The organism is Candidatus Nomurabacteria bacterium (genome assembly GCA_023898425.1).
Taxonomy (GTDB): domain Bacteria; phylum Patescibacteriota; class Patescibacteriia; order 2-12-FULL-60-25; family 2-12-FULL-60-25; genus HK-STAS-PATE-2.
This window is the reverse complement of sequence record CP060222.1, coordinates 917,081-1,032,423: the sequence shown is the minus strand read 5'-3', so window position 1 is coordinate 1,032,423 and position 115,343 is coordinate 917,081. Positions and strand designations below refer to the sequence as shown.

Here is a 115,343-nt window from a genome sequence, read left to right as displayed (position 1 = left end):
CGTAGGAAATGCGAATATGTCTATCCCGGTATACGCATCCGTCACAACAAAAAATGCAACAAATGCTCTTATTAGCCAAACGAGCACTATCTACACATACTAAATAGTAAAAAAAAGACACCCTCCGATCTCTCGACGTTGCTCGAGATGACAGGAGGGTGTTTTGTTAGGCAGGAGGAGAAAGTGTTGTGCGTTCATCCTCGTCTTCATATCGACCGTCTTCGTAGCACATAGCGATGGTCTTGATGCGTTTATGAAGGCGGTAACGAATGGCGTTACGTCCATGCGATGCATTGGAGATAAAGAATTTTTCTTTAGGCAAAACCTGAAAGCTTCTACCCCATAGGGCTTGAGCTGCAGCGTAACCCGCTTTGATTCGCAATAATACTTGATCTTCCGTCTTATATTCTTGATCTTCTGGCTTAAGTCCTTGATCTTCAGGCTTTTGCTCCAATTTATCTTCTGGTTTTTGCTTCACTGGGTTTTTCGGCTTAAGTTGAAGCGCTAGAAGCTGACGAAGGCTTTTTGCCGGCGGCGCCGTTACAAGCCATAGCTCATGATAAGAATAGTGAATAATTGTCCTGGGCCAGTGTAGCTCCAAAAAAATGATATCCACCGCTTGTTTACGAACCCAGGTTTTCACAGCTTCTTTTTGCTTGTGGATGAGCAGCGAAAATTCTCACCCGTACTCAGTGCCCGCATAGCTTTTAACTTTAGGCCTTCCAGAATAAACGAGATACGCTCTTTTAACGTAGGATTGAGAATCCCTTCAGGCATATAGTCATCTAGAAAAAGACGTGAAAAACGATCGATATCGAGCCTAGCGGTCTTAAGACCTAAGCGAGCGAATTGTTGTGCCGCGAGGCGAATAGCTGTTGTTTTGCCAACGCCAGGCATGCCTACAACGAGAATGATGACAGGATTGCCCATGACTCACCTCCGTAGATCTAGCACACCACAAAAAGGACTAATTGAAAACCCCTCGATGTTCTCGAGGGGTTTTTGTTATTTAGCACGTTCTACGTATTCTCCCGTTTCTGTATTGACGATAACCGATTCACCTTGCTTGATAAAGAGTGGTACGCGAATCTTGATACCTCCTTCAAGCGTGACTTCTTTTGTGAGATTACCACCAGAAGCCGTATTACCCGCCACAGCGTCCATTGACTCCGTTACTTTAAAGGTCATCTTGCGTGGTACTTCGACAGCAAGCGGACGTCCTTCGAACATAGTGATATTCACCTTAAGTCCTTCACTAAGATATTTTGCATCATCACCCATTTCATCCGCTGGCATAGTGACTTGCTCAAAGGTTTCATTATCCATGAACGTATACCCCGAAGCATCGCTATAGAGAAAGTTCATATCACGACGCTCAACCGCGACCAATTCGATCGTTTCTGATGTTTTATAGGTCGTTTCAAGCATTTTGCCGGATTGAAGGTTTTTGATGCGCGTGCGTACAAAAGCGGCGCCCTTACCTGGGTTGACGTGTTGAAACTCAACAACGAGCCAAATCCCTTGAGGGTCACGGATTACCACGCCTTTTTTGATGTCATTTGGAGATCCCATAGTCTTAATAGATAGTAATGAATGTCGGGAGTATGGCTCAAAGCCCTAAAATGGTCAATGTAAGCGTTTTTTGATGGGTAATGGCATTAGATCACCTATATTGGGTGTTTTAGCCTGTAACATTGCTAATCGGTCTACTCCGAGAGCATTGCCAGCGCACTCCCCAATCTGAGGCAATGCGGCTAATAAACTCTCATCGATAGCCCATGTTTTTTTGCCTAACGTTTTTCGTAAGGCGATCTCTTCTTCAAAACGTGTTCTCTGCTCTATCGGATCGCTAAGCTCCTCAAAACCGTTACAAAGCTCGAGGTCACCGATATAGAGCTCGACTCGCAAAGCATATCGCTCGTCATTTGGATCACGTTTAGCGAGCGCTGCTTGGCTTGCTGGATAACGATAAAGAAATGTCGGCTGATACACGGTCTTGTCTTCGTTCCAACCTAAACGATGCTCGATTAAAGAAAGAAAAATCTTATGAAAAAGATCGTCCCAAGTATCTGTTGTGCCAACCGTTTGTCCAAGCTCTTTTGCTTTTGCCTTCATCGCTTTATCGTCACCAATGAGCTCATTTAACTCGAGCTTTGCATAGAGGCGAAATGCCTCTTCGACCGTCAATCGTCTAAATGGTTTTATTGTAAATTCATCTTGAATAACAAAACGAACAAGCTCCTCAGTTTCATTTATGAGGTCTGATAATGAGGAATGTTTCCGATACCATTCGAGCATGAGAAATTCTATATCATGTGAACCATCCCATGGTTCATGATCACGAAAGCAGGGACCTAGATCATAGATTTTATCAAAACCAGAACCTAGCATTTTTTTCAATGTATATTCAGGTGAAGTAATAAGCGCCATCTCCCCCGTCCAACCATCTGGACGATGCGCTATTGTCCATAACGGATCGAGATATGGTTCTTGACCTGGTAGGCTTAATAGCCGAGGTGTATGCACTTCAAGATATTCACGTTCATCAAAAAACTGGCGAATCTTTTTGACCGTTTGTGAACGTAACGTAATAAGATCTTTCTTCATGTGAGTATCTAACAATAATTAAAACCCCTGCACAAGGCAGGGGTTTTACTATTAGCGAACCAAGTAAGGCAAGAGAGCCATGAAACGAGCGCGCTTAATCGCATTCGTTAACTTACGTTGGTGCCAAGCACAAACGCCGGAGCGCTTACGTGGAACAATTTTGCCAAAGGATGAAAGATAACGACGAAGGTTATTTGTATCTTTGTAGTTAATTTCGTCGATGTTCATTTTGCAGAAGAAACAAGTCTTCTCGTGTGTGGATTTTTTCATGATGTTGGGTGCGCTCTTCTGAACGGTTCAGCGAGATGAGCACGGGGTGAAATGAATAGGTTTAAAAAGGAATATCTTCGAGACGAATCTCTTCTTCGCCGAGCCCAGCATCCATCGTGTCGGATGAGCCAGAAGCTGTAGGCGATGCAGGAGATGGCGAAGAAGTGCGATAACCTGTTGGTGTAGCAGGTCCGCCTTCTCGGCGATCAAGAAGAATAAAGTTATCAGCAACGATTTCTGTACGATTACGTTTAGCACCATCTTGAGCCTCCCATTCGCGCGTTTGCAAACGACCTTCGACATAGACCTTGCGGCCTTTTGAGAGGTACTGGCCAGCAAGCTCAGCGAGCTTACCCCATACCACAATGTTGTGATATTCAGCCTTTGTTTGTTTTTGGCCCGATGAATCGGTCCAGTTTTGATTCGTGGCAACACCGAAGGAGCACACATTTTGGCCAGTTGCCGTTGTGCGGAGCTCAGGGTCTCGGGTTACGTTGCCGATAATCGTAGCGCGGTTCAAGTCCATAGGTTTCTATAATGCGTAATCTGCAGACAAACGTCTAGACTTCTTCTTTATCTGCTTTTTTTGCAGGCTTGTCAGAAGCGTCGTCGTTTTCTTTTTCTGTATCGTCAGAAGAATCGGCTGATTCTTTTGCTTCAGCATCCGCTTTGCGCTTTGCTGCACGCTTTTCTTCTTTGGTTTCTACAATAACTTCTTGGAAAGGCACGAGGTCATACTTCGCGTCGCTACCTGCAGGTGCGCTCACCGTCATATAACGAAGGATTTCGGTTTGGATACGAAGATTTGTATCAATCGTTGCCAAAGAATCACGGTCAGCGGTGAAGTACGTTAATACGTAATAACCATGATGCTGATCCTTGATTGGGTAAGCCATGTGAAGCTTGCCTAAACGTTTTGTGACTTCTACCGTACCGCCGTACTTAGTAATAAGTGCGGACATACGAGTTTCTACAGCACCAGCCTCTTCTTCGGTCATGGTGGTAGGGATGATGTACAACAGCTCGTAGCGTTGTGACATGATTTCTGACATGTATTTGTTGTGACAGACCCCTGTTCGGGGCGCCCTGAGTAAATCCCGAGCAGAGCAAGGGATGAGTCGAAGGGCTTGGCCAATCACGCTAAATGGATAAGTGGCCATAACCTAGCGAAAATACTGGCCATTGTCAATATATTAAGAAATTATAAAGGACTCTTTGCCGGCGTACTGTCGTGAGAGATACTCGATCACGATAGAACGTAGCTATGGGCCCTTAGTCGTTACAATAGAACGATCGGTTTTAGGCGAGCAAGCTCAAGCGTAAAACCAGTACTACCTATCACTATTAGCGAGAGATACTCGATCACTAATAGCTTTGCTGAATAAATAAACGAAGTGTTACAGGTCTTAACCGACCAATGTCTTGCCGCTAATGCGGTAAAAGCCTGCGCCAATACTTGACGCGGGAGTTTGCTCATACGTCGTTTTGGCCGAGAGCAAAAGATGACCAAAACTATTGAAGAATGTCGTACAGAGCTTTTTCAGCTCATCCGACGTAGCAAGACCCGGCGAATTACTCTTTCGGAGTTCTTCGGATAGATTCTCGCTTTTATCGACCAGAGCAAGGAGCATATCGCCCCCTTCGCCCTCGATGTACTTACTCACGTAATCACACACGAAGGTCGCTTCAGCCTGAACCTTAACGAGGTCCGCATGAACATCACGCAGTTCTCGTAGCTCGGTCTGGGTCGAGTCGAGCTCATTGCCAATCACCTGCAAATTCTGCAAGGCGTTAATTGCTGGAGACTGATCGATCGCATTGGCGACGGCCTCAAATAGGTGGTTAATGATGCTTTGAGGATCATCAGCCAATTCGAGACGAATAGCTTTCTCATCGAGCTCATTACCGCCGAGACGGACAATGATATCATTCGCCATTCGTACAAGTGCGCCAATAGCCGCTTCATGCTGAAACCTGAGCTCGCCTTCATGCTGCTCAAGCACCAAATGCCTGTTCTGTAGAGCATGAAGATCGTGCTCAAGTCGTTGAGCTCTTTCTTCGTCTACAGAGTATTCACTCGAAAGTCGAGCGGCTTCGTTAGCAACGATCTGCTCTTGAAGACGTGCTGCTTCGGCTTCGAGCTCAGACAACTTGCTTCGGGCTTGAGTGAGTTCATTTTCAGCGCGCGCGTGTGACTCGCGAGAAGAATCACGATCATGTAGAAGCTTATCTGCTTCGCGAAGCTCTTGCAAAAGAAACTTCACTAACGAATTGAATCGTTCTTGAGCAGGCTTACGGCTGTCGTACAGATCATCCATCAACTCACCGAGAGATTCACGATGCGGCTTGAGCCACTTCGTGAGTAGCGAGGCTTCGTCGTCCTTTGGCTTTGCTTGCAGTTTCTTTACGAGCACGGCAAGCACTTCACGCTTACGATTTGCATCGTGGAGAAGATATCCCAGCAAAATGACGATGAAACAGAGCGCGATTGCCAGCACTAGGTACAGCTTATTGCTGTCCTGATAACTCACGATGACCGTGGGCTCGCTTGCAGCCACAGGAGCAGGCTCCTGTGGATTCTGAGCATCAACAGCCTGACGAGAGTCTGCTTCGGTCGATTGCGTAGCAATCAACGTAGTGAGACCACTCCCTACTGCTGCAATCGCGGCAGAAGTTTCTTCGCGCGTTGGACGCATTCCTGTCGTGTCCATCTCATTGGCATGGATCTGCTCGAGAAAAGCGTTTAGCTCGACCAAAGACAACGAGCCGCCATGAGCTTCTCGTGCCTGGATCTGTGCTTCGATCGCCAGTTGTCGGTCCCCAGGGGTGGGGATGGCGCTACGAGGCACACGATAGATCTTGCCAGCACGCACCCAGCGCATCACCGTTCCGGTAGACGCAGGGCACAACTGATTCGTGTAATCCGATGTTGTCATCGGCGTATCACGAGAAAAGTTTCGTACTTGGTTGATATATCGATTGTGGCTTTCGCGACAAAGCAGCCATCCATTAGCCAAGTTGGCATTATCGTAATGACGATAGCCGATTTGTTCTTGGCCTTCGGGGATACTCTGATTGATACGCTGAATCCATGAGTCAACCTGACCTGTTGCGCCAGCCTCTGCTCTGAAACAGCGATACCTCACACGATCCTCTTGATGCGGACATGGCACTTCTTCTGCCAATGCCGTAATGGGACTATATCCAACTGTGATGATCACCAGGATAAGCCATAGGATTAACTTCCGAATGCACATCGTGCACCTCCTTGGTTTGGGTTAGAAAGTCCAAGCCCGACAATGCCGGGTTACGGCAGTAACTAAACATTATTTTATGATTTTGTAAAGAGAGCAGATTACTGTATGCTCAGCGCATATGCACCGCATTTTTGCCGTTTTAGGCGTTCAACCTAGACTCTCTCTAGCTGAAATATTACAGACTTATGGCTTACCTAAGCCATTTCTCTGTGACCAAGTCGCTTTTTTTGATGCTGATCTTGATTTAGCGGTTGCACAAAACACTCTTGCAGGCATTACAAAATGCGGTGAAGTTATAGCCACCATCCCCTGGAAAGAACTAAATGGCGAGTATATCGCAGAGCTCATGGAACAACGTCCTAGAGCTTCGCGTATTGTGTACGGCTTAACCGTGTTTGGTGGGTCATCGAATCAACAAAAAGCCTTTCGCCATCTTGCGCTGGAGGTAAAAAAGGCCCTTAAAGGCCGTGGTCGATCGTCTCGTTGGATGAGCGGTAAAGGTCATGATGCCATCTCCCCCGCCGCCGTCGAAAAACTCGAACTCACGACCGAGGGTTATGATTTTGTTATCGGTTTTGACGGTGAGCAAGCGATTATTGGACTCACAACACAAGTGCAACACGCCGATAGCTGGGGTGACCGTGATTTTGGCAAACCTTTTCGTGACGCGCTCACCGGTATGTTACCGCCAAAGCTTGCACGCATGATGGTGAATATCGCTCAACCGAAGAATGCTCTTCTTGATCCTTTTTGCGGCTCAGGCACCGTACTAATGGAGGCGATTCTACTTCACCCAACAATAAAAATCACTGGATCAGACATCGACCAAAAACAAGTTGGTGGCGCTTTAATGAATCTCGACTGGCTACGCAAGAGCGGATCCATCACTACCGAAGAACGCGAACACATTTCTGTTATTCATGCGCCGGTACAAGAAATTGGCCATCATATTTCGGGCAGCGTTTTTGATACGATCGTTACAGAAGGGTATCTAGGCAAACCACTCAAAGGTCATGAATCTCCTCAGTTTTTAGAACGAAATCAGGCTGATGTAACAAAGCTCTGGAAAGAAGCCTTGCCTATTTTGTCGTCATTACAACCTATAGGCGGACGTATTGTTTGCACGTGGCCAATCATGATGTCACAAAACAGCCCTTACTACGTTGAATTAACTGACGAAGAGCTTTTAGCAGCCGGCTATAAACGCATCCATCCTCTTAAAGCATGGAGTAATGACGAAAAACCTATTGTCTATCGTCGAGCCGACCAACACGTTCATCGTCAGCTTATCGTCTTAGAAAAAGTCTAGAATGATCTTGACTTTTTCGCTAAAAACTGCTATAAAAACTATATCAGCGTGTCGCTGAAGCGTACCTTAAAGGAGTTACCATGTCGAAAGATCCTGCCAATAAGCCGCCCTTAAGGCTTGTCGGAGATGGTGAAAACGCTTCTGACATGCCCTTTCAGTCGCATCCTACTTACGTAGAAATGCAGCAAAGACTTGATGAAGCTGAACGCCGTGCCAAGTCTTTTGAAGAAGCACATATCGAAACTCTCGCGCTACTTCGCAAAGAAAAGCTTAATAACCTTTTGCTGATCCATGCGAATATCGAGAGAGAAGCTCGGCGCATGCTCATTGAGCAGTCTCTACTGATTGCTCAGCTTGACGAAGAGCTTGAAGCATCAAGAACTGACTATACTTCGCTGGATGTAGAGTATCAAAAACTCCTACAAACTTACGAAGTTGACGTTGATACCGCTCGAAGCATAATCGAGATGCTTAACGAAGAACTCGCCAAGGCTGATAAGGAAGCGATCGATGCTCGTTATGAGCTCATGAACCTACCTAGTGCCATGAGCGTAGCTCAGCTCTTGCATGATGATCTCGCGCAGTTTGAAAGCCGACTCTCCGTCGAGACTTTCATTCACGCTCCAGACGTTTTTATCGTCGAGCTCGGACGCATTTCCGATCTCTTGCTCGAGAATGAGCATGCGGATATCCGTAAGTTCGGATTTCAATTGCAGACTTTTTCTTATGAGTTTGCGAAAAACCTCCCAAACCGAGGCTACTAAAAAGCGCCCGTGATCCAACCTGGATCCGGGCGCTCTTTTGTTTATTAAAATGTTTCCTTAAGGAAATATTTGATTACCCTCTTCATCATAAAGAATAATCGCTTGCACCGGACACGCTTGAGCTGCGAGCATAATTGTTTCATCATCTGCAGCCTTTGGATCTACGACATAAGCAATATTTTCTTCATCAAGTTGAAAAACACCCGGCGCTACTGTGACGCATGGTGCAGCGCCGATACATGCGTCGCGATCAACCACAATTTTACCAATTTTTTTTATTTCCATAGACGAATGGGATATTAACCGAAGTACTTATCTTTGTAAAAGCGAATAAGTTGCTCGACCTCTGGAATACAAGAAGCGTCACCTGTACCTACCTTTGTCTTGGCTTGGACTTGTTCGAGTGTGTGAGCGCCATCAAGAACCGCCTCTTCAATATCATGATCGGTGACCTTTAATACTTTGTCGATAATGCGACCGTGTTCAACAATAATGCGCTCTTGTTGATCAGACTTACGAAAGTAATCATTAATAGCAGAACGCAATGCCTTATCACCTAATACAGAACAATGAACTTTGCGCGCAGGCAAACCACCGAGGCGCTCCATGATATCTTGTGGGCGAAGCTTAAGCGCTTGCTCAACGGTCATACCACCATTTTCTGTGACCATTACTGACATCATCGATGTTGAAGCAATCGCCGAGGCGCAGCCAAACGTCTTCCATTTAAAATCTGTGATGCGTTCGTTTCCTTCATTATCTTTTTGGACACGAATCCACACTTTCATTGCATCACCACATGCAGGTGATCCCACCATACCCATTGCCGCATCCTTGTACTCAACTTCATCCCCTTCTAAAAAGTTCTTTGGACGAAAGAAATGTTCCTTAACGGCATCCGCGTAAAACCAGCCTTTATCCGCTGCTGGTGTTACAACATCGCCTTTGCGCTCTTCATTTGTAGGTTTAATGATTGGATCCATATTAGGTAAAGTGTTTCATGTCTAAATTGGTTGGACTGATCTTACGGAGCATTTCTACAATCTCGGGCATTACGCTGAGTACATACTCAACATCTTCTTTTGTGTTGGATGCACCCAAGGTAAATCGTATAGAACCATGTGCTGCTTCATACGAAAGTCCGGTAGCAAGAATGACATGTGATGGATCAAGCGATGTCGATGCGCAAGCAGAACCTGTTGAAGTCATGATTCCTTTGGCGTCGAGATAAAGAATACAAGCCTCACCTTCAATATCAAGAAAAGAGACATTCACACTATTCGGTAATCGCTCGGTAGGATGACCATTAAGACGCGTTTTTGGAATCTTGAGCAAACCTTCTGCGAGTTGATCACGAAGCACCGTTAAACGCGCAGACTCTGTTTCGCGATGGGCTTGTGCAAGCTCAAGGGCTTTTGCAAAACCGACGATAAGTGGCACAGCTTCTGTACCAGCGCGCATACCGCGCTCTTGTCCTCCGCCAATCGTAAGCGGATCAATACGTGTTCCGCGACGCAAGTACAATGCGCCAATACCTTTTGGTCCATACATCTTTGAACCATTGATCGTGAGAAGATCGGTATGTAATTGCTCTACATTTAACTCAATTGCCCCCGTCGCCTGACACGCGTCTGAGTGAAAAAACGGAAAAATCGTAGACTTCTCTTTGCGCCAAGCAAGAACAACACGACCAATATCCGCAATCGGATTAATGGTACCGATTTCATTGTTCGCCATCATGATACTAATGAGAACCGTTTCGGGCTTAAGCGCTTCTTTAATGTCTTTTGGATCAATTTGACCAAACTCATCCGGCTTAATTTGCGTAAGCGTGATCTCCCCTTTTTTCTCAAGCAAAAGCAATGGCTCAAGAACAGCATGATGCTCAATAGCAGAAGTGATGACATGCGGAATCGCTTCTTCCCCCGATAACTCTTTCAACTTCTTTTTATAAAAACGCGGAATACCAAGTACCGCCATATTATCGGACTCAGTACCACCAGAGGTAAATAAGATTTCATCGGCATGCGCATGTAAAATCTCAGCGATTTTTGTACGTGATGCATCTACCGCTGATTTTGCCTGTAACCCAACGGAGTGAAACGATGATGGATTGCCGTAGATTTCCGTAAAGTATGGTCGCATCACCTCAAGTACCTCCGAGCTCATCGGAGTAGAAGCGGCGTGATCCATGTAAATGATTTTTTGCATATTATTTGATGAGGTCAGCGAGCGTCGTTGATTGAAGCGAAGAAACGATGTTCTTTTGTAAGCCATGCCAGAGCGAACGACTCTTGCAGCCTGCTTCCATTCCGCACAATCCCTTTTGATGAGAAAGACAAGGCACGAGAGAAACTTCGCCTTCGAGCGCTGTCACCATATCGTGCGTTGTGATTTCTGCGGGTATTTTTGCCAACTGATATCCCCCGGTAGGACCAGTTTTTGCTTTTACAAGCTCAGCCTTTTTTAATAGGGCTGCCACTTCTTCGAGATACGACTCAGAAGCCTTCATTTCTTTAGCAGCATCACTAATACGCAAATAGACCCCCTCATCTAAAGACGCGAGTTTTGTAAGAAATAACGCACCGAGGTGCTGTTTTTCACTAATCTGAAAAAGCGATGACATATCTCCTGGTTTAAGACCAGAAAATACCTCATCGCGTAGAGTCTGTCAAAAGAGACTTCTGCTTAGAACGAAGAATGTTCTGAAGCCAAAAATGAACATAAAATATACAAAAGATTCTCTGCTCGCTTTTTCTGAGAACAGACCTTTGTATTTTAGGACGCAGAGGAGAACGAGAGTTAGCACGATGTGAAAATTGGAGTACAACCATTCTCGAAAGAAAGTGTCTGATATGCTAACATCTTCATTCATCACAAAAAAAGGCAGGTGAAGAAGGAACAAAGCAATGAGGCTTAGCCACCCGCTAAGCGCTGAAAGAACAACCTGTTGCCAAAAAAGTGTAGTCCAACATTCAATACCCGTGTCCCATAGTCCCAAAAAGCCATTTTGACCAGGGATTATCCACCAAGCAATTATAGCGACAACACTGAGCGCGCTTAGAGGAAAGAGCAAATCGGATGAAAAAACACTCAGTAAAACCAAGAGCTCAAAAACTGCTATCTCAGTTAAGTAATATCCGATAAACAGCATCCATATGAGATTTTTTTGGTTATGCGATAAATCGATCTCTCGATCTTCATTCTTCGCCTCTGAACATTCAGTGGACACGTCTGCCATTGGACACCTCCAGCGCGTTCATAACACAGACCTCTTCTTTTTTCAATGGTGCGCCTTCGCCACTCGTAAGCTATTTAGCAATACACTAATGCTCGAAAGCGCCATTGCGAGCCCCGCAACAGCCGGATGAACATATCCAAAAGCAGCTAATCCGAGACCGACGACATTATAACCAAAAGCCCAGAAGAGATTTTGTTTAATCGTCTGAAACGTGAAACGCGAAAGAATTATCGCATCCGCTGCCTTTGAAGGTGAACCTCCCATCAATACCATTTGTCCGGCAGCTTTGGCGATATCGGTACCACTCCCCATTGCAATACCGAGATTTGCCGAAGCAAGGGCTGGTGCATCATTCACACCATCCCCTACAAAAGCGACATGATGCCCCTTCTCAATAAGTTTTGTTACCACCTCAGCTTTTTTTGTTGGCAATGTATCTGCTAATACTTGTGTGATACCGACCTGTGCCGCTACCGCTTGAGCAGAAGCCTCATGATCACCCGTCACTAATGCCACATCAATATCCATGGCCCGCAAGCGCTCAACGGCGATCTTTGCATCCTCGCGTATACGGTCTGCGATCGCAATGGCGCCAATAAGCGCACCATCATACGCAACAAAAACAACCGTCTTACCAAGCGCTCTTGCCTGCTCGGTCTTTTTCTGGAAACCAGCATCAATAGCAATAGAAGTATCCGTGATTAACGATTCTTTACCTACAAGCAACGTCTTACCTTCATATTCACCTTTGAGACCACGCCCTGGTATTGCCTCATACTGTTCAATTGATAGAAGGGGCTCATTCATGTTCTTCTGCGATTCAATGATCGCACCACCGAGTGGGTGTTCAGAACGGGACTCTAAACTTGCTGCAAGCAATAATACAAGCTTTTCTGATTGGCCATCTATCACAAAAGTATCTGTCACCGATGGATGACCTTCGGTTAACGTTCCTGTTTTATCAAAAAGAACAAGATCAATATCTTTTGCCGCTTCGAGCGCAGACCCTTCTTTAATAAAGATACCTTTTTTAGCGCCAGCTCCGGTACCAACAAGTACTGCAGCAGGCGTAGCGATACCTAATGCACATGGACAAGCAATAACAAGTACGGCAATGGCATTACGTACTGCCATCGCAGAATCATTAGAAACATACAACCAAAGAATTAACGTCACGGTAGCAAAAACGATGACAATAGGAACGAATACCGCGCTAATACGATCTGCGAGTTTCTCAATTGGGGCTTTGCTCGCCAGTGCCTTTTCTACAATTTGCACCATTTGATCAAAAACACCCATCCCCGCTTCGGCACTCACCTCCATCTCAAATGAACCGGTGCTATTAATAGTCCCTCCGTATACCGTGTCACCTCGTTGTTTTTCTGAAGGTAGTGACTCGCCCGTAAACATTGATTCATCTACCGTCGAATGACCACTTATAACAACACCATCTTGTGGAACCGTCTCACTTGTTTTTACTAAACAAATATCACCAACTCGTAAATTTGCCGCAGCAAGATCATACCAACTACCATCATCTTGCTTACGATGCGCCAAGACGGGATGTTGCGCAAATAAAAGCCCTACAGCTTCTCGAACATTGCTACGCTGACGATCCTCTAAATAGATTCCAAGCAATACAAAGAAGATAATAGCGGCGGCACTCTCAACAAAATGTGGTTGCGGGACAAACAAGGCTGTCGTACTCCAAATCATCGCTGATAACGTTGCCATCGATACCAAAACATCCATGTTTGCCCGTCTATTTTGTATCGCCTGAATAGCGCGCATATGAAATGTCCAGCCGCTTTTTAGGACAACATACCAACCCAAAACAATAACGGACCAAAGTGGTATCGGCAATATCATTGCTGTCATTACATAGACAAATATCAATCCGGATACCCAGAGCTCGTGTTTTGCTACTTTTGCTGTAGAGCGATGGTCATGTTGCGCTGGCATGACATGCTGGTCGTGTTTCATGAGCACACTATAGCAATCAAACAAAAAATCCGCCTAGGCGGATTTTTTCAAACGACGAATGAACCACAGGGCTCGGTGATAACGCTTGATAGCACGATAACGTAAACGTTGAAGTTGCTTTTTTGCTGGTGCTAACCAGGCATCGAGCTTTGCCTTACGTGCAAGTGCCGCGTTATGGGCTTTGCACTTTTTTGAGCAATACGCGTTTTTACGATCGGGCGAACAAGTCTCACAAACGAGAATATGTAAGTGACATTCATCATTCGCACAATTGATATAGCGCTCCGTTTTTTCTTTACAAAGATGACATTCACCAATGATTTCGCGATCTCCTCCAAAGTCCATTACGATACGATCATCAAAGGTATAAAGCGCGCCCATAAAATCTTTGCCCGGATACTTTTCCATATAGGCATGGATACCGTTCTCTAGCTGATATACATCCTTAAAGCCTTTACTTAAAAGATAAGCTGACATTTTTTCGCAACGCACGCCACCCGTACAAACGGTGATGACTTTTTTGTCTTTATATTTTTCGAGCTTTACGACGGCTTCTTTTAAATCACGTGATGCGACCATTCCAGGGTCTACCGTCTTCTTAAATTTACCTGAGGCGATCTCAAAAGAGTTACGCATATCAACCACGATAAAATCTTCGTCGCGTTCATACATCTCGCGTAACTTTTCTGGAGAAAGATGCGGCGCTGTGCGAACACGTGGATCTGCCTCATCATAAGAAAACTGTGTACCAACGATTTCATGACGCACCTTCACCGACCAACGAGGAAATGCCTCCCCATTGCCTTCGCTACGCTTAATGTTCATGTCAGAAAATAACGGGTTCTCAAGAAGTTCTTTCGCAAAGATCTCTGTTTGAGATATCTCACCTTCAAGAATACCGTTTAACCCTTCTTCAGCAACCAAAATTCTACCCTTAAAACCGAGCGTTGTGCCACGTTCACGTATCCACTCAGCAAAAGCCTGCGGATCAGCAATAGTGACGTACTTATAGAAGAGTAGCACCTGGTATTTCATGGCTGATAAATACTCCATTTTAGGTTTTTTGTAAAGAAATAACCCCCACTTACCGTTACGTAAGTAGGGGTATCATCAGGCATTTGCAGCGAAATACTCGATGCTACGTTTGAGGTAGAGTCCAGCCATATCCCAGTCGATAGGCTCAGCAAGCGCGCTACCACTCGGTCGAAGTCGACTTTGTGCGTCGATACTAATATTTGGAAACGCTTTGATGAGCGGGTCCAGGAGATAGAGAGTGCTTGGACCAAGTCCTCCCGCGACACCAAGACCAATCTCAGGAATGGTTTCTACAATAGCACGAGCGTAAGTCGTTAGTAGTCTTGCATCAAGCCCAGCGCCACGGCCCATGCTCTTATCAAGCAGAACCCTCGTGACGATCCCTTGATAACTTTTCAATCGCCTCGCAACCAAATGTGGCTGCTCCTGGCATTGCCCCATGGCAAACTTATTGATTTGCAAGATCACATCAGTGACATTACCTGTGTCTTCGATCGCGCTTCGAATAGCATCTGGATCAGGCCAAATCATATCCAATTGCAACGAATGTAGTTTTGGACCACCGCTAATGATGGCTTTGCCGAGCGTTTGTCGTAGACCTGGATGCCCATCATAGTCAGCATAGTGCAAACAATTATAGACATCGTCTCGTTGAAAAATATCCGCGATTTCCGATGGCTTCGGAAACACGTTTTGCCATTTACTTGGTAATCCGTGCAGCTGTTTATAGCTTGTCATGACACCAACATGAAGCATTCGCTTCGTGTTTGGATAATCCTCAAAGTAACGCATCAACAAATCAACTTGCTCGGATGTAGTAAAATCCGTAATTCCGATATATGGACGCATGATTCCTCCGACAGTTGCGAAAGTCCAAATCAAAATCACCCTAGAATATAGGGTGATTTTTGACAATATCTCCTAAAGCTTTTTATCTTCTTCTTTTAACGTTTGTTGGGCAACGTCTTTTTTTGAATGAATATCCAATAAAAGAAAAAGAACCAAGCTACCAGTAAAAACAGATACCATATTAATGATAAAGAGGACAATAGATCCGCGAAATAATGACCACTGGAGCGTCGCAAGCCCAATACCAGAAACAGCAACCGGAGGGATGATAGAAACAGCAATAGCAACACCAGGCAATGTTTCACTTAACGTAGGTTTGGTGAGTGTAAATGCCGCTGCGAATCCTGCAATAAAAGCCGCCGCTGCATACGCGAGAGAAGGATTAGTACGAGCAAGGATCTCAGACGTATTTGTCACATCCCTCACAAATAAGGTGATCAACGCTGAAATAATGATACCTACAACCGTTGCCTTAATAATCGAGATCGCAGACCTTCTGATGAGTTTTTTATCCGATAAACTAAAGCCCAATGAAAGACTTAAAAAGACATAGAGCATGGGCGAGATTAGCATGCTTCCGATAATAATCGAGGCGCTGTCTAACAATAAACCGATGGTAGCCATCGCGATCGCCAAAATCACCATGACATAAAAATCTGAGCTAGGCGTACTATGCGTAATGAGTTTTTCTACTGCAAGCGATTTATCTTCGCTTGTTGCCGATGGAGAGAAGGTAAATTTCATAGCGTATTAGAACCAATTAAAGAGCTTCACGGTAAAGAGGATATAAAGCATGAGGTATAGACCTCCCTCCCATCGATAAATTTGCTGCGATATACCAGAGATCACAAAGAGAAGTGTTGCCAACATCATCGCCGGCAAACCAATCATATAGGTTTGAGGGTCGACTTCGAGCGTTTTATAGAGAGCCGGTAACCCCACAACAACAAATGAGTTAAAGATATTTGAACCAAAGATATTACCGAGTGCAACTTCAGATTTTTTTTGCATTGCTGCTTTTACCGAAACGAGCAATTCTGGCAAAGAGGTACCAACAGCAACTGCCGTAATCGCAATAACACCAGTTCCAATATTTAGTAATGACGATAGTTGAATAAGCGCGTCTACAAGATATTTAGCACCTAAAGAGAGCGCGGCGACACCAACAATAAGTAAAATAACGTCTTTAAATGAAGCTTTTGGTCGTGCAGCACGGGATAAAGCCTTCTTAACGGCATTCTCTTGATCTGTGTGATTTGTTGTATAGAGAAGATAAATACCATAAGAACATAGCAGAATAATCGCTTCACCAAACGTTACCTGCTTATCCCAAACAACGCCCAATAATAAAACGGCACTCATCGCTAATAGAGGCAGATCTAAATCAATCAGGCTTTTTGTTACAGAAAGTTTTTTACCAATAACAGCCGAGAGCCCAAGAACAAGCAGAATATTCGCAATATTAGAACCAATGGCATTTGCTACAACAACATCTGTCACGCCTCGCATCGTCGCTGCAAAAGACGAGATAAGCTCAGGAAACGACGTCCCCATACCAACGATGGTAACGCCCACGATAAACGGAGAAAGCCCAGCAGCTAAACCGATTTTTTCGGCACTTTCAATAAGCCAATCGGCGCCTTTTACTAAAATAGCCAGCGAGACAAAAAAGACACATGACCAAAGTAAAATCATAGGCTAATACAAGAAATTAAAAATATATTGCTTGTATCATAGCACTTTTGCGCTAATCCATGTGAATCACTCTTTGTGACTGATAGGCAGGGTCTTTTCCGTAAACAGCGATACCGTGCTGCAAAATACGTTTGCGACCCTCTCTGCCGTGCCAACGTTTTACTAACTCGCTCTGCTTGAGATAGACGCGAGCAAAGGCATAAGGATCTTCAAAAAGAATTGTGTCCTCATTGTAGCCAATTGCCGTAACCCAATGACTATCATCAAAACGGTCGGTATAAAGCTGATCTTTTTCATTCCATGCCTGCAAAAGCAAAATAACAGGAATATCCTTATCTATATATTCCTTAATATCTCCGATTGTCATGAGACGAGAATCATACTCTAATGAAAAACGATCAAGAACCTTCAACATTCCTTTTGTAAGAGTTCCGTGTCTCGTGTTCGTACGCGCCCATTTAAAAATTTTTTCTTTTCTTACTTCGGCGCCGTAGTATGTCAGGATTCCCTGCAATACCGTTGGTCCGCAATCATACTCATATGTTTGTGAGGCATGAGGAAAATCCAATATCTTCATAACACCTAAAAATAATACTATAGACTAAAGATCCAAGGATCATAGGCTATTTATACAGAAAAAACAAGCCCAGCAAGAACGTGGCTAAAGCGTGACTTATCGATTTAAATAGGTGATTGTCAACTGCAAAACGGTCGCAAATAATACCCAGAGCAAATAAGGAATATTTACATAAACAACCCAACGAAGCTCAGGTAATACCGTCCATACGGCATAAAAAAGCCCAAACCAATGTAAACAGAACGAGCACAATATCAATCGCCGCTAATAGATTGTTTTTTAAACCAAACTGAAGAGGCGTAAAAAGCCGCGTTAAAAGCGAGATTTAAGGCAAATGGCAAAGCCACCGTCCATGCAATCTTATCAGTGAATACCTTATAAAAAACTGTACCAAAAGAAACACTAATTATCGCATACAGCACCGTCCACACAGGTCCAAACACCCAAGACGGTGGTGCCCAACTGGGTCTTACGAGTTGCGAGTACCAATTATATGTGTTCATCTTTTTTGTTTTTCCTCTATACCTTAGTAAGTATCTTTTTTCATCATACACGAATTCACTATTTATAACTCGTGACTAGTCAAAACCAAAGGTAGGATAAATCAAAAAAACACTCGTTAATCGAGTGTTTTTTGCTGGCGGTGTGTATTGGACGAAGTTCGAATGTATTTCGGACAAAATCCGCAGGATTTTGACGAATGACCTTTTTCGCCTCGGCCGCTCTGACAAGCTTTCGCGCGGCAGGCAAAACCCAAAAATTTCCTATCATTTTTTATTTGCGGCTCCCCACACCCCCGCCGAAAATGGATTGGTAAGAAATTTTTGGTTTTGCTGCCGCCGCTTCACTCTCTCAAAAAGGCTAATAAGTGTATTTTAGCACTTTTGCCGGTTTTACGCCCGCCTTTTCTCCGTCGCTTGCGTCGGCCCGAGGCGCTCTCGTCTCCGCGTTTGGTGGTAGTTCGGTAGTCCTCTCACACTTTGCAGGCACCTCGCATTGGCCGCTCACATTCGTTCGCGATGCCTGCTCGGTGCTTGCTTCGTGTTCGCTCTCTGTGGCTTCGTTTTTATGCACAGAGAAATAAGCAAGAAAATTCAAATTGAGGTAAAATGAAAATGAAGACGAGGCGTTAGCCTCGTCCCCGCTTCCCTTAGCGACCCGTGATAAGATCGTTCAGAGATTCGATGTTATGCTTCTCAAGATAAGTCCCGAGTTGCATATCAGACCTGACACCAAGGTCAATGCCATATTGTTTCTCGATTGTACCAATATGGGTGTCATCACGCTTGTCGCGCAACAATCCATTTTGGTTTCGAGTACGGCAGCCTTTCATGCCAGGCGCATCGTTCTTGCAATTTGAATTTGCCATAGAACATCTCGAATTAAGTTAATAATATCGAGAAAGGTTCGACTACCTCCTTTCTCGCCAGACGCGATATGAAGATAGTCATTTTGGCTTTTGCAAGAACACGGGACGGGCTTAACGCCTCGTTTTCATTGGTATTCTAAATTATTTTATTATTTTTTTCAACCCTGTTTCGCCAATTCCTTACAGATTCATGACTCGAAATTCTTTATCCGAAACAATGATATGATCAACAAGATTAATCCCAAGCAGATCTCCGGCGTCAGCTATTCTTTTTGTGACTGCGATATCCTCATCTGAAGGCTCGAGATTTCCCGAAGGGTGATTATGCGCTAGAATAACCCCTGCCGCTGCTAATTGCAAAGCAGGCTCAAAGACTTCTCGTGGGTGTAAAAGTGAAGCGTCAAGGGTTCCTACTGAGATAACACGCCTTTCGATCAATTTTTGTTGAGTGTCGAGGTAAAACGCCACCATGTGTTCTTTTTCGATGAACGAAAGTCCGCACATAAATTCCATATATCTTTTCCTGATAACAATTCAGCACTACGCTCGCTCCCAAGGCGATCCACAAGGGAAATAACGGAAAGTATTTGAATTGCCTTTGTTTTTCCAAGTCCACGAATTTTTCGTAAATCATCAATCGTGACGTTATTTACCGATTTTAGAGCTATAAGTTTTTCTATTTTTTCGCGCAAGTTCAAGTACATTACATCCTTTGATTCCCGAGCCAAGCACAATCGCTAGCAACTCAAAAGTTTTGAGGCGCTTTGCACCGTACTTCTCCATTTTCTCTCTGGGTAATTCAATTTTCTTAAGCTCGGTAAGTTTCATGATATTGCTTTATTATAGGGCAAGCCTTGCCGTTATTTAAGCGTGTCCACTATTCTTTTTGCACGCAAACAGTTTGATCTTTCTTAAGCTGATGTTCCCAAAAACGCAACACGGTCCAACCTTCAGCATAAAGTTTTCGTGTCACCTTTTGTCTCGTTTTCTGTTACGCTCAATTTTTTCACGCCAGAAATCATTTTTGAGTAAATGCTTCCAACGTGGATATTGCCAGCCATGCCAGAAGTTACTATCGAGAAAAAACGCAAACTTTGTGCTTCTTAAAAGCAATATCGGGCTTACCTAAAACACCCTTGTCATTAGTAGTAAAAAGTTTTGCGAATTTGTTTTTTTGAGAGTGGCAATAAAATCTTGCTCAAATTTTGTTGATCTTGAGCGTATGAGCGACATTCGTCGTGATCTTTCTCGGATAGTTAGTTTGTCTAAATCTCTTTCCTTTGAAAAATCACGGCTTAGTTTATTGCGAGTTCGCTTCTTCATAGCCAGATTGAAAAACTTCTGAGGGAGATTCGGCACCAAGACCACTAGCATGCGTCCCTATCCACAAGTTCTTTCCATTGCTCGATTCTATTTGCCTCAATGGAAGGAACTTGCCAATAGAATTTCAATAAATCTTCGTCTATCTCATTGATTCGGCTAGCTATTCCTGGGGCGTAACTTTCGCGTAGCTGGGAAAGCACTTGCGAAACGTTTCTCCTCCTCACGTGCTATCAAGACTTCCCGTCGTCCTCCCGCGCTAAATTCATCTCTCAGGCTTGCTGACACTGCCCCGAATTCAGTAACAAGATATGTGGCGGCTCGATCGTAGTTTGCCCGATTCTTAAATAATTCTGGAAAGAAAATCATACAATCAACCTTAAACTTTTCTTTGTCAGTGGGATCCAGTGTTCGAAACTGCTTAATCACTGGTGATGGTGCTTCGATTCCTCATCAATCCACCACAGACCTTCGCCTTCTTTTAGTTGGCCTCGATAGTATGATTTTATTTGTTTAATAGTATCTTCACTCGTTCTTAACTCATCATAGGAAACGCCGATCTTATCAAAAATGGATTCACCTTCCGGCAAATTCATGTCTATGCGATAGCGAGGAGAGTGAGTTACGCTAACTTCTGGTAAACATTCCTGATATAGCCGATATTTCACGTCTGGTTCGCCTCCCATTTTCCCAAACATAATGTAAATTCTCTGAACATCTGCTTCATGAGTGATTCTAAAAACACTATTGCCCGTTGAATGCCAGTGGTCCTTTATTGTCATTTTAACTTCCACACCAAAATAGCCGTTTGCCACAATGTCGGGGAATGCCGCGATTCCAGTTTGCCGTATAGTCCCTTCAAACTCGGTGCCTTTTGCCACCTCTATCATTACTTCACAAACCAAAACTTCAAAATCACTTGAATTTGGAAGCGGTTTTTCAGTCCTCAACTTAGAAACAAGTTTATTCTTTGAAACTTCAAGAATTTTCAAAAAATTTCTTCACTCGGATTTTTCTTTTTGGCGTAGATCATACTTGTTTCAAGTTCTTATCGAGAAATGATCGAATTGATTTCGCAATGTGCCACGCCAAAACAGGAGGAACGGCATTGCCAATTTGTTTGTATGCTTGCGATGTAGATGGCAAAATACCATATCATCTGGAAAGATTGGATTCTTGCGGCCTCTCGAGCTGAAAGTCGTCGTTTGCCATTCCAATGGTATTCGATATTGCCATGGTGTTCGGTTCGCATTGTGGGTCCTGGTTTTTAGGGTCAATTACTCCATTTCCTTGTCCTTTGTTTTTCCTTGCTTTTGACCAGTGATGATTCGGAAAATCACCTTCTTTTATATTTTCCAAATCGCCAAATGCTTCTTTGACTGAAACATGCTGCTTGCCCTTATGGGTTGGTTTTGGATAGTCACTATCCTCAAATCTAGGCAGCACATTCTTGCGAGTCCCGATAATAATTACTCGTTCGCGCATTTGAGGGACGCCATAGTCCGCCGCAAGAAGCAATTTATGATTTACGTGATATCCTAGCCCCGCAAAATCATCTTTGATAATGTCGATTGCTGTGCCGTTATCTATCGTAAGAAGACCTTTTACATTTTCAGCCACGAATAATACTGGTTTCGTTCTGCGAATGACCTCGGCCATGCTGCGATACAGAAGTCCTTTTTCACTATTGAAACCTCTTCGTTTTCCCGCATGACTAAACTCTTGGCATGGAAAACCGCCGAGAACAATATCAGCTTTTTTGGGTAGCGGCGCATCAAACATGGAATCATGCTTATTGTTCAAAATATCAACGATGCTTCCGCAAACAATATCGTGTTTGAAATAATTTTTAAAAGTTTTACACGCTGGTTCGTCTATGTCGTTGGCCCAATCAATTACAAATGGATGTTTTGATATTTTTTTCCGTTTGATTCAAAACCTCCAACAAAGCCAAGGTCCAGACCGCCACATCCGGCAAAAAGCGATACGATCATAAATTTGCTTTGAGTATTCTTTGCCATAAAATTATTTTAAAAAAGTTGATCTACGCTCACACCAAGCACTTTGGCGACCTTTTCCATCGTGCTAATTGTTAGATTTTGCTTACCATTCTCAACATTACTAATATACGCCCGATCTAACCCTAACTCACGGCAAATATCGCCTTGCGACATACCTTTCTCGAGCCGTATTTTCTTCATGTTCTCGCCAAATTTTTGTGCTGTGGATTTCGCCATATTGTATGAAAACTTATCAACACGGTTATTATATCATTCTCTTGTGTTTTGACTCAATGTTAAGTTATAATACAAGTGTGCAAAAACAATGATTTTATGAAGCGGCGGCAGCAAAACCAAAAATTTCCTTACCAATCCATTTTCGGCGGGGGTGTGTGGGGGAGCCGCAAATAAAAATGATAGGAAATTTTTGGGTTTTGCCCCGCGCGAGCTTGTCGAGCGCGCCGAGGCGCAAAGGTCATTCGTCAAAATCCTGCGGATTTTGTCCGAAATACATTCGAACTTCGTCCAATACACACCGCCAAAACTTGAAATCGGAATCGGAAGCGCCTCGGCATGGGGTTTTTTCCGCATTTTGAAGGCATTTTTGAAATCCAAAAACAAAGTGCGGTCGGCAATGTGGAAGTTCCTGTGCGACAACAGAGAAAACGAAGTTTTCAGAACTAATTTTTCCACGCTTTCAGCGAAAGGTTGAACGCATTTTTCTTTGATTGCCCAAAAGCTAATTTCAAAACAATATGGACAACATAAATTTAAACCAAAAAGTTTTTCCTATATACAAGAAAATCCACGGACGAACCAGAGCGTCAAATTCCGCAGTATTGAGGCGCAACTTTTGAATTTCGAAATACGCCAGAAAAGAGGGCTTGAATATCGTCCGTGAATTTGTGGAAAGTAAGACCGCCAAAGAGCCGGGCAGAGAGATTTTTAACGAAATGATCTCGCGCATAGAGGAAAATGAAGCCGAGGGAATTTTAGCGTGGCACCCCGACCGCCTTGCTCGCAATTCCATAGACGGCGGACGAATAATTTATCTTGTTGATACTGGTAAAATATCCGCGCTAAAATTCCCGACTTTTGGTTTGATCCGACACCGCAAGGAAAATTTATGTTGTCCATCGCTTTTGGGCAATCAAAATACTATGTGGATAATCTTTCGGAAAACATAAAGAGGGGTATTCGCCAGAAATTGCGAAATGGCATTTGGCCTCGCTTGGGCACCATTGGGCTATATAAACGATAAAAACGCCCGCTGTATTGCGGTTGATAAAGAAAAAGCAAAATATATCAAGCGGGCTTTTGAAATGTATGCCACTGGCGAATACCCGCTCGCTCAAATCCGAAAGATTATCAATTCTCTTAGACTTGAAACAAGAAAGGCAAAATGCTTTCCGTCTCAAATTATCAGTACATGCTCAAAAACCCGATTTATTATGGCGTGATTGAATACAATGGCGAAATGTATGACGGAAAGCACGAACCGATTATCACAAAGAAACTTTTGATTTATGCCAAGAAGTGATGATGAAAAAATCCAAACCGAAAACGCCGAAATTGAAAACCTTTTGTGTATAGAGGATTTTTCCGTTGTGGCGAATGTGGTTGTTTTATCACCACCGAAACGCAAAAAGGTCATAACTATTTGCGTTGCACCAAACGGAAAAATCCTTGTACCAAAAAATATGTTCGTGAAGAAATCATCACTTCTCAAATAAAAGAGGAAATCAAAAAGTTTCTTTGTCTTCCGCTTGGGCTAATGCGTCAATCAATTATTTTGAAAGTGAAAAAATGAAAACTGCCCAAGCGGAAAGCTCTTTCGCCCAAAAATTGCGAGATGAGCTTGTAGAGATTGAGGCAAAACTTGATCGCTTGCTTGATTTACATTTGGAAGGCAGTTTGTCGCAAGCAGAATATGCGACCAAAAGCAAAAAGCTTATTCTCGCCAAAAGGATTTGGAAGAAAAAATCTCGTCTTTTGGGCGGAAGAGCAATAATCGGTTCGAACTTGCCATAAACTTCATAAAAGAAGCCAACCAAGCCGAAAAATGTTAATAACAAGAAAATCCCGAAAGGATTCGGGATTTTTGTTTTTCCTCTATACCTTAGTAAGTATCTTTTTTCATCATACACGAATTCACTATTTATAACTCGTGACTAGTCAAAACCAAAGGTGGCTAAATCAAAAAAACACTCGTTAATCGAGTGTTTTTTTGCTGGCGGAGAAGGAGGGATTCGAACCCTCGGTACGGTTAAAGCCGTACGACGGATTTCAAGTCCGTTGCATTCGACCACTCTGCCACCTCTCCATGGTTTGAGTGTGGCCAGATAGTAGCGATCAAAGACGCTTTGGTCAATGAAAGCCGTAAAAATATTGACCTTATCACCCTATCCATGTTGAACTTCTGTTAGTACTTTTGGAGGTAGAGCCATGCGTAATGATGAAACAAAACCCCTTGTTTATTGTACGGATATGCATGGCGAAAAACATGCCTGTGCACCCGATCAGCTCAAACATCGACCGTCTATCTACGCCATCACATTGCGTGAGAACGACATACTCGTCTTAGATACCACATACGGTCTAACCTTGCCTGGTGGCGCCATTGATCTCGGCGAGAAACATCTTGATGCTCTCAAACGCGAAGTATTCGAAGAAACGAATACGCATGTTTCTCCTGACGTTATTTGTCACTGTGATACGAGTCTCTGGTATTACAAAGATAAATTTCATCACTGCCTTTGTTTGTTTTATCTCTGCCGCTATGAAAGCGGAGAGGTGAGCGATATAAATCTCACGACAGATGAGCGCGAAACCAATTGCAAACCATTTTGGATTCCTATCGAAAAAGCGCTTGATCGTGGCTTTGCCTTAACGGCAGATTGGCGTACCGCCTTAACGAATGCCTTCGCTCTTCGTAAATAGCTCAATAATGCTAAACCCGCACTCTCGTGCGGGTTTTCTCATACGAGCGAAAACTTATTTGATAAATTCAACCACCTCTGAAAACGGTCTACGTACTTTTGCGCGTGTAGCATAACCATCCTCGTTACTTCGATAACCAACTTCAAAAAGCGTGACTGAAGCGAGATTCTTTTCTTTTAAACCAAGAATTTTATCAACCTCTGCAGGATTAAATCCTTCCATAGAAGAAGCATCTACACCAAGTAAAGCTGCCGCTTCTACCATCGCGCCTAAGGCGATATACGTCTGTGATCGTGCCCATGCGAGCAATTGATCATCCGTACGGGATTGGATAGATCCCGAAATCATCTTGTTAAACTCTGCGAGATCTTCAGGCGATTTACCCGTTGCTTTTGCCGTACGCTCAACAAGCTCACGTGCAATGTTCTCTCGAATATCCGTACGTTGCGTAACAACAATAAGATAACTCGCATCTGTGACTTGCGTTTGGCCATAAGCAGCGCCCTTAATCTTTTCACGTAGTTCTGGATTCTCTATCACAAGAAACTTCCAAGCTTCAATCCCAAATGAACTTGGAGCTAAGCGCCCTACTTCTAAAATGGTTTCGAGATCTTCTTTACTTACTTTTTTGTCTTTGTCATACGCTTTAACGGCATATCGCCAATTCATCGCCTTTACAATCTGGTCTTTCATACGGAAATAGGGTAAACTTTTCGGAGTAAAAAGCTATCAACGGTTGATCGCTATAAAATCTATAGTAACTTCTTTTTCTTTATGCGTCAAGCAAACCCTTTTCAACCTCCAAAATGTTTTCAAGAAGGATTCAAGCTCTTAGGAGACGCTTGGACGCTCCTCATTATTCGTAATCTCTCAGATGGTGGCCAACGTTTTTGTGCATTGCAACGCAAATTAAATAATGTAAACCCTGTCACACTTACCTCTCGTTTAAAAAAGATGGAAAAGCTAGATTTGATTGAACGCCAAACAGAAACCATCGATAAGAATTCCGTTTGCTATCAACTTACAGATAAAGGCGAAGAAATTCTTCCTATTTTACTTGCCCTTGAGACGTACGCGAAGAAGCACTTTGCGTAATTGCACAAAGTGCTAGCAAAAGAAAAAAGACAATCGCTAAGTCATTCTTAAAATACGGCACATCTACCAGACCATGAATGAGTAGCGCGACAAGAGGCAATAGCATTGCCTCTTTCTTTTTGAGCCAAGCAAAAACAATCCAGAAAAAAGCCAAGAGCCCAGCGAGACCTGTCTCTACCCAAAAATTTAGGATGATATTGTGTGGATACTGAAAGACTTCAATACCCGTTGTGGTTTGATACGGCTTAAACACCGTAGGATATCCCGCCATACCTGCGCCTTTTATCGGGTGATCCTTGAGCAGAACTGTTGTGTCCTGCCACATTTTTTTACGTACATACCCAGACCAGTTTTCTAAACGTAGTTCTTTTAGAACAGGTTCACGAATCTCTGAGACACCAAAACCAACAGCCAATCCTATAATAGTCACAACAATTACAGGCCAACGAAGGCGCTTGATTGAAACGAGCGCCAACCAAAGCACAGCCGCGAGCGCAATGAATCCCCCATCACTTCGTGCAACAAACGAAGCGATAAGCGCCATCACAAAAGTGATAAACCCTAAACGATCACGTGATGAGATAAAACGTGATAACCCATACGCACCAATTGGTACCACTGCTAAGGCTAAGGCATTTGGATAAGGAAATGGCCCCGTCGCTCGACGACCTTCACTTATCGCTACATTCCAAGGACTTGGGATACCTACCCCAAAAAGATATTCAACAACTCCCCACATCGCAAGGAGCAAAACGCTCACGTATAAAGATCGTTCTATCTCTTCACGGCGTACATCACGACCAATGCTTACAACAAAAACCATTAGCAAGAGCATCGGCTCTAAAACATAAGCCCGCCATAATCCTAACCCCTGCACCAGTACCGGCGACCAAAAAACCGCAGCCAATGAAAAAAACGTAAAAGCTATAAGCGGAAGTCGAAATGTTTTTAGTGCTGTCCACGCATCTTTATATCCTTGGCCTTTGTATGTAACGGTAAACAACCCAATAATCACTAAAACAACAATTTCTAAAACGGTTGTCGGCAAAGGACCGATCTTAAATCGAAGGAGATACGTCGGCAATATAATAGGTAATGCCAATAAGAGATACCGAAGAGCATTCTTCATACCAAAACCCTATCACCAACCAGCCGACTTGCCTATCTTGGTACTTCGCGACTACCCTACCGATATATGATGACCAAAGAACAGCTTAAAGCCATGTGCTTTAAAGAAGACGGCGACGTAAGACCGAAGGCAGAATGCCGCGCTGAAATGATTAATAAGCTCATCATCGACGAAATGATGGACATCGACGAAGCTGAAGATCTTATCGATAATAGCCTTCGAGAATTTAACCTCTGGGGCGAACCAACACTTGAAGAATTACTGAAAGACTGAACTTTAACCTCCCCTGTGTCTTTCCTATCGTCACCTCGACCGACCGAGTCTGACGAGGGAGTGGAGAGGTCGCTCAGGGGCTACGTGACCCCTCGACGCCCTGCGCTAGTGCTCCGGTTGCTCGGGGTGACGGGCGACAAGCTAACAAAAAAGTAAATAAAAAATCTCCGGCAAGCATGGGACCGGAGATTTTTTCGAGGATATTATCCTCTGGCTCTCGCGACAAACCGTTGAGAAGTTTCTCGCGAGAGTCAGATGACAATTCGCGAGAACGGTTAGCTGTATAGAACGGAAGGTACTCGGTTCATGTCTATTTCTTACGGGGATTACGGAAGAACGTCAAACGTGAGCAGTGGATAACTTTTTTTCATTAGTGAACACGATAGACGGCGGCACGATCATCCTCATACAAAAGCTCAAATCGTTGGTCGGCTTTAAGGGCGGATTCAAAAGCGGTACCGCGTGCTCGATCAACAAAGACGGCTTTTGATTGCGTCTCAATAGCGATGACTTCATAAGCAGTGCTCGTCGCACGACCAAGGGTAAGCTCAGTATACCGATCAGAAAGTTCAGGATTTTTTGTAAGTAAAAATGTTGGATCTAAACCCGCGACATAACGAATGTCTTGATTCTCTGCCCACAGTATTGGCATATGTGACCAATCCGAATGAAATAGTCGATCACCCGGTTGTAGCTCGTTTTTAATAACACTCATTGCACCAGCATAATAATGAAAAGACTTGTTTTGCGAGTGAGATGTCCAGAAAAGATCTACGGATTGATACCCGAAAATACTTACGAGCGTGATAGCAAAAGTATAGGCATACCGTGGTCGCATGGTCTTTTGTAGTTCACGCCATGTTTTTTTCACATCGATAAGATGAAAGAGTTGCGCCATCAATAAAACAAGTAAAGGTGCAGAGTATTCTACAAAACGTGCACTCTTTAAATTAAGTGCTAATAGAAATATCGTAGGGACCGCTAGCATAATCACATAGCGCATCGCCTGACGGTTAGCAGCCCTTCTAGCAACAAGAAGACCAAAAGCAAAAACCCGAAACACACTAGTAATACATAATACCAAGCAATAGCCGTAAGCGGAGAAATACCATACCATTCATTACCCATAATCACGCGATCATAAGGCGTCGCGATACCAATCTGAAAAAGCTGCACCTTTAAAAAGACAAAGAGCTCAGCCCGGTACGGATGTAACGCAATACCAACAATCGCCCCTAATAGCGTTGTAAAAAAGAGCGCGACCTCACTAAGCCATTCTTTGTCGCAAAACACTCGCCAAAAAGGCACCGAATCAACAGCACATAAATACAAAGCGTGACCCACAAGAAGTGCGCCTTGCGCCAAGATTAGCAATGGCCAACCCGCATGCGATAAAACAAACAACATCATGCTAAAAAATCCAAGCCATCTCGAACGAGAAATCAATGCCGTAACACCCAAAATAAATAACCCAACAGCAAAAGGTGAGGCCTTACCATATGAGAGACGCGCCGTCATCGCAGGCATGGTCGCCATGACCAAGGTCCAAAAGAGCGGTGCTGGTGATTGTAGTTTTTTTAAGCACCAAGCAAAGACGAGACAAAAAAGTATCGCAAAACAGACGGCTGCAATTTGACCACCTAACAATGCACCAAAAACTGCGACAAAAGGAACCAATGCTATATGAAAGAGAAAGTGCTGATTAAAAAATGGGTGTGCAAAAGAAGTCAGATCCAACCAATAAAAATCTTGAATCAATCCTTGCTTCAACATGATCGCCGCCATGGTTGAATGGTAAAACGCATCGGGATCAGAAAAGCTGCCCCATGGCTGAAAACCAATGAACCAAGCCAAAAGAACCGATAAAAACAAAAGCCAGCGCATCCACGTTTTTTGAAAGAGAGAAAAAATCTTTTGCATACGAATCGTGATCATCATGACCTAAAAACACCAAATGAAAAAGCCCCCGATAGCTATCGGGGGCTCATTTCAGTTATCCCTTAGGGGATGTTAGCGACAGCGACCTTGCGATCGCATACGCTCGAGAAAGAACTGGGAGAACTCATCACAGACGCTGTCGTCAAGACGAGCCATCGTCACACGCGACGAATCACGCGTGGTCTCACGCTCGACGAGAACCGAATCCGAAGACTCGATTCGCGGAGCGCGATGACGTCGAGATGGTGCCGGCTCATAATCACGAGCCGTACCTGTACGGAGTGCTTGATACTTTCTCATGACACGACGAGCGTATCGTTGAGCATGTGGTGAATGCATTCCATTACGTCCGCCATTATAGCGAGCCAAAGCACAACGAACGTCTTGATGGCACGCATCCAGATTATTCCGGAGATAGAGCGTACCACCCATGATGTTTTGTTCAGGATCATGACGATCATGAACACCTAGCCCGCGTGCCGTACCAGGCATAAGCTGCATGAGACCGACTTCTCCACTCCCCCCAACAATGTTGGGATCAAAGCCGGACTCATGCTTTGCTACCGTCCAGATCAAGAGCTTGTCAACGCCATGGCGCTCACTCGCTCTCACGATGATCTCGTTGTACGGTGACGGCGGAAGCCCACCCGAAGCAACATTCGCATCAAGCGACGCGTACATTGGCCCCGAAGGAGTCCGTTGTATTGGAGCGGGTGCTTGCTCAGGTGCGGATGAAGGCGCTGGATGAAATCCCCGCTGTTGACGAGGACTCTCCACCGCTGCTCCAACACAAGAATCTGAGCTCTTAAATGCCCAGCACCACGCTCTTTGAAAGATCGTGCCGCCAGGAACCGGAGCAAACTCGACCGGCAAATCTGCCGCAATCCGACGAGAGGCTTCGTCACCCCCTTGTCGAGCGGGCCCACAGCCTGGACCATGGTCCGTAGAGCTTTCTCCATGATCCTTGATCCCATTGAGACAATGAAGCGCCTCTCCTGGAGGATGTTCATACCTGTCAAAATATGAAGCCACAGGACGGATCTCCATACCGGTCGCGTTAGCGACACCAATGCCAGATACCGCGAACAATAGAACGAGAGCAATGACCCCCGCGATTTGCGGAAGCGTAAGCTCAAGCCCCTTGTGCGCAGCAAAGCCCCAATTCTTGACCTTTATCAGGACAAAAACCGAAGCGGCGCTGATGAGCAATCCGCTTGTCGCGAATTGCAACACGTTCATGAGCGACCCACCAAGGATGCCTACGCTTGGTCGCGTATGCAAACCAAAGACAAAGAGCCCGATGATGTGCAACACATAGAAGAATACCGAGAGGGCGTAGACAAAACGCTCTCCTTCGTTGATGCTCTTCTTTGCTTCTGCAGCAAACGTTCCGCCTTTACGTAGCTTGGTATTTTGGTAGATCCCAAAGATCAACAGGCCAGCAATACACAATCCTGCGACCGGCAGATTCAGAGTTGCTGCCAAGATCATAATGATCGGAGCAGCAAACTGGTCCATGAGTTTCATCCCGTCGTCCAACCTGGTGAAAAGCATTTTGAGCTTATCCACCAAGCTACCCGGCAAGAGATCCCCGACATTGGCTGCCGTGATCCCCGGCAGGACCGGATCAAGAATCGCACGCGCGATTCTACCAGACGCTGTTTCAACCCACTTGCTGGGCGCTACGACAAATACGCCGATAGTGCCAACGGTGAGCCTCAACAACGACACGCCAAAAACGTACGTGATGATGCCGACGGCCATGACCGACCAGATAAATGCCACCGATGTACCGTAAATCGCTCCCGTTAAGAAGGCGATCACGATAAGGAGCAATCCCTGACCGATAAGAGCCAATGGGAAAGTCACCAAATCAACGACAGAAAATCGATCACCATGACCGAAGTTCACAATCATCGCATCCGAATCAAGAAGGGCATTGAGCTCGCTTGAGCTAAAGGCACAACGTTTCGGAGCCGTAGTCTGCGCCACACGAGCCAAATCAGCATCAAGGTGCTGGGCACAATGATCAGCGCTGACATCAACTCGTATGACAAGCACACGAGCGGCAATACACCCACAACCATCAGCAAAAAGCTGTGTGAGGATGATGAAGGTGTACAAGGGTCGCAACATGGCGACACCGTTGTAGTTGAGCAAACGCACAACTGTGCGAACACTCATTCTCCCCGTGGCACTTGCAAGCCCCGTCAGAACCTTGAACTCTGCCATGTAGGCTTTGAGTCCTAAGAAGATCCCGAGAAAGGATAGAGCCGCTAGGCTAATGTCCTCAAAGCGCGCTTTCAGTCTTTCGTTCATGATGTTCTCCAATGTTGAAGTGTGGTTTAGCCGAGTCGCCTAAGGAGACTGGCCGTGAGTTTTTCAGCTTGTCGAATTGGATCCGTAAAATGGTCCCTGTACGACACGAAGTGTTGCACCAACCGCTGGCTGATCACCCTGTTTCAGGTGATTCATGTTACGAACCGTATGCTCTTCAATCTGATACTGACTCGCAATTGAATCGATAGTATCTCCTGGCTGAACGACATAGTCGATAATATCTCGACCATGGTCCAAGCTGAGCTTATCCAGCTCTTCTTCTGCACGAGCCTTTAAGCCGTTCCATACAGTTCGGCTTCTTTGGCTTCTCAGGAGGATTCACCAGAGCCGCATCTTTCAAGACACGGACAAGCTCCTTGTAGGCCATGTCCTGCTTGCCATTCTTCAAATACTGAATGACAAGAAACAGATGCTGCTCTTCGACAACCAACTTTTTGGCGGCGTCGTAGAACTGTTCATACTGAGCTTGTGTGCTCCCCCTTGTTGAAGTGAGATGAGCATACGTACCATGTAAGCGCTATCGCTCGATGGCAAGTTTGCGATCCTCTCAAAGAGGTTCGCTTTGCTGATGATGCTCGTGGGCCGTTTTGCCTCACTAGCAACGATCGCTTCGTTCAAGAAGCGTTGGATGTCCATGCGGCGAGCATCACGATCCGCGTTTGGATTTTGACCATACGCACGCAAGGACTCACCAAAGCTTTTTACAAAGCTTTGTCCCGCCTCTTCGCTCAGCGTACCGCTGAACAAAAACTTGGGGATCATCGAGAAGTAGTAGATCTGCTGCTCAGTGATCTCTCCATCAGGCCCACCGAGGAGCCTAAGGAGCTGATCCTTGAGTGACGCAGGCATCACGGTCAAAAGATTCACGCCAAATTTTCTGGCGAGAAACTCGACCATGAGCTCGAGCGTGTCCTTGCGGAATTCACTCAAGCCACTATTCTTACCCTTGCCTTTAGCCATTGTGCCTCCTTGGCTTGATTGACGTGAAAACTTCACTATTTTTTGTTAAGTTGTGAAGTTACGATGGTATCCCCGGCAGCTTGCCGAGAACACGCAAATATACGATAAAATGACTGTTTTGTCAAGTAAAACGAGACAGAATAAATGTTGCGTTATTCATTGACAAAAGTCACTATTTTTGGTATATTAGAGGGTCAGGAGTGAGAGAGATACGGTATCTTTTCATCACCCTGTCGACACCTTCGACAACAAAAGACAAATTTCGCTAGTTTAAGCAAAAAACCTAGCAAAGGAGAACTCATGGAAAAGCTAACGTTGAACGGTTTCATTAGGTTCTTTGGCTTCGTCGCCTTGGCGGCGCTCTTCATCTTCACGATGCAGGGCTGCTACAACGCCGCTAGCAGCAATGTACGAAGCCCGTACGGACGCAGCAGCACGCGACAGGTCTGTGTGGCTGGGAATTGCCACACGGTCTCTAACCAACGGCAATATGCCACGGTTGAAACCCGAGGCTACAACCAATGCGTTGTCAGCTTCACAGCTGACAATGACGCAGGTCTTGCGATTTGCGAAGCCGGTGTTACCGGTTGCCGCTACTCGCAGGTCCAAATCATGGACGCGTGCACACTCCGCGCCGGTGCGCTGAATGGGTCACAATTCGGCATGATGCCCTTTGGGCAATTCATGCCGTTGTACACCAGCGGATACTTCAATGGCATGACCGCCAACTACAGCATGCAGCGCCAAGCGGTGCTGTACGGACCACAGGTTCCAAACTTGCCTCCGGCTTCGCAAACGCGAGCTGGCATGAGCGAAGAGGAGCTCGAAGCCGAGCTTGTGACTCGTGGCGAACAACGTGCAGCCGCAAGGGCTGCGCAGTGACTCACCCTGACCACGTAACGCAAGCATTGCTTGTTGTTACGTGGTCGTCCCTCTCTAGTTTAGAGAGGGAACTCCAAAAATACAAAAAAAAGTTAAAAAATGTACAAGTTCTTTCTCGTCACCATGACGATGCTCCTTCTCGTTTCCTCCACCGCCTTTGGGCAGGAGGATCCGCTCGTTCGCGCTCGGGAGACGTATACACGTCTTCATCGAGCGGCTCCTCTCCGCCTGTCATGCACCTCAGTGCACGACGGTGAGTGGGCGTACGCGCGTCACTCCTCGAAACCTTGAGCAGTATCAGGAAGCGAACCGCTTCTTGGTCGCGGGCGCTCGCGCCTGCCTCGTGGACTGTACGTGCAACGTGCAGGGCGCCACGACGCCGAGCTACTGCTCCACCGAGCAAGCAGCAGCACCAGCTGCTGCTGCTGCTGCGCCACAGACCACACCGGCGGCACCTGCTCCAGCACCCGCTGCGAGCACACCTCCAGTGGCTGCGACGCCTCCCTTGTTCCCCGTACATGCCCCAAGGCATGTTTCAGGGATGGAGTTATGCTCAGCTTGGGTACTGCCCAAGTACTTTTGAGACAACTCGTCTCGCGAGTACGGTGGGGATTTTTGATGCGACCTGGTATTCGCCAGGCTCACGTCGCACCATCGACCCTAGCTTAGCTTCCGGCGGCACGCTACAGGCGACATCGCCTGTAGCTATTACTGTTGAAGTTAGACCGTCCATGTACTGGATGGTAATAACGGTCAACGGAAGGAGAGGCTCTCCTACTCAGAAATGGGCGTCCCCAGATGGCCGTGCAGCAAATGCAAGGCGGCGGCCATTGTGTCCGCAGCGCGCTTGCCAGCGCACACAGACACCAGCTTCGTAATGGAGCTGGAGGGGAATAGCCCGACGGTCGAAATTGGGGTGTACCTATACCTACCTACGGCCAGCGGGGCTCTTGGAGCTCTGATGCCTGTATCGCGCAGTCGAGTGCGCAGGTATCAGGTAGCTGACTTGATCAATCAGCGAAGTCAGCTCACCATCAGCTCTACTGATGGTGGCATGAATACAGATATTTAACTGTCTGTAACTGACTAAAGTCCGGTGACTCTCTCGAAATCTTTCGAGATTGAGTCCCAGGCTTTTTATCAAAAATCACTCAGTATTGAGTGATTTTTCTTTGAGGTAATTATGTTAACTTTACAAGCTGATCAATAACAAAGGTAGAAATCGCGTATGCTGAAACGATAATAACAAGACCAATAACAGCATTCTTGATACGAGCCTTCGCTGTTTCTACGCCATCTTTTTCACCACCAGCACTCATCCATTCCCAACCTGCAAGGATTATGTAGAAGAGAAGAACGATACCCATGAACCCAAGGACCACATTGATAATAGTACCAATCATTGTTGATAAATCACCGGTACCTAATCCTGATGCTGTTTGCACCTTGCCTAATTCTTGTTGAGCGGAACCACTACTACCAAATGGGTTACCTGCAGCATGGACAACTGTACCAGTGAGCGCTGTACCAACTGAGGTAGTTAGCAGTACTGCTTTTGAATAGAAATATTTCATAAATGTTAAGAGTGAGAGTTAATTATCCACCAAACAGTCTCCAAATGAAGGAATCTGTCCCTTCTTGCTGAGCTGGAGGGTTATCGTTATTTGAAGACGCATCACTGCCCGAGCCTCGTGGTTGCCCACCAGCAGAATCATCTTGAGTAGGAGCTGGCACTTCTTGAGCTGGATTACCGAGAGTTCCTAGTGTCTCTATAACGAAAGCCGCAAATGCATAGGATACCGTGATGACCACTAGGCCAGCAACAGCATTCTTTATCATCGACTTCGCGTTCTTCACGTCGTCTTCTTTATCGGCGGTCATCCACTTGAAGCCAGCGTACATGACGATGAGCAACAGGACGACGCCAAGAAAACCAAGAACGATATTTATGACATTCGCAATAATCGTAACGACACACTCTGTACCTGAACAACCGGTACTGAGGCCGGTTCCGGCTGCTGCTGTTGTTAATCCGGTGTTGGCCGGAGTAAGTTGAGCAAACGTGACCGCCGGCATGGCAAGCATGATTGCCGTCACGAAGGCGAACACTGTTTTGATAGTTCGTTTCATGAAAGGATTGCCGGCGGTACGCCGGATTATATATACAATGGGACTAGATATCCGAAGTTGCGGTAAGTAACTGGCTAATCACAAAACTTGTGATCGCCCATGCTGAAAGGATGATAGCAAGACCGATAATACCAGAAGTGATAAGTTTCTTCGCTTCGTCGGTTTTCGTGTCGTTGCCTCCTGATACCATGTACTTAAAGCCACCAATGAGCACTATAACAACTGAGATAAGACCGAGAAAACTAAGAGCAACGTTAATAATACGTGCAGCCGTTTGACGGACGTCACCTGAGCCAAGTTTGATATCGTTGCTAATAGCTCCGACGCCAAGATCATTAGCGTTTAAAGTACCTTGTGCAAAAGTAGTAGCTGGTAATACTAGAACGGCTGCAAGAGCAGTCGATGCAGCAAAAGCAGCGAGTTTTTTTATACGAGGGGTCATGCGTAATTCACCTCCTTTCTCATGTTAGATAGATCGTCCCACTGAATGTTTGGACGACACAAAAAGTATACCATAGTCACCGAAATATCAGTAGAACATCGTGCAACTCTTTTGTTATACCAAGCTCAATAAGTGCCTTATGGGGTAACCGAGCCCGACGAGCCTGCTGCTGGAGGACTCCTGAGAACGCTATTTCCGACATTAAATACGGTCGTGACGATTGCATAAGAGAGTGCCACAATAGCCATACCAATCACCGCGTTTTTAATAGAGGCTTTTGCTTTAGCGATTTGAGATGTACTAGATCCTGGCTTATCTCCTGAACCTGAAAACTGTGAACCGGCCGTCATCCACAAAATACCGGAGTAGATGAGCATCGCCAAAAAAACAGCGCCAACAATTCCGAGAGCAAACTTAATGATGCGACTTATAAAACTATTTATCGTTGTATCGTTACCAACAGGGCTTTGGTAGCCAAATTCTGTAGGGCTTCTAAAGGTAGGAACATCCCCTCCGCTTGGTGAAGGATCTGGCCCCGGTGAGGGCGCTTCTTCAGTACCGGCACGAGAGTTAGAAAACTCAACTTGAAAGAGGCTGTATTGCCCTTGTGTACAATCTTGATCTGTTGGACAAAGACCAGAGCTTACCAATGCGCCACGTACCGCTTCAAAATCATCAGCACCACAGTCATTGTTTTGGTTATCATCAATATTTGCGCAAGAATCATATCCTTCTCGGCTAAAAAATTCTGTAAATGGATTGTCTGACGCATACACGGCAGTAAAAGAACCAAATCCAATCATGGTAATTGCTACCAACAAGAACGTTTTTATTTTTTGAAAAAATAACATAACAATTTATAGCTTAAGTTAATAGACTAAAGAAGGTTGAGACAATAGCGTAAGAGAAAATCAACAATAGTATTCCTAACGTAGCGTTTAATAAAATGGTCTTTGCCGTACTTAATTTACCCGTATCACCACCCGCCATCATCCAGCTAAAACCGCCGTAGACAAACATCAGTAATGCGCCGCCCCCTACCACGCCTAGCATCATTTTTATCACACGATTAACAATATCAACGATGGTTGTAGCGCCTGAAAGCGGGTTAAACAAACGAACGGTTGGAGCTGGGGTAGTTGTACGTGGGGTTACTGAATCTGAACCATCAGGAACAGAGCCTTCTGCCACAGAACAGTCAGAGGATCCTGAATAATTCCTGTAGGTCATTTGGTACTGTTTTGCAGACCCGCCGGCAATCGAATTACATAATGCACTACATTCATCTCTCTCTGTAAGCGGCACTCTTACTTCTTGAGCGCCAATTCTTTTGGGAGTATCTCGATGCAGTGTACAGCGCGTACCAGTTTCTCCTGCAGCTGCTGGCTGGCTGCACCAGCAATAGTTACCGCACTTATTACTATTTGTTGTGCCTCGATAATCTTTATACTGTGGCTCAAAATGCCGACGGACTGCCACAGCGCCACCCTCAGAACATCTAGAATCACAAGCCGCGCTATCATTGGCAGCAAAAAGCACCTTAGGGACACAGCTCGTTGAGTTTCCTGGAACGGAGCACCAACAAAAATTCGCATTATAAGAAAATCCCCCAGCACGAGCCTCACCTGTTTGAATATCCTTTTCTCGTGCTTCTAAGGTGCTGCCTGTTTTATTGTTTGCAACAATATATTCCATACATGCAGTTAATGCTTGAGTTTTTCCAATGACAGGTACAACTCTATTAAAATCATTAACGATGATAGTATCCCCCGCACAAAGAAAAGGAACATTCTCAGCATGAGCACGTAACGGTATAATAATAAATACGCTTAAAGTTAAAGCGAGCGTAATGAGAGCGTTTTTCATAACGTAAAAATTAGCGTGCAACATAGGTGTCTGGAGTGCCTGCTGGGCAGCAATAATTGGTAGCTCCTGTGCAAAGACTTTGACCTCTTGGCGAAGGTCTACAACCCATACTCTCAAGAGCGGCACTATAAGCAGCATAATCTGTTGTTCTAGGGACATTACTGATTTGCACACAAGTTAATCCCGATGGCTGCCCATCTTCTCTTGTTGCACATGCGCTACTCGTGGTAGGCGCTCCACCTCCGGTTACTTGACCGCTACGTAAACCATTGTAGAGGTAGGTTGTTGCAACACCTGCAAGCGCAATAATCACCATACCCGTTGTTGCTTTAACGAGCATGCTCTTTGCTTCTTTGACCGTGCCAGCGTCCGGCGCGAAGAAGATAAGTCGAAACCCCGCGTACACAAATATCAACAAAAAGATCGCGCCAGATATACCAAAAAGAAAGTTAGAAAAATTTACGGCCATGGTAACCATACCATCTAGTCCACAATTACCATCAGAAACACACGATGGGAGCGCGAGTCTACCTACGCCTCCCGTTTGACCTGTGGTACTAGGACCCGTCGAGCTTGCATCACTCCCCCCGGTAACATTAAGAGAAGCGCCTATAGATGGCTTACAGCACATGACTGTTGCTGCCCCCGGACATAGGCCTGATACACAAGAAGCTTGTCTTTGTGCTTCGGGGATACTTGAAACGTCACGACAAGAAAAAGCGGATGCAGGAACCTCGGGTGTGACGAGATTAGCGATTGTTCTTCGCTCTGCATTATTCATTCTACTATTGGTAGATTCTCCGCAACCATCACCAATACCTGTTGAAGCTGGTGCAGGATCAGCCTGTGCAAGACTTATTTGAGGATTGGTAAATAATCCTAAACCTAATATGGCAAGCGAGAGGGCAAACGTCTTTGAAAGCGCACGTAGCATATGTGCGCCAGTGTATCATGTTATTGAATCGTCTGCGAAATCACATCGGATGCACGACGCACCGCTTGATTGATTGGAGCTCTACCCGCAACAATATCATCAATCATCGACTGCAAGGCATCTTCTGTAGCGGTGATATTTTTACCGCGATACCAATTTGTCGCTGTTAGAACTTGCGAGGCAAATACACCAATACGCTCATCATTTAATTGCTCCGTAAGCAAAGCCTTTCGTGAAGCAGGACGTTTTGCGATAGCGAGCATCGCTTTTTGTTGATCTGCTTTAGACAGATACGTAAGTAATGACCAACTTAGATCCTGCGAAGCGGATTTTTTTGCAACGGCAAAATACCAATAGTTCGCAATATTAACAGGTGGTCTACCGCCTATTTGAGGTAGTTTTGTAATACCGAGATTTAAACGAGGCGCACGTGCACGGATCAAATCACCGTGATACGCATAGCCAAAGAAAAAGGCGGTTTGCCCTTGGATAAAGGCTTCGTACGAATTTGGTTGCTTAGCATCCCAGGTATAGGTGTCTTTATTTGGATTTGCAAAATCTGTATAGAACTCAAGCGCGCGATATGCCGGCGGAAACTCTACCCCAGTCAAGCCTGCAGGAATACGGTCAAAGGTAGGGTAACCGAAATCATCCGCCATCACAGTACCATTTTGCATCATAAGTGCAGCGATAATATCCACACTTCGCTCAACATTAGCGGATGTACCAATACCAGCGGCTGTTCTTGTGAGATTACCGTCAGTATCTATCTGTGTGAGCGCCTTCGTTTGTTCGGTAAATTGTCCCCAATCCTCAGGTGGCGTTGGGATATTAGCCGCATTTAACAAATCCTTATTGTAGTAAAGCGCAAGTGTATCAATACCGACTGGTACACCCATAGCACGTTCTTCGTTTACCGGTTTGTCGGTCGTACCAACGTTGACGGTACGAACAAGATCACGAGCAACCGTATCAGCAAATTGATTTTTGATATCAATAAGTGAAACCGTAGGCTCAGCACGTAACTCCCATGTCAGTTGCGGTCTCACACCACCCGAAGTAACACGATAGGCCGTAGAAACCTGCTTAGGCATTGGGGTAATCTTTGATAAGTACTCCCCTGTCCAAGTATTGTGGATTAAAAAGATGTCTGGTCCACGGTCTTCGGCAAAATTATTGAGGAGCTCATTTTCATACTCTTCTAAACGAAAACGCTTATACTCAATCGTGACGTTTGGATGCAATTTGCGCCATGACTCTATCGCCGGCTGATAGACATTATAGTCATCAACAACTCCCCAGATTCTGAGGGTTACAGGTTTTGATGCATTAACGGTTGCTTGTGGTAAAGCCTTTGTACAACCTTGACCAGTAATCGCAAGAACACCCAAAAGAGCGACCGCTTTCTTTAAAGAAAAAGACATATGACAACAGTATAACAAAAAAAGCGTTTACACGCTTTTTGCTTACTTACCCAATTCTTTTTTGAGCATTTTCTTTACACCTTCTTTTAGATCTGGCCGCTTGAGGGCAAAAGCAATATTCGCTTCAAGCCAACCAAGCTTAGAACCTGTGTCATGATAACGACCGTCTAGCTCTACAGCATACATAGGCCGCTCTTTCATAAGCTCAGTAATAGCATCCACCAAAATATATTCGCCATTCACTTTATTCTTTTTAAGCTTAGCCAGGTGTTTAAAAATATCTGGCGTTAAGATATAGCCACCAACGGTCGCTAACAATGATGGCGCCTTTTCTGGGCCAGGCTTTTCAATCATCCCTTTTACTTCAAAAACACGTTTACCGAGTTTTTTTCCGGGTTCGATGATGCCAAATTTCTTCGTCCCCTCTTTATCCGTCTTTATAGATGCAAGCACAGGACCGCCGTATTGTTCATACACATCTAACATCTGCTTTAAGCGGGGTGTTTTGCAATCAAAGACATCGTCACCAAAAAGCACCGCAAAGGGCTCGTCGCCAATAATATGCTCAACGTTTTTTACCGGTGTCGCATTGCCATAAGGGCCTTTTTGGCGAACATAAATAAAGTTCGCGAGTTGAGAAATCCCTTTTATTTCTTCTAGAAGTGATTTTTTGCCTTGCTTCTCAAGCCATCGTTCGAGCTCTTCATTATCATCAAAATGATCTTCAACGGGGCGTTTCATGTGGCTCGTTACCAAAATGACATCCTCAATACCTGCTGCTACCGCCTCTTCAACAATATATTGAATAACGGGCTTATCGATAATTGGCAACATCTCTTTTGGCGTTGCCTTTGTTGCAGGTAAAAATCGCGTACCAAATCCAGCTACCGGAATAATGACTTTGCGAACTTTTTTTGGTGTCATAGTTTATACAGAATAATTCAGCGTATTCAAACTGTGAAGCGTTCATCAAAAGAGAGAGACGATATATATCAACATGATGTTTTTCATGATAGTATACCCGAGCTTTTTCTTTTTCTTTGAACAAAGCAAAAAGTAAAACCTGTTACGTAGGAGTGAGATGTGAGAGAACGGTCTTTTCAAGCCGGGCATCCTTGGATGCTCACGCCCCCAACGTTTGCGGTGCTCGTGGTCATGATGACTACGCTCAGCGCCGCAACCTCAACCCCGATCGCCTCTGCTCAGGGAGCATGTAGCCTTCAAGCACTCACCGTCGCTGGTGAAGCCGAAGATGGCTACTGCAACCCCTTGCTTGGCGAGACGGCTGCAACGAGCACGAACGACTGCGTGGACCACAGCACGGTTCACACAGCCTACTACGCGGAGGCGGTTCGTTGCCCTCGTGGCAACATTCTGGCACCGACGTCGATCGCAGAAGCGCAACGCATGGTTCGTCAGTCTGTCAGCCAAGGGCTTCGGATCAAGGTTGTTGGTCACGGACACAGCAATACCGACATCCTCTGCGCAGATAGCGGACAAGTGGTCATCACGACAGAATACCTTCAGGGCATCGGCTCTCTCGCCGTCTTTGAAGGTGTGCCCACCATGCGTGTTGAGCCAGGCGTCGGTTTCTCCGCCCTTCAAGTGGCGGCGAATGCTGTCGGCTACTCGACCGAGATGAATGCTCCGGGCTATGGCGGCATCACCGTCATCGGTGGTCTCGCTACCGGTTTGCATGGAGGTTCGCCAACAAGCGTCTCTTCCATCTCGCACAAGATCGTTTCTGTTGAGGTCATCGACCCCAGTGGCGCGCTCACAACCTACACACGTGGCACCACCGGCAACGGCAATGCCTTTCAGCAAGACCAGTGGCGAGCTCTGCTCTCTCATCTTGGTCTTCTGGGATTCATCGCCGCCGTACGCGTGGAGCTCGTACCTCAGTTCGGTCTTGATACCGTCATCTCCGATTCGCCGGCAGACGATCTGTTCGCAGATGTCGGTGCCTTCGTAGAAGACTGTGATTACGCCTTCACGCATTGGTTTCCTTTCGTGAATCGCGTCAAGAACACCTGCGGTATGCGCGTCGCCGCCAATCTCGCCGACCCAACGGCATGGAATGGTCTGTTTACCCCTGATCTGGACCAGGCATCAACCGATGCTGCGGTTCCTGGGTTCCAGGCGGCGTTCTGCAGTCCGGCGGTCAACGCGCTTGTCGAGCTTGCGCGCTATCAACAGACACAGCCTTGGCTATACCAAACGGTCAACGGCACCGAGGTGACAACCGATCATCTCATCGGTCTTTCGCATCGCATCACAACACTTCCCGATTTTCGTGAAGGGCAGCCTCGCTTCTCTTCTCAGGACTGGGAAGTCGCCGTGCCGCAATCTCGTGAGGTACAAACCCTCGAGATCCTCCGTGATGAGCTGAGCCAGATGGCTCTCCCCCTCATTGGTATGGTCATCCGTTACGACTACGCAACCGACGACACCATCCTTGGTGCCAATGCGGTTCGTGCAGGCGTAAACGACGGTGAACGCATCATGCATGTTGAGATTCCCACTTATGTCGGCTACATGGCGACACAAGCGGAGAAGGACAACTACAACTACCACGTACTGAATGCTCTCCATGAGATCATTCTCACCATCCCTGAGGCGCGCTTTCACTGGGGCAAGAACCGAGAGGACATCTTCTCGAATCCGACCTACCTAGCGAACAACGCCGCACAACGTGCCCGCTTTCAAGCGGTCATCGACGTGATGGATCCCTACGGCGTCTTCTCGAATGAGTGGGCGCGCCGCTCTGGATTTACCTCTCCGCTCTATGGTCAGAACTTCGCCAACTACTACTTTCCGTCCTGCGCAACGCCGGCCGGAGCAGCAGATAGCGACAACGATGGCCTGAAGGCGTGCACCGAGAATCTTATTGGTTCGAGCTCTACCGTTCAAAACGGCATGTATGCTCGCATCATCAATCTCTCGGTCTGGGATGGTTCCGATATCTCTGGCGGTTGTCACAACTACGACAACTGGAACGAGATCAAGAGCTGGGGACAGTTTGGATCCCATTGGCTCTTTGGCAACCAGACGCGCGAACAGCGCTACCTGCAAGACGGCTGGGAGTTTGATGTCGACAGTACATCCCACAACTACCGCAACTCGAACTGGAACTTTTTGCCCTCACTCACAAGTGGTGGTACGGAGTCCTTCGGCCTCATGTTCTCCGCGAACATGAACTTTGCGGCAGGAACCTACTGCTTCAGCAACGAGAACGAGTCCCCTGGCACGGCGCAAGACACCGGCTGGAACTCCTGTTCACAAACATGGGTCGACAAGAACCTTCGTACCGAAGTTGGCTACAACGCCAACCCGCGTACGCCGGTTAGCTGTCAGACCCTTAGCGCTGGCAATCACCGCATCGACTTTGTTCACCGGTTTCAGGGCTTCCTGAACGGCAACAGCTTCGCTGCTCATCCACGTTGGTGTCAGGCATCGCCCGGCGGCACGTGTACGCCAAATCGCGAATTCGAGCGTCACCTGATGACGCCCGTTTCCTCGCTCTGATCATCTGATCTGAGCCTCTAGAAAAAACGACCCACCTACTCGGCGGGTCGTTCTTTTTTATCATTAGCATTATTTTTTGACGTTCAAGATTCTACATGAGAAAATCTTGCCGCATTACAACGCAATGTAATGCGTTGATCTGTACAGGAGTGCTAGTCATGTCGCAGAATGTTCCTTATAAGACGATCCCTAACGGATGGTATGTCGTCTCAACAAGTGATGAGCTAAAAAAGCGAGAGATCAAAAGCCTCCGATACTTTGGACGAGACCTTGTTCTCTATCGCGATAACAACAACCAAGCTCGCCTCGTGGATGCTTACTGTCCGCATATGGGCGCCCATTTTGGCGATGGAAAGATCATCAAGAACGAGCTCGTCTGCCCATTTCATGGCTTCGCTTTTGATGGCACGGGTAGGTGCACAAGAACACCTTATCCAACAAAGCGCCCACCGCAACGAGCAAAGCTCACTACCTATCCCATTCGTGAGCAAAATGGTTTGATTCTTGCCTACTACGATGCAATAGGCGCGGATCCGCACTGGAATGTTCCTGCGCTCGACATGAACAAATGGCGGCCATTCACATTTCATGATTGGGTCTTTCGTGGTCATCCTCAAGAAACGGGTGAGAATAGCGTTGATCTTGGCCACTTTGGAGCCGTGCATAGCTATGCCTCTGCCATCGCGGTAAAGCCTCTAGCAATACAAGGTCAAACCCTCAAAAGTGGTTATGCCGTAAAGCGCAGTCTCGATTGGATATACCTCCCTGGACTTAACGCTGAACTACGTTTTGAAGCTGATGTTCATGGACTTGGCTACTCACTCGTACGAGCAGGAGTGGCGGCGGTTGGACTTCATGTTCGACTCCTCGTCTTATCGACACCTATTGAAGTAGACAGGCTGCATTTGCGCATCGCCTGCAGCGTCAAAGATCACCCCATCCCAGGACTGACTCGGCTAGTGCATAAGATTGCTCTGCGCTCTTATGCGCATGATGTCAGTCAGGATATCCCTATGTGGAAGTCCAAGATCTATATTGAAAAACCTCTTCTCGCAGAAGGTGATGGACCTATCATCCAATACCGAAAATGGGTCCAACAATTCTATCCTCAAACGTGTTAATCGTTATACAAAGCGACCATCTACTCGATGGTCGCTGTTTTCTCTATGGCGTTTTTCTTACATCACGATACTTACGAGTTTACCCTTAATATAAATTACCTTTTTAGGTTCTTTACCATCAAGCCATGTCGCAATTCCTTCGGCATTTAGAGCGAGTGCTTTTGCTTCTTCTTCTGTGATAGAAGTAGAGGCTTGCAACTTCGCGCGAACTTTTCCATTAACCTGCACAACGAGCTCGAATGTATCTGCAACTAGCTTTGATTCATTGTACTTAGGCCATGCGCTTAAATGCACGCTCCCCTTTTCGCCTAGCTTCATCCAAAGCTCTTCGGAAAGATGTGGGATAAATGGAGCAACTATTCCAACAAAACCTTTTTTCATCGAAGCTGGGATACCGCCATGATCTTGAAAGGCATTTACCAAAATCATGAGCGATGAGACACAGGTATTAAACTGCAATTCATCAATGCCTTCACCAACTTTTTTAACGGTTTGATGATAAAGCGTCTCAAGAGCTGCTGATGCTTCTGGTACTTCATTCTCACGATCAAAGAGTTGCCAAATTTTATCCAAGAATCGTTTTACGCCTTCGATACCATTCGTATCCCAAGGGACGGCTTGATCAAAAGGCCCCATGAACAATTCATAGACCTTGAAGACGTCCGCACCATGAGCAGCAATCACATCATCTGGATTTACAACATTACCTTTTGATTTTGACATTTTTTCTCCACCTTCGGCCATCACAAGTCCATGCGAACGACGTTTTGCGTATGGCTCAGGACCAACCTCTTTTGGAATATGTCCAAGATCCCACAAAAACTTATGCCAGAATCGTGAGTAGAGAAGGTGAAGCGTTGTATGCTCCATGCCGCCATTATAAAGATTGACTGGCATCCAATAGTTCATCGCTTCTTGAGAAGCAAACGCTTCATCATTGTGCGGATCGCAATAACGTAAAAAGTACCAACTCGAACCAGCCCAGTTTGGCATCACATCCGTTTCGCGTTTGGCTTTGCCGCCACAAGAGGGACAGCTGGTATTTACCCATTCATCAATCTTTGCGAGCGGCGACGAGCCATCTTCGCCTGGTTCATAGGCTTCAACCTCCGGAAGCACAACGGGCAACTGATCATCAGGCACTGCAACAAAGCCACATTGATCACAATGAACAATTGGCATCGGCTCTCCCCAATAACGCTGACGAGAAAATACCCAATCACGCAATCTAAACGTTGCTGCGTACTCGCCCTTTCCATATTCAGTAAGCCAACTTGTCATATCCATCTTTGCCTTCCAGGTTGGTAATCCGTTGATAAAGTCTGAGTTCACCGCAATACCATTATCAGTAAAAGCACGACCTTCTGGGTGATCCAAATTCCACATCCAAGCTCCCAATTCAGAACAAGTCATTCGTTCAGGAGTAATCTCAGAACGATCGAGCCAAACGAGTTCATGCTTTTCTTGCTCTTCAGCAGAAATAATTTCATGCTCGTCACTGATTAACTCAAATAAATAGCCGGTAACATCAGCGTATCTGTTTTCGTTTTTATGCGCAGCAAAATATTCAGCAACAAGCGAAGGCCCGAGCTGTCGCACGAGAGAGAGATTTGTATAACCCGTCTCTTCTTTGATTTCGCGTAAGATAGCATCAACAGGATCCTCATCTCCTTCGACACCACCAATAACAAAGGTCGTCCATGGATGCTTCTTCCAATTTAAGCAAAGAATCTTTCCATTTTTTGGATCGCGAATGAGAGCTTGCACCGTTTTTCTTGCAACGGTTGGCTTGCCTTCTACAGGAGGATTTTTTACATCGATATGATGTTCAGCAACAACTTGCTTGATTGGCAAGTCAAACGCTTTTGCAAAAGCAAAATCACGATCATCGTGCGCTGGTACCGCCATCACGGCACCCGTTCCATAACCAGCTAAAACATAATCAGAAATAAAGACCGGCACGACTTCGCTATTCACGGGATTCGTCACGGTAATACCTTCGAGTTTTACACCTGACTTCGTTTGTTGTTCAGCTTGACGCTCTTCTTCAGTCTTCGCGGATGCTGCAGAAATATAGGCCTTTGCTTCATCAGAATTCTTAATGAATCCGCCCTTCAACCACGATGAAACCAATTCGTGTTCAGGAGCAAGCGTCACATAAGTCACGCCAAAAATCGTATCAGGACGCGTCGTGAACACCGTAATCACATCATCCGTATTTGTTCTAAATTTGATACGAGCACCTTCGCTCTTTCCGATCCAATTACGTTGTTGTGATTTTACACGATCAAGATAATCTACTTTATCTAAATCTTCTAAAAGACGGTCGGCATATTCGGTGATGCGAATCATCCATTGGGATTTTTCTTTTTCGACAACCGGCGAACCACAACGTTCACAAACTCCACCAACCGCCTCTTCGTTTGCTAAACCAATTTTACATTTGTCGCACCAGTTAATTGTTGATGATCCCTTAAAGGCCATGCGATAGTCATCCACCTTTTCTTGCATAGGATCTTTGCCAATCGAAACGAGGTACTCTGGCAATTGATCGATTGGTCGCGCACGCTTTTGTTCGCGATCATAAAAGCTTTCAAAAAATTGCTTGAATTGCCATTGCGTCCATTTATAGTATTTTGGATCTGTTGTATTGATTTCACGATCCCAATCAAAACCAAAACCCATGGACTGCATCTGACGCTTAAAGTTCGCAACATTTTTATTTGTCGCGTCTTGGGGTCGGACTTTGTGTTTGATCGCAAAATTCTCAGTCGGCAAACCAAAAGCATCCCAGCCCATCGGAAACATCACATTCTTGCCCAACATGCGTTGACGTCGGGTATAGGCATCAAGCGCAAAATACGAACGGGTATGACCAACGTGCAAGCCCTCACCTGAAGGAAACGGAAACTCAACAAGACCAAAAAACTTCTCGTTCTTGGCGCCAGTCTCGGCTTTATAGGTCTTTTCAGCAGCCCATTTGGCCTGCCATTTAGACTCCATCTCATGAATAGGGCGTGGATTCGGCATAGATATCGCCTACCTTAATATAGGAAGGATAATGATACAACTCGCCCCCTAAAACCCCCTACCCCCGGTTGCTAAATAGATTAAACATTAGATTTTTATCAACCGACCCCTTCCCACCTTTGTGGAAGGGGTTATGGGCAGAAATTACGGATAACTGAAATAATGCGATCAACGTTCTCTTGGACTTCTTTATTGGTAAATCTTAGAACATGATGCCCAACGCTTTTAAGGTAAAGGGTTCTAAGTGTGTCGTGATTCTGCTGTTGCTCGCTTTCATGAATAGAGCCATCAATTTCAATGACCAAGCATGCAGTGGGGCTATAAAAATCAACGATATAATCACCGATACTATGTTGACGTCGAAAGCGGCAACCAAGTTGAGATCCTCGAATACGCTCCCAAACCATGCGTTCAGCAGCGGTCATGGTAGCTCTAAGCTCTCTCCTACGGTCCTTATATTCAGGGCTGTTATAAATACGTGTAAAAGTCATATACCTACTCCGTTCACTTTTTTTGTAGTTGTTGTCAATAACCAAAAACCCCTTCCACAAAGGTGGGAAGGGGTCGGCAAACATATACCAAATGTCCAATAGATATGTTTACCGGGGGTAGGGGGCTCGTAGGAGCGAAGGCAGTCCTCTACTTGCTTATTTTATTGATTTGCGTTAGCCTGTGGCCACTTACTCATTACGCTCTACCGGAGAAATCTGTTAGACGCGCGCATCCGAATCTCCCACATATCCATGGATTCTCACGGATCCTGGCTAGGTGACGAGCTTCGACGGGACTATGTTATCAGCAGATCACAAGAAGAAGGTCATTGAAAAATTCAAAACCCATGCAACCGATACCGGTTCGCCACAGGTTCAGATCGCTATTCTCACTGAAGAAGTCAAAGAACTTACAGGCCATCTTAAGACTCACAAAAAAGATTTTTCCTCCCGCCGTGGTCTCATCAAAATGGTTTCTGAACGTCGCCGCCTCATGAAATACTTGAAGCGCGAAGACAGTGCTGGCTACGACGAACTCATGGCTAAGCTCAAGGTTTAAAAACATTTTCCCCGCCTTTTGGCGGGGTTTTTGTATCCATAGATACAAGATGCTAACACGATCCAGGCATTGACTTTTCTAGTATTATAGTCTATAATTATTTATGTTATCGTGTCTTTTTTAATAAACGAAACACTTTTTTTAACCTCTTATTCTTCATTTTGAAGAATACCCAAAAATATGCTTAAACGCCCCGACCAACGTGTCGCTGTTTTGATTGATACACAAAATATGTATCACAGTGCGAAAAATATTTATAATGCCAAGGTAAACTTTGGCGCTCTCATTGATGCCGCTGTTGGCCCACGCCAAATGGTTCGCTCTATTGCTTATGTTGCCAAATCAAAAGGCGGCGAAGAAACGAGTTTTTTTGAAGCCCTTCAAAATATCGGTATCGAATTAAAGATCAAAGACGTTCAAGAATTCTCGAGCGGCGCTAAAAAAGCCGACTGGGATGTTGGTATGGCTATTGATGCCGTCGCCCTCGCTCCACGCGTTGATGCGATCGTTCTCGTTACAGGTGATGGTGATTTTGTGCCACTCGTAGAATATCTACAGACACATGGCGTTGCTTGTGAGTGTGTCGCTTTTGGTGAATCTACCAATGCCACACTCAAAGAACGCGTAAACGAATTTACCAATCTTTCAGAAGATCCAGGCGCGGTTCTTATCGGCTATCGTGGTAAGGCAAAAAATGAACCAGCAAAACAAGAACAAAAACCTGAGACGAAGCAAGAAGTAAAAGCTCCAGAAGCAAAGCCCGTTGTCACACTTGAAACAAAACCTGTCATTCAAGTCATCGCTGAACCAAAACAAGATTTTCGCCCTCTTCCATTACAACCTGTAAAAGACAAAGATCTCAATCGTTCAAACGCGATCTTGCATGCTATTACCCCCGCAAATCAAAGCCCACATTTTGTAAGCAATAAACAAGCTCCGGCTGCAAAAGCAACGCCAAAAGCAGAAGAAAATAAAAAACCTTCGACACCTCCACAAAAACCAAAAGCAAAAAAGAAATAAATGAACCCTCGGAATATTCCGAGGGTTTTATTTTTGACGAATAAGCGAGAGGATTTTTCGCAAATCTTTCTGTAGTCCTGGAGCCAACATTTTTGACAATTCATCTAGACGATCTAACTCACCTTGAATCTCAACAATGTCTTGTAACACAGGAGAAGATTGAGCCGTTTTTTGCAAGGTGCGATTACTACGAACCGCTATCCCATCACGATCTAAAAACGTTAATGGGGATTGTACCCAAGCCTGGGTAAACTGTTCAAGCGCTTGATCAAGCAAAACAGGAGTCGAGTCGAGTCTAATGATATACGACTTCATTCTCTGCCCGTCTGCATAACTTACACGCTCAATAGAAGTGACAGGATAGAGAAGTCGTTTATCTTGCCTTGCCTTTCGAATATACTTTGCCAACAAAGAATAGATATCCTTCGTTTCTTTCTCAAACCCCTGCTCAACGCCAAGCTGCGAACAAAACCAGGCAAGAAGCGTCGCTCCTTCTCGTCTTACCGAAGAAAAAGGATCGATCATTGCATGTTGAGCAGCAACAGATTCAAAATGGCTTTGCGTAATAGACTGGAGAATTTCTAACGAGCGCTTACCATACACTTCATTAATAAAACGCCAAAGCCCTCCAGCATTAAGCGTAGCATGATGCGATCGTTGATCCGAAACCGTCAAAGCAAAGAGCTTTGCACGACTTCTTGCTACAAGCGGCACGAGACTTGCTACATCACGAAGCGATTTCTCAACCCCTCCGTACAAATCCAGATGAAAAAGGTCTAAAGACGCAGCCTCACCTTCATGCGCATACAAAACTGCCGGAAAGGTATATGCCATACCACGATAGAGATGGTAGGGGTGTTGGTTTTGCTTTTTTAGCATCGTCCGTATAACAGCTGGGTTGCTATCGATGAGCCAAGCATTTTGCGCTGGCACACCTTTTTCTCGCCACAAACGAGCCTCTATCCCTGATCCAGCCAAACTAGCAATTTTTGCCTCTTTTAGAGATACCATCTTGGTTAGCTCGGTCAACAGCAGCTCAAGGAAGTGCTTTTTAAGACTTTGTGTCATTTTCTAGCTCCTGTAAGGTCCTAGACGATTCTTCGCACATAATGAATTATATGTCAATCAAATACCTTACAACTGTTGACAAAAGGTATTAAAATATGTATGTTTTGCGCTCCGAAGCACGTCGCTAAGGAGATGAATGCTCCTTCACAATCTATGAGGTAATCATGGGTCAACAATCCGAACTCAAGCAAACGGTTTTTGAGCTGCAGCCACTCTACAAACGGCTACATAGCGAGATCTCCAAAAAGGTCGAACAAGAAGGCCTGCCAGCAAGAACCAGTAATGACACACTGCGGTCTGTCTTGCGAACAATTATTCAAGATCGGCGTGTGCCTCGTGCAGTCAGCACACTCACAGCGGTCTTTAGCTATCTTGGCTACACAACAGAAGATCCGTTTTTTCAGAACTATGTCCGTCTTGCACAGACACTTTCTGATCGTCAGATCTTTATTGTCATCATTTCAAAGGATGCGGCAACGCTTTACTTTGATCTACATGACTACAAGCTTCGACTAGCTCCTGATGACACCGCTGAGCTATTTGCAAAAGCTTTCGGCGAACACGAAGCCGTCATCAACGGCATTCTGAATAGCCATAAAGAAGACATCTTGAAGCTTGATGAAGCCTCTTTCTCTGAAAGCATTCTGAACATCCTTTGCAATGAGCTCACCCTCAAGGAGGAAATCGACGCTCAAAGAAAAGCAAAGATCGGGTTGTTCAAAATCCTGAGTGATAACATCTTGTCTGCCATCAAAAAAAATCACGATGGCACAATGACGAGTCTCGCCGAAAGGATTGGAGTTTCACGCTCAGCATTACAAAATGCTGTAACCAATCCCTACAAAACGAGAATGTCGATAGAGAATTGCCAAGAGATTCTCAATAAAATCGAGGCGCTTGGACAACCGGTGTCTCTACCTGTTGGAACTTGTGACGAGCCCTCGCACACAGAAGCAACAGAAGTGCTCTTACAATCGATCAATGCTGAAGACATTGCTTATACCGCGATTTCTATCGTGCAAAGTGGCGCACGTATGTTTGAAGCCGCAGGCAAAGGATTCGTTTTTCCACACGAACTTCAAATCAAGGCGCTCAATGCGGCACAACTCCTAAAGCGTATAGCACTCCAAGGAAAGCGAGAAGACGAGATCATCGAAGGTCGTCCTCTGACGACAGAAGCGATGCACAGTCTTTCGGGTCGTAACTGATGGCAAAACAACAAACAACTAGGAGTACCTCGATGAAGAGTAAAAGCCAAGTGAGTGGTCTCTGGGGTGGAATGACTCTAAAGACTAATCCTAGATTACTTACCGAGCACCTAGGGAGAAGTCTTTATGAGGACACTTCGCTCCTTGTATGGGAGATTGTCCGCAATGGGCTTGTTGCCTGTATGCCTGATCCTCACAAGTGGGCACCAAAGTCCACCAATGTCGAAACACGGGTTATGACTGGTCACCCACTTTGCCGTGCTGAACGAGCGCTCATTGTGCTCGACTATGGCTGTGGGTTTACCAAGAACAATATCCAACGTTTCTACGAACTCGGCAGCGGAAGCAATAACGCTGGCAACAACGCTGGAGCAAGCCAAAAGCGACTTGGTCGCTTGGCACTTTTTCCGCTGAGCGCTTCCTATCGTGATGACGTATTTGATGCACCCATCTTTCTCTTCACACGGACGACGCCAACGGGCAACGTAACCATGGTTACGCTCTCCGCAGCAAGTCTATGCGAAGGCAAAGTAGAGGAAAAAACCATCAAGCCGAATGCTTCAGAGCTTGGACCCTTTGTTGGGATCAAGGGAACATTCAGCATGTTCGTCATCCCGAATACCGTTGTTGAAAGCAACGAAGAGCTTTACGACGCGCTAAAATGGCGTGTCCCTCGTGATGCTAGCAAGTCCGTAAACCTGACGGTGAACAACCAAAAGGTCACGCCACCTGCTCTCGCGAAACATGCGTTTAATGCCGGTAATGGTATTACCGCTTATCTCGACAGAAACCTCGATGCAGGCAGCATTGAGTCTGGAATTTGGCTCTGCGATGCTGAGACTGGCCTGAGATGTTCGCTTGCAACGAAGCTCAATCCGGCTTTTCTCCCGTATCCGCTCAATAGCCCGCTACTTAAGGGCGACATCATGATTCCAGGCATCCTGCAACAACAAGATACGAGTCGAGGTAATCTAAACTCGTCCTATCTGCGCAGTAAGGCTTGGACAAAGATCGTCGATCAACTTCGACTCCATCTGGTGTCCTATGCATCAAAGATTCTTGGAGACGCGGATGAATTCAAGTCACGCGATCCCATCAATAAGTGCATCCAAGAGATGGTCCAAGCATTTACCAATGCTTTTGGGGCGCCGATCTACCAGTTTGGTGAAGGTGACGAACCCTTTGGAGCGACCAATAACCAACCGACGGGTTCGACCAATAATAACCCAACGCCTCGCCCTCCAAGGGGCGATAAGCCAAGTGGCCCGAGATCCCCAACCACAGAAAAGCCTAAGCGAAGAGGCTATGCTGTGCACATTGGTGATCATGATTATCTCATCGTGATGACGCCAAGACCATCTGACAAAGATGTCTTTGGAGTCCTCTCTGTAGGCGAAGATGTTCGTCGTCTGCAATTTAATCCCCGATTATGAGCTCTAAAAAAGCTCAAGGGCCCTTCGCAGCGCGAACATATGTTCTTGCGCTTTATCGAGCTCATTGCTGAGCACGAATATCCTGATCATGCATTGAAGCGTCAAAAGCACGCCTCTCAATTGCGCGCGAGGGTAGGAAACCACTAACCCTCACTATACAAAAAAATCCCCCGAAAGCAGTCTGCTCTCGGGGGTTTTCGTTTTCAATAGCCTTTTAGGCTACAAGATATTGCTCTTCAGCAAAGTTTGTAATGACCTGATAAGAAGATTGGATTCGGAGATCTTTTCTTCAAGTGTCGAAAGTTTGAGAGTCGACCTTTGGAGGTCGATTTTCTCATAACTACGCTTCCACTCCGTATAAAGGTTACGTAGCGTTGCGTTTTCTTTAAGGTGCTTTTCTGTTACTTGCTCGGGAGCGAGTGAAAAATCTCTTTGCATGCTCATACTGTAATCTTCGACCTCATCCGCTAGTTGCTGAACGAGCTCAGATCCTTGCGAAAACTGCGCTTCGAGCACGCTATGCTCTGCTTGTACTTCGCTCAACTTCTTCTTCAGAAGATCGCGAGTAGACGACGATTCAGGCAAAGCTACCATAGGAGCATGGACTACCTGTTCCTGCTGAGCTAGTGCCGGTGTGATCGATTCAATCGCGCGCTGAATGATAGCCGGTAAAGATTGAAGCTCTTTAATGATAGCCTCAGCTGACTTTGTCTCTTCGGCTTTTCGTTTACCTAGCTCCAGGAGAGCTGCTTCATGGGCTTTTACGAGAGAGGCCTCTTTCGCGCTAGCAGACTCGAGCAACGCTCGAACCGCCAGCAGCTCTTGCTGCAGTTCACCATTCTCTCGAACAGCCCCTTGCAATCTCAGCTCATTTTCTTGAGCGATTGTCTCAAGCGAATGTTCATCATCACGCATTTGGATGAGCGCATGCTTGATAACAATAAAGAGATCTTCATCCACCATGTAGAGATTCTTGTGCGAGCCTTCGTTCTCAATGAGTTCGATAGCACCAATAGCATCCTCTAGAGTAGATTGATGCATGCTTCGTTCATCTTTCTGTTTAGTCGCTGAGTGATCACCTACCCGATAAACGTCAGTACGATCATCCTCCTCGACAAGAAGGTCGTCGTCACTTGAGTTTTCTACAAGCCGGAGAATGGACTCTCGAACATTGGATGTCGCAGCTCTCTCTTCGGCTTGAGCTTTTAGAGAAGCGAGATGCGTCTCATGATCCCCAGTGTATACCGGAAGTCGCTCATCGTTCCTTGCAAGCTCTACCAATTCGTCAGCGATTTGCTGATCAAAGTAATATCGCTTTTCTTCCTTGCAATGTACTAGAATTCCAGTAGCAAAAAACAGTCTTTCGAAGTCTGCACAACGGGCAATCTTGTCAAAGAACTTATCCTTACTACTAAGGATTCCTGCGAGGACCCTTAGGTTACCTTCGATCCAGGCATCTCTCACCAAAGCTTTTTGTAGCTTTTGTACGGCTACAATAAACTTAGGATGAACAAAATAGTTGTCACGGATATGACGATATTCGTGAGTATGAACAATTTCAGCCATCGTAAAGATCCTTTCTATCAACGAGAGTGTTGACAGGTGCACAGAACACCACATTTTATTACAAATGTCAACCCTCATATTGTCAGATACGAAAAAACCAGACAGATGCCTGGTTCATTCAGTAATGTTGTTTGAGTGCGCCTTAAACGCTACCCAATGATGTTCAGAATCTCCCCATCTTGGAGACTGCAGGCGCGTGCGAGGCGGATAATCGCCTGCTCGCGAGAATCATCGTCGATACGCGCCAAATACCGACGAATAAATTGATCGCGGTACTTGCCCTGCGAATGTGCAGCTAGCCCACCAAGGGTGCGATTGCGGTTACGGCAATTTTGCATGCCGAGCTCCTTAATCACCTTCTTGGATTCACGTTCGTAAGCCTCATCGCTTTCGAGACGTGCTTCGAGCAATCGAAGACGCATATCGTCTTTCGCCTCCTCGGTGACATCAATGTCACCGATGGATCGACGGCGTCGCCCAGTCTTTTTGGGACTATTCGACTTATCGTTGTCGCTGTCCGAAGCCTTGAGCTTATGGATCTGCTCGATCACCTCATCAAAAGCCAACGCCCTAAGCGCGATCAAATCGGGCTCATCAGCAACCTTTCGTGCATGCTGAATGATCAACTTAATGTCGCTTTGTAGTGCTTCGTTGAACAAGCTCATGTGTTTCGTCACACGAGCGATTGATGCCTCTACGAGCGCGTCCTTATCCTTCATGCTACCTCTATTTGTTGGATGCGAAATTGCCCACAGACATCATCATATTTTAGTATTATTGTCAAGTATATTCTGTACAATTGCCAATAAACTCAATGAAGGCTATCATCACCCTACTCGTCCTTAGACGCCGACCGGCCACTTGCCGCTTCCGTCTTGGGATGAGTTCTTATCAGAATAGTTAACCTTTTATGCCCTCATTAAACCCCTCCAAATCCTTTTCTATCAATTGGGCTGGGCGTGATTTGACGATCTCCGTCGGTCAGCTCGCTCAACAAGCAAACGGTTCTTGTACCGTTCGTTACGGTGACACCGTAATCCTTGCTACCGCTACTCTTGGAAACGCCAAAGAAGACGCTGAATACTTTCCACTTATGGTGGATTTTGAAGAGCGTATGTATGCCGCCGGTCGTATCAAAGGCTCTCGCTTTATTAAACGCGAAGGCCGCCCTACGGATGAAGCTATTCTCTCAGGACGTCTTATCGATCGTGCCATTCGCCCCCTCTTTTCGGACACATTACGCAACGAAGTTGCCGTCATTGCCACCGTATTCTCACATGATCAAGTAAATGACGCTGATATTCCTGGATTGATCGGCGCTTCTTGTGCGCTCGCCATCTCAGATATTCCATGGGCTGGCCCAATTGCCGCTATTCGTATTGGTCGCCGTGATGGCAAATTTATCGTCATGCCTACTTACGAAGAGACGCTTGTTGGTGATCTTGATCTTGTTGTTGCAGGTACCGCAGAAAAAACGCTTATGGTCGAGGCGGGCGCTGCACAACTAAGTGACGCTGACATGCTCGAAGCAATGAAGCTCGCTCATGCCCATCTCTCCCCTGTTATCGATCTCATTCATCAAGTACGTGAAGCCGTAGGTAAAACAAAACTTGATCCAACAGCACCAAAAGACGCCGAAGATGCAGAGAAAAAGGCGAAACGCAAAGAAATCGCCGACAAAGCTCTCGCGTTCTTATCTACGCAGCGAGGTGTCTTGTTTGCAGAACCGCTTAAATCAAAAGCAGACCGTAAAGCAGCTGTTGGCCGCTTGAAAAAAGCCTTGGCAGAAAACCTTGCAGCTATCGGCATTGGCAAAGATGATCTTAAAAAAGCAGAAAGCGTTCTCGATGGTTTTGTAGACTCAGAAGTCACCAAACTTATTTTAGACGAGAAGCGTCGTGCTGATGGTCGTGAGCTTCATGAAGTTCGTTCACTCGGTTCTATGGTTGGGCTTATCCCACGTACTCATGGCTCTGGTTTATTTGAACGTGGTTCAACGCAAGTGCTTACCGCGGTCACGCTTGGCTCTCCAGGCATGGAACAAACGCTTGATACGATGGAATTCCAAACAACCAAGCGCTACTTTCATCACTACAACTTTCCGGGTTACTCGGTTGGTGAAGCAAAATCTAATCGTGGACCAGGACGTCGCGAAATTGGTCACGGTGCTCTCGCAGAACGTGCACTCCTAGACGTATTACCTAGTAAAGACGAGTTTCCTTACACAATTCGCGTTGTATCAGAAGTGCTAGGCTCAAATGGCTCAAGCTCTATGGGAGCTACCTGTGGATCAACCCTCGCTCTGATGGATGCAGGCGTACCGATCAAAGAGCCTGTCGCTGGTATCGCGATGGGTGTTGCCTCAGACGAAGCAACTGGCCGATTTCAAGTGATTACTGATCTTCAGGATCTCGAAGATGGAACCGGTGGTATGGACTTTAAAATCGCAGGAACAAAAATGGCATTACCGCCGTGCAAATGGACACAAAAACTCATGGCATTCCTTGGCATGTTGTCGAAGAAACCATTGCTCGTGCCCGCGATGCTCGTCTCCATATCTTAAAGTCCATGCTTGAGACGATCCCAGAAGTACGTTCAGAGCTCTCTCCTTTTGCTCCTCGTATCGAGAGCTTTAAGATCAACCCTGACAAAATCCGCGAAGTCATTGGTCCAGGTGGCAAAATGATCAACGAGATTATCGCGACCTACAATGTAGAAATTGATATCGCTGACGATGGCACCGTATCCGTCACATCAAATAATGCCGAAAACATGGCGGGCGCTGTAAACTTTATCAAATCAATGACACGCGAAATCGAAGTTGGTGAAATCTTCGAAGGAACCGTTGTTCGCATGATGGACTTTGGTGCCTTTGTAAATATCGCTCCTAAAGTAGACGGCCTTGTTCACGTATCAGAAATGAAGCTAACACGTGTCGAGAAACCAACCGATGTCGTAAACATTGGTGATAAAGTTCGCGTCGTTGCTTACGAGATTGACGACAAAGGTCGCATCAACCTCTCAATGAAGAGACTTGATCCTGAATACAAACCTAGCGAAAAAGATAGCAAACCTTTAAGAAAGAGCTAACCCCTTGCAGGCTCTACCCCCGCTCGACGACGCTTTGCTCTGTCGAGGCGACCCCTTCTCAAGTTTGAGAAGGGTTTTTTGGATGGCAGCCCTTATCTGAAATAGAACAGTCGAAAGATCATTCAGGACCTGCTGATTTGTAAATCGTAGAATCCTATGACCAAAACTCTCTAGATAAGCATCTCTAATATCATCATACTCTACTCTGGCGATCGAATCATGTACCGAACCATCAATTTCAATAATGAGCCGTGCGGATGCACAGTAAAATCGACAATATATTGCCCAATACCGTGTTGTCGTCGAATTCGACAGCCCATTTGCGACCCTCTTAAATTCTCCCACAAAATAATTTCTGGAGCCGTCATCTCTCTTCTTAGCTCTCTGCGTCTTTCTTTATATTGTGGCAGATTATAGATTCTTGTTTGCATAGCAACTACTCCGTTCATTTTTAGAAAACTTTGTCAAATACAAAACCCTTCCCAAGCTTGGGAAGGGGTCGATAAATAAGCGCTAGCGAAGTTTATCGGGGGTAGGGGCTGCTACCGAGTACTTTGTCAAAAGCAACCCTAACCCAATCAAAATAAAGACATCTGCAAGGTTAAAAATAGATCGATATATCGCTATCCAATCACGAACATAGCCAAAGATAAAACGATCATAAGCATTTCCTAATGTTCCACCAATAAACAATGCGAGCGCGACTTTTTGACCTAAGCTGAGCGATGTATGGCTTTTATAAAAATAAACTACACATGTCGTTATAGCTATCATAGCTACAAACAACGGAATAAATCCGGGCACAGGAATATTAAAGCTTAGACCATGATTCTCATGACGCTCAAAACGAATCAATAATCCAAGAAGAGGTGCTTCATAACCAAAAAACCATAGCTTGGTTATCAAATCAACAAGAAAAAACAAAAAAGCCCCAGCACCTAACGATAACCATCGATAGAATGAAGGGGCCGACATGTTCTTAGAGTTCTTGCGTCAACGTTTTCTTACACTCAATACAAGAAGAAGAAGCCGGTCTTGCTAAAAGACGTTTTTCATCAATAGGTTTTTTGCAGTACTTACAAATACCGTATGAACCTGCTTCTATTGAGACGAGCGCTTTTTTTACATCTTTTAGTTCTGAGGTAAGACGTTCGGCAACAGACAAGCCATCAGCCATCGCTGTTACTTCGCTCGCATTGTCATCGTCAGAATTGCTCCCTGACTCAACTTCGACGGACACATTGCCTTCATCATCCTTGTGATAACCCATGTCATGAAGATCTTGCTCTAAACGCGCCTGTTCTTCGACAAGCTTTGATTTGATTTCTTCCAAAAATGTGGCAGTCATATGGACACCAGTATATCCAAAATCGATGGTAATAGCAAAGTGCCTTGATAAAATAATACAGAATGAAAAGAGACCCCGAAGCCCTTGAAATAAATTTCTGGCTGGGGTCTCGACGAGGTGTTCCTCTGGGGACCGAATCGACATCATGTCAACTCAAAGTCACGCAAATGAGAGGGCCTCTAAGGCTACTCTTCTCACCGTGGTTCCGGCAGTGTCCTAGGAGCAACATGAAGTCGCTCAACTTTAAGGAATGCCTGAAACGTTTAAGCTACGAGTCACAAAGTGACGAACTTAAGCGGTGTATTGAGTTTTGTTTTTTGGTCTCTGTGGTGTATTGCCGAAGCAAACACCGAGAACCTAGTGAGAAGATTGGGTCGAACGACATACGAGATGTAGTCCGATGTATCTTCGGTAGCAAAAGGTGCGAATATCACGACACGTGACAAGGTGCTCTTATGGTGACAGCGGCCACTCATAAGCAAGAAAAGAACGAAACAAGACACATGATCTCACCAAAGTGCGACAAGGATACTCCTTGTAGGTAGTCAATCGCCATTAGCGACTATGTTTAGTTTGTGCGCCACCATTGGACAGGTTAACGCGGAAGGTTCGAATCGTGTCCCGCAAAAGCGTAGGACGTGTACGGAGAGGCTTGTCCTCTCTCGATACGGGGGTGAGGCAAAAAAGAACGCGCCTCGAAGGTTCAAATGTCCCTGGAGTGATTGAGACTCTCGCTGGACATCTCTACTATAACATATTTCATATACCCCTACAAAGAATAGGCGATAAGAAAATTTTTTGGCTTAACAAAGCGCCGTTTTATAACGGCGCTTTGTGGATAACGTTATCCACTCCTGCTTTCAGCTTGTGGATAAACTATGGATATCATTCTGCACAGATCGTAAGACGTTCTTTTTCAGATCCAAAGGAGATTTTCGGAAGCGAATCCACCGCTGGTGCATTTGTCCAATCTAATGTCCGTAATAATTGATAGACAACGGGTTTTGAGAGCCTCAGCCAAGGTACTTGGTTTTTACAGGTTGCAACCTGTGATTTGTCTTCTCTAAAGGTTGATGTTGGTGATAACCGCATCATACGAGGATCAAGAGCAAGCCACTCACCACGATCATTTTGCCATGTATCAAACATGGTTGTACCAGTTGCCGCTTGTGGTAAGACCCTTTCATACGACAATGAACCATCCGGTAATACAATTTGTTTGCGTTGAGTGACTCCAAAATACATCAATACCTTAGCTGCTTGATCCTCGGTGAGGTTTTCTGCAAATCGTATACGTCTAAGGTCGGGTGTACCAGATGCGGATAACCACGTTTCGTACTGAACAATCGCTGGCAACTCCTTTAAACGCTGGAGATTTGGCAATCCAGGAAAAAGCGTGATTGGTACCGAAGGGATAGAATCCCAAGTTTCTTTTGAGAAAGCGAGCATCACATCAGCGTCTGATACTGGTAAGACAACCCCCGTACGCTCTGAGCCTGCTTGTGCATTAGGCAAAGAGCTTAGCGTTGCATCCGAAACGAGATGATCATGCTGAATAGTAAAACGTACCGTATCAATATCCATCATAGGCATATTGATCTGGACGATCTCTGACAAAAGCCTCAATTGCACATCAACATAACCATATCGCCAACTATCTTTTATCAATTGGTAGCGTGATATTGAATCTCCCCTCTCCCAATCAAGCCCCTCGCCTATTGTCTTATTATGACAAATAACAAAAGGCATGAGCTTTTGTTCGCCACGCGCTAATCCAAAGAGACAAGGTTGGCGTGTATCTTCTGAAATTGCCGTTTGCCAGGTATCAGGTAAACGCTCTAGCCATTCTTCTGCGATAAATTGCTTTGCTTGTCTCGGTGATGCAACAAGAGTGATCAATGGTTCTGCTGGTAACTTGATGGTTTGCGATAACCACCATGACATAAACCCAGAAAACACTATAAGAAGTAGAGCAATAACAACAAACACAATACGCCACGTTTTGTACCAAGGAATCGTCTCTCCAGAACCCAGAATCAACTGGCTCTCTTGGTTTAGCGTAACTATATAAGACATGACGGCAGTATACACAGGTCTTGACGTAAAGTCTCATCCTATGGAACGGGGTATGTATGGCCTCATCAATTCTTACCGCCTCTATCATTGGGTTAGATGCGCGTTCCATAACCGTAGAAGCAGACATTTCTAACGGACTCCCAGCACTCACACTCGTTGGATTACCTGATACCGCCGTGCAAGAAGCACGCGAACGGGTAAAGTCCGCTATCAAACACGCTATTAATGATTTTCCTAAAACACGTATCACCGTCAACCTCGCTCCAGCAGATGTAAAAAAGGTTGGCACTCCTTTTGATCTCCCAATTGCCCTCGTGATACTTGCAGAGCATGGCAGTATAAAATCAGAATCACTAGAGGGACTACTCGTTGCAGGAGAGCTCTCTTTAGATGGTTGCTTGCGACCTGTCCATGGCGCACTCTCTTTTGCCTTGCTCGCAAAAGAGCTCGGCATCAAACAGCTCATCCTCCCTACAGAAAATGGACCTGAGGCTGCTTTAGTTACAGATATAGAAATTCGTACTGCAAATCATCTGAGCGAAATCATCAAATCATTAAAGGGCAAATACACATTACCTATCGCTCAAAGCGATACTCTTACCGCTTCGCCTATCATTCATCCTGACTTTGCAGCCATTCGTGGACAATCACAGGCAAAACGCGCTCTTGAGATTGCAGCCGCTGGCGGTCACAATATTTTGCTCCAAGGACCACCTGGGTCAGGTAAAACGCTTTTAGCGAGAAGTTATCCAAGTATCTTGCCTCGTTTATCATTAGAGGAGATTTTAGAAGTCACACGCATTCATTCTGTTGCCGGCCTATTACCAAAACACTCGATGGTGAGAGAACGTCCTTTTCGCGCACCTCATCATAGCGCGAGTGATATCTCGCTTATTGGTGGCGGAACCGTCCCACGTCCTGGAGAAATCTCATTAGCGCATCGTGGCGTTTTGTTTTTGGATGAATTTCTAGAGTTTCCTCGCGATGTATTAGAAACATTACGACAACCGCTCGAAGACGGAACCGTTACTATCTCACGCGCTGCGGGTGCCATGACCTTTCCGGCACGCTTTTCGTTAATCGGTGCTATGAATCCTTGCCCATGTGGATTTGCCACGGACCCTGATCGTTCATGTGTTTGTCCACCGCTTTCGTTATTACGCTATCAGAAAAAACTTTCTGGCCCACTACTCGATCGCATTGATCTCTTTTTAGAAGTACCCAAGCTTCCAACACATGACTTAACCGATCAGCTAGAAGCAGAGACAAGTGAGTCTATTCGTAATCGCGTAGAACAAGCACGACACATTCAACGGCAGCGTCTTCTAGAAACAAACCTTCAAACCAATGCCGAGATGACGAGCGAACAAGTACGCAAACGCATTACTCTTACAAAAGAAGCTCAACTACTCCTGAAGCACGCCATAGACCGCTATCAATTGTCAGGCCGGTCATATTTTCGTCTACTTAAAGTTGGGCAAACCATCGCCGACCTCGCAAATTCTCAAGAAGTGCAGGCCGAACATATTGCAGAGGCGCTGAGCTATAGGCAGGGGTAGCCTTCGTACTAAATTATCCCTGCCCTTCTTTGGGAAAGAAGGGTGAATGAATCTGAATAGCATATGAATACCTTTGGAGCACGATTTGAATATCGAAAAGACTTGTACAACAAATCTAAAGAGCTAAGAAAAGAACAAACGATTGCAGAACGGGTCTTTTGGAGGTCTGTTTTAAAAACTCACCCTTTTAATCAATACACTTGGAATAGGCAGAAGCCGATTCATCAATTCATCGCCGATTTTTATTGTTCGAAGCAAAAGATTGTGATTGAAATTGATGGGGAAATCCACAAATACAGCACGGATTATGATAATGCCCGAACAAGATATCTCAACGAATTAGGATTAACCGTACTACGATATACAAATGATCAAGTCCTCCATTGCATTGAAAAGGTGAGAGCAGATTTACTGACATACCTTCACCCCGAATCATCCCCTGCCCCTTCTTTAGGAAAGAAGGGCAACTGACTTCAGAGGTCTGGCCATCAGAATTCCTTCTTTCCTAAAGAAGGACAAGGATGATTAGGGACGTGGTCGGGCAGGAGTAATTGTCACCCACCCTCTTGACATTATTTAGTATTTATGATACTTTGTTTGAACCAAGACGGCAACAAAATACCGCTGTGAAGCGGAGTGGCCAGCAAAACTAACAACCCTTTCCTGAGCCCGCCTGAGATCATTTCAACGGCGGGCTCTTTCTATATCTGTTTTTTCAATCATCTGTCTTTCTTCGTTCTTTTATGCTAATATTAAATTACACATATTCATTGACCTAGCATGCCAAATCTGCTAACGTCTTGTGACCTAAATTCAAAGTTGGTGTTTTTACCGCTTTGATTGTCTGAAGTAGAGGCGCCCGATGATTGCTCAAAACAATCTCAACGCGTCTGTATCAAGACCTCGGTATGTCTACTACCCCCAATCCACTCATACGTCTCGCGACGCGCGCCATCCTAGCCACCCTCCGTGGCCTTAATGCCGTGCGCCGCGCTTTTTTATCTATCATCCGCCCTACAGGACCATTTTTTGCTAAGATTGGCGGTTTTTTGGGTAAATGGCTGATTCGCCCGCTTTATCGTCTTATCATGACGATCCGTCTCCGTATTAATAAAGTCAGCGTAACAACGAGAGGCTTTCTCTTTTCAGTATTTACCAATCGTTACGCTTTTCATGCTGTTTTACTCGTAATTACAGCGGTCTCTGTTTATAGTCAGTTACAAGCAAAAGGCGCTATCGCTTTAGATGCTGGTCAACGCAGCCTTCTCTACACCCTTGTTACGGATGGTCGCGACACCATCGTTGAAGAACGTGTCTATACAGACAATACCGTTAATAATACCCAATATCTTGCCGACGCTGGTGTTATTGAAGCCGTGCCTGCTATTGATTTTGATTATGGTGATAGCGAAATTGCCGACACATCGGTTCCGGGCTCGATTGCTGTCTTGCCTGAGCACGAAGTACTTGAAGGACACGAAGCTATTACTCTCACTCGCACGAAAACAGAAGACTATGTCGTAAAAGAAGGCGATGTTATCGGCTCTATTGCTCGTGACTACGGCGTAAATGTCGGAACCATTCTCTGGGCAAACAACCTTACAGTTCGCTCACTTATTAAACCGGGCATGACGCTACGCATCCCACCAGTGTCTGGTGTCTTACACAAGGTAGCGAAAAACGAGACGCTTTCTAAGGTAGCGAAACTTTACGGAGTGGACGAAGAAGCGATCACGAAAGCAAATAATCTTGAGCTCAACCAACTTAGTGTGGGCGCTGAGCTTATTATCCCAGGCGGATCCCCGGTTTCTTCTGCAACACCTGTTGCTGTTAAGCAACCTGGTACATCCATCAAAGCAGATGTTCCAATCTCACGTATTGCTGGTAAAGCAGTAGACGTTTACCAAGAGATCTCCGGTAAGGATGACTCTCGTCCAAAACCAGCAGACATCGTTGAAGATGCACCAACCACCAAACTCCTTTGGCCAACACGCTTAAGACAAATCAACCAATACTATGGCTGGAATCATACCGGTCTTGATATCGAAGGTGACTATACGGATCCAATTTATGCCTCCGAAGACGGTGTTGTGACAACATCGGGCTGGAACTCGGGTGGTTACGGTATGCAAATAATCATTGAGCATCCAAATGGTTTTAAGACCCGCTATGCTCACGCCTCCAAGATCTTCGTAAAGGTTGGTCAAAAGGTGAAGCGCGGTGAGGTGATCGCGATGGTTGGTACAACAGGTCGCTCAACAGGTACTCACCTTCACTACGAGGTATACCTCAACGGCATTCGTTTAAACCCACTCAAATACACCAAGTAACAAAAAATCCTCTCTTTTCAGAGAGGATTTTGCTATCAAATAGCTATGAATAACAACTCACTATTTCCAAGAAAATACGCTTTTCGAATCTAGCTTATGGCTTAATGGCAGTGCTTCTTTTTTGACACACAGTTGGCGCTTATTAAGCAATAAAACCTCCCAATAGGGAGGTTTTATAGAAGAGTTAAACAAGGAGCGTTAGCAATGGAGCGACACTATCTCCTTCGATAATGACATCGTATTTTTCTTTCATTGCACCATACCTCTCTGAGATGGGTTCACTTTCATTAGTAAAACCAACGGTGAGAACAGAATCGGCTTCAAAACCAGTAATCATTCCGAGATCACCGAGACTATCACCCAATAACAAAACGTTTTTACGCTTCGTTATCGCTCTATCCACCTCTGGAATGAGAGTTACCGTCACTTCATCTTTATTTAATGAGTGAACAACTGGTGGGATAATCTTTGTAAAGTTTCCCTCTTTATCAAACTCCATACGATTCGAGATAACATGAATATTATCCATGTAGACATTCTTTCGCTTCAAGAACAAAGGAATGATCTCACCAATACCTGAGGCAGAAAGGATAATTATCGGGACGTTATGATGCGAAAAGAGCGCAAAAAGGTCACCGCATGACTCCTTTAATTCGAGAAGCTCAGCATCTAAAATCTGGTTAAGATGCTTGAGATTCATGCCGCTTTCTACTAATAGCGCATAGTGCGCCATCCACCACTCAAACATCTTTGCTTTACGTTCAACAAGCGTTCGTGTTTTGTCAGATTCAAAAGGAGCGTACTTGTCATAAAGCGCTTGAGCGCTTAACGCATAGGCTTCTCCAAGATAATCACCATCTTGGCGTAGAACTGAGATGGCGGATGGTAGTTTTTTTCCATCTTTTTGTGTCTTGGTGAGCGTGCCGTCAAAATCTGCTAAAACATGAACGGTGCTCCAGTCTCCGTGTCGGATAATTGCCTGGAATCGAGCAAGCTTATCTGGGTGATTGATGTACATAGCGTTTCATCAATAACATAGAAAGCAGATTCTTGACAAACCAAAGAAAACCGCGCTAATACATAGGCTCGTTCTTTAACAAAAGCTGGAGAAGTCAGATGCAAACAGCAACAAAAACGCTAGACACGCAGGTCGAGATACGCCCAACGCAGTACCCTGCTGATACACGGTTTATCTTATTGCAACTCATAGAAGCGGTATGTGGGCTCTATAACGCATACCTCAATGACGTTCTAGCAAGAAACCAATACGTACTCGACAAGCTTAATAAGCTGCCAAAGTATGTACAAAAGCAGCGTCTCCTCGAGACAGCGGCTTACTACGACAATGGCGAGTTACTTGTTTATCAGTCGCAAGCGCTAACGAACAAGCCTCAATTAGATGAAGGTCTCGGTGGCCATCAGCCAACAGGAGGCATCTTTCGCTATCGTATACAGGATGGCAAACGCCAATTGATTGGCAACTTCTCGCACCAACAACTCAAGCGAAATGCTCCACCTGAGCTACGTGGAATGTCAGATGTCCTAGATGGCTACATCTACGGTGGATATACCTACAAAAAGGTTCACACCGCTCGGACTGAACCGTGGCACCCCTTCTACTGGTCAAAGCATCAACGCTTTACGCGTTTGCAAAAAGCTGGTTTAACCTCATCTTTTGACGAGCTCATCGCTCGTTACACCGAGCCACTGCCCTTGGTGGACGGTGATGCATGTTGCGCTCGTTGGCAACGTGACATCATGCGGGGCCAACAGACGGCATTTGCTTTCTTCAACGATGGTTCAACCTCCTCGCATATAGCCTTTGAGGCCTTACTGTCCCTGGAGCGCGCGATCAACGCCTATCTCGTCGAAGACGATCACGATAGAAGCGCAAAGGCGCTTGCCGACCTGATCAGCACTTCGCAAGAGATAGCCGCGTTCTTCTTGCGCGTGCTCGAAGCGCCGATCTACAAACCAGACCTGATCATGAAGCCATTCTATGATCTACTCAGTCTTCAGCATGCTGGCACCCTCAAAAAGGACAATCGCAAGATTCGCTACATGTCTGAAGAGCTCATCCGAAAAGACGGGTCTCCCGCGAACGGTATAGCACTCTTTCGCAGCTTCTGATCTACTCGATCAGATGATCAGTATCCCCCTCGCTAAAAAGCCAGGGGGATTTCTTTTGCTTCATTGACCCGTTTATCGTGCTATGGCATTCTTTCGGCACAATCTCGGGCCCTTAGCTCAGCTGGTAGAGCGCTTCCATGGCATGGAAGAGGTCAGCGGTTCGAACCCGCTAGGGTCCACCATACAAAAAACCACCATTTGGTGGTTTTTTGTTTAACGTACTTCTTCAAAAAGCGCGATTCTATCTCTTTTAACATTGTTTCTTTTATCTGATTGCTTCATCGCGCCCTGTGCTTGCTTGAATGATTTCATTAATGCAAGTGATGCTTTTGGATCTAGTGCAGGATGCATTGCTTTTTTTAATACTATTAACCAAGATTTCTCGATATCTTGTGTTGTTGGTTGTAGTGATCTCCATAGTTCAATAACCGGGAGTCTTTGCACAACCTCTGTCTCAGTGACCGCTATCTCTATAGGGGCTGGAGTGTTCACATCATCATCCTCAGATTGATTTACGTTACGCTCTGGGAGAGTCTCTGCGTCTTTATACACCTGACGTGTTCGTAATTCGCTTTCAAGCATCTCCATACGCTCATGACGGATTTCACTTTTTGCGCCATGAGACATCGCTTGATGCTGCTTCCATTCATTTAACTCGGTTACGAGAGCCTGTTTATCCTGTCTTGCGAGTAATGCGCGGTACAACGCCTTTCTTGTAGACCTTAGATCTTGGGTAATAGAAGAAGCTTTTGACAATAATGCCTGATCTTTATCGGATTCGAGTGACTTTTGAACTTCTGCCAAAGACTGGTCATATGCTTTTAACGTTTCACGAAAATGCGCACGTAAGGCTTTCGTTTCTGCGAGAAGCCTTGCGCGCGCATCTTTTGCTGTAGCAGCATATTCTTCTGACATGCCTAAACCATACGACGTATCATCAGAGAGATAGTCTCCAATTTTCTCAAAGAGTTGAGAAAAGATACGTCGTAAGCTAGGCATAAGATTATGGTTGCACGGGTGTAGAAGGGCTTTGTGTTTGAATAGATTCTTGAATTGGCTCAGGAAGCGCTTGTGGCTTTGGAGCTTCTTGCGCTGCTTTTGCAGCTGAGATGCTATTGACGCGTTGTTTTACCGCATCGCTATCTGGATAAAGATCTTGTACTGGCTTAAGGGTTGCAAGAGCTTTTTCGTAGAGACCCTGCTCTTCTTGAAGAGCTGCAAGATACCATCGTGCATTTGCATTATCAGGTGCAAACTGGACTATCTTTTCTAAAAGATCGCGACTCTGATCCTTACGTCCATCACGGTAGTAGAGAATGGATAATTCGAAGGCGACACCTACGTCTTTGTTATTAAGGACAAGGACCTTTTCTAATTCGCCAACGGCATCTTTTACGCGATTTTGACGTTCATAAACAACACCGAGCTGATAACGAGCTGCAAGATAGTCTGGCTTTGCTGTTATCGCTTTCTTTAAGAAATCTTCTGAAAGAGCAAGGTTTTCTTGGACGCCTTTTTCCGCTTCTGCCTTTTTTGCTGCATCAGCTGTGCCGATAGCGGAACGATAGGCATCCGCGCGCAAAAGATAGAGCTTACCGATTTCTGTGAGGAATACTGGGTTTTGAGGCTCGAGTTTTGAGGCTTCGCTATAGTATTTAATAGCATACTCATCGGCTCCACGGACAAAGCTCGCGACCGATTGATACATCAAACCAAGGTTGGACCAATTATCTACATTGCGTGGATTTACTTTTGTCGCCTCGATGCCTTGGTCAACGGCTTCTTTGATAGCCGCGTTGATCTTATTTGCATCTTCGTCTGTTGCCTTTGTTTGGATAAGTCTTGCTGCTTTTACAAGATTTGCCTGTGCAAGATTACGTGTATACACATCAGAAAGTGGGTTGAGCTCATTCGCTGACTGTATCTTGTTCATCACCTCATCGAGATTGCCGTTTGTTCTAAACTGACTTACAGCATTAGTAAAACGCATTTCTGCTAATGCACGTTGACCAATAAGCCATGTGACAGAAATAGCGATAACAGCCATGATAACAAGCTTAACGGATAATAATCCGAATAGTACCGATGATTCTTTCTCCCAGGTAATGGTGTTTTTGCAGCAAGAGAAACAAGGAGCGCAAGCAATAACCAGAAGACAAAGAGATGAGAAACGCCTACGTGTGCAAAAAATGATGTAAAGACAATTGCGACGATACCGGTAAAGGTAACAAGGTAGGCATACCACGTATCATCATCTTTTTTTCTTTTAAAGAGCCTACTGACTGCTTTTACTGCAAGTGACAAGATAACAATAAGCCATAACGAGATGCCAGCAATACCTGTTGTAGCAAGCAAGGTCATGAATGCAGAATACCCACGATCAAATCGTACATTCCAGAATGGCGAGAGGTTTACCAATTGATTACGGTATTTCGCATAATCGTAAATCCATGTGCCAGGACCTGTGCCAAAGATAACATTGTCACGTAAAGCCTGTTTTGCAATGGCATAAGATGCTGTTGCCGAAGGTGATACTTCGCTAGCGACATTTAATGAAACAGGTACTTTAAAGGCAAGGAGTACAACAGAGAGAAGGATAAGCAATCCTGGGATCACGAGCTTAACAGGGCTTGTTACTTTTCTGGTACGTGCAAAAGCAATAACGACCATCGTAATGGCACCCACCAAAATAATCGCCCAAGTAAGCCAATAATCAACCAATAGAATGTATGCAAGTGATACGATGCCCGTCGTCCATACAATCAATCTTGCTACTTTGCCTGCGGTGCCACTTGAACCAAGTAAACAAACTTTATTACGGCAACCATGAAAAGCGAGTCCAGCGGACAATAATAACGGAACAACAAGATATGCGGCGAGCGAATATGCTGTACCGACCGTATTTATGCCATTGTTTTGAAAAACACCACCAACGAGATGTACGCCAAAAATCTGCAATAACCCAAATAGAGCAACAAACAAAGAGCCTCCTAGATAAGCTAAGAGAAGATCATAAAGCTTTTGCGTTGAACGTACTTGATGTGTAACGACAAAGTAGAGAGCAATCAACGAAATAACGGTTGCAAACGACCAAACAACCTGCCCCGGAGCTCCAAAAAACGAGAGAGGGCTCTATCCTGTGAAAACGCCGCGGACAATAAATACCCGATACCATACAACCCAACAACAACATGCATCCAATGACGTGTTAAGACGAGTTTGCGCTCCGCAACAACCTTTGCGATCCAAGCGACTAGCATAAAAGCAACAACCGGGATTAAAACGCTTTGTTTGCTAAAATCAATGGCGTCCGTAAATCTTTGGCAAGCAATAAGCGGAAGCGCAAATACCAAAAGGTACAAACATCCGTCAATAAAGCGACTTAAAAACTTCGCGAGACCTGGCATTTTTTTGCCGGTTCAGGCGTTTGGACCGAAGGAGAGGGTTGGATAGTAGAAAAAATATTGGACATACCAAAAGGGCGTTTATAGTAATGCGTGGAGTATAGCATATACGTAGGCCAATTTAAAAAGCGCATATTGTGCGCTTTTTAAATTAAGATCAATATCGCTATTCAACAACCTCTTCAACTACGACTTCTGGTACAATAGGTTCTTCGATTTGGTCTATTGCAGGATCATCTACAGGTTCTTCGATAGGATCCTCTTCAATCACAATTAATTTACCTGTTAGCGGATCAATTTCACCGTAGGTGCCATCAGAATGATACTGAAGCGTACCAACTTGAGCTGGATTTACCTGCCAGGCAAATCGAATATCTACGTCTTGCTTTGTTTCAAGAACAATATCAAACCCTTCGTCGGTAATTTTATCTAACCACCAATCTCCCTTTACATGAGTTAGGGCCGTCACCTGAGGTACAGGGTAAGCAAGAATACTCGGATATGAGACATGTACCGAAGTGCCTTCCATCTCAATAAAAGCGAATCCTTGATGCTGCGCGCCTGATTGGGTAGCTACGTCAGCAGTAAGATTCTTCGCGTTGTTTTGCGCAGGCATCCAATAACCTGGTTGGACAAAGACTTCAATCATCCCAATATCACCTTTTTCGAATGATTCTAACGCATACCCTACAATCATCCCTTCATTAGTAGCTTTTACTCCAACACCAGGTATAGAAGACACCATAATTGCATCACCTGAAGCAATAGCGCCATTCATTGTAGACACCTTGGTTGGCACGCGGCCCGCTAAGGCAACCGGGAATGTCCCCTCAGTAGCAGCACCAAGGTAAATCCAGGGCAGTAGTAAATAATACCAACGGCCGTCGAAGATTCATCCATGGTACGTACCATTTGCATATCCGCTTTTGCATTGATCATTACCAAGTCTCCTGGCTCAAGCTTGTCTGGCGAAGAATATCGTTCAGCCAAATCAAATGCCGCATGCGTCGTAAAGCTTGTTGCACTAACACCGCCTAAGAAGAACGCATCACCTTCGGCACTTACAGAGAATGTCGTTGATCCGTATTCATTTGTAAGGGTCATTGATCCATCCGCAGCAAAGGCAGAACTCATATCAAAGCCAGGCTGAATAAAGACTTCGATTACACCGCTAACATGAGCGTCTTCGAGAGCAATACCGATGATTTGTCCAGGGCGCGTTGCCTTCATTGCTACACCTGGAATCGGCGAGGTTGTGAGACGATCACCAGCTACAATCGTACCGTTTCCTACAGAAACTTTTGTAGGGACTCGACCAGCGAGAGCTACTTGAACGTCACCTTCCCAACCAAGCAAGAAACCTGGTTTTGTGGAGATAACACCAATGGTGTCATTGTCATACTCGATACCATTTGTGATTTCTACGGTAGCCGTAGCTGTTTTTGTGATTTTGACGAGATCACCAGCTGAGGCCGTACCGGAGACATTGTACATTTCGGCAAGATCGAACGCATCTGAAGTGATGGTACCGTCTGCAAAGATTGATCCTGCAACAGATGTTGGACAGGTTGCTCCGTTGGTTACATCGTCCAAACAAAGCCCTGCATTTGTATAACTGATCACCATATTATAATCAGCCGTACCCGTCGCGCTTACAGCTTCACCCACTAATAAACGACGAGCAAATAGATCCCAACTTTGATCTAACGAAGAGCTATTGTTTGAAACACGGACAGCAGGACCAATAGACTCTCCTCTCATAGTTATAAGACCATCTGTAGAAGTGCCTACGGCAGCAGAAATATCAATATTGCTATCCGTCATGTTAATCATTGATGCATTGTCATTTGCCTTGTTTAGCAAAATCAACGTTGAAGAAACATCTGTATAATAACTGTATAATGCAGTAGAAGTTGTCTTAGTTAGACCGTTATTCTGGAATGGTAACCCCTTACTTCGATCAGCGGTTGTAAAGAGCGCCGTACCTGTCACTCCAATATCATTAAGCATAAGGACATCGAAGCCATCAATACCACCTTGGTTGTGAGAAGCTGAGAGCACAGGCGTAGATGACGCGCCATAATTACCAATAACAACTGAACCACTAACTAAATCAAGAAGCGTAGAACTTACAGCGTTAAAGTAGCCTCGATTCCAACGTTTACTAGCATCTCCTATAGTATAGGTATCATTTAAAAACGGTGAGAAATTACTTGCAATACCTTTTCCTGGGGTTACAATAATATTTGTATTGAATGTCGTTGTTGCATTTCCTAGCCCTATATTAACACCTCTTCCTCCAACCAAATCAAGTGTTCCTGCCATAGTATCACCCATAATATATGAGCTAGAAACAGAAGTGATTGGCGGCAAAGATACATCATTAAAGAACTCAATATAATGTTGATTGTCCCATGTACCAGAGCCATGATTAAAGGCGATACCGTCATCATCAAAACCTTTAGAAACAAGAGTGCGATACGAATCTAACCATGGAAAAGCAGGGAATAAATCAGGGCCTGTGGTTGAAGCGTTTAGCACCACCGGACCAAAGCCTGTACTAATAGATGTGCCTGCATTGTAAACATCCTGTAGCGTGAGGCTGCTTAACATATCTACCGTAGCAATACCCGTCCAACCTGTATCTGTACCATCAGTATTTACATAAAGTTGGGAGCCTGGACCCGCCGTAGAATTTGAACGGAACATTAAGTCACTAATAGCGGAAGGCGTGTAACCAAGCGTATTTGGATCTTGATCATCAATAAGCCATATTGAGGCGTTTGTTAATTGAGAGCGTAGCTCAATCATCGCTCAATATCGACACCGTTACTGAACCTAATTGGTGCCACATCATCCACACCACCTCCTACCTGTGTTTCGAGCGAGAAAAGGCCATCGATATCCATGCTCATGTTTGCAGCGCTAGTGCCATTATCCACTACTGAGAAATAAAGATAGTCATTACCAACCGTAATCGTAGATGTGTTTGTGCTGAGAAGTAACGATGGGTTATCAAACTTATCTGTTAAATAAGAGATTCTTGCCGTGCTTGCACCGTACAGATAGCTTTGACCAGCTGGCGCATTCACACCATCACGATCTGAGCTAAATGTGAGCTCTACGCCTCTACCGTTCCCCGTATCATAACCTATGATATCAAAACCGGTGGTCGTAACGCCGGCAATACCACCACCAATCATTCGAGTAGCTGTAGCACCAAAATCCTCCGTAAGAAAATCTGAGCTTGTGCCCGTTACTGAGGTTAATTCGATATGACCGCTGTTTAACGTGATGGATTTACCAGCATTATAAGCGCTTTGAAGTGACCCATCCGCTAAACAATTTGTACCATTTGCTAAACAGACGCTCTGACCACCAACGAATATTTGAGAGGAAGAAACAAGAGAAGCAAAGAGGGTTGTTGCGGTCGCATTGGTAAAGGTTGCATTCGAGAAGACGAGACCAGAGCCATTAAGATCTGTTATCGTTCCACTTGGAGCAAAAAGAGAGCCTGTCACATTCACGAAACCGATGGTTGAAGTACCAACCGTTGCTGAACCAGCAGCAAAGGTGGAGCCAACAAGGCTTGAGAAGAAGCCATTCGTTGAAGTAACGCTTGTGAATGTCGCATTTGTTGCAAGAAGACTTGTGATATTGCCGGAGTTTGCGATCAAAGAACCTAAGGCTGCATTCGCAGCAAAGAAATTCGTTGAGGTGGCATTGGTCGTTGTGCCATTAAGGATGGTCACATTGCCGAAACTGCCATTCCAACGTAGAGATGGTGTACCAAGAGAATAGGTAAGGTCAGTGGTTGGAAGAAGATTTGATGGATTGTCCCAGAAACCGTGAGAGTACTCGTAACAACAGCATTTGCGATCGTTGCTGTATCTGTAACGTTTACGGTATTAGAAATAGCTCCTCCAAGAAGGGTGAGGGTTGCTGTAGCAACAGAGCCTCGGTTAGTAACGGAGAGAAGGGTGTCAGACTCAATACCCCCTGGCAAACAATCCGTCCCATCGGCTAAACAAACATTCTGACCAGCAACGATAAGATTCGTGCTTGATACAACGCCTTGAGAGGTAATAGTAAATGCTGGCGTACCTGCATTGGTGAGAGCTCTAAAAGCAAAGTCATTTGCTGCACTTGCGCCATAGGATCTCACATCTAAAGCACTTCTGGTTGAAGTGGCTGCGGTGGTTGAAGCTTGAGTGATGGTGAATTGTGATTCTCCACCATAGGTGTCAGTACTAGATGGACTCATTCCGCCAAGTTGAGCAGAATTAATGGCTTGAGGAACGGCTGTAATGGGTCTTCGTGGACTCATTTCTCCATCGGCTCCAATAGTTACACCGAGATAGAGGCTGTCTGAGTTCCAATCAATATTGGTAAATGGGAGTTGAGTAACACCATCACCAAGAAGAACGGTAAAGAGACCATCTTGAACGGTGACATTAACAGGCAAAGGGACAGCTGTAGTACCACTAGCTGACCAAAGACGATTGCCTGCTACAGCTGCATCATAGAGACTAAACTCTATTTGATAGACACCATCTACCACTGGATAGCCTGAGGCATCCATGAGACGAGCTTGGTAGGTGACATTAGCACGGACGCCGGGGCGGCGTGAGCAGAGGTCGAAAAAAAGGAGACCGCAAAATAGTATTGCGGCAAAAAGAGCGTGCGCTTTGCGTTTTGCAAAATATTCATAGAGATTACTCTCCATCGCTGTAGTCAATATCAAAAACAATACCGCCAATAATATATTGGTAGGAATTTTCTATTTTATGAGTAGACCATTTATCTTATGTTACTGATTATTTCAGTGACATCAGACCCCACAAAATATCTTTCATACTGACCACTTCTCATCACAAGAATCTCATTCCCCAACGAGATTCAGGACTCTGCAAATGGTTATCTTTATTATAGCTTTGATTAACTAATCGATGAGCCAAGTTATAATATTTCGCTAAACAAAGCCCCGTATGTGCATTTTTCGCATCATACGGGGCTTGTTGATAAAATGTGTATAAACTGTTTATTGTTTTTACTCTTCAGGAGCAGACTCTGGCACAGGAACTTCTTCAGATACTACTGTTGGATCACTTACTACATCTACCTGTGGAGCGTCTACATCAGGATCGGTGATAATTTCAGTATCATCAACCACCTCTTCTTCAGGCTCCTGCACAATAACCTGACCAGTCGTTGGATCAACAAGCAAGCTCGTTCCATCAGACATCATCATCATGGTTGAGCCACTAAGCGCACTTGCCTCCCAACCAAAGATCACATCAAATGTTTGCGGTTGCTCTAAGATGATATCAAATCCTGTATCGCTATAATTATCCGTAGACCATGATCCCACAATGAGACCGCGCGGTGTTACCTGTACAAATGGGTAGCCAAGCAACGTTTCAAACGAGACATGGACTTTAACGGCACCAGACTCAATAGAGGCGAGGCCGCGACGAACAACACTTGGCGAAGATTCAGAAATGTTTGTTACATAGGTGTTATTTTCGATAATCTGCGCTGGTGTTTGATTAGGCTTCGAATACCAAACGGATTTTACAAAGACTTCAATCATTCCTGTATCAGCACCTTCATAACTCTCAAGAGCAATGCCCACTACAGGGCCATCTTCTACCGCTTTACCTGCAACGCCAGGAATATCCGTTGGTGCGAGCAAGTCTCCAGCCTTAATAGAACCATTAATTGTAGAGACCTTGGTAGGAACACGGCCAGCAAGAGCTACAGGATATGATCCTTCTGACTTAGCGCCAAGTGTAAACCCTGGAGCTGTTGAGATAATACCCATAGGCAAGGTATTTGCATCAGCAGAACGCTGAATCATGAGATTACCGCTTGGACTTGCAACAACAATGTCACCCGGCTCTAGCGTATCTGCCGAAACGTATTGTTCCGCGAGATCAAATGCCGCATGTGTCGTAAAGCTTGTTGCACTAACACCGCCTAAGAAGAATGCATCACCTTCGGCACTTACGGAAAATGTTGTAGAGCCATATTCATTTACTAGCGTCATTGAGCCATCGGCAGCAAAGGCTGAGCTCATATCAAAGCCTGGCTGAATAAAGACTTCGATTACTCCGCTAACATTAGCATCTTCAAGAGCAATACCAATGATTTGACCAGGACGCGTTGCTTTCATGGCTACTCCTGGGATTGGTGAGGTAGTGAGTCGATCACCCGCTACAATCGTACCGTTTCCTACAGAAACTTTTGTAGGGACTCGACCAGCAAGAGCTACTTGAACGTCACCTTCCCAACCAAGCAAGAAACCTGGTTTTGTGGAGATAACACCAATGGTGTCATTGTCATACTCGATACCATTTGTGATTTCTACGGTAGCCGTAGCTGTTTTTGTGATTTTGACGAGATCACCAGCTGAGGCCGTACCGGAGACATTGTACATTTCGGCAAGATCGAACGCATCTGAAGTGATGGTACCGTCTGCAAAGATTGATCCTGCAACAGATGTTGGACAGGTTGCTCCGTTGGTTACATCGTCCAAACAAAGCCCTGCATTTGTATAACTGATCACCATATTATAATCAGCCGTACCCGTCGCGCTTACAGCTTCACCCACTAATAAACGACGAGCAAATAGATCCCAACTTTGATCTAACGAAGAGCTATTGTTTGAAACACGGACAGCAGGACCAATAGACTCTCCTCTCATAGTTATAAGACCATCTGTAGAAGTGCCTACGGCAGCAGAAATATCAATATTGCTATCCGTCATGTTAATCATTGATGCATTGTCATTTGCCTTGTTTAGCAAAATCAACGTTGAAGAAACATCTGTATAATAACTGTATAATGCAGTAGAAGTTGTCTTAGTTAGACCGTTATTCTGGAATGGTAACCCCTTACTTCGATCAGCGGTTGTAAAGAGCGCCGTACCTGTCACTCCAATATCATTAAGCATAAGGACATCGAAGCCATCAATACCACCTTGGTTGTGAGAAGCTGAGAGTACAGGCGTAGATGACGCGCCATAATTACCAATAGCAATTGAACCGCTAACTAAATCGAGGAGCGTTGAACTTACCGCATTAAAGAAACCTCGGTCCCATCGTTTGCTTGCATCTCCTATTGAATAGGTATCGCTTAAAAACGGTGAGAAGTTACTCGCAACACCTTTTCCTGGGGCAACGATGACATTTGTATTGAATGTCGTTGTTGCATTTCCTAGCCCTATATTAACACCTCTTCCTCCAACCAAATCAAGTGTTCCTGCCATAGTATCACCCATAATATATGAGCTAGAAACAGAAGTGATTGGCGGCAAAGATACATCATTAAAGAACTCGATATAATGTTGATTGTCCCATGTACCAGAGCCATGATTAAAGGCGATACCGTCATCATCAAAACCTTTAGAAACAAGAGTGCGATACGAATCTAACCATGGAAAAGCAGGGAATAAATCAGGGCCTGTGGTTGAAGCGTTTAGCACCACCGGACCAAAGCCTGTACTAATAGATGTGCCTGCATTGTAAACATCCTGTAGCGTGAGGCTGCTTAACATATCTACCGTAGCAATACCCGTCCAACCTGTATCTGTACCATCAGTATTTACATAAAGTTGGGAGCCTGGACCCGCCGTAGAATTTGAACGGAACATTAAGTCACTAATAGCGGAAGGCGTGTAACCAAGCGTATTTGGATCTTGATCATCAATAAGCCATATTGAGGCGTTTGTTAATTGAGAGCGTAGCTCAATCATCGCTCCAATATCGACACCGTTACTGAACCTAATTGGTGCCACATCATCCACACCACCTCCTACCTGTGTTTCGAGCGAGAAAAGGCCATCGATATCCATGCTCATGTTTGCAGCGCTAGTGCCATTATCCACTACTGAGAAATAAAGATAGTCATTACCAACCGTAATCGTAGATGTGTTTGTGCTGAGAAGTAACGATGGGTTATCAAACTTATCTGTTAAATAAGAGATTCTTGCCGTGCTTGCACCGTACAGATAGCTTTGACCAGCTGGCGCATTCACACCATCACGATCTGAGCTAAATGTGAGCTCTACGCCTCTACCGTTCCCCGTATCATAACCTATGATATCAAAACCGGTGGTCGTAACGCCGGCAATACCACCACCAATCATTCGAGTAGCTGTAGCACCAAAATCCTCCGTAAGAAAATCTGAGCTTGTGCCCGTTACTGAGGTTAATTCGATATGACCGCTGTTTAAAGTAATTGATTTACCAATATTATAAGCGCTTTGAAGTGACCCATTCGCTAAACAATTTGTACCATTTGCTAAACAAACACTTTGACCGCCCACAGTAACCGAACCAGCTTGCACCGCCGTGCTGCTTACCGTTCCAAAATAACCAAATCTCCATCTAGCAGTAGAAATACCAAGATCAAATGAAAGACTTGAGAATGGACTAATATCACTTGTAACGGTGCCTTGTAAATCTAGATCACCGATGAAGTTTAACGTTGGCGCATCAAGTGTAATAAAGTTATCAAATACTAGACTTGAAGAATCGTTATACAATGAAAGTACGTTATCTGTTAGCGGATTACCAAGATACATCGCTCCAATCTCAAGGTCGGATATAATAAAGGTTGATGTAGCAGAAGGACCAAAAGGATTACTACGATCTGTTGAAAAATACATCATCGTACCACTAGAAACCGCAGCTGTTGTTGAGCTGTATTGAGCAATCCCAAAGCCTTGATTTGGATCATACTCAAATCCACCGCCAATAATTTCTTTTAGATCTAAGTCTGCCGTTGGATATAGGTTCGTTCCGCCAACGGTAGGCGAAAGAAGTGTTATGCCACCATTTGTTGTTGTAACAGTTCGGCCAAGATCGTATGCAGACTGAAGGGAGCCTGAACCAGAGGCAGGACAGTTAGTACCATCCGACAAACAAACACCACGACCCTGCACCGTAATACCATTCACAAAGCTGGATCTGCCGTTAACCGTTAAATTATTCGCTACCGTAGCAGAACCAATGCTCGCATTTGCAACATTTAAGGCATTTACATTAACGCCTCCAATATCATAAACAGCAAGCTTAATCGTCGGTCCTTCAAAGTTACTAGCATAAATTTGGCCACCTTCGTATGTAATTGCTCCCGAATGCGAGCTTGAAGACGAATCGATGAGAAGCCCATCTTCGTTGTATAACATGATAGATGAAGCGTCTCGTGTAATAACCAACCCTTTATTCACAAAGAATTCACCCGTGCCATTGTTTACAGGGAACGTTGTCTCTAACACTGGGTTTTCACGGTCTGCAATAGAGTAGCGGCGAATATACTCGCTACCTCCTGAAGAGATATAGATATAGAGTTTTTCATTAGAAACCGCTATATCATCCCCACGAAAAGTTGCTGCAGGAACTTCAAAGCTATCTACAACGGAGGGTGAATTGATGTTACGCGCGTCGATAATCGTAATGGTTGACGTTGGTTGCGAAACACCAAACTTAGTCGAAAGATATACATAACCATCCTGCGCATCCATGCGTACAGGCGTAATACCACCGCCTGGAGTCACTACACTCGTAAAACTCGTTACTGACATCGCCGCAGGATTTTTAGCATTAATAATCGTTAAACCAATTTCAGATGCCATGTAGACATTTGAACCTTCAATAACGAGTTTTTTTTCAAGTGAAAGAGGCGTTGATGTACCTGTCATCGATCCAAGTAAAATTGGCAACGAAGGATTAGAGATATCAAATACTGAAAGTTTTGTAGAAGTTGTGTCTACCGTATACAAACGATCACCTGCTAATTTACCAGAATTTACATAGTTTAATGCGCTACTTCCAGTCGCATATACTTGAACAGGAACATCTTTATTGGACACATCCCAAAGCTTCCAATCATGCGTATTCGCAAAATAGGTATTGTGTACTGAAAAGAGAAGTGAACCTTGTACGTCCATTGTATAAGCAACCCCAAGAGGACTTGTAGATGTTCCTACGCGCGAAAGTGTTGTAGCAGTCAACCCACCGCTTAACATGTCTACCGTAGCAATACCCGTCCAACCGGTATCAGTACCGTCAGTATTTACATAGAGTTGTGTACCAGGACCGCCTGTTGTATTTGGTCTAAAAAGTAAATCACTTATAGCTCCAGGGAAATAACTTTGTGTATTAGGATCATTGTCACTACCAACCCAAATGCCATTACCGCCATTTTGAGATATGATCTGCATTACTGACGCGGCAGATACATCATTATAAAATTCATATCCTGTTTGATCAAAAAAACCATTTGACCCCTGTGCAGAAAAGTAGAAAACTCCGTCTGGTCCTACAAACATATTCGCTTTAGCATCAGAACCGTTATTAATAGCTAAATCAATATAGTCGTTAGCCAAATACAAAGAAGAAGTATTATTACTGAGCTCTAAGTATTGTGAAAATTCTCCAGCGTTAAAGCGAATATTAGCCGTGCTGGTGCTATTTAAATAGCTTTCGCCCGAAAGCGCTGATATTCCATCACGATCCAAACTAAATGAAAGAACTACTCCTCGTTCAAAACCATCATCATAACCAAGAATATCAAAACCCGTGGTTGTAACACCTGCAACACCACCACCAATCATTCTCGTAAATGTAGCTCCAAGATTGTCAGCAAATACATCGGCTGATGTGCCTGTAACCGAAGTTAACTCAATATGACCATCGTTTAATGAAATCGCCCTTCCTCCATCATAAGCATCCTGCAATGATCCAGTACCGGCAGGACAGTTCACGCCATCACTCGTACAAACATCAAAGCCATTCACGATAATTTGCGTTGAAGATACGAGAGAAGCGAAGAAGTTGGTTGATGTAACACTCGTAAAGGTCGCGTTGGTACCAAGAAGACTTGTGATATTGCCGGAGTTTGCGATCAAAGAACCTAAGGCTGCATTCGCAGCAAAGAAATTCGTTGAGGTGGCATTGGTCGTTGTGCCATTAAGGATGGTCACATTGCCGAAACTGCCATTCCAACGTAGAGATGGTGTACCAAGAGAATAGGTAAGGTCAGTGGTTGGAAGAAGATTTGATGAGATTGTCCCAGAAACCGTGAGAGTACTCGTAACAACAGCATTTGCGATCGTTGCTGTATCTGTAACGTTTACGGTATTAGAAATAGCTCCTCCAAGAAGGGTGAGGGTTGCTGTAGCAACAGAGCCTCGGTTAGTAACGGAGAGAAGGGTGTCAGACTCAATACCCCCTGGCAAACAATCCGTCCCATCGGCTAAACAAACATTCTGACCAGCAACGATAAGATTCGTGCTTGATACAACGCCTTGAGAGGTAATAGTAAATGCTGGCGTACCTGCATTGGTGAGAGCTCTAAAAGCAAAGTCATTTGCTGCACTTGCGCCATAGGATCTCACATCTAAAGCACTTCTGGTTGAAGTGGCTGCCGTTGTTGAGGCTTGAGTGATGGTGAATTGTGATTCTCCACCGTAGGTATCGGTACTAGAAGGACTCATTCCGCCAAGTTGAGCGGAGTTAATGGCTTGAGGGACGGCTGTAATAGGTCTACGAGGACTCATTTCTCCATCGGCTCCAATAGTTACACCGAGATAGAGGCTGTCTGAGTTCCAATCAATATCAGTAAATGGGAGTTGAGTAACACCATCACCAAGAAGAACGGTAAAGAGACCATCTTGAACGGTGACATTAACAGGCAAAGGGACAGCTGTAGTACCACTAGCTGACCAAAGACGATTGCCTGCTACAGCTGCATCATAGAGACTAAACTCTATTTGATAGACACCATCTACCACTGGATAGCCTGAGGCATCCATGAGACGAGCTTGGTAGGTGACATTAGCACGGACGCCGGGGGCGGCGTGAGAGGGTGGCGCTAAAATTATTGACGCAACGATAAAAACAATAGAACCGATGAGTACGGATTTTACTCCCTCTAAAAAGTACGTTGCTAACTTGTGCATATCTATATGTATTTATTCTATTCTTTTTTAGGAAAAGCGGTCTCGTATAACAAAAATCCGCTATGATAAGCGGATTTTTTAAAAACGTATAATTGTGTACAAATTGTGGATATTCTGTGATGTCGAGTGGAAAACTTTTTGTTCACTCCTTTGTTATTACTGTTGGATATTTTTCTTTTTTAGCTTAACAGGTTTCTCTACAGCAAGCTCTTTTGCTTTTGTAAGATCGATATCATCAGAAGTAAAGCGATCATAGCCAGGCTTATCAGCCGTTATAAAGTAGGTATTCTTCGTAGCTAAGAATCCATAACGCCCACGGCCATCTGTAACCTGTGTTTCTAATAACTTATTGTATTTTTTGTCATAGATACGCATCACTACACGCTCTAATGGATGCTTATTATCAACATCAGAGACAATACCCCAATTTTTTGGCTTACGACTTGCAATAAGCTTTTTAAACAAGAGATACGTTGCGAGCTGGAACAAAAATAACCCTAACAATATCCAACCAGGCTCAAGGATGAGGGCTATACCGGTAATAATCAGTGATAAGGCACCGACAAATCCTTGCATCTTACGCAAGAAACTCTTAAAGAGAACTTTGGCCGGTGTTTCCTCTTTATTGTTTGGATCCATTGGGATATTCATCGTGAGGTCTGCTTCTGCTTCAACAGCAACCTCTTCGGAATGATAAACATCAAGATACTCATCGTCTTCTTTAACATCTTTAACTATGACACTCGGAAATACGTACCCCGCCTTTACCGCAACAACCTTATATTGACCAGGTTTTACATGAAAAAAGTATCTTCCTTTTTCATCCGTTACTCTCGTTTGTAAGGTTAGACCTGTTTTTGCATGCACAAGTCGAACGGCAACCAAATCAATACCTTGTTTCGTAATAGAATTATAGACGACACCCCACTTTTTTCGCTTACGTGCACCGAAAATGAGAAATGGCTGCGTTAAGAGATACCAAAGATAGTTTAAAAGACTTGCTACTGTCGCGATATTTGCTATCGCAACAGCTGTAGTAATGATTCCGATAATATTCACATCTACCGGTAATGGTTTGTTTATCTCTACCTGATAACCAAGCAGGTTATTGGTAACGGTAACGATCTTCTCCTCAGTATCATATCCTTCTTTTTCAAAAAGAACGCGATACTCTCCATTTTGTACAACAAAACCCCAAAGACCATCAGCTTTTGTCTTGAATGGATGTTCTTGTCCTGTAATAGCACCCGACCATTGCATCCACTCACCATCTACTTTTTGATAAACGGTTATACGAACACCTTCGACCATGCGCGCAGGCCCGATAAATGGGATATCACGCTCAATAACTTGCCCAGGCACGCCAGTAATGATCGTTGTGGTTGCTTGAGCGATAGAACCATCATCATAACCAAACGTAATTTGCGCAGGCATTTGACCCGAACGATCAGGAACAAAGCTCGCCGTCCAATCACCGTTTGGTAGCTTTGTTAATAGATATCGATCATTACCCACGAGAATCGTTGCTGTCTCCGGATTACCTGGCACCTCTTCTGATCGAACAACTACCGTAATCGCAGGACCAGGCACTGTATTGATCTCGTTCTTGGTATTTGGCACCAAAACAACTGAGCCATTACCAAGAGTATATACTGGCGTAATAACAATATCGCGTACTGGTGGCTGAATCGGTGGTTGTACTGGAGGCTCAGTTATTTCTGGCTTTTCTGGATCTGTAATATCCGTTCCTGGTTCGGTGGTAGTAACGGTAGGTACTTCTGGCGTTGATGTTACGGCGCCTGTTGTAGGATTCTCACCTCCAGGACTAGTACCTGGATCAGTGACTGGAGGATTTGTTGGTAAAGGCGGCGTACTGGTTGGCGTTTCAGTTAAACCAAACGGTGTCGCTTGAGCTAAAGCGCCTGACGAACGATTACCACTCAAATCATAGGCAAAGTTCGCATAGTAATAGACTTGCCCTGCAACCAAACCATTATGAATCGCATTTTGATTATTACCTTGATAGACTAAAACGCCATCATTTGGATTATTCGGATATCTATCTGTTCTCGCAAGAATTCTTACATGAGAAAAATCGCCTACATTAGGATTAACCCATTGAAGGGTATTTTGGAGAAAATCTCCTACAGCAACAAAATTTTGTGGGTTCGCTGGTGGGTTTGTATCGGCAAGTGTTTGAAAAATAAAATCTCCCGTTACAGCGTTAGATAACCCCGTCTCTGATGTGACTCGAAAATGATAGGTCGTATTAGGAGTGAGACCACTCAAATCCAATTGATGAACGGTATCAAGTGTCCCGCGTACAACCACAAAACCGTAGGCATCAGAAATTCCATAATCTACTTTACTATCTGCAGCGATATTTGTATTCCACGTAATAGCAGCCGTGCTATCCGTAATAAGAATTGAGCGTACATTACTTATAATAAGCGCTTCTACAGGTGTATCTAGCGCAAGCGTTGTAAAAGTATTATCTAAGGTTACTGAAGTATTACCTAGCCCATCCGTACCATTAATACGAAAATGATAAAGCGTTTCAGGCGTAAGATTTGTTAACGAAACACTATGCGATGTTACTAGCGTACCATCACCAATAAATCCTCCCGTATAACCTGTGGTTAATCCATAATAAAACGCTGTCGTTGCTGGCTCGTCTGTATCCCACAATACCATTGCTGTTGACGACGTAATATTTACAACGCGAATATTCGAAATAATCGGCCCTTGAGTATCACCGCAGGCAATACCAACACACCCTCCACCGCCGCCTCCACCGCCGCCAATAACAGCACCAACGGTTGCTGTTATAGCGATCGCATCATTATTTGTAGGTTGAGCAAATGGGATTTCAATAATTCCTGTATCGCCAAATGTTCCGGCAATCCACATGGTTCTTGGAGCACCACCCGCTCCTGGGCCAGGGTTGATGATCTGATTTGCACCACCAGCATTGTTTCCGATTCGAATCGTTACGATATGAGTTGCGGTAATTTCTCCAATTGCTGCATTTGTTGGCGCCGTAAGAGTAATGGTTTGACCACTAACGCCAGCACCCCAAACACCAGCAGCCGCGGCAGCAGCAATCGTTTCGGATATTTCAAGGCCGGTAATAGGACCATGAAGTAGGTCTATGTCCGCCGCGGTAATACCCGTGAGATCAAAGTCACTTGCGAATTGCAAAGTGATCGTATCCGTTGGGGCATCAACACCCGTAGGCGTGATAAAACGAATCTCATGATCTGAGCCAATCGCAGGCGCTTGGCGCGTCATTACATCACTACGTCCTGTGAGTTGCGCAGCAAAAACAGGAGTCGCATTGCCAATAGACAATACAAGTAACAATAAAGAGCTCAGTAATGAGCGAAAAAAAGTATGTTTCATATCGGGTAACCATCCATCAAGACTTGAGACAACTCTTTATGGATTGATACCTGATCAAACAGTACGTCTCACGTATTTTGCCCAGGTAATAACAACCAATAACAATAGAAGGATACCGGTAAAAATACTTATGAGCGCTGTTGGCAAAACAATAAATGACGTTTCAAGAACCTCAGGATAGCCGTCTAATTGCATTTTAGCGGTATAGGGACCAATAGCAAAATGCGTCCACTCTTGCTTTATACGCTCGACAAACGTTTTAGGTGCACGAGTATCACCAAAACCAACGACATACGACCGTTTACTACCTGGCAATACGCGAACCTGCTGAGGATTAAGTGAAATTTTTTTTGAAGTGCCAAAGAGCGAAGCAATCTCAATAGTCCCCGAAGGTACACCGTAGGTATTACCCTTATTTTCTAATCCCACACGAAAAGTATTTCCAAAGCTAACAACCTGAGAAAATACTTGCTGAAACTCTGGCTCACTCCAAACAACATTCGTATCACCTTGTACCATTAGAAAAAATAAGACACCGATTCTCTGTAGATTTGTTACTCCAGACTCGGTAGAACCACGCTCTGTTATAAAAACAACAACTTGATAACTCCCAGGCGTGACATCTTGAGGAACACGTAGAGAGATGGGTACTTTTCTATTTTCACCTGGCTGCAAGGTTACCGATGCATCCATAATAAACCAGTTGGCAGCGCCAGTCTTTCCTAAAAAACGTGATTGACCCTTATCACCATCAGCTTCAAATGTTTCCGTAGAAAAATCAAATGTTTTGTAAATTGCGTCATTATTACCCACAACGATATTGGTAGTAGTTACCATCCCTGCATCAAGCGAAATATCTGTAATCGCAGGGCCCACGGTAAGCGCATGAGACTTTGTAGGCATGACCAATAAAAAGCTAAACGATACAATCAATGCAAATAATGAACGCGTGTGAAACATACTAGTAATTTGCTACCAAGGTATAGTACGTATCTTGAGTATAACTACCGTTTACCGTACCTGGTGCAACGGTAAGCTTATACGAGAAACCAAGTTTATCACCCTCACCACCTGTAGCGACGGCATTTGTTTGCACTAAACGTAATGTTGTTGTGACTCCAAGATCGGTACCCGCATTTATTGCCCCTGGACCCGTTACACTAGCGCCAAATTCTTCGGAACCTACGGTGACTGACCCATCCAATACTTCGTCGATTGTTTCAGCACCACTTTGCATTAAATGATTACCGTGTACATAAAGCGAATAACCCGTAGGAACACTTGAAATCACATTCGTACCAACTACACCAACCGCGGCTGTAGAATCCGTTACCGAACCCAAGGCGAGAGATGCTGCAGATAAACGATAAACTCTATCATCTCCACCAGCTGAAACTACTGAGATAATACCTGAATCACCGTCAAATCGATCAACTGTTATTAAAGTGCCTGCGATATTTGAGATTCTACCGATAGCAACAAGTTGTGATAGCCCGATATCTTCTATTACCGCAATAAGATCCCCTATCGAAAAACCAGCAGCTGAAGCAACTGTCACCTGATCAACTCCATTAAACGAAGACCACGACGTCGAAGGACTTGCGGATCGTGCTTTTACCTCATAACCCAAGATATTTGTTGTTTCTGGTATACGATATCCGGCTGATAATCGATAATTCACACTAGAACCAGCGCCTGCAGCAACATCACCAAGAGTATCATGCACAAGATAATTGGCACTGGATCCAAAATCTGCGCCTCCCGCAGCCATATCATCCCAATTGATTTGATAGTTCGTACTCGTCATCGCCATGACTGGCGAGACGGTAAGGAGTACGCTCACAAGAGCACTCAGAGAATAATGCAAAAAACGCATAGTTAAAGATATATCTATTATATAGTATTTTTAACCATTCATAAAAATTTCGCTCTATTTAGCACAGTTTACTAGCGTCGTACAATATTATATGCAAAGACACACTGTATATTTGTTGACAATTATTCTCCTTGTTATACACTTCTAGAACTCACAGCCGCACCTCCACTCACGGAACGTGCTCAGCGCAATTGAGGCATCGGTTCTACCAACGCTTCATGATCACCTCACGGCCAGACTCAACACTCGAGTCTGGTCGTTCTATTTTTTTTTGATATCCAGCAACTTAAACGAATATTCAAACAAACAAAGATTGGGAATACAAACACATATATCCATAAGATTGATTACAACCCAGTATTTCGGTTGATAAAGAAAACAAGACCCGCTTGTAGATGTGATATGAAAACCAACCCAGCTCTGAATACGTGAAGTTTGTATATAAACTTTTGTTTCATATGAAACATTATCCACAGCTTAAATTTGTACACATGCTTATCAACAGTTGGTAGTGATGAAAATTGTTTCATATGAAACATTATCCACATGTTTATACACTTTTTCTGTACTTACCAACATCTGAATACCTCTTTCATTGTAAATCTTGATCAAAATATACTAGATATCAACATGTGTATATCGTAATCATATGAATATCCACAGATAGCATGGTACTTAAGACTGTATTTAGCTCGGTATACACAGCTTATACCTGCAAAGAATTTGTTTCTTGTGAAACACAAAAATACCTGTGGATAGTTTCATGTAAAACAAAAAAACAACCGGACAAGCATGTCGGTTGTTTTTTTATCTACCACTAGAATCGCTTAGCGAATACCTTACCTTTAAAATTTCTTACCTTATAAAAGGTATGGTTTGGACCTTTTCCGATACCCTCACCCACCATTGTTAACTTACGTGGGTCAAAATCACTTTCTGTATCAGGCCTTAGATGGATCTCCGTGATGTTTATGATAATCCTCAATAGCCTTATCTGCGGGCACAGTTGTACCTGCTATGTTTTTAGCTGGCTGCAAGTGAAGTGATTCTGCGCCATGAAATGATCCTTGTGGCATAACTTTTTGTATTTAGTATTAGTTTAACTGTCTTGGTTTTTGAGGCTTGTCGAGATGGCTTCTGTACGGAGTTATTTTTATTTCTTTCATAACCCCTTTGTTGTCACGAATATATTTCGCGCGGGTTCTCTCTTCTTTTGGGGTTTTAGCAGGCTTCAAAAGCCTTTCTTCACCATATTTAGCATCTGTAAGATCATCGAATTCATCATATGGTGTACCTATCTTCATATCAGGATACTTTGGTCCATCGAGAGCCATTATTTTTTCTCGATGATCACCTGTAGAAGAACCTGACTTATGTTGAGACATGTCTCTCATCACCGGTCGTTGAGCATATGTTTCCATACCCATACTTTATATTTGTTTTTTGCTATTTAGTATTTAGCAATAATTTAAATATAGCATATTTTAAGAGAAAAATCAAGTAGCTGCTGCTAGATGCTTAAAAAGCGAGCAACAGGCCACGCCACGTGAACCGTACGAAAAAACCGCAGGTTTTAGCTACGGTTTTTACGTGGTGTTTCTGCGTGGAGTCGAACCACGATCTAGGGCTTAGGAGTCCCTTGTTCTATCCATTGAACTACAGAAACATTTATATACGAACAATGAGTCTTGTTTTATGTGTCGTAAAACACTTGTACAAATAATCTATTAGTTACCAGAAGCCACTAACTAATCTTAAACACCAACCCAGAATCAAAAAATGATAAATTAAACAGGATGTTAACTACCTTTAAAAGTCTTAGAGACGATTTAAACACGTTATAGGTAAAAAAGAGTGTACGTTTAGCGAAAAATACCGTCAACAAATTGATGCATCCTTGACATCATCCCACATTTAACTTATCTTTGCGCTAACATTATGCCACAAAAGCATGCAGCCATTAAGGATCTTCGTAAAAACGCTCGTCGCGCAGTGCGCAACGCCCGCATGAAGACCCATGTAAAAAGCCTTACTAAACAGCTTAAAGAAGCTGTTAAGAAAGGTGAACCACAAACAAAAGAACTTGTGGTCAAACTTCAAAGCGCTAGCGCAAAAGCTAGCAAGAACTTTGTTATCCATAAGAACAAAGCACGTCGCTTAGTAAGCGCTGCAATGAAATCCGTTGCAACAAAGTAAATAAAAAAAACCTCCGATAAACGGAGGTTTTTTTATTTCTCAAAACATCGTATTTACTTCGGTGTCAGTCGCATGACCTGATCTTACCAAGGCATGAGATTCTATCGCTGATATCAAAGCAAGAGCAGAGGAGTCACCGATAGTTTTTAACTTACTTGCAACAAACGGATGAATACCCGTGCTGTCATTATTTTTTATTCGTTCTGCTTGAGAGGCTTGTTGGAGTATAAGCGCCAGTGTCGCGCTATCAAATTGCTTATAGGCATCGTATTGATACCGTTGTTTTTGGTTTCTTAAGACAGCGTCAACATATTGATAGGTTGAGTCTGCTTCTTGTGTGATCTCATCAAGAGGATACCCACATGAAGCCTGGATGAGAGCGTTGATTGCGCCCCATGAGTCACCATCATACATTCGTGAAATCTTTTTTATTAGCTCCTTATCATCTACGTTAATGGTTGATGCATATTCTGTAAGCCACTTTGCAAAAACCGCACCTTTGGTTTCTGGAAAGTCATACCGGACAATACCTGCAGCTTCTGTAAAACCATCAACGTCAGACATTTTTAATGAACCTTCTTCAAGATCAACAATAATCGTCATCTCATCTGGATGATCTAATAGTTTTTTAAGAATTTTCTTTTCTGATGCTTTTACTTTTAATAACCCAGAAACTCTTAAGAACGATCTTTTTGCAAACAATGACCCCACTCCTAAGCGTTCTTGCAAAAACTGGACAGGGGATTGACCCGGCTCACAGCGCTCAATTGAAAGTCCGCTTGGATCATGTTTTGTTTTATAGGCATGCTCTAATTCAATAGCCTTTTGTAAAGCCTTATAACTATCAGCTCCTGAGCAAATAATAAGCATATTATAGCTTTATCATCTCTTCCCAGTTCTTGCCATACTTTGACTCAACAAGAAGTGGGACACCAACATCTGCAACATGCTCCATAATATCAACAACAAAGGTTGCTACCTGCTCGCGTTCGTTTTTAGGCACTTCAAATACTAATTCATCGTGCACCTGTAAAAGCATACGTGCTTTTGGTGATACCGTTGGTAATTTTTTATCTACTTCTAACATCGCTAACTTAATAATATCTGCAGCTGTACCTTGTACAGGCATATTAATTGCCATTCGTTCGCCGGACGCACGCAACATCGCCATATCTGATTCTAGCTCAGGTAGGGGACGACGACGTCCATAAATTGTTTCAATATAACCCTGCTTCTTTGCTAACACCTTTGTTTCATCCAAGTATTTTTTAATACCTGGATATGCTTCAAAATAATTTGCAATAAACTGTTTAGCTTCTGCAAACGTGATTCCTGCTGTTTGCGATAAACCTACTGGGCCTTGACCATAGATAATTCCAAAGTTAATAGCCTTTGCAGAGCGCCTTTGCTCTTTTGTAACCTCATCAAGTGGGATATTCCATATTCTCGAAGCGGTAGCCGTGTGAATATCTAACCCTTTTTTAAAGGCTTCAATCATTTGTTTATCTTGTGCGAGAGAAGCAATTAAACGTAATTCGATTTGCGAATAATCACATGCAATAAGCTCAAAACCTTCTTTTGCTTTAAATGCTGTACGTACCTTTCGACCAAGTTCGGTACGAATTGGAATGTTTTGAACATTAGGGTCTGCAGAAGATAAACGCCCCGTTGCAGCAACAGCCTGTTGAAAGGTTGTGTGTAAACGATGATGCTTATCAACAAGCGTAGGGATAACTTCGACGTAAGTTGAAAGCAGTTTTGATACCTCGCGATAGTTTTCTATGTATTCAATAATTTCGTGTGACCCTCGAAGCTTTTCTAATTCACTTGCAGCTGTAGAAAATCCTGTCTTTCCTTTTTTAATACCCTTTGTTGGTAATGCTAGTAATTCAAACAATACATGTGATAGTTGCGCAGGTGATGCTGGGTTTAAGTCTGTACCTGCAATACTTTGCATCAACTTAAGGAGTTTTTCTTGCTCCGTACGTAATTCTTTTGCCAACGTATGTAGATAGACCGTATCTATCTCAATACCTTCAGCCTCCATCTTACAAAGCACAGGCGCCAAAGGTAGCTCAAAACGTTCAAAAACCTCCGTTAATTTCTCATTTTTTAACGCTTTTTTTAGAGGCTCAGTGCAATGCCAGGCGGCTAATACTTGTTCTGCAATTGTAGGTTCGGTTGCTAAAGTAATATCCGCATAAGCCAACGCAACGGTTCTTAAATCATGAGAGCGTTCACCAGCATTCAGCACATAAGCTGCTAGCATTGTATCAAAATCCCATTGAGGATTTTGTACACCAAGCATGCGTAGTCCATGCATCACGGCTTTTGTATCATGAGCAATAACCTTTTTATCCAAAGCAGAAAAAAACGCTGGGTCTTGTTTTAATTCATTCGCTTGTAGTAAAAAGGTAGATTCACCATCCGTACAAAACAATGCCATCGCTTTTGCTTTTACCGCTGGGATAGATGCATCTTCCCACACAATACCAAGGGCAATATGTTTTGCTTTTTGTAAACGACTCTTTATTTCATTCATCGATAAACCACCTTTTGTCTCTGCTTTAAAAGATTTTTCTTCGTTAGAAGATTCATTCATCGCATCATATGCTAAAACAGATTTAGATGGTTTTTTCTTTTTTTCTGAATCAGCTTTAATAGACGAAGTACCTTTACCTTCTAAATCATCAAGGCGTTTTAACAAAGAAACAAATCCCATTGATAGCAAAAAAGTTCTTGCTTCTGCATTTTTGCTTAGCAATAGATGTTTATCAATATCCCATTTATAAGGAACATCGAGACGAATTCTCACAAGGTCCAAAATAGCTGGGATCTCTTTCTCGGCGCTTAGTATCGCTTCTCTATTTTTAGCGCGCATCTCTGATATTGGATCATGGGCTGCCTTAATGATTCCATCCATAGAACCAAAATGTTTCAAAAGAGATTTTGCACCAACTTCACCAATACCACGTATTCCTGGGATATTATCTGATGCATCACCTTGAATCGCTTTAAAATCTATAAATTGCTCTGGTGTAAATCCATATTCTTCTAACAGAACCTTTTCATTAACAATCTTCACTTCGGTAACACCTTTTACAAATAACATCACTTCGAGGTGTGGTCTTACTAATTGAAGCGCATCACGATCACCAGTAATAATCGTAACATCAAAACCTTCTTTGACCGCACGTGCACCAATCGTACCGAGCAAATCATCGGCTTCATATCCATCAAGAAAAAGCGAGGGGATTCCTAATGCATCAAAACCTTCTTTGACCCAAGGGATTTGATCGTAAAGATCTTGTTCTTTTTCTTTACGATGTCCTTTGTATTCTTTATAAGCTTCGTGTCGAAATGTAGGTGCTTCTGTATCCCAACAAGCAGCGAATGCATCCGGCTTATAGCGTTCAATAAGCTTCATCACGCTCATCGTCATACCGTAAACACAGTTCACTGTGCGTCCATCCGGACTCGTGAGTGGGCGTATTGCATGCCACGATCGATGCAAAAGCGCATTTGCATCAAGTAAAAATAACTTTGGTCTCATAAAGGTAGTGTGCCGTTTGCGGAGAAAAAAAGAAACGTTTCTCTAACGAAAAATAATATAAAACCTACTATAATAAGTTATCCACATTCCATCCCCGAAAACTTGCGTGCTTTTACAAGATTTTGATATACTTACTTCGCTTGTGGAATCGAGCCTTAAACGGTGCACCTGGGATTAAACCCTGATGCGCCGTTTTTGTATCTTGCGAGTCTTTTAAAAAACAGCTATAAAGCACGGGATCGGGGCACCGCCCCGTGACAGCGTAGCTGTTTTACGGGGCGTGGTAGCCAAGTGGTAAGGCAGAGGTCTGCAAAACCTTTATTCGCGAGTTCGATTCTCGCCCACGCCTCCAACAAAAAATCCTCCGAAAGGAGGATTTTTTGATTTGGTAGATGGCTTATAACCAAATACCTTCTTCTTCTGGTTTAGGACCGTATTTACCAACACGGTTTAACTCAGCGGTTTTGTTTTTCCATTGATCCCAGTTTTTCTTACCATCACCCATTTCGATAACTTCGATTTCGACTTTACGCTTTACACCAAAGGTAAAAGCTTCTTTTTTTGTTGTCATCCATACATCAACGCGATAGTAATAACGTTGATTCATACGATCATGAACGGTAAAGATCTTATCACCGAAAAGGGATGGAATACGAACTTTCGTTCCAAATGGTAAGGCGTTTGTTGCAACAATACCGTCACGAACAACTGAACCATCAGCGGTAATAAACGGAGAACCGTCTGTTTCATTAGGTGCAGAAGTATAAGCTGTCATATCCATATACATGGTTTTAACAGGAGTTACTTCTTCTTTTTCTGCTTCACCATGGATATTAGTCGCATAGTAAAGGGAGGCTTCTTCAACGTTGTCATTAATAGCCGTATCAATCGTTGAAACTTGAGTGTTAGGAAGAGAAGATGCTGCCTCAGCAACCGGAACGCGGACTTCGGTAGCAGAAAGCGCGACAAGAACAGCAATTACAAGCGCTTTTTTCACTGGAGTTTGGTACACTTGGTTTGTAGGCTTAATCATAGATTTCCCAATTTGGGACAATCATTATACTATTTTTGACAAGAAAAGTCAAGGTTAAACCTCTGTTTTTTCGCTAACGTTAGCCAAATATGCCAAATGAAATGAACGTAAAAAAGCCCTCCGGACGCCAATGGACCAAGTTTTGGCGGATTATCAGACCTCTTAGCCTTATTGCGCTTGGATTATTCGCGCTTTCATTATTTGTTTTCACGGTTTTCGCTGCTTGGGTAAGTCGCGACCTTCCGGACCCTAATTCTTTGATTACAAGAGAGGTTGCCCAGTCCACGCAGATCTATGATCGCACCGGAACCCACCTTTTATACGAAATTCACGGTGATGAAAAACGAACATTGATTGCTTATGAAGATATTCCAAAATCAATGTATCAAGCTGTTATCTCTATCGAAGATCGTGGCTTTTATGAACATAATGGTATCTACTGGTTTGGCTTAGCGCGTGCTGTTATCGTAAACACTCTTAAAGGCCAACGCATTTCTGGTACTTCAACACTTACGCAACAACTCGTACGTAATGCCATTCTTACTACCGAACGTTCGTGGATCAGAAAAATTAAAGAAGTTATCATCTCATTACAAATCGAACGCAAGTTAAGCAAAGAACAAATCATTCAGCTCTATCTTAACGAAATTCCGTTTGGCTCAAACCTCTATGGTATTGAGTCTGCTTCACAATCATATTTTGGCAAATCCGCAAAAGACTTAACGATTGATGAATCTGCTTTTCTTGCTGCGATTATTCAGCGTCCTGAATACTTTAACCCTTATGGCAACGGTTACTACGGCGATCAGCGTGAGGCGCTAAAAAATAGACAACATCTTGTTTTAGAAAAAATGAAAGAACAAGATTACATCAACCAAGAAGAATATGATGCTAACGTTGCTGTTGATACATTAAAAAAACTTAAACCTCGTACCGTTGGCAATATCGAAGCTCCACACTTTGTGATGTATGTAAAAGGTGAGCTTGTTGAACGATATGGAATCAGCACCGTAGAACGCGGTGGACTTAAAGTCATCACAACGATCGATTACGATAAACAAAAAATCGCCGAAGATGAAATTGTAAAAGGCGTAGAGAGTCGTGGCGCTCGTTATAACTTTAGCAATGCAGCACTTATCGCTCTTGACCCTAAAACAGGTCAAATCATGAGCATGGTTGGTTCTAAAGATTACTTTGATAAAAGTATTCAAGGTGAAGTAAACGTAACATTGAGTCGTAATCGCCAACCAGGTTCTAGCTTTAAACCTATTATTTATGCTGCAGCTTTTGAGAAAGGCTACCTTCCAGAAACAAAAATCTGGGATGTTCTTACGACGTTTAAAACAGACGTTGGAAACTATGAACCAAAAAACTATGACTTTAGAGAGCATGGTCCTGTTACCTTACGGTCTGCTTTAGCTGGTTCACTTAATATCCCTGCGGTAAAAGCAACCTATCTTGTTGGCGTAGGCGGTGTTATCGATTTTGCAGAAAAACTTGGTTATACCACCTTTGAAAACCGTTCTGATTTTGGCTTATCAATTGGACTTGGTGGCGGTACTGTTACGGCTCTTGAGCATGCAAATGCCTTTGCGGCATTTGCTCAAGACGGCAAACAAAAACCTATCGCTGCCATTCTTAAGGTAGAAAAGCCTGATGGTACTGTTCTTGAAGAATGGAAAGACCCCGAAGCAAAACAGGTTGTCGAACCACAGGTTGCAAGACTGCTTACAGATATTATGTCCGATAATAATGCTCGTACATTTATCTTTGGTAGCAAAAACAGCCTCACCTTACCGGACCGCCAAGTGGCAGCTAAAACTGGTACAACAAATAACAATAAAGATGCGTGGACAGCAGGATTTACACCAAACCTCGTAAGCGTTGTCTGGGTAGGTAATACCGACGGAAAAGAAATGAAGAGTGGTGCTGACGGCTCCATTATCGCTGCACCTATCTGGCAAAACTATATGCGTCGCGCTACACAAGGAATGGAAAAAGAAACGTTTATCAAACCAGCACCATCGAATACCGATAAACTCGCCATCCTTGGTCAAAACGTAGAGAGACTTGTTAAGGTAAATAAATTAAACAATAAACTCGCAACCGAATTTACCCCTCCTGATCTTGTTGAAGAACGCTTAGTACATGAAGCGCATACAATTCTTTATTACATTGATAAAGACAATCCACTAGGTCCGAACCCTGTTAATCCTGCCGCTGATCCGCAATTTGTTAACTGGGAGGCAGGTGTTCAGTCCTACGTACAAAAGACACAATGGATGGCGACATCAACAGCACCAACAGAAAGCGACGATCTATTTACGCCAGAAAATAAACCAAATCTCACCATTCAATCACCTCAAGATAATACAACTATATCGAGTCGAAATCTTACGATACAAACCTCGGTAGAATCACCAAGAACAATAAAAACCGTATCCGTCACAATAGATGACATCCTTATTGGTACAGCGAACAATTACCCTTGGACTATTTACGCAACAATCCCAAATAGCATTGAATCTGGTTACAGAACACTAAAGATACGTGCAGAAGACGAGTTGGGCGCCTTTGATGAAAAGGTTATTCAAATCAATCTTACGGCAGCTCCCGATGCCTCACTCTCTGGCTTTAATCTTCTTTCACCACAACGAAATGAACGATGGTCTAGGTCTTCGTTTCCGAGATCATTTATCATTCACTCGGATCAACCAACGCGCTATCAAAGAATAACCGTCACTCTAGTTAACAAAGACACCAGTGAACGTATTCTTGTAGGGTCGATACAATTTCCTACAGAAGAGCAGACGGGTTTCACGCTCTCTGCTGGACCAGCTACCGGCGAGTACACGGTAGAAGCAGAAGCGACACAAAAAGATGGTGAAACTATAGACTTAGTAACCGAACAACTAAAAATAACCCCGTAATAACAAAGCCCCCAATTGGGGGCTTTGTGTATAACTTTTTATGTATAAGTGGATAACTTATCCTCATCAATATCGCTCATTATGAGCGAATAGGCATGATGATATAACTAAATCCTTCGGTGCCTTTACTTGAGAGTGTAACGGGATTCATTCCATCAATACATTGAAATTCTACTTGATCGCCTGTGAGGACGCTCAGACCATCTGAGAAGTATTTGTAGTTGAGTATTACCTTGTTTACTGATTCTCCGCTTATATCGGCCTTCAGGGTCGAGCTATGAGCTCCTGTCCCAGTATCAGAGGACGAAATTGTCATACCTTTGGTTGCATCGATCTCTACATGGATATCAAATACCCCTTGGCGAGCAAATAATGAAGCAGCTTTAATCGCTTTTTGAAGCTCTGACTTAGCAACAATACATTTTGTTTTACTTTCAGAAGGCATGATTTGTCGGTAGGGAGGAAAACTCCCTTCGATAAGCCTCGAGATAAGCTCAACTTTACCGTAGGTCATCACCATCTGACTTTCTGTAATAGACCAGTCGATTGTTTCAGGCATATCAACATCGTCTTTATACGCAGAGATAATACGTCCCATTTCTTGCATTGCTCGAGAAGGGACAATACAGTGCTTCGCTTCTTTACTACCACCTTCGATATGAAAAATACGCTCTGACAAACGATAAGAATCTGTGGCAGCAAAAACCACTTTCTCTTCTTCGTTCTCGCTATTAAAGAAACAAGCGACACCACCAAGCTCTGGGCGAGCCTCCGAAGCTGATACAGCAAAGACTGTTTGCGAAATGGCGAGTTTGAGCGCTTCGGCATTGATCTGGTAGCCAGCATCTAAAGCGAGTTTCGGGATAAGTGGAAACTCAGAGCTAGGCATCCCCCTCATCGTCGTTGATGAACCATGGGCTCGTACCTCTAAAATATCATCCTTCACAATAAGCTCCACCTTACCCGAAGGGAGGAGCGAAATATAATCCTGTAGAAGTTTTGCAGGGACGGTAAATTCTCCTTGTGCTTCAACAACTCCACGAACTTGAGCGCTAATCGCCATCTCAAGATTTGTAGAGAATAATTTTAAACCACCTCCCTCAGTCTTTAATAAGACATTTCCTAGGATAGGAAGGTTTGTTTGTTTGGCCGTGATATGACTCACGAGTGATAAACCTTGTAAGAGGTTTTCTTGGGTACAAGCTATATGCATATCGATAAGAAGATCTTTTCATCCCGGGTTAGAAGAATCAAGTTATGTATAAAAACAGTAGTAATAGTAAGGGGTGTGGACAGTGTGGATAGCTCAAATAACCGCTATGCTTAGGCAAGTATCTAAGTTTATTTACCCACAAGCTCTGTGCACCTATAAGGGACTCGCTGTGTACTAGTCGCTACATCATTTAAAGTGATCAAAGTTATCCTTTCTTCATCCACAAGCTTTAGACCCATAAACACACAGCTTTATACACAAGACCTCGCGACCACTGCTTTAAGAAATAAAGCTTTGATCGCGAGGTCTAATCTTGTGAAAAACAGATAGTTATCCCCAGATAATGTGGATAACCTGGGTTTATCCTCCGCTTAACATGTTAATGACTCTGATTATAGATCTTTTCTCGTAGAAGAGTGATGTCTTGCTTGAGTTGCTCATCGGTCTTGATGAGGTTCGTGATTTTTTCGCAGGCATGCATTGCGGTGGTGTGATCACGTCCACCAACCTGGTCACCGATAGCAGGATAAGAGCACTTAATCTCTTCTCTCAGCATGTACATGGCGATTTGTCTTGGATGAGCGAGGCGCTTTTCACGGCTTTTACCAAGCATTTCTTCCATGGTGATATCAAAGTAGGTATTTACCGTCTCTAAAAGAAGTTTTGGAGTGATCGAACGCTTGGTAATGGTAGGCGTGAAGCTCTGTAATAATGGCTGTACAGATTCAAGCGTTGGAGGAATGTTTTTAAATTGATGGTAGGCGATGATTTTATTTAATGCTCCCTCAAGCTCACGAATATTTGATTGAATGGATCCTGCGATTGTGTGAAGAATATCAACAGAGAGTGGATAGTTCTTTTCGCGTGTTTTTGCCTGCAAGATTGCCACACGTGTTTCAAAATCAGGTTTTGAGATGTCTGCCATCATGCCCCATTCAAAACGCGATTGGAGACGACTTTCGAGCGTTTGAATGTCTTTTGGTGGACGATCCGATGTAATAACAATCTGTTTATTTGCTTGATGAAGTGCGTTAAAGGTATGGAAAAACTCTTCTTGTGTACCTTCTTTGCCTTGTAAGAATTGAATATCATCAATAAGGAGCACATCTACCAAACGATAACGATCTTTAAATTCATTCATGCGACCACTGCGTACCGATTGAATGAATTCATTTGCAAAACGTTCGCAAGAAACATAACGAACTTTCGCATTTGGGTTTGTTTGTAAGACGTGATGCCCAATAGCTTGAACAAGATGTGTCTTACCCATACCAGCATCACCATGGATAAATAATGGGTTATAGACTTCACCGATTTTACTTGCAACGGCTTGGCAGGCGGCATGAGCAAGCTCATTGCCTTTACCTACAATAAACGCATTAAAAAGATAGCGAGGATTAAGCCCAATATCGTTAGAAGAATGTGTTTGTGGTGTAGATACAGGGGCTTCGGTAGCAAATGCCTGTGAAGATTCGCTGTACATGCCGCTCGCTGTTGGTGCGGGGGTGTTTTCTAAAGCGATTTGAGTAGTGTTTTTCACCTCAACGCGATAAACGATCTCACGGACAGGTAGATTGGACGCATTACGCAAAGCACGAACAATTTGATCGTTATATTTCTTTTGTAACCAAGCTTGTGTGAATGTGTTTGGGACACAAACGGTCGCTTTTGAGCCTTCGATCTGGGCTAAGTAGGTATTTTTAAACCAGGTCGTGAAATTTGCTTTCGTGAGAGAGAGCTCAAGTTCACCTAGTGAAGCTTGCCACAACGCTTGAAGATCCATAGTTAGTCACGATATTTCCAGCTGTGTATAAGTGTGTCAACTTTTTGACATCGCTGTGGAAGAAATGTGCATAACAAAAAGAAAAATACTTTTCTCTAATAGTTTTGACGATGGTTTACGAGAGGACTACGATTGAACCAGGTCTTTCACAAAGAGGTTTGCCGTGGATTCTTCTGCGCCAAGTAGCAAAACAAGTATCGAAATTGAGCGGCGCTTTCTTGTGAAGCGCATCAAGACAAATAAGCCATTGTCAGGATGTACCAAGGATCATATTTCGCAAGGATACTTTGGTTCATTGCCCGGAAAAACGATGCGAGTACGCATCAAAAACAATAGTACGACTATTTTTACCGTAAAACGTGGTTCTGGGATCTCGCGAGACGAGATTGAGACGACGGTAATAAATGAGAATATCGGTAAGGCGGCACTCGACGCTTGTGTCTTTACCCTGTCCAAGACGAGATATACTTTTGATGGCTGGGAGTTGGATATTTTTGAGGGTCCGCTAAAGGGTCTTGTGCTTCTCGAGCGTGAACTTTTATCAGAAGATGAGGAGCTGCCGCCTTTTCCGGATTTTCTTGAGATGGATCAAGAAGTAACAAATTCGATTAATAATTTGGCCCTCGCCGAAGCAAGCGCCATGCTTACCGAGAACGTAGATCCAAACCAGCTTCTTACGCTCATGTCAGTCACTCCGCTGCCGATGGTTGTTCTGACGGGTGGGCCATGCTCTGGTAAGAGCACCTCGATGCAGGAGTTGCGCGAGCGGTATCCAGAACTCGCTTTTGTGCCAGAAGTAGCAACCATTGTTATTGCTCAGGTAGGTATTAGGCCGCCTGTGGGTGATGCTGTGGGCTCAGCGAAGTTTCAAAAGCTGATCTATGCCGTTCAACGTGCTTTTGAGCATGCGGCCCAAGATCAGGCGATCCGTGATGGCAAAAAAGCCATCATTCTCGATCGCGGTAGCATGGATAATGCTGCTTATATCGACGGAGGTGTAGAGACACTTACGAGCCTCCTCCGTACTACTCGAGAAGCAGAGTATGCTCGCTATCAAGCAGTAATCTGTCTCTCTCAACCGAGTCAAGAAGTCTACGAACGTATGCGGAGCAATAACCCCGCCTCGTTCTGAAGACTACGAAACCGCAGAAGCGCTTTCAGAACGGATAAAAAACGCATGGAGGCAACACCCTTGTTGCTATATGGTCCCAAAGGGCGATCAATGGCAAGAGGTATCAATGTCGGTTCACGAAACACTTTCTTCGCTCGTAAAGGGCTCTAAAACAAGGCTCAGCTAGTAACAAAATACTATTTTGTGAACGCTGGGCCTTCTTTCATCCCTAACTATTGCCAAAAAACACTTTTAGCCTAAGATCCCGTCCATAGATTAACCCTATGGCTACAAAAAGAACTTATCAGCCGCGCACCAGACGCCGCGCCCGCGTACATGGCTTCCTTGCACGCATGAAGACCAAGGACGGAGTAGCGGTTTTAGGCCGCCGCCGCGCCAAGGGTCGTAAGACGATTGCAATTAAAACAACGCAAGTTGTTCGCTCACGTCGCTAAAAGAATAGGGCTGGTAGTTATGCTACTAGCCCCTTTTTTATTTTATGCTAGCTCAACCAGACCGCTTACGTCGTAAACGTGATTTCGCGCTCTTATCGCAAAAAGGGCGTGTTGTGTATGCGCAAGAATTTACCTTACGCTTTCGCCCATCAGAGACAACGAAGATTGGTTTTGTTGCATCTACAAAAGTATTTAAGCGCGCCAATAAACGTAATCGCGTAAAACGTCGCATGCGTGCAGCTTTGCGTGATCTGCAAACAAACTGGCCAGAAAAACTTGATCTCATGTTTATGATCAAAGCCAATGTTCTTGATGTTGATTTTGCCGTGCTCAAACAATCTATCTTGCACGCCTTCGAAAAGATTCCAGCAGCGCTTGCATTACCGCCAACGCCAAGAAAAACATCAAAGCAAAGCGCAAAACATCAGTCGTTTATAAAAAGACGTATGAGTCCACTTGCATGGATGGGTGTAATGCTTATTAAACTTTATCAAAAACGCTATCACCCGATCATGGCCCACTTCGTCATGTGATAAGAAATCGTACCTGTAGATTTCATCCAACTTGCTCTGAATACACCGAACAAGCGATTCGAAAATACGGTTTTTTAAAGGTGCGTGGTTAGGAGCAAAACGTATTACGCGTTGCCATCCTTGGAATGAAGGTGGATTCGATCCAGTGCCATAGTATGCAAATAAAAGTAAAAGTTACACCACGCAGTAGTAAGTCCGAAGTGATGGGGAGAAGGAGGGCGTTTTAATCGTAAAGCTCAAATCAGCTCCTGTTGACGGTGAAGCAAATGAAGAGCTTATACAAGTATTATCAAAGTACTATGATTGTTCTAAGTCACAGATTACTCTAAAGAAAGGTTTGACCGGAAGAATAAAAACAATTTTGATTGAAAAGATTAATAAAAAAAACACTCTTGTTACAGAGTGTTGTTTTTAAACTAAGCTTCAATACATTTTGCCTTTTAAAAATTCGATGGTTTTACGATTACGCATTTGAATCGAGACGTATTCGCGATATTCAGGAGAGATTACTCGCTCACGTGATGCAGCGTCATCAGCTGGAATTTGATCAAGAATAGTGTCTATCTCTTTATCAATTTCCTCTTCTGTTACATCGAGGTTTTCTTTTACCGAAACTTCTTTAATCAAAATCGCTGTATTGATGCGACGGATAGCTTGTTGAATGAAATCAAGCTTAAGATCGTCTTTTGATTTATTGATGGAGGCAAGATAGTTTTCCATCGTCATACCTTGTTCTTCGATGCCGTGCTCGAGTTCTTTCATCATACGATTTACTTCTTCGTTGATAAGAACATCAGGCACTTCGCCAAAGGTCGAAGCATCAACAAGTTTCTCGAGCATTTGAATTTCGGCTGCCTCTGCTGCGCGAGATTCGGTTTCGTTTACGAGATTCTCTTTAAGCTTAGAACGTAGTTCGGCGATGCTTTCAAGACCATAAGCTTTTGCAAACTCATCGTTTGCTGTTGGCATCTTGCGTTCAAAAACACCTTTTGTCGTTGTTTTAAAAGTAATGTCTTTACCAGCCAAGTGTTGTTGATAATGGTTGTCAGGAAAAGGAAGAACAAATGATTTTTCTTCGCCTTCTTTTACGCCGACGAGCTGTTCAGCCATACCAGGGATATAGTGTGGCTCGCTAAGATAGACTTTATAATCAGTACCTTTACCGCCTTCGAGAGTAACGTTGTTGTGTAACATCTCCATATCAATCATCACCATATCTTCGAGCGTTGCTGCACGGTCAACCTTAAGATCTTCAGCACGCATCTTTCTCATTTGATCAACCGCTTCTTCTACCTGGGCGTCATTGATTTCTGTTTTGTTCTTTGTGACTTTTCCAGCACTGTAATCAGCGAGTTTTTGGATTGTCGGAACAATTGAAACAATAGTGGTAAATTTAATCGTTTGACCTGGTGTAAGCGTATCCATCGTAATAGAAGGGGAGCCAACCGTGTTTAGCTTTTCTGCCAAAACAGTCTTTACATACGCACCACGAACAATGCGTTCGATTGCTGTCTCAAGAATCGCCATTTCGCCATGTGTACGTTTTACGTCTTCGTAAGTTGCATGGCCTGGACGGAAGCCTGGCAAAGGCTTTGCTTTTGAGATTTCTTTTGCTGCTTCTTCGAGATACGGAAGAGCTTCGCTCCATTCGACTTCGAAGGAGATTTGAACCTGCGCTTTTGGCAGGAGGGTGGTCTTGGACGTAGGCATAGTTGCGCGGATTCTAGTAAAAATAAGCCATTTCGTCAATAAAGGCCTCACGAAGAGGTTTATGCAAAAAAGACAAAAAACTTGTCTTTTTTTTCATAAAACGCTACGCTCCGCGACATTATGGCTCTACAAATCGGTATCGTCGGTCTACCAAATGTCGGTAAATCCACCATGTTTAGTGCAATCACCAAAAAACAGGTAGATTGCGCCAACTATCCATTCTGCACTATTGACCCAAATGTGGGTGTTGTTGAGGTACCTGACGAGCGCTTAGCTGTTTTATCAAAGCTTAGTGGTAGTAAAAAAATTATTCCTACTATTATTGAGTTTGTTGATATTGCAGGTTTGGTAAAAGGCGCCGCCGAGGGCCAGGGTCTCGGCAATAAGTTCTTAGCCAATATTCGCGAGACGGATGCCATCGCTCAAGTGGTTCGTGCTTTTGAAAACGACGATATTTTGCACGTCGATGGTTCGATTGATCCTGTTCGTGATGCAGATACTATTAATACAGAACTTGCTCTTGCTGATCTTGAGCAGCTCACCAAACGTTCTCAGACAATTGAGAAGCAGATGAAGAGCGGTAAAACAAAAGATCTAGAATTAGAGTTTGCGATCGTTAAACGTTGTATCGAAAACGTAAACAATGGAGTGATGCTACGCGAACTTGAATGGACGGATGATGAACGGGCAATGTTAAAACATTTACATTTACTTACCATGAAGCCAATGCTTTATGTGGTAAACGTTAACGAAGATCAATTACAAGACGGTTCTTGGAAGCAGCGCGTCGAAGGGCTTAAGGGTTTATTAGTACCGGTATGTGTAAAGCTAGAATCGGAGCTCATGAATGTAGAAGGTGAAGAAAAAAAGGAGCTGCTCGAAATGGCAGGACAAACAGAATCTGGTCTCGATCTACTTATTAAAGAGTCTTATAGACTGCTTGGTTTGATCACCTATCTCACCACAGGTGAAGTTGAAACAAGAGCATGGACAGTAAAAGTTGGTACAAAAGCCCCACAAGCAGCTGCTGTTATTCACACAGATTTTGAGAAAAACTTTATCCGCGTAGAAGTAACTCCTTACGAAGACTATGCGCGTGAAGGAGGCGAAAGTGCCTGTAAAGCAAAAGGTCTCATGCGTGTAGAGGGTAAAGACTATGTCATGCAAGATGGTGACGTGTGTTACTTCAGAGTAAACGCCTAAATACAAAACACTCCGTCAACGGAGTGTTTTTTCTAAGCCTATTCTTCAGGAGGAGCTTCTTCTATCTCATCACTGTCATTGTCTGGATCTGCTTTTGCAGGAACAGCCGTTTCTGATGCTTGCCAAATAGCAATGGCTTTTTCGCGAATTTCTTTGATCATGCTTGGGCGTTCACGTAATCCTGCTTTGGCGTTTTCACGTCCCATACCCAGTTTTTCCCCGTTAAATGAGTAGGAGTGACCTGATTTTTGAATAACGCCAAGCTCAGTACCAACGTCCAAGATATCACCCGCGAGCGAAATGCCTTCGTTATACATGATATCAAATTCACAGGTGCGGAAAGGTGCTGCGACTTTGTTTTTAACAACTTTTACCTTTACGTGATTACCGATAATTTTATCTCCTAGTTTGATTTGTGCTGCACGACGAATCTCAATACGTAAGGAAGAATAGAACTTAAGCGCATTACCACCAGTGGTTGTTTCTGGATTGCCAAACATCACGCCAATCTTCATACGAATTTGGTTAATAAAGATAACCGTTGTATTTGATCTTGATACAATAGCTGTGAGCTTACGAAGGGCTTGGCTCATCAAACGAGCATGTAAGCCCATATGCGAATCACCCATTTCACCATCAATTTCAGCTTTTGGTGTAAGTGCTGCTACGGAGTCGATAACGATAACATCAATAGCATTTGAGCGAACCAAGGTTTCTACAATGTCGAGCGCTTGCTCACCATTATCTGGTTGAGAGATAAGAAGGTTGTCTACGTCTACACCAATTTTACGTGCATAATCTGGATCGAGAGCATGTTCTGCATCAACAAAGGCAGCAACGCCACCACGCTTTTGTGCTTCGGCAATAATATGTTGAGCGAGCGTTGTTTTACCAGATGATTCAGGTCCGTAGATTTCTACAATACGTCCACGCGGTACACCGAGTACACCAAGCGCCATATCGATAGAGAGACAGCCTGTTGGGATAGCTTCTACCTGCATTTTGCGTGCCTCACCAAGTTTCATGATGGAGCCTTCGCCAAATTTTTCTTTGATTTGGTCGATTGCGCCTGAGATAGCTGCTTTTTTACCGGAGCTTTCGTCGGTTGTTGTTTTTTTGGCCATAGATAAAGTGTTCTGTTTATGTTCTATACGATAGGATGAATGAAAAGGAGTGTAAAGTGTTACCTGTGGATGAATGAAGAAAAGCCCCGCCGTTACAGGCGTAAACGGAGGGGCTTTTAAGATGAGATATGAGGTTAACAAGGTTCGAAACCACATGTAAGCGGTATCCGTGGCTGAAGAATGGTTGAGTCGACCGCCGACGGACAAAGTTTGATATAAGGCGTCAGATCAACACCGTCACTTGTGACAGCGAGTAGACCGCGTCCAACGAGATCGCTGTCTTCAACCGTTGACCAATCAATAACGGATTCCCAGCTATCGCCGCAAGTTACGGTAAAGGCGACCCAGCCTTGCCAGGGATCATTCACTGAAACTGTGAGCGTATGATCTGGCTCCGAAAGATATTCTTCACCTTGTGGACCCCACAAATGAATGATGTGGCCTTGCATGCAGTTTGGGATAAGCCCCGAGCTCACTGATACACGCATTTGGCCATCCAAACGAGTGCCGCTCACACAGTTTTGCATAGGGGCTTCTTGAGTCCCTGCGTCTTGAGGGGTGTCATGATAAACAACACCCAGATCCAGAGCGATGTCATCTTCTTCCCAGGTCCAGTCACCCTCCCAAGAGGCGGGGATGTCGGTATTACCTGCATCTCCATCAAGAATGGGAGTACGAAAGGTGGCGGCGTTTGGAGTTTCACAACCAAACACAAACAAGAGAGCGCAAGAAATAAACAAACAAAGGTTACGCATAACAATTCTCCTTGATGGCGTTATTGCCGAAATGATCGCTACTAGTCACGAGCATATCGACAATAACGCCGCAGTTGTGCGCGTCGGAGGGTAGCGGGGTCAGGTTCGCTACCCTCCGGCACGGCACCACCAAATGAAGAGACCGAGGTCAACACATCATTATGACACAACATCAACGCTGAAAGTTTCAGAGCTGAGTGGTTGGTGATAGATAATGTGCTCCATCATTTGTTTTTACTCCTCGTGCAACGATATGCGTCCCAGACGTATCCAAGACGCCGCATGATTCTAGGCCGGTTATATCCCAGGTCACGCACTACCAGCGATGAGTAAAAAAATAGATTTGCTATTGTGTTTGCGAGGTCTCACGACCGCTATTTAACGATAGAGCGTATTAAAAAAGCAGACAAAAATGTAAGGAGATAAGAAAAACACCTAGTCATTATGCATATGTCTGTCGTGATGAATTATTGTCACGCGAGGGGAGACATGAAAGTATCGTCCGCCTCGTTATCCACATGACGACGTGAAAGTTTTTGTGCATAAAAGATCAGAATGCCCATCACGATCAATAAACTCGGTGTACGAAAAAGAACTTTCTGCCAAACACCATAAGGTAATGTGTCTGCGAGTTTCGCAATCCAAAGCATAGCGCTTAGCGATCCTTTTGCTGCCGTGCAACTATGCGTCCATTCGGGTAATAGTAGACAAAGCGAGCCAAGACTCATCGCCCAAGGCACAATAGGCACAGCAAAAAGATTGCTTATAAGGCCAAGTAAACTCACTTGCCCAAATGCCCAAGCCGCATATGGCATGGTCATAAGCGATGCAGCAGTTGACTCTGCAAAGAGTGAGCGAAGTAGGGTTATTTTGAAATAGGGTTCAAGTTTTTTATTAAGCGCTGCTCCATAAGACATAAGTCCCCAGGTAGCAAAAAACGATAAGGCAAAAGCCGGATCAAAGAAGAGTGCGCAAGGACGAAAGAACACAAAAAGCGCACACGAAACCAAAAGGAGACGTGGACCATTTGCAAAACGTCCCGTGAGAGGGGCAGCGGCTGAAAGTATTGCCATAATGCCAGCGCGTACAACCGGTGCTTGCAACCCAACAAAAAGAATAAACAACACAATGACGCAGAACAAAAGACCTACCATCGATCGTTTGTGTAGAGCGAGTCCACCAAGTAGAGAAAACAATGCAGCAGCAATAATAGAAAGGTTTGACCCACTTACAGCAACGAGATGTGTCATACCAGCATTCCGAAATGCGAGCTTCATTTCGCTACTTAAGCCACGCTCGCCATAGAGTGTTCCAGCGAGTAATGCTCCTTCGTCGCCCGGTAATCGTTTTTGTATGCGGTCGCTAAGAGATGTCCTCAAAGCAACGATCACAGGAATATCCGTTGTATTTTGTACGCATGCACTTGTTGAAAGAGACGTGCTCTTAAAAGGAACAAGATTTTTTACTCCAAGTGATGCTGATTCAAATCGCCAAATACCTAAACAACAACAAAGGAGTAACCCAATAAGGTGTGTAGATTCGATACGAAAAAGAAATATATAAAGAGCTAAGCAGCAACAAATACCGGTAACCATCAGCACATTACTAAAGGCGGCAAATGAAACACCAAGTAAAAACGCGAGCAAAAGATGCCCGCTAAATTGAGCAAAGGTCATATATACTCCGTTATCTGAAACTTGTTGCTTGTCAACGCGATCTTTATACTCAATTCATGTCACATTATCTCGTAACCGGTGGGGCCGGTTTTATTGGTTCGCATATTTGTGAGCAGCTTTTACAGCAAGGTCATCGTGTTCGTGTGCTTGATAATTTTTCTACTGGCAAACACGAAAATCTTGCAGAAGGCGTAGAACTTTTTGAAGCGGATATTTGTGATCTTTCTGCCATCCAACCTGCGTTTGTAGGTATTGATGGAGTTTTTCATCTTGCAGCTTACCCGAGCGTTACATTATCAATCGAGGATCCAATAAAGACACACGAAGTAAACGTAAATGGTACGTTAAATGTGTTTAAAGCCGCGAGTGACGCGGGTGTTAAGCGTGTTGTCTTTAGTTCATCTGCAGCGGTATATGGTAATCCAACAATGCTACCAACAACGACAAGCGCAAAAGCAGATCCTTTAAATCCCTACGCATTACACAAGTTTATTGGGGAGTTATATGCAAAGCAGTTTTCTACGCTATTCAATCTACCGATTGTAAGCTTGCGTTATTTTAATGCGTACGGCCCTCGCATGGCGGAGGTTGGTGCTTATGTAAATGTAATCTCTATTTTTGCTGGTCAGAAACGCGCCGGTAAGCCAATGTCCATTTTTGGTGATGGTAAACAAACGCGTGATTTTATTCATGTAACAGATATCGCGAAAGCAAATATTGCCGCAATGAGCTCAGAACAGATGAAAGGTGGCGAAGTATTTAATATTGGGTCTGGACAATCGTTTACCGTAAACACGGTGGCAGAAACAATGGGAGGGGAGAGTATTCATCTCGAAAACCCACGAGGTAAAGGCGATCCAGCGGATTCGTTAGCGGATATCACCGAGACAAAAGAAAAACTCGGCTGGACGCCGAGTATGAATTTTGAAAAAGGCTTAAAAGATTTGATGGATTATTGGAGTTTGTCGTGACCAATACGGTAGTAGTCGAACGCATCTAAACGCTTATCGTTTGCTTGTAGCATATTACGTGCGTCAAAAAGCACCTTGCCTCGCATTACTTCTGCTATCTTTACGAGATCTAGCTGTTTAAATTCTTCCCATTCAGTGGCGATAATGAGTGCGTCTACATCTTGTGCTGCCACCTCTGGAGAAATAACTCGCGCGAAGACCTGATTATGTTCATCTTCACCGCGAGCAGCTATTGGATCAAACGCTTTAACCATCGCGCCACGAAACACGAGATGTTTCATAATATCAATTGCCGGTGATTCACGAATATCATCGGTATTATTTTTAAACGCAATACCCAAGACGCCAATCGTTTTACCTGAAAGTCCATCGAGCGCTTTTTCGAGACGTTTTACCACATGTTCGCGCATGGTGATATTTGAATGATGTGCCGCCTCGATAATAGGTAAATCCATATCTTGCTCATGCGCCATATGTATCAGCGCTTTTACGTCTTTTGGAAAACACGATCCGCCCCAGCCTGGGCCTGGACGTAGTGATCCCATGCCAATACGTGGGTCCGTGCCAATACCTAAAGCAACTTCTTCAATAGAGGCACCTACTTTTTCGGCTAAGCGTGCGAGTTCGTTTATATAGCTGATTTTTGTGGCGATAAAGGAGTTTGCGGCATATTTTGTAAGCTCAGCAGAACGTGGTGACATAACGAGTTTCTGGCATGAGAGCGGAGCATAAAGCTCAAGCATGATCGCGGTCGCTTTATTTGAATCTGAACCAATAATAACGCGAGAAGGATTCATAAAGTCGTTCACAGCAACGCCTTCTCGCAAGATCTCAGGATTTGAAACAACATCAAAAGATTGTTGGGTATTTTTGGCAATGATGGTTTTTACTTGCTCGGCTGTTCCAACGGGTACCGTCGACTTATCAACGATAACGGCATAGCCTGTGAGCTGTTTGCCAATTTCTTCAGCAACCTGAAAAACAAATCGAAGATCAGCAGCGCCATCAGAAGATGCGGGCGTGCCGACCGCAATTAAGATCACTTCTGCATTAGTGAGTGCTTCGGTATAGTCGGTGGTAAAAGAAAGTGTGCCATGCGTTTGGTGGCGAACCACCATCTCCTCTAAACTTTCTTCATGAATAGGAATGATTCCTTTTTTTAATTTCTCAATCTTGCCGGCATCGGTGTCGAGACAGATAACATCATGACCAATTTCAGCAAAACAGGTCCCAGAGACAAGTCCTACATATCCTGTACCGATAACAGCGATTCTCATAGAACATTATAGTGCAGGGAGTGCCGATAAATGACAAGGTTCAAGGAGCTTTTTCTCTGAACACCTTTTGTGTTAGGATGAGCACAACCATGGCCAGAAGAAGGAAGCAATCTCTTGATTTGTCGTTAGACCCCGATACACGCAAGGCTGTCGGGTTTGTTTTCTTGTTTGCATTATCAACCCTGATGTTATTGGGTTTTTTTGATTTTGCAGGTGCATTTGGTCGCGCTTTAAGCGAGGCAATGGCCTATGTTTTTGGTTGGGATAAGCTTTTTGTGCCCTTTTTGTTGTTTGCTTGGATGTATCACATTCTTGCTCCGGATCGTCTTGTGCTGCATTTTCGTAATGTCATTGGATTCTTGTTAGTTTTTCTTTCATTAAATCCACTTATTCATGTTATTACGTTTGCCGATCAAGGCACATTGCCTATTGCTGACAGCGCATTAATGAATGCGGGCGGTAAACTCGGCATGATGTTAGCAGACCCATTTGTTGGGATGCTTGGGAGTGCTGGAGCAATCATTGTCTTTTTTGCACTCTTTATCTTGTCACTTTTGCTAGGATTTAATGTTTCGCTCAAACAGCTACTCTTTGTTATTGATGTAATTTGGAAGTCTATCGCGGCGCTTTGTCGTGCCATGGTTTTACCAATTATCCACTGGATAAAAGCAAGATCAGAAGCACGCGAACAAGCAGATAAGACGGTTTATAACTTGTATGATTCAGAAGAAGCTGTCGAAGAAGAGCCAAGCGACGACTTAGAAGAGGAGGAGGCTATTGATGAAGAGGAAGAAGAGGAGAGTGATGAGGAGGAAGAATCAGACGAAGAAGAATCCGAAGAGGAGGATGAAGATGTAGAAGATGATGAAGCGGCTCCTGTAAAGACAAAACGTCGTAGACAGCCACTTATCGAAGTCACGCCAGATTTACTTGAAAAACGTGATTCACGCCCTCAAGCAGGGGATATTGTTCATAATCGCGAAGTGATTCGTCGCACGCTCGAAAACTTTGGTATCCCTGTTGAGATGAACGAAGTATCAGTAGGTCCTACTGTGACGCAATTTGCCTTTAAACCATCAGAAGGGATTAAGCTTTCGCGAATTACGGCATTACATAATGATTTAGCTCTCGCCTTGGCGGCGCATCCTATTCGTATCGAAGCACCGATCCCAGGCAAATCGATGGTCGGTGTCGAAGTGCCAAATCAAACTATCGCTACAGTTGGCTTACGTGAGCTTATCGATTCAAAAGAATTTAAAGAACGTAAAAGCCCACTTACCTTTGTTTTGGGTAAAGACGTTTCAGGCAAGCCATGGGTAGCGGACTTGATCCGTATGCCGCATATGCTGGTAGCTGGTGCAACAGGTTCTGGTAAGTCTGTTTGTCTCAATACGATTATCATGTCGTACCTCTTTGGACTTGGTCCTGATGATGTAAAACTCATCATGGTTGATCCAAAACGTGTTGAGTTACAAAACTATAACGGTATTCCACACTTGCTCACACCGGTTATCACCAAGGTCCCAGAAACGGTAAACGCACTCAAATGGGCATTGCGTGAGATGGATCGTCGTTATGATCTTTTGGCACAAAAAGGCGTCCGTGACTTAGCGACGTTTAACCAACGCTATGCTCAAGAAAAGATGCCATATATCGTCATCATCATTGATGAGTTGGCTGATCTCATGGTGACGTCTGCTGCAGAAGTTGAAGGTCCTATTGTACGTTTGGCTCAAATGTCACGCGCAGTCGGTATTCACTTGATTCTGGCAACACAGCGTCCTTCGGTTGATGTTATTACGGGTTTGATCAAAGCAAATATCCCTGGTCGTATTGCCTTTGCCGTCGCCTCCGCAACAGACTCTCGCACCATTCTTGATCAACAAGGTGCAGAAAAACTTCTTGGTCGTGGTGATATGTTATTGTCGACGGCAGAGTTGCCAATGCCTAAGCGTATTCAAGGCTCCTTTGTCTCAGAAGCTGAAATCGCAAAAGTTGTTGAGTTTGTAAAATCACATTATGAACCGGTTGATTATGATTACACAGTTACCGAACGTCCTTCGGCAAATGCTACTGCTTTTGGAGGTGGGGGAAGCGACGAGGCAGACTCAGATCCATTAATTGATTTAGCAAAAGAAGAGATTTTACGCGCTGGTAAAGCATCCGCGTCATTGTTACAACGTCGTCTTAAGGTTGGGTATGCACGCGCCGCACGTATTCTCGACCTCTTAGAAGAAGAGGGCTTCATTGGTCCATCAGATGGTGCAAAACCACGTGAGATTTTGCAGGCAGAATTTACGCGCACTCAAGATCCAGCATTGTCAGCAGCCGTTGCCGCTACCGCAGCGACGATGGACATGAATACAGATGATGACGGTGACGAAGAAGGATTCTAATCTATGGCTTTTATCTTAAAAAAAGTAAACGGAACAGCAGCGCTTGGTCCAGATCTTATTGAGTTACGTGAGCGCGCGGGATTAAGCGTCGAAGAAGCAGCCAAGCTTTCAAAGCTGACCCCTGGTTTTATTCGTGCGCTCGAAGGCGAACGTTGGTCAGAGTTACCAGATCCTGCATACGTAGAGCGATTATTAAAAATGTATGTCTCGCGTTTTGGTGTAAGCGAGAGTTATTACTTACACAAATACCGTGATGGATTACGGTTACGAAAAATTGAAAAAGACGCCTCGCAATTTTTACCTCGACCGGTAAAAGTAGCCGCTAGCGCTTTTCTTGTTACGCCACGTTTATTTGCCGCAGCAGGATTTGCTCTCTTTATTTTGGCGCTTGGCGGATATGTTGTGTATCAAGCACGCACCATTACAAGCGCGCCTGAGCTACAAATTGTAACGCCTATCGATGGTGCGAGGCTTGATCAGCCGGAAGTATTTATTAAAGGTAAAACGGATGTCGGTGCATTGGTGATGATCAATGGCGCAGCAGCAGCGGTTTCGCCTGACGGGGATTTTGAACAAACTATTCGTATTCCA

103 protein-coding genes, 4 tRNA genes and 6 pseudogenes (2 of these 113 running past the window's edge) are annotated in these 115,343 nt (G+C 44.4%); 37 read left to right on the top strand and 76 right to left on the bottom strand.

Annotated features, from left to right (window positions below):
- Positions 1–103, top strand: the 3' portion of a protein-coding gene (locus H6759_05665) for a hypothetical protein (protein ID USN52462.1). It extends 365 nt beyond the left edge of the window; only the last 103 of its 468 coding nucleotides appear in the window; the start codon falls outside the window, past its left edge; its stop codon occupies positions 101–103.
- A gap of 63 nt (positions 104–166) precedes the next feature.
- Here the strand turns inward: H6759_05665 and H6759_05660 are convergent, their stop codons facing one another.
- The 8 genes from H6759_05660 to H6759_05625 form a co-directional block, all read right to left on the bottom strand.
- Complete coding sequence (locus H6759_05660; protein USN52461.1) at positions 167–643, bottom strand: hypothetical protein; 477 nt, start codon at positions 641–643, stop codon at positions 167–169.
- Complete coding sequence (locus H6759_05655) at positions 640–930, bottom strand: hypothetical protein (GenBank protein ID USN52460.1); 291 nt, start codon at positions 928–930, stop codon at positions 640–642. The genes H6759_05660 and H6759_05655 overlap by 4 nt, the downstream gene beginning before the upstream one ends.
- A gap of 75 nt (positions 931–1,005) precedes the next feature.
- On the bottom strand, positions 1,006–1,572 hold the full coding sequence (gene efp, locus H6759_05650; protein USN52459.1) for an elongation factor P: 567 nt from the start codon (positions 1,570–1,572) through the stop codon (positions 1,006–1,008).
- Between the two features lie 54 nt (positions 1,573–1,626).
- Positions 1,627–2,607, bottom strand: coding sequence for an EF-P lysine aminoacylase GenX (gene genX, locus H6759_05645; protein USN52458.1), 981 nt, complete (start codon positions 2,605–2,607; stop codon positions 1,627–1,629).
- A gap of 51 nt (positions 2,608–2,658) precedes the next feature.
- A complete protein-coding gene (locus H6759_05640; GenBank protein ID USN52457.1) occupies positions 2,659–2,877 on the bottom strand; it encodes a 30S ribosomal protein S18 in 219 nt (72 codons plus the stop codon).
- A 61-nt stretch (positions 2,878–2,938) separates the two neighbouring features.
- Complete coding sequence (locus H6759_05635; protein USN52456.1) at positions 2,939–3,403, bottom strand: single-stranded DNA-binding protein; 465 nt, start codon at positions 3,401–3,403, stop codon at positions 2,939–2,941.
- A 34-nt stretch (positions 3,404–3,437) separates the two neighbouring features.
- The gene (gene rpsF, locus H6759_05630) at positions 3,438–3,917 is read right to left on the bottom strand and encodes a 30S ribosomal protein S6 (protein ID USN52455.1); all 480 of its coding nucleotides are present in this window, start codon (positions 3,915–3,917) and stop codon (positions 3,438–3,440) included.
- A gap of 366 nt (positions 3,918–4,283) precedes the next feature.
- Positions 4,284–6,098, bottom strand: coding sequence for a hypothetical protein (locus tag H6759_05625; protein ID USN52454.1), 1,815 nt, complete (start codon positions 6,096–6,098; stop codon positions 4,284–4,286).
- A gap of 154 nt (positions 6,099–6,252) precedes the next feature.
- On the opposite strand from H6759_05625, the gene H6759_05620 reads away from it, so the two are divergent.
- Both H6759_05620 and H6759_05615 read left to right on the top strand, forming a co-directional pair.
- Positions 6,253–7,443: a hypothetical protein gene (locus tag H6759_05620; GenBank protein ID USN52453.1), complete on the top strand. Its 1,191-nt coding sequence runs from the start codon at positions 6,253–6,255 to the stop codon at positions 7,441–7,443.
- 80 nt (positions 7,444–7,523) lie between these two features.
- Entirely contained in the window at positions 7,524–8,207 is a 684-nt protein-coding gene (locus H6759_05615; protein ID USN52452.1) for a hypothetical protein, read from the top strand.
- Between the two features lie 57 nt (positions 8,208–8,264).
- Here H6759_05615 and H6759_05610 read toward each other — a convergent pair whose 3' ends face one another.
- The 18 genes and pseudogenes from H6759_05610 to H6759_05525 form a co-directional block, all read right to left on the bottom strand.
- A complete protein-coding gene (locus tag H6759_05610; protein USN52451.1) occupies positions 8,265–8,492 on the bottom strand; it encodes a ferredoxin in 228 nt (75 codons plus the stop codon).
- A gap of 14 nt (positions 8,493–8,506) precedes the next feature.
- Complete coding sequence (locus H6759_05605; protein USN52450.1) at positions 8,507–9,190, bottom strand: iron-sulfur cluster assembly scaffold protein; 684 nt, start codon at positions 9,188–9,190, stop codon at positions 8,507–8,509.
- A gap of 1 nt (position 9,191) precedes the next feature.
- Positions 9,192–10,418: an aminotransferase class V-fold PLP-dependent enzyme gene (locus tag H6759_05600; GenBank protein USN52449.1), complete on the bottom strand. Its 1,227-nt coding sequence runs from the start codon at positions 10,416–10,418 to the stop codon at positions 9,192–9,194.
- A 1-nt stretch (position 10,419) separates the two neighbouring features.
- Entirely contained in the window at positions 10,420–10,833 is a 414-nt protein-coding gene (locus tag H6759_05595; protein USN52448.1) for an Rrf2 family transcriptional regulator, read from the bottom strand.
- A gap of 657 nt (positions 10,834–11,490) precedes the next feature.
- The gene (locus H6759_05590; protein USN52447.1) at positions 11,491–13,431 is read right to left on the bottom strand and encodes a copper-translocating P-type ATPase; all 1,941 of its coding nucleotides are present in this window, start codon (positions 13,429–13,431) and stop codon (positions 11,491–11,493) included.
- A 33-nt stretch (positions 13,432–13,464) separates the two neighbouring features.
- Positions 13,465–14,484, bottom strand: coding sequence for a rhodanese-related sulfurtransferase (locus H6759_05585; protein ID USN52446.1), 1,020 nt, complete (start codon positions 14,482–14,484; stop codon positions 13,465–13,467).
- 57 nt (positions 14,485–14,541) lie between these two features.
- A complete protein-coding gene (locus H6759_05580; protein ID USN52445.1) occupies positions 14,542–15,315 on the bottom strand; it encodes a hypothetical protein in 774 nt (257 codons plus the stop codon).
- Positions 15,316–15,387: 72 nt separating this feature from the next.
- Positions 15,388–16,059 carry a TIGR00341 family protein gene (locus tag H6759_05575; GenBank protein USN52444.1) on the bottom strand — a complete coding sequence of 224 codons (672 nt, stop codon included), beginning with the start codon at positions 16,057–16,059 and terminating at the stop codon, positions 15,388–15,390.
- Positions 16,060–16,065: 6 nt separating this feature from the next.
- Positions 16,066–17,010: a calcium/sodium antiporter gene (locus tag H6759_05570; GenBank protein ID USN52443.1), complete on the bottom strand. Its 945-nt coding sequence runs from the start codon at positions 17,008–17,010 to the stop codon at positions 16,066–16,068.
- A gap of 52 nt (positions 17,011–17,062) precedes the next feature.
- A complete protein-coding gene (locus tag H6759_05565) occupies positions 17,063–17,587 on the bottom strand; it encodes a C39 family peptidase (protein USN52442.1) in 525 nt (174 codons plus the stop codon).
- 96 nt (positions 17,588–17,683) lie between these two features.
- Positions 17,684–18,090, bottom strand: a pseudogene (locus H6759_05560) (tryptophan-rich sensory protein).
- Positions 18,091–18,737: 647 nt separating this feature from the next.
- Positions 18,738–18,920, bottom strand: coding sequence for a hypothetical protein (locus H6759_05555; GenBank protein USN53047.1), 183 nt, complete (start codon positions 18,918–18,920; stop codon positions 18,738–18,740).
- 216 nt (positions 18,921–19,136) lie between these two features.
- Positions 19,137–19,469 carry a JAB domain-containing protein gene (locus tag H6759_05550; protein ID USN52441.1) on the bottom strand — a complete coding sequence of 111 codons (333 nt, stop codon included), beginning with the start codon at positions 19,467–19,469 and terminating at the stop codon, positions 19,137–19,139.
- 132 nt (positions 19,470–19,601) lie between these two features.
- On the bottom strand, positions 19,602–19,784 hold the full coding sequence (locus H6759_05545) for a hypothetical protein (GenBank protein ID USN52440.1): 183 nt from the start codon (positions 19,782–19,784) through the stop codon (positions 19,602–19,604).
- A 917-nt stretch (positions 19,785–20,701) separates the two neighbouring features.
- Positions 20,702–21,268, bottom strand: coding sequence for a hypothetical protein (locus tag H6759_05540; GenBank protein ID USN52439.1), 567 nt, complete (start codon positions 21,266–21,268; stop codon positions 20,702–20,704).
- Between the two features lie 37 nt (positions 21,269–21,305).
- Positions 21,306–22,297 (bottom strand): annotated as a pseudogene (locus tag H6759_05535) (DNA cytosine methyltransferase).
- A gap of 9 nt (positions 22,298–22,306) precedes the next feature.
- On the bottom strand, positions 22,307–22,513 hold the full coding sequence (locus H6759_05530; protein USN52438.1) for a helix-turn-helix transcriptional regulator: 207 nt from the start codon (positions 22,511–22,513) through the stop codon (positions 22,307–22,309).
- A 33-nt stretch (positions 22,514–22,546) separates the two neighbouring features.
- Positions 22,547–22,969: a hypothetical protein gene (locus H6759_05525; protein ID USN52437.1), complete on the bottom strand. Its 423-nt coding sequence runs from the start codon at positions 22,967–22,969 to the stop codon at positions 22,547–22,549.
- A gap of 191 nt (positions 22,970–23,160) precedes the next feature.
- On the opposite strand from H6759_05525, the gene H6759_05520 reads away from it, so the two are divergent.
- The 5 genes from H6759_05520 to H6759_05500 are packed head-to-tail and all read left to right on the top strand — an operon-like array spanning position 23,161 to position 24,307.
- Complete coding sequence (locus H6759_05520) at positions 23,161–23,463, top strand: recombinase family protein (GenBank protein USN52436.1); 303 nt, start codon at positions 23,161–23,163, stop codon at positions 23,461–23,463.
- A 27-nt stretch (positions 23,464–23,490) separates the two neighbouring features.
- Positions 23,491–23,736, top strand: coding sequence for a hypothetical protein (locus H6759_05515; GenBank protein ID USN53052.1), 246 nt, complete (start codon positions 23,491–23,493; stop codon positions 23,734–23,736).
- Positions 23,679–23,816 carry a recombinase family protein gene (locus H6759_05510; protein ID USN52435.1) on the top strand — a complete coding sequence of 46 codons (138 nt, stop codon included), beginning with the start codon at positions 23,679–23,681 and terminating at the stop codon, positions 23,814–23,816. The genes H6759_05515 and H6759_05510 overlap by 58 nt, the downstream gene beginning before the upstream one ends.
- A 45-nt stretch (positions 23,817–23,861) precedes the next feature.
- Positions 23,862–24,086: a recombinase zinc beta ribbon domain-containing protein gene (locus H6759_05505; protein ID USN52434.1), complete on the top strand. Its 225-nt coding sequence runs from the start codon at positions 23,862–23,864 to the stop codon at positions 24,084–24,086.
- Entirely contained in the window at positions 24,032–24,307 is a 276-nt protein-coding gene (locus tag H6759_05500) for a hypothetical protein (GenBank protein USN53051.1), read from the top strand. Before H6759_05505 ends, H6759_05500 begins: the two co-directional genes overlap by 55 nt.
- A 200-nt stretch (positions 24,308–24,507) precedes the next feature.
- On the opposite strand, the gene H6759_05495 is transcribed toward H6759_05500, so the two are convergent.
- A tRNA-Ser gene (locus tag H6759_05495) sits at positions 24,508–24,599 on the bottom strand.
- Between the two features lie 122 nt (positions 24,600–24,721).
- Here H6759_05495 and H6759_05490 point away from each other — a divergent pair.
- On the top strand, positions 24,722–25,216 hold the full coding sequence (locus H6759_05490; protein USN52433.1) for an NUDIX domain-containing protein: 495 nt from the start codon (positions 24,722–24,724) through the stop codon (positions 25,214–25,216).
- A gap of 54 nt (positions 25,217–25,270) precedes the next feature.
- Here H6759_05490 and H6759_05485 read toward each other — a convergent pair whose 3' ends face one another.
- Complete coding sequence (locus H6759_05485; GenBank protein ID USN52432.1) at positions 25,271–25,909, bottom strand: NAD(P)H-dependent oxidoreductase; 639 nt, start codon at positions 25,907–25,909, stop codon at positions 25,271–25,273.
- 81 nt (positions 25,910–25,990) lie between these two features.
- On the opposite strand from H6759_05485, the gene H6759_05480 reads away from it, so the two are divergent.
- Positions 25,991–26,311: a helix-turn-helix transcriptional regulator gene (locus H6759_05480; GenBank protein USN52431.1), complete on the top strand. Its 321-nt coding sequence runs from the start codon at positions 25,991–25,993 to the stop codon at positions 26,309–26,311.
- Here the strand turns inward: H6759_05480 and H6759_05475 are convergent.
- Positions 26,265–27,440: an O-antigen ligase family protein gene (locus H6759_05475; protein USN52430.1), complete on the bottom strand. Its 1,176-nt coding sequence runs from the start codon at positions 27,438–27,440 to the stop codon at positions 26,265–26,267. The two genes, H6759_05480 and H6759_05475, sit on opposite strands and share 47 nt — an antisense overlap.
- 66 nt (positions 27,441–27,506) lie before the next feature.
- Here H6759_05475 and H6759_05470 point away from each other — a divergent pair, with 66 nt between their 5' ends.
- Positions 27,507–27,713 carry a hypothetical protein gene (locus H6759_05470; GenBank protein USN52429.1) on the top strand — a complete coding sequence of 69 codons (207 nt, stop codon included), beginning with the start codon at positions 27,507–27,509 and terminating at the stop codon, positions 27,711–27,713.
- A gap of 370 nt (positions 27,714–28,083) precedes the next feature.
- On the opposite strand, the gene H6759_05465 is transcribed toward H6759_05470, so the two are convergent.
- The 5 genes from H6759_05465 to H6759_05445 all read right to left on the bottom strand — a co-directional run bounded on the left by H6759_05465 (position 28,084) and on the right by H6759_05445 (position 32,951).
- Entirely contained in the window at positions 28,084–28,701 is a 618-nt protein-coding gene (locus H6759_05465; GenBank protein USN52428.1) for a hypothetical protein, read from the bottom strand.
- Positions 28,702–28,703: 2 nt separating this feature from the next.
- Positions 28,704–29,651 (bottom strand): hypothetical protein, encoded by a 948-nt coding sequence (locus H6759_05460; GenBank protein ID USN52427.1) that lies wholly within the window; start codon positions 29,649–29,651, stop codon positions 28,704–28,706.
- 72 nt (positions 29,652–29,723) lie between these two features.
- Complete coding sequence (locus tag H6759_05455) at positions 29,724–31,970, bottom strand: lytic transglycosylase domain-containing protein (protein USN52426.1); 2,247 nt, start codon at positions 31,968–31,970, stop codon at positions 29,724–29,726.
- A gap of 63 nt (positions 31,971–32,033) precedes the next feature.
- Positions 32,034–32,228 (bottom strand): LysM peptidoglycan-binding domain-containing protein, encoded by a 195-nt coding sequence (locus H6759_05450; protein ID USN52425.1) that lies wholly within the window; start codon positions 32,226–32,228, stop codon positions 32,034–32,036.
- A gap of 147 nt (positions 32,229–32,375) precedes the next feature.
- Positions 32,376–32,951, bottom strand: a complete 576-nt coding sequence (locus tag H6759_05445; GenBank protein USN52424.1) for a hypothetical protein — start codon at positions 32,949–32,951, stop codon at positions 32,376–32,378.
- 300 nt (positions 32,952–33,251) lie between these two features.
- Between H6759_05445 and H6759_05440 the strand changes: the two genes are divergently transcribed.
- Together H6759_05440 and H6759_05435 are read left to right on the top strand one after the other, a co-directional pair.
- A complete protein-coding gene (locus tag H6759_05440; protein ID USN52423.1) occupies positions 33,252–33,833 on the top strand; it encodes a hypothetical protein in 582 nt (193 codons plus the stop codon).
- 518 nt (positions 33,834–34,351) lie between these two features.
- Entirely contained in the window at positions 34,352–34,711 is a 360-nt protein-coding gene (locus tag H6759_05435; protein ID USN52422.1) for a hypothetical protein, read from the top strand.
- Positions 34,712–35,014: 303 nt separating this feature from the next.
- On the opposite strand, the gene H6759_05430 is transcribed toward H6759_05435, so the two are convergent.
- The 8 genes from H6759_05430 to H6759_05395 form a co-directional block, all read right to left on the bottom strand.
- The gene (locus H6759_05430; GenBank protein ID USN52421.1) at positions 35,015–35,407 is read right to left on the bottom strand and encodes a hypothetical protein; all 393 of its coding nucleotides are present in this window, start codon (positions 35,405–35,407) and stop codon (positions 35,015–35,017) included.
- 22 nt (positions 35,408–35,429) lie between these two features.
- Positions 35,430–35,963, bottom strand: coding sequence for a hypothetical protein (locus H6759_05425; protein ID USN52420.1), 534 nt, complete (start codon positions 35,961–35,963; stop codon positions 35,430–35,432).
- A gap of 43 nt (positions 35,964–36,006) precedes the next feature.
- On the bottom strand, positions 36,007–36,405 hold the full coding sequence (locus H6759_05420) for a hypothetical protein (protein USN52419.1): 399 nt from the start codon (positions 36,403–36,405) through the stop codon (positions 36,007–36,009).
- 137 nt (positions 36,406–36,542) lie between these two features.
- The gene (locus H6759_05415) at positions 36,543–37,256 is read right to left on the bottom strand and encodes a hypothetical protein (GenBank protein ID USN52418.1); all 714 of its coding nucleotides are present in this window, start codon (positions 37,254–37,256) and stop codon (positions 36,543–36,545) included.
- Between the two features lie 13 nt (positions 37,257–37,269).
- Complete coding sequence (locus tag H6759_05410; GenBank protein ID USN52417.1) at positions 37,270–38,271, bottom strand: hypothetical protein; 1,002 nt, start codon at positions 38,269–38,271, stop codon at positions 37,270–37,272.
- Positions 38,272–38,281: 10 nt separating this feature from the next.
- Complete coding sequence (locus H6759_05405; GenBank protein USN52416.1) at positions 38,282–39,205, bottom strand: hypothetical protein; 924 nt, start codon at positions 39,203–39,205, stop codon at positions 38,282–38,284.
- Between the two features lie 20 nt (positions 39,206–39,225).
- Entirely contained in the window at positions 39,226–40,629 is a 1,404-nt protein-coding gene (locus H6759_05400; protein ID USN52415.1) for an extracellular solute-binding protein, read from the bottom strand.
- A 42-nt stretch (positions 40,630–40,671) separates the two neighbouring features.
- Entirely contained in the window at positions 40,672–41,553 is an 882-nt protein-coding gene (locus H6759_05395) for a UTP--glucose-1-phosphate uridylyltransferase (GenBank protein USN52414.1), read from the bottom strand.
- A 195-nt stretch (positions 41,554–41,748) separates the two neighbouring features.
- Between H6759_05395 and H6759_05390 the strand changes: the two genes are divergently transcribed.
- Both H6759_05390 and H6759_05385 read left to right on the top strand, forming a co-directional pair.
- Complete coding sequence (locus tag H6759_05390; GenBank protein ID USN52413.1) at positions 41,749–44,154, top strand: FAD-binding protein; 2,406 nt, start codon at positions 41,749–41,751, stop codon at positions 44,152–44,154.
- Between the two features lie 158 nt (positions 44,155–44,312).
- Positions 44,313–45,275, top strand: a complete 963-nt coding sequence (locus H6759_05385; protein ID USN52412.1) for a Rieske 2Fe-2S domain-containing protein — start codon at positions 44,313–44,315, stop codon at positions 45,273–45,275.
- A 57-nt stretch (positions 45,276–45,332) separates the two neighbouring features.
- Here the strand turns inward: H6759_05385 and H6759_05380 are convergent, their stop codons facing one another.
- Together H6759_05380 and H6759_05375 are read right to left on the bottom strand one after the other, a co-directional pair.
- The gene (locus tag H6759_05380; protein ID USN52411.1) at positions 45,333–48,305 is read right to left on the bottom strand and encodes a class I tRNA ligase family protein; all 2,973 of its coding nucleotides are present in this window, start codon (positions 48,303–48,305) and stop codon (positions 45,333–45,335) included.
- A gap of 131 nt (positions 48,306–48,436) precedes the next feature.
- A complete protein-coding gene (locus tag H6759_05375; protein ID USN52410.1) occupies positions 48,437–48,796 on the bottom strand; it encodes a DUF559 domain-containing protein in 360 nt (119 codons plus the stop codon).
- A gap of 298 nt (positions 48,797–49,094) precedes the next feature.
- Between H6759_05375 and rpsO the strand changes: the two genes are divergently transcribed.
- Together rpsO and H6759_05365 are read left to right on the top strand one after the other, a co-directional pair.
- Positions 49,095–49,355 (top strand): 30S ribosomal protein S15, encoded by a 261-nt coding sequence (gene rpsO / locus H6759_05370; protein ID USN52409.1) that lies wholly within the window; start codon positions 49,095–49,097, stop codon positions 49,353–49,355.
- Between the two features lie 180 nt (positions 49,356–49,535).
- Positions 49,536–50,375, top strand: a complete 840-nt coding sequence (locus tag H6759_05365; GenBank protein ID USN52408.1) for an NYN domain-containing protein — start codon at positions 49,536–49,538, stop codon at positions 50,373–50,375.
- A gap of 27 nt (positions 50,376–50,402) precedes the next feature.
- Here the strand turns inward: H6759_05365 and H6759_05360 are convergent, their stop codons facing one another.
- Positions 50,403–51,443 carry a hypothetical protein gene (locus tag H6759_05360; protein ID USN52407.1) on the bottom strand — a complete coding sequence of 347 codons (1,041 nt, stop codon included), beginning with the start codon at positions 51,441–51,443 and terminating at the stop codon, positions 50,403–50,405.
- A gap of 164 nt (positions 51,444–51,607) precedes the next feature.
- On the opposite strand from H6759_05360, the gene H6759_05355 reads away from it, so the two are divergent.
- Both H6759_05355 and H6759_05350 read left to right on the top strand, forming a co-directional pair.
- Positions 51,608–52,651 (top strand): hypothetical protein, encoded by a 1,044-nt coding sequence (locus H6759_05355; GenBank protein USN52406.1) that lies wholly within the window; start codon positions 51,608–51,610, stop codon positions 52,649–52,651.
- A complete protein-coding gene (locus tag H6759_05350) occupies positions 52,651–54,084 on the top strand; it encodes a hypothetical protein (protein ID USN52405.1) in 1,434 nt (477 codons plus the stop codon). The genes H6759_05355 and H6759_05350 overlap by 1 nt, the downstream gene beginning before the upstream one ends.
- 219 nt (positions 54,085–54,303) lie before the next feature.
- Here the strand turns inward: H6759_05350 and H6759_05345 are convergent, their stop codons facing one another.
- Both H6759_05345 and H6759_05340 read right to left on the bottom strand, forming a co-directional pair.
- On the bottom strand, positions 54,304–55,650 hold the full coding sequence (locus H6759_05345; protein USN52404.1) for a hypothetical protein: 1,347 nt from the start codon (positions 55,648–55,650) through the stop codon (positions 54,304–54,306).
- A 149-nt stretch (positions 55,651–55,799) separates the two neighbouring features.
- A complete protein-coding gene (locus H6759_05340) occupies positions 55,800–56,369 on the bottom strand; it encodes a hypothetical protein (protein ID USN52403.1) in 570 nt (189 codons plus the stop codon).
- 191 nt (positions 56,370–56,560) lie between these two features.
- Here H6759_05340 and H6759_05335 point away from each other — a divergent pair.
- Positions 56,561–58,740 (top strand): annotated as a pseudogene (locus tag H6759_05335) (polyribonucleotide nucleotidyltransferase).
- Here the strand turns inward: H6759_05335 and H6759_05330 are convergent.
- From H6759_05330 to H6759_05315, 4 genes and pseudogenes are all read right to left on the bottom strand, one after another.
- A pseudogene (locus H6759_05330) lies at positions 58,726–59,171 on the bottom strand (DUF559 domain-containing protein). The pseudogenes H6759_05335 and H6759_05330 sit on opposite strands and share 15 nt — an antisense overlap.
- 82 nt (positions 59,172–59,253) lie before the next feature.
- Entirely contained in the window at positions 59,254–59,715 is a 462-nt protein-coding gene (locus H6759_05325; protein ID USN52402.1) for a signal peptidase II, read from the bottom strand.
- A 4-nt stretch (positions 59,716–59,719) separates the two neighbouring features.
- On the bottom strand, positions 59,720–60,088 hold the full coding sequence (locus H6759_05320; protein ID USN52401.1) for a TraR/DksA C4-type zinc finger protein: 369 nt from the start codon (positions 60,086–60,088) through the stop codon (positions 59,720–59,722).
- An 885-nt stretch (positions 60,089–60,973) separates the two neighbouring features.
- Positions 60,974–62,164: a hypothetical protein gene (locus H6759_05315; GenBank protein ID USN52400.1), complete on the bottom strand. Its 1,191-nt coding sequence runs from the start codon at positions 62,162–62,164 to the stop codon at positions 60,974–60,976.
- A 56-nt stretch (positions 62,165–62,220) separates the two neighbouring features.
- Here H6759_05315 and H6759_05310 point away from each other — a divergent pair, with 56 nt between their 5' ends.
- From H6759_05310 to H6759_05300, 3 genes are all read left to right on the top strand, one after another.
- Positions 62,221–63,723 (top strand): YifB family Mg chelatase-like AAA ATPase, encoded by a 1,503-nt coding sequence (locus tag H6759_05310; protein USN52399.1) that lies wholly within the window; start codon positions 62,221–62,223, stop codon positions 63,721–63,723.
- Positions 63,724–63,786: 63 nt separating this feature from the next.
- Positions 63,787–64,194, top strand: coding sequence for a DUF559 domain-containing protein (locus tag H6759_05305; GenBank protein USN52398.1), 408 nt, complete (start codon positions 63,787–63,789; stop codon positions 64,192–64,194).
- A 437-nt stretch (positions 64,195–64,631) separates the two neighbouring features.
- Entirely contained in the window at positions 64,632–66,053 is a 1,422-nt protein-coding gene (locus tag H6759_05300; GenBank protein ID USN52397.1) for a M23 family metallopeptidase, read from the top strand.
- Positions 66,054–66,237: 184 nt separating this feature from the next.
- Here the strand turns inward: H6759_05300 and H6759_05295 are convergent, their stop codons facing one another.
- Positions 66,238–67,071 (bottom strand): hypothetical protein, encoded by an 834-nt coding sequence (locus H6759_05295; GenBank protein ID USN52396.1) that lies wholly within the window; start codon positions 67,069–67,071, stop codon positions 66,238–66,240.
- A gap of 98 nt (positions 67,072–67,169) precedes the next feature.
- On the opposite strand from H6759_05295, the gene H6759_05290 reads away from it, so the two are divergent.
- Both H6759_05290 and H6759_05285 read left to right on the top strand, forming a co-directional pair.
- Positions 67,170–68,183: a hypothetical protein gene (locus H6759_05290; protein ID USN52395.1), complete on the top strand. Its 1,014-nt coding sequence runs from the start codon at positions 67,170–67,172 to the stop codon at positions 68,181–68,183.
- 106 nt (positions 68,184–68,289) lie between these two features.
- A tRNA-Ala gene (locus H6759_05285) sits at positions 68,290–68,365 on the top strand.
- 31 nt (positions 68,366–68,396) lie between these two features.
- Here the strand turns inward: H6759_05285 and H6759_05280 are convergent.
- The 14 genes from H6759_05280 to H6759_05215 all read right to left on the bottom strand — a co-directional run bounded on the left by H6759_05280 (position 68,397) and on the right by H6759_05215 (position 90,499).
- Entirely contained in the window at positions 68,397–69,182 is a 786-nt protein-coding gene (locus H6759_05280) for a hypothetical protein (protein ID USN52394.1), read from the bottom strand.
- A 4-nt stretch (positions 69,183–69,186) separates the two neighbouring features.
- Positions 69,187–70,230 (bottom strand): tetratricopeptide repeat protein, encoded by a 1,044-nt coding sequence (locus H6759_05275; GenBank protein ID USN52393.1) that lies wholly within the window; start codon positions 70,228–70,230, stop codon positions 69,187–69,189.
- Positions 70,179–71,252 carry a hypothetical protein gene (locus H6759_05270; protein ID USN52392.1) on the bottom strand — a complete coding sequence of 358 codons (1,074 nt, stop codon included), beginning with the start codon at positions 71,250–71,252 and terminating at the stop codon, positions 70,179–70,181. Before H6759_05270 ends, H6759_05275 begins: the two co-directional genes overlap by 52 nt.
- Entirely contained in the window at positions 71,249–71,590 is a 342-nt protein-coding gene (locus H6759_05265; GenBank protein ID USN52391.1) for a hypothetical protein, read from the bottom strand. The genes H6759_05270 and H6759_05265 overlap by 4 nt, the downstream gene beginning before the upstream one ends.
- Positions 71,591–71,753: 163 nt before the next feature.
- Positions 71,754–72,365 carry a hypothetical protein gene (locus tag H6759_05260; GenBank protein ID USN52390.1) on the bottom strand — a complete coding sequence of 204 codons (612 nt, stop codon included), beginning with the start codon at positions 72,363–72,365 and terminating at the stop codon, positions 71,754–71,756.
- A gap of 29 nt (positions 72,366–72,394) precedes the next feature.
- Positions 72,395–74,398 carry a hypothetical protein gene (locus tag H6759_05255; GenBank protein USN52389.1) on the bottom strand — a complete coding sequence of 668 codons (2,004 nt, stop codon included), beginning with the start codon at positions 74,396–74,398 and terminating at the stop codon, positions 72,395–72,397.
- Positions 74,395–75,339, bottom strand: a complete 945-nt coding sequence (locus tag H6759_05250) for a hypothetical protein (protein ID USN52388.1) — start codon at positions 75,337–75,339, stop codon at positions 74,395–74,397. Before H6759_05250 ends, H6759_05255 begins: the two co-directional genes overlap by 4 nt.
- Entirely contained in the window at positions 75,336–76,313 is a 978-nt protein-coding gene (locus tag H6759_05245) for a hypothetical protein (GenBank protein USN52387.1), read from the bottom strand. The genes H6759_05250 and H6759_05245 overlap by 4 nt, the downstream gene beginning before the upstream one ends.
- A 324-nt stretch (positions 76,314–76,637) precedes the next feature.
- A complete protein-coding gene (locus H6759_05240) occupies positions 76,638–83,555 on the bottom strand; it encodes a hypothetical protein (GenBank protein ID USN52386.1) in 6,918 nt (2,305 codons plus the stop codon).
- Between the two features lie 156 nt (positions 83,556–83,711).
- A complete protein-coding gene (locus tag H6759_05235) occupies positions 83,712–86,957 on the bottom strand; it encodes a hypothetical protein (GenBank protein USN52385.1) in 3,246 nt (1,081 codons plus the stop codon).
- Between the two features lie 54 nt (positions 86,958–87,011).
- Positions 87,012–87,917, bottom strand: a complete 906-nt coding sequence (locus H6759_05230; GenBank protein ID USN52384.1) for a hypothetical protein — start codon at positions 87,915–87,917, stop codon at positions 87,012–87,014.
- Between the two features lies 1 nt (position 87,918).
- Complete coding sequence (locus tag H6759_05225; GenBank protein ID USN52383.1) at positions 87,919–88,800, bottom strand: hypothetical protein; 882 nt, start codon at positions 88,798–88,800, stop codon at positions 87,919–87,921.
- 1,127 nt (positions 88,801–89,927) lie between these two features.
- Positions 89,928–90,254, bottom strand: coding sequence for a hypothetical protein (locus H6759_05220; protein USN52382.1), 327 nt, complete (start codon positions 90,252–90,254; stop codon positions 89,928–89,930).
- A gap of 170 nt (positions 90,255–90,424) precedes the next feature.
- Positions 90,425–90,499: transfer RNA gene (locus H6759_05215), tRNA-Arg, on the bottom strand.
- A 272-nt stretch (positions 90,500–90,771) separates the two neighbouring features.
- On the opposite strand from H6759_05215, the gene H6759_05210 reads away from it, so the two are divergent.
- Positions 90,772–91,029, top strand: coding sequence for a 30S ribosomal protein S20 (locus tag H6759_05210; protein ID USN52381.1), 258 nt, complete (start codon positions 90,772–90,774; stop codon positions 91,027–91,029).
- Between the two features lie 39 nt (positions 91,030–91,068).
- On the opposite strand, the gene H6759_05205 is transcribed toward H6759_05210, so the two are convergent.
- On the bottom strand, positions 91,069–91,899 hold the full coding sequence (locus H6759_05205) for a hypothetical protein (protein USN52380.1): 831 nt from the start codon (positions 91,897–91,899) through the stop codon (positions 91,069–91,071).
- A 1-nt stretch (position 91,900) separates the two neighbouring features.
- Positions 91,901–94,582 carry a DNA polymerase I gene (polA, locus tag H6759_05200; protein ID USN52379.1) on the bottom strand — a complete coding sequence of 894 codons (2,682 nt, stop codon included), beginning with the start codon at positions 94,580–94,582 and terminating at the stop codon, positions 91,901–91,903.
- Between the two features lie 277 nt (positions 94,583–94,859).
- Here polA and H6759_05195 point away from each other — a divergent pair.
- A tRNA-Cys gene (locus H6759_05195) sits at positions 94,860–94,934 on the top strand.
- A gap of 45 nt (positions 94,935–94,979) precedes the next feature.
- Here H6759_05195 and H6759_05190 read toward each other — a convergent pair.
- Positions 94,980–95,615, bottom strand: a complete 636-nt coding sequence (locus tag H6759_05190) for a 3D domain-containing protein (protein USN52378.1) — start codon at positions 95,613–95,615, stop codon at positions 94,980–94,982.
- An 89-nt stretch (positions 95,616–95,704) separates the two neighbouring features.
- Here H6759_05190 and H6759_05185 point away from each other — a divergent pair, with 89 nt between their 5' ends.
- A complete protein-coding gene (locus H6759_05185; GenBank protein ID USN52377.1) occupies positions 95,705–98,545 on the top strand; it encodes a penicillin-binding protein in 2,841 nt (946 codons plus the stop codon).
- Positions 98,546–98,624: 79 nt separating this feature from the next.
- Here H6759_05185 and dnaN read toward each other — a convergent pair whose 3' ends face one another.
- Positions 98,625–99,758: a DNA polymerase III subunit beta gene (dnaN, locus tag H6759_05180; GenBank protein ID USN52376.1), complete on the bottom strand. Its 1,134-nt coding sequence runs from the start codon at positions 99,756–99,758 to the stop codon at positions 98,625–98,627.
- Between the two features lie 379 nt (positions 99,759–100,137).
- Positions 100,138–101,541, bottom strand: coding sequence for a chromosomal replication initiator protein DnaA (dnaA, locus tag H6759_05175; GenBank protein ID USN52375.1), 1,404 nt, complete (start codon positions 101,539–101,541; stop codon positions 100,138–100,140).
- 163 nt (positions 101,542–101,704) lie between these two features.
- Here dnaA and H6759_05170 point away from each other — a divergent pair, with 163 nt between their 5' ends.
- The 5 genes and pseudogenes from H6759_05170 (at position 101,705) to H6759_05150 (ending at position 104,055) form a co-directional block, all read left to right on the top strand.
- Positions 101,705–102,673, top strand: coding sequence for an AAA family ATPase (locus H6759_05170; protein USN52374.1), 969 nt, complete (start codon positions 101,705–101,707; stop codon positions 102,671–102,673).
- Positions 102,674–102,936: 263 nt separating this feature from the next.
- Entirely contained in the window at positions 102,937–103,107 is a 171-nt protein-coding gene (gene rpmH, locus H6759_05165; GenBank protein USN52373.1) for a 50S ribosomal protein L34, read from the top strand.
- 44 nt (positions 103,108–103,151) lie between these two features.
- Positions 103,152–103,640, top strand: coding sequence for a ribonuclease P protein component (gene rnpA, locus H6759_05160; GenBank protein ID USN52372.1), 489 nt, complete (start codon positions 103,152–103,154; stop codon positions 103,638–103,640).
- Positions 103,637–103,794, top strand: a pseudogene (yidD, locus tag H6759_05155) (membrane protein insertion efficiency factor YidD). Before rnpA ends, yidD begins: the two are co-directional and overlap by 4 nt.
- A 1-nt stretch (position 103,795) precedes the next feature.
- Positions 103,796–104,055: pseudogene (locus tag H6759_05150) on the top strand (DUF167 domain-containing protein).
- Positions 104,056–104,063: 8 nt separating this feature from the next.
- Here the strand turns inward: H6759_05150 and tig are convergent.
- Entirely contained in the window at positions 104,064–105,350 is a 1,287-nt protein-coding gene (tig, locus tag H6759_05145; GenBank protein USN52371.1) for a trigger factor, read from the bottom strand.
- 120 nt (positions 105,351–105,470) lie between these two features.
- Here tig and ychF point away from each other — a divergent pair, with 120 nt between their 5' ends.
- Positions 105,471–106,553, top strand: coding sequence for a redox-regulated ATPase YchF (gene ychF / locus H6759_05140; protein ID USN52370.1), 1,083 nt, complete (start codon positions 105,471–105,473; stop codon positions 106,551–106,553).
- A 38-nt stretch (positions 106,554–106,591) separates the two neighbouring features.
- On the opposite strand, the gene recA is transcribed toward ychF, so the two are convergent.
- The 3 genes from recA to H6759_05125 form a co-directional block, all read right to left on the bottom strand.
- Positions 106,592–107,677 carry a recombinase RecA gene (recA, locus tag H6759_05135; GenBank protein USN52369.1) on the bottom strand — a complete coding sequence of 362 codons (1,086 nt, stop codon included), beginning with the start codon at positions 107,675–107,677 and terminating at the stop codon, positions 106,592–106,594.
- Positions 107,678–107,811: 134 nt separating this feature from the next.
- On the bottom strand, positions 107,812–108,432 hold the full coding sequence (locus H6759_05130; protein USN52368.1) for a hypothetical protein: 621 nt from the start codon (positions 108,430–108,432) through the stop codon (positions 107,812–107,814).
- Between the two features lie 473 nt (positions 108,433–108,905).
- Entirely contained in the window at positions 108,906–110,108 is a 1,203-nt protein-coding gene (locus tag H6759_05125) for a ComEC/Rec2 family competence protein (protein USN52367.1), read from the bottom strand.
- 56 nt (positions 110,109–110,164) lie between these two features.
- Here H6759_05125 and H6759_05120 point away from each other — a divergent pair, with 56 nt between their 5' ends.
- Entirely contained in the window at positions 110,165–111,079 is a 915-nt protein-coding gene (locus H6759_05120) for an NAD-dependent epimerase/dehydratase family protein (GenBank protein ID USN52366.1), read from the top strand.
- Here H6759_05120 and H6759_05115 read toward each other — a convergent pair.
- Positions 111,061–112,356 carry a UDP-glucose/GDP-mannose dehydrogenase family protein gene (locus tag H6759_05115; GenBank protein USN52365.1) on the bottom strand — a complete coding sequence of 432 codons (1,296 nt, stop codon included), beginning with the start codon at positions 112,354–112,356 and terminating at the stop codon, positions 111,061–111,063. The two genes, H6759_05120 and H6759_05115, sit on opposite strands and share 19 nt — an antisense overlap.
- 89 nt (positions 112,357–112,445) lie before the next feature.
- Here H6759_05115 and H6759_05110 point away from each other — a divergent pair, with 89 nt between their 5' ends.
- Positions 112,446–114,752: a DNA translocase FtsK 4TM domain-containing protein gene (locus H6759_05110; GenBank protein ID USN52364.1), complete on the top strand. Its 2,307-nt coding sequence runs from the start codon at positions 112,446–112,448 to the stop codon at positions 114,750–114,752.
- 3 nt (positions 114,753–114,755) lie between these two features.
- A protein-coding gene (locus H6759_05105; protein ID USN52363.1) for a helix-turn-helix domain-containing protein crosses the window boundary here: on the top strand, positions 114,756–115,343 show its 5' portion. The gene runs 114 nt beyond the window's last position; only the first 588 of its 702 coding nucleotides appear in the window; its start codon is at positions 114,756–114,758; its stop codon lies beyond the right edge, outside the window.

Coding starts and splice junctions, on each gene's coding strand:
- H6759_05655 (USN52460.1), bottom strand. CDS start 930: ATGGGCAATCCTGTCATCATTCTCGTTGTAGGCATGCCTGGCGTTGGC.
- efp (USN52459.1), bottom strand. CDS start 1,572: ATGGGATCTCCAAATGACATCAAAAAAGGCGTGGTAATCCGTGACCCT.
- genX (USN52458.1), bottom strand. CDS start 2,607: ATGAAGAAAGATCTTATTACGTTACGTTCACAAACGGTCAAAAAGATT.
- H6759_05640 (USN52457.1), bottom strand. CDS start 2,877: ATGAAAAAATCCACACACGAGAAGACTTGTTTCTTCTGCAAAATGAAC.
- H6759_05635 (USN52456.1), bottom strand. CDS start 3,403: ATGGACTTGAACCGCGCTACGATTATCGGCAACGTAACCCGAGACCCT.
- rpsF (USN52455.1), bottom strand. CDS start 3,917: ATGTCACAACGCTACGAGCTGTTGTACATCATCCCTACCACCATGACC.
- H6759_05620 (USN52453.1), top strand. CDS start 6,253: ATGCACCGCATTTTTGCCGTTTTAGGCGTTCAACCTAGACTCTCTCTA.
- H6759_05615 (USN52452.1), top strand. CDS start 7,524: ATGTCGAAAGATCCTGCCAATAAGCCGCCCTTAAGGCTTGTCGGAGAT.
- H6759_05610 (USN52451.1), bottom strand. CDS start 8,492: ATGGAAATAAAAAAAATTGGTAAAATTGTGGTTGATCGCGACGCATGT.
- H6759_05605 (USN52450.1), bottom strand. CDS start 9,190: ATGGATCCAATCATTAAACCTACAAATGAAGAGCGCAAAGGCGATGTT.
- H6759_05600 (USN52449.1), bottom strand. CDS start 10,418: ATGCAAAAAATCATTTACATGGATCACGCCGCTTCTACTCCGATGAGC.
- H6759_05595 (USN52448.1), bottom strand. CDS start 10,833: ATGTCATCGCTTTTTCAGATTAGTGAAAAACAGCACCTCGGTGCGTTA.
- H6759_05590 (USN52447.1), bottom strand. CDS start 13,431: ATGAAACACGACCAGCATGTCATGCCAGCGCAACATGACCATCGCTCT.
- H6759_05585 (USN52446.1), bottom strand. CDS start 14,484: ATGGAGTATTTATCAGCCATGAAATACCAGGTGCTACTCTTCTATAAG.
- H6759_05580 (USN52445.1), bottom strand. CDS start 15,315: ATGCGTCCATATATCGGAATTACGGATTTTACTACATCCGAGCAAGTT.
- H6759_05575 (USN52444.1), bottom strand. CDS start 16,059: ATGAAATTTACCTTCTCTCCATCGGCAACAAGCGAAGATAAATCGCTT.
- H6759_05570 (USN52443.1), bottom strand. CDS start 17,010: ATGATTTTACTTTGGTCATGTGTCTTTTTTGTCTCGCTGGCTATTTTA.
- H6759_05565 (USN52442.1), bottom strand. CDS start 17,587: ATGAAGATATTGGATTTTCCTCATGCCTCACAAACATATGAGTATGAT.
- H6759_05555 (USN53047.1), bottom strand. CDS start 18,920: ATGAAAGGCTGCCGTACTCGAAACCAAAATGGATTGTTGCGCGACAAG.
- H6759_05550 (USN52441.1), bottom strand. CDS start 19,469: ATGGAATTTATGTGCGGACTTTCGTTCATCGAAAAAGAACACATGGTG.
- H6759_05545 (USN52440.1), bottom strand. CDS start 19,784: ATGAAACTTACCGAGCTTAAGAAAATTGAATTACCCAGAGAGAAAATG.
- H6759_05530 (USN52438.1), bottom strand. CDS start 22,513: ATGGCGAAATCCACAGCACAAAAATTTGGCGAGAACATGAAGAAAATA.
- H6759_05515 (USN53052.1), top strand. CDS start 23,491: ATGGCATTTGGCCTCGCTTGGGCACCATTGGGCTATATAAACGATAAA.
- H6759_05510 (USN52435.1), top strand. CDS start 23,679: ATGCTTTCCGTCTCAAATTATCAGTACATGCTCAAAAACCCGATTTAT.
- H6759_05490 (USN52433.1), top strand. CDS start 24,722: ATGCGTAATGATGAAACAAAACCCCTTGTTTATTGTACGGATATGCAT.
- H6759_05485 (USN52432.1), bottom strand. CDS start 25,909: ATGAAAGACCAGATTGTAAAGGCGATGAATTGGCGATATGCCGTTAAA.
- H6759_05480 (USN52431.1), top strand. CDS start 25,991: ATGCGTCAAGCAAACCCTTTTCAACCTCCAAAATGTTTTCAAGAAGGA.
- H6759_05475 (USN52430.1), bottom strand. CDS start 27,440: ATGAAGAATGCTCTTCGGTATCTCTTATTGGCATTACCTATTATATTG.
- H6759_05470 (USN52429.1), top strand. CDS start 27,507: ATGATGACCAAAGAACAGCTTAAAGCCATGTGCTTTAAAGAAGACGGC.
- H6759_05465 (USN52428.1), bottom strand. CDS start 28,701: ATGCTAGCGGTCCCTACGATATTTCTATTAGCACTTAATTTAAAGAGT.
- H6759_05460 (USN52427.1), bottom strand. CDS start 29,651: ATGATGATCACGATTCGTATGCAAAAGATTTTTTCTCTCTTTCAAAAA.
- H6759_05455 (USN52426.1), bottom strand. CDS start 31,970: ATGAACGAAAGACTGAAAGCGCGCTTTGAGGACATTAGCCTAGCGGCT.
- H6759_05445 (USN52424.1), bottom strand. CDS start 32,951: ATGGCTAAAGGCAAGGGTAAGAATAGTGGCTTGAGTGAATTCCGCAAG.
- H6759_05440 (USN52423.1), top strand. CDS start 33,252: ATGGAAAAGCTAACGTTGAACGGTTTCATTAGGTTCTTTGGCTTCGTC.
- H6759_05435 (USN52422.1), top strand. CDS start 34,352: ATGCCCCAAGGCATGTTTCAGGGATGGAGTTATGCTCAGCTTGGGTAC.
- H6759_05430 (USN52421.1), bottom strand. CDS start 35,407: ATGAAATATTTCTATTCAAAAGCAGTACTGCTAACTACCTCAGTTGGT.
- H6759_05425 (USN52420.1), bottom strand. CDS start 35,963: ATGAAACGAACTATCAAAACAGTGTTCGCCTTCGTGACGGCAATCATG.
- H6759_05420 (USN52419.1), bottom strand. CDS start 36,405: ATGACCCCTCGTATAAAAAAACTCGCTGCTTTTGCTGCATCGACTGCT.
- H6759_05415 (USN52418.1), bottom strand. CDS start 37,256: ATGTTATTTTTTCAAAAAATAAAAACGTTCTTGTTGGTAGCAATTACC.
- H6759_05410 (USN52417.1), bottom strand. CDS start 38,271: ATGAAAAACGCTCTCATTACGCTCGCTTTAACTTTAAGCGTATTTATT.
- H6759_05405 (USN52416.1), bottom strand. CDS start 39,205: ATGCTACGTGCGCTTTCAAAGACGTTTGCCCTCTCGCTTGCCATATTA.
- H6759_05400 (USN52415.1), bottom strand. CDS start 40,629: ATGTCTTTTTCTTTAAAGAAAGCGGTCGCTCTTTTGGGTGTTCTTGCG.
- H6759_05395 (USN52414.1), bottom strand. CDS start 41,553: ATGACACCAAAAAAAGTTCGCAAAGTCATTATTCCGGTAGCTGGATTT.
- H6759_05390 (USN52413.1), top strand. CDS start 41,749: ATGCTCACGCCCCCAACGTTTGCGGTGCTCGTGGTCATGATGACTACG.
- H6759_05385 (USN52412.1), top strand. CDS start 44,313: ATGTCGCAGAATGTTCCTTATAAGACGATCCCTAACGGATGGTATGTC.
- H6759_05380 (USN52411.1), bottom strand. CDS start 48,305: ATGCCGAATCCACGCCCTATTCATGAGATGGAGTCTAAATGGCAGGCC.
- H6759_05375 (USN52410.1), bottom strand. CDS start 48,796: ATGACTTTTACACGTATTTATAACAGCCCTGAATATAAGGACCGTAGG.
- rpsO (USN52409.1), top strand. CDS start 49,095: ATGTTATCAGCAGATCACAAGAAGAAGGTCATTGAAAAATTCAAAACC.
- H6759_05365 (USN52408.1), top strand. CDS start 49,536: ATGCTTAAACGCCCCGACCAACGTGTCGCTGTTTTGATTGATACACAA.
- H6759_05360 (USN52407.1), bottom strand. CDS start 51,443: ATGACACAAAGTCTTAAAAAGCACTTCCTTGAGCTGCTGTTGACCGAG.
- H6759_05355 (USN52406.1), top strand. CDS start 51,608: ATGGGTCAACAATCCGAACTCAAGCAAACGGTTTTTGAGCTGCAGCCA.
- H6759_05350 (USN52405.1), top strand. CDS start 52,651: ATGGCAAAACAACAAACAACTAGGAGTACCTCGATGAAGAGTAAAAGC.
- H6759_05345 (USN52404.1), bottom strand. CDS start 55,650: ATGGCTGAAATTGTTCATACTCACGAATATCGTCATATCCGTGACAAC.
- H6759_05340 (USN52403.1), bottom strand. CDS start 56,369: ATGAAGGATAAGGACGCGCTCGTAGAGGCATCAATCGCTCGTGTGACG.
- H6759_05325 (USN52402.1), bottom strand. CDS start 59,715: ATGTCGGCCCCTTCATTCTATCGATGGTTATCGTTAGGTGCTGGGGCT.
- H6759_05320 (USN52401.1), bottom strand. CDS start 60,088: ATGACTGCCACATTTTTGGAAGAAATCAAATCAAAGCTTGTCGAAGAA.
- H6759_05315 (USN52400.1), bottom strand. CDS start 62,164: ATGTCTTATATAGTTACGCTAAACCAAGAGAGCCAGTTGATTCTGGGT.
- H6759_05310 (USN52399.1), top strand. CDS start 62,221: ATGGCCTCATCAATTCTTACCGCCTCTATCATTGGGTTAGATGCGCGT.
- H6759_05305 (USN52398.1), top strand. CDS start 63,787: ATGAATACCTTTGGAGCACGATTTGAATATCGAAAAGACTTGTACAAC.
- H6759_05300 (USN52397.1), top strand. CDS start 64,632: ATGTCTACTACCCCCAATCCACTCATACGTCTCGCGACGCGCGCCATC.
- H6759_05295 (USN52396.1), bottom strand. CDS start 67,071: ATGTACATCAATCACCCAGATAAGCTTGCTCGATTCCAGGCAATTATC.
- H6759_05290 (USN52395.1), top strand. CDS start 67,170: ATGCAAACAGCAACAAAAACGCTAGACACGCAGGTCGAGATACGCCCA.
- H6759_05280 (USN52394.1), bottom strand. CDS start 69,182: ATGCCTAGCTTACGACGTATCTTTTCTCAACTCTTTGAGAAAATTGGA.
- H6759_05275 (USN52393.1), bottom strand. CDS start 70,230: ATGGCTGTTATCGCTATTTCTGTCACATGGCTTATTGGTCAACGTGCA.
- H6759_05265 (USN52391.1), bottom strand. CDS start 71,590: ATGCCAGGTCTCGCGAAGTTTTTAAGTCGCTTTATTGACGGATGTTTG.
- H6759_05260 (USN52390.1), bottom strand. CDS start 72,365: ATGAATGGCGCTATTGCTTCAGGTGATGCAATTATGGTGTCTTCTATA.
- H6759_05255 (USN52389.1), bottom strand. CDS start 74,398: ATGATTGAGCTACGCTCTCAATTAACAAACGCCTCAATATGGCTTATT.
- H6759_05245 (USN52387.1), bottom strand. CDS start 76,313: ATGGAGAGTAATCTCTATGAATATTTTGCAAAACGCAAAGCGCACGCT.
- H6759_05240 (USN52386.1), bottom strand. CDS start 83,555: ATGCACAAGTTAGCAACGTACTTTTTAGAGGGAGTAAAATCCGTACTC.
- H6759_05235 (USN52385.1), bottom strand. CDS start 86,957: ATGAAACATACTTTTTTTCGCTCATTACTGAGCTCTTTATTGTTACTT.
- H6759_05230 (USN52384.1), bottom strand. CDS start 87,917: ATGTTTCACACGCGTTCATTATTTGCATTGATTGTATCGTTTAGCTTT.
- H6759_05220 (USN52382.1), bottom strand. CDS start 90,254: ATGGAAACATATGCTCAACGACCGGTGATGAGAGACATGTCTCAACAT.
- H6759_05210 (USN52381.1), top strand. CDS start 90,772: ATGCCACAAAAGCATGCAGCCATTAAGGATCTTCGTAAAAACGCTCGT.
- H6759_05205 (USN52380.1), bottom strand. CDS start 91,899: ATGCTTATTATTTGCTCAGGAGCTGATAGTTATAAGGCTTTACAAAAG.
- polA (USN52379.1), bottom strand. CDS start 94,582: ATGAGACCAAAGTTATTTTTACTTGATGCAAATGCGCTTTTGCATCGA.
- H6759_05190 (USN52378.1), bottom strand. CDS start 95,615: ATGATTAAGCCTACAAACCAAGTGTACCAAACTCCAGTGAAAAAAGCG.
- H6759_05185 (USN52377.1), top strand. CDS start 95,705: ATGCCAAATGAAATGAACGTAAAAAAGCCCTCCGGACGCCAATGGACC.
- dnaN (USN52376.1), bottom strand. CDS start 99,758: ATGCATATAGCTTGTACCCAAGAAAACCTCTTACAAGGTTTATCACTC.
- dnaA (USN52375.1), bottom strand. CDS start 101,541: ATGGATCTTCAAGCGTTGTGGCAAGCTTCACTAGGTGAACTTGAGCTC.
- rpmH (USN52373.1), top strand. CDS start 102,937: ATGGCTACAAAAAGAACTTATCAGCCGCGCACCAGACGCCGCGCCCGC.
- rnpA (USN52372.1), top strand. CDS start 103,152: ATGCTAGCTCAACCAGACCGCTTACGTCGTAAACGTGATTTCGCGCTC.
- tig (USN52371.1), bottom strand. CDS start 105,350: ATGCCTACGTCCAAGACCACCCTCCTGCCAAAAGCGCAGGTTCAAATC.
- ychF (USN52370.1), top strand. CDS start 105,471: ATGGCTCTACAAATCGGTATCGTCGGTCTACCAAATGTCGGTAAATCC.
- recA (USN52369.1), bottom strand. CDS start 107,677: ATGGCCAAAAAAACAACAACCGACGAAAGCTCCGGTAAAAAAGCAGCT.
- H6759_05130 (USN52368.1), bottom strand. CDS start 108,432: ATGCGTAACCTTTGTTTGTTTATTTCTTGCGCTCTCTTGTTTGTGTTT.
- H6759_05125 (USN52367.1), bottom strand. CDS start 110,108: ATGACCTTTGCTCAATTTAGCGGGCATCTTTTGCTCGCGTTTTTACTT.
- H6759_05120 (USN52366.1), top strand. CDS start 110,165: ATGTCACATTATCTCGTAACCGGTGGGGCCGGTTTTATTGGTTCGCAT.
- H6759_05115 (USN52365.1), bottom strand. CDS start 112,356: ATGAGAATCGCTGTTATCGGTACAGGATATGTAGGACTTGTCTCTGGG.
- H6759_05110 (USN52364.1), top strand. CDS start 112,446: ATGGCCAGAAGAAGGAAGCAATCTCTTGATTTGTCGTTAGACCCCGAT.